General features: G+C 61.1%; 102 protein-coding genes (2 of these 102 cut by a window edge). 46 read left to right on the forward strand and 56 right to left on the reverse strand.

From position 1 onward, the window contains the following. Together AD663_RS10820 and AD663_RS10825 are read right to left on the reverse strand one after the other, a co-directional pair. Nucleotides 1-341: the beginning of a FadR/GntR family transcriptional regulator gene (locus AD663_RS10820; protein ID WP_003180664.1), read on the reverse strand. Its footprint begins 379 nt before the window's first position; 341 of the gene's 720 nt are visible here — the first part of the coding sequence; it begins with the start codon at nt 339-341; its stop codon lies off the left edge, out of view. Between the two features lie 223 nt (nt 342-564). Continuing rightward, nucleotides 565-2,301, reverse strand: coding sequence for an IlvD/Edd family dehydratase (locus AD663_RS10825; protein WP_003180666.1), 1,737 nt, complete (start codon nt 2,299-2,301; stop codon nt 565-567). 193 nt (nt 2,302-2,494) lie between these two features. Between AD663_RS10825 and AD663_RS10830 the strand changes: the two genes are divergently transcribed. The 7 genes from AD663_RS10830 (at nt 2,495) to AD663_RS29290 (ending at nt 8,879) form a co-directional block, all read left to right on the forward strand. After that, nucleotides 2,495-3,817, forward strand: coding sequence for an MFS transporter (locus AD663_RS10830; protein ID WP_053213692.1), 1,323 nt, complete (start codon nt 2,495-2,497; stop codon nt 3,815-3,817). Nucleotides 3,818-3,974: 157 nt separating this feature from the next. Next, on the forward strand, nt 3,975-4,967 hold the full coding sequence (araD1, locus tag AD663_RS10835) for an AraD1 family protein (protein WP_053213693.1): 993 nt from the start codon (nt 3,975-3,977) through the stop codon (nt 4,965-4,967). Nucleotides 4,968-4,980: 13 nt separating this feature from the next. Continuing rightward, complete coding sequence (locus AD663_RS10840; protein ID WP_003180671.1) at nt 4,981-6,561, forward strand: aldehyde dehydrogenase (NADP(+)); 1,581 nt, start codon at nt 4,981-4,983, stop codon at nt 6,559-6,561. A 236-nt stretch (nt 6,562-6,797) separates the two neighbouring features. Then, nucleotides 6,798-7,094, forward strand: a complete 297-nt coding sequence (locus AD663_RS10845; RefSeq protein ID WP_050551598.1) for a DUF5629 family protein — start codon at nt 6,798-6,800, stop codon at nt 7,092-7,094. After that, nucleotides 7,081-8,256 carry a lactonase family protein gene (locus AD663_RS10850; RefSeq protein WP_033045980.1) on the forward strand — a complete coding sequence of 392 codons (1,176 nt, stop codon included), beginning with the start codon at nt 7,081-7,083 and terminating at the stop codon, nt 8,254-8,256. Before AD663_RS10845 ends, AD663_RS10850 begins: the two co-directional genes overlap by 14 nt. 155 nt (nt 8,257-8,411) lie before the next feature. After that, entirely contained in the window at nt 8,412-8,591 is a 180-nt protein-coding gene (locus tag AD663_RS10855) for a hypothetical protein (protein WP_003180676.1), read from the forward strand. A 162-nt stretch (nt 8,592-8,753) separates the two neighbouring features. Next, complete coding sequence (locus AD663_RS29290; RefSeq protein WP_003180680.1) at nt 8,754-8,879, forward strand: hypothetical protein; 126 nt, start codon at nt 8,754-8,756, stop codon at nt 8,877-8,879. A 146-nt stretch (nt 8,880-9,025) separates the two neighbouring features. Here the strand turns inward: AD663_RS29290 and AD663_RS10860 are convergent, their stop codons facing one another. The 9 genes from AD663_RS10860 to AD663_RS10900 form a co-directional block, all read right to left on the reverse strand. Continuing rightward, a complete protein-coding gene (locus tag AD663_RS10860) occupies nt 9,026-9,628 on the reverse strand; it encodes a glutathione S-transferase (protein WP_003180681.1) in 603 nt (200 codons plus the stop codon). Then, nucleotides 9,625-13,266, reverse strand: a complete 3,642-nt coding sequence (locus AD663_RS10865) for an AAA family ATPase (RefSeq protein ID WP_003180682.1) — start codon at nt 13,264-13,266, stop codon at nt 9,625-9,627. Before AD663_RS10865 ends, AD663_RS10860 begins: the two co-directional genes overlap by 4 nt. Then, a complete protein-coding gene (locus AD663_RS10870; protein ID WP_003180684.1) occupies nt 13,263-14,507 on the reverse strand; it encodes an exonuclease SbcCD subunit D C-terminal domain-containing protein in 1,245 nt (414 codons plus the stop codon). The genes AD663_RS10865 and AD663_RS10870 overlap by 4 nt, the downstream gene beginning before the upstream one ends. A gap of 230 nt (nt 14,508-14,737) precedes the next feature. After that, entirely contained in the window at nt 14,738-16,375 is a 1,638-nt protein-coding gene (locus AD663_RS10875; protein ID WP_003180686.1) for a BatD family protein, read from the reverse strand. Further along, nucleotides 16,372-18,108 carry a VWA domain-containing protein gene (locus tag AD663_RS10880; protein ID WP_003180688.1) on the reverse strand — a complete coding sequence of 579 codons (1,737 nt, stop codon included), beginning with the start codon at nt 18,106-18,108 and terminating at the stop codon, nt 16,372-16,374. The genes AD663_RS10875 and AD663_RS10880 overlap by 4 nt, the downstream gene beginning before the upstream one ends. Next, nucleotides 18,105-19,184, reverse strand: coding sequence for a VWA domain-containing protein (locus AD663_RS10885; protein WP_003180689.1), 1,080 nt, complete (start codon nt 19,182-19,184; stop codon nt 18,105-18,107). Before AD663_RS10885 ends, AD663_RS10880 begins: the two co-directional genes overlap by 4 nt. Beyond that, complete coding sequence (locus AD663_RS10890; RefSeq protein WP_003180691.1) at nt 19,177-19,671, reverse strand: DUF4381 domain-containing protein; 495 nt, start codon at nt 19,669-19,671, stop codon at nt 19,177-19,179. The genes AD663_RS10885 and AD663_RS10890 overlap by 8 nt, the downstream gene beginning before the upstream one ends. Next, entirely contained in the window at nt 19,668-20,612 is a 945-nt protein-coding gene (locus AD663_RS10895; protein ID WP_003180693.1) for a DUF58 domain-containing protein, read from the reverse strand. Before AD663_RS10895 ends, AD663_RS10890 begins: the two co-directional genes overlap by 4 nt. A 9-nt stretch (nt 20,613-20,621) precedes the next feature. After that, on the reverse strand, nt 20,622-21,581 hold the full coding sequence (locus tag AD663_RS10900) for a MoxR family ATPase (RefSeq protein WP_003180695.1): 960 nt from the start codon (nt 21,579-21,581) through the stop codon (nt 20,622-20,624). A 567-nt stretch (nt 21,582-22,148) separates the two neighbouring features. Here AD663_RS10900 and AD663_RS10905 point away from each other — a divergent pair. Next, complete coding sequence (locus AD663_RS10905; RefSeq protein ID WP_053213694.1) at nt 22,149-22,517, forward strand: DUF6124 family protein; 369 nt, start codon at nt 22,149-22,151, stop codon at nt 22,515-22,517. A 247-nt stretch (nt 22,518-22,764) separates the two neighbouring features. Here the strand turns inward: AD663_RS10905 and AD663_RS10910 are convergent, their stop codons facing one another. From AD663_RS10910 to AD663_RS10940, 7 genes are all read right to left on the reverse strand, one after another. Next, nucleotides 22,765-24,480: an ATP-binding cassette domain-containing protein gene (locus AD663_RS10910; RefSeq protein WP_053213695.1), complete on the reverse strand. Its 1,716-nt coding sequence runs from the start codon at nt 24,478-24,480 to the stop codon at nt 22,765-22,767. A gap of 436 nt (nt 24,481-24,916) precedes the next feature. Beyond that, on the reverse strand, nt 24,917-25,894 hold the full coding sequence (locus tag AD663_RS10915; RefSeq protein WP_053213696.1) for a D-glycerate dehydrogenase: 978 nt from the start codon (nt 25,892-25,894) through the stop codon (nt 24,917-24,919). Between the two features lie 14 nt (nt 25,895-25,908). Then, nucleotides 25,909-27,207: an MFS transporter gene (locus AD663_RS10920; RefSeq protein ID WP_053213697.1), complete on the reverse strand. Its 1,299-nt coding sequence runs from the start codon at nt 27,205-27,207 to the stop codon at nt 25,909-25,911. A 58-nt stretch (nt 27,208-27,265) separates the two neighbouring features. Beyond that, nucleotides 27,266-28,234 carry a sugar kinase gene (locus tag AD663_RS10925; RefSeq protein ID WP_053213698.1) on the reverse strand — a complete coding sequence of 323 codons (969 nt, stop codon included), beginning with the start codon at nt 28,232-28,234 and terminating at the stop codon, nt 27,266-27,268. Next, nucleotides 28,227-29,009 carry a sugar phosphate isomerase/epimerase gene (locus AD663_RS10930; protein ID WP_003180709.1) on the reverse strand — a complete coding sequence of 261 codons (783 nt, stop codon included), beginning with the start codon at nt 29,007-29,009 and terminating at the stop codon, nt 28,227-28,229. Before AD663_RS10930 ends, AD663_RS10925 begins: the two co-directional genes overlap by 8 nt. Nucleotides 29,010-29,080: 71 nt before the next feature. Further along, nucleotides 29,081-30,106, reverse strand: a complete 1,026-nt coding sequence (locus tag AD663_RS10935) for a LacI family DNA-binding transcriptional regulator (RefSeq protein ID WP_003180711.1) — start codon at nt 30,104-30,106, stop codon at nt 29,081-29,083. A gap of 366 nt (nt 30,107-30,472) precedes the next feature. Then, complete coding sequence (locus tag AD663_RS10940) at nt 30,473-30,826, reverse strand: hypothetical protein (protein ID WP_003180713.1); 354 nt, start codon at nt 30,824-30,826, stop codon at nt 30,473-30,475. Between the two features lie 430 nt (nt 30,827-31,256). Between AD663_RS10940 and AD663_RS10945 the strand changes: the two genes are divergently transcribed. Beyond that, complete coding sequence (locus AD663_RS10945) at nt 31,257-36,125, forward strand: NAD-glutamate dehydrogenase (RefSeq protein ID WP_053213699.1); 4,869 nt, start codon at nt 31,257-31,259, stop codon at nt 36,123-36,125. Between the two features lie 109 nt (nt 36,126-36,234). Here the strand turns inward: AD663_RS10945 and AD663_RS10950 are convergent, their stop codons facing one another. Together AD663_RS10950 and AD663_RS10955 are read right to left on the reverse strand one after the other, a co-directional pair. Then, the gene (locus tag AD663_RS10950; RefSeq protein WP_157062714.1) at nt 36,235-36,408 is read right to left on the reverse strand and encodes a hypothetical protein; all 174 of its coding nucleotides are present in this window, start codon (nt 36,406-36,408) and stop codon (nt 36,235-36,237) included. A 367-nt stretch (nt 36,409-36,775) separates the two neighbouring features. Then, nucleotides 36,776-38,014, reverse strand: a complete 1,239-nt coding sequence (locus tag AD663_RS10955) for an MFS transporter (RefSeq protein WP_053213700.1) — start codon at nt 38,012-38,014, stop codon at nt 36,776-36,778. A gap of 118 nt (nt 38,015-38,132) precedes the next feature. Here AD663_RS10955 and AD663_RS10960 point away from each other — a divergent pair, with 118 nt between their 5' ends. Both AD663_RS10960 and AD663_RS10965 read left to right on the forward strand, forming a co-directional pair. Further along, the gene (locus tag AD663_RS10960; protein ID WP_053213701.1) at nt 38,133-39,017 is read left to right on the forward strand and encodes a LysR family transcriptional regulator; all 885 of its coding nucleotides are present in this window, start codon (nt 38,133-38,135) and stop codon (nt 39,015-39,017) included. A 112-nt stretch (nt 39,018-39,129) separates the two neighbouring features. After that, complete coding sequence (locus tag AD663_RS10965; protein ID WP_053213702.1) at nt 39,130-40,869, forward strand: OPT family oligopeptide transporter; 1,740 nt, start codon at nt 39,130-39,132, stop codon at nt 40,867-40,869. Between the two features lie 57 nt (nt 40,870-40,926). On the opposite strand, the gene AD663_RS10970 is transcribed toward AD663_RS10965, so the two are convergent. From AD663_RS10970 to AD663_RS10995, 6 genes are all read right to left on the reverse strand, one after another. Beyond that, complete coding sequence (locus AD663_RS10970) at nt 40,927-41,850, reverse strand: fumarylacetoacetate hydrolase (RefSeq protein ID WP_053213703.1); 924 nt, start codon at nt 41,848-41,850, stop codon at nt 40,927-40,929. Then, nucleotides 41,850-43,121: an MFS transporter gene (locus tag AD663_RS10975; RefSeq protein WP_003180725.1), complete on the reverse strand. Its 1,272-nt coding sequence runs from the start codon at nt 43,119-43,121 to the stop codon at nt 41,850-41,852. Before AD663_RS10975 ends, AD663_RS10970 begins: the two co-directional genes overlap by 1 nt. A gap of 124 nt (nt 43,122-43,245) precedes the next feature. Further along, nucleotides 43,246-44,295, reverse strand: coding sequence for a type III polyketide synthase (locus tag AD663_RS10980; RefSeq protein ID WP_003180727.1), 1,050 nt, complete (start codon nt 44,293-44,295; stop codon nt 43,246-43,248). Between the two features lie 156 nt (nt 44,296-44,451). Beyond that, the gene (locus AD663_RS10985; protein ID WP_003180729.1) at nt 44,452-44,892 is read right to left on the reverse strand and encodes a Zn-ribbon domain-containing OB-fold protein; all 441 of its coding nucleotides are present in this window, start codon (nt 44,890-44,892) and stop codon (nt 44,452-44,454) included. Nucleotides 44,893-44,902: 10 nt separating this feature from the next. After that, on the reverse strand, nt 44,903-46,099 hold the full coding sequence (locus AD663_RS10990; protein WP_003180730.1) for a thiolase family protein: 1,197 nt from the start codon (nt 46,097-46,099) through the stop codon (nt 44,903-44,905). A 30-nt stretch (nt 46,100-46,129) separates the two neighbouring features. Beyond that, entirely contained in the window at nt 46,130-47,212 is a 1,083-nt protein-coding gene (locus tag AD663_RS10995; RefSeq protein ID WP_003180733.1) for a hydroxymethylglutaryl-CoA synthase, read from the reverse strand. 415 nt (nt 47,213-47,627) lie between these two features. On the opposite strand from AD663_RS10995, the gene AD663_RS11000 reads away from it, so the two are divergent. Continuing rightward, nucleotides 47,628-48,236 (forward strand): TetR/AcrR family transcriptional regulator, encoded by a 609-nt coding sequence (locus AD663_RS11000; protein WP_003180738.1) that lies wholly within the window; start codon nt 47,628-47,630, stop codon nt 48,234-48,236. Nucleotides 48,237-48,273: 37 nt separating this feature from the next. Here the strand turns inward: AD663_RS11000 and AD663_RS11005 are convergent, their stop codons facing one another. Continuing rightward, nucleotides 48,274-49,155: a DAPG hydrolase family protein gene (locus AD663_RS11005; protein ID WP_003180740.1), complete on the reverse strand. Its 882-nt coding sequence runs from the start codon at nt 49,153-49,155 to the stop codon at nt 48,274-48,276. 148 nt (nt 49,156-49,303) lie between these two features. Between AD663_RS11005 and AD663_RS11010 the strand changes: the two genes are divergently transcribed. Then, nucleotides 49,304-49,975: a TetR/AcrR family transcriptional regulator gene (locus tag AD663_RS11010; RefSeq protein ID WP_003180742.1), complete on the forward strand. Its 672-nt coding sequence runs from the start codon at nt 49,304-49,306 to the stop codon at nt 49,973-49,975. Between the two features lie 55 nt (nt 49,976-50,030). Here AD663_RS11010 and AD663_RS11015 read toward each other — a convergent pair whose 3' ends face one another. Continuing rightward, nucleotides 50,031-50,249 (reverse strand): tautomerase family protein, encoded by a 219-nt coding sequence (locus AD663_RS11015; RefSeq protein WP_003180746.1) that lies wholly within the window; start codon nt 50,247-50,249, stop codon nt 50,031-50,033. A 214-nt stretch (nt 50,250-50,463) separates the two neighbouring features. Beyond that, nucleotides 50,464-51,333, reverse strand: coding sequence for a helix-turn-helix domain-containing protein (locus AD663_RS11020; protein WP_033046447.1), 870 nt, complete (start codon nt 51,331-51,333; stop codon nt 50,464-50,466). A gap of 360 nt (nt 51,334-51,693) precedes the next feature. Here AD663_RS11020 and AD663_RS11025 point away from each other — a divergent pair, with 360 nt between their 5' ends. Further along, nucleotides 51,694-52,458, forward strand: a complete 765-nt coding sequence (locus AD663_RS11025; protein ID WP_003180749.1) for an SDR family NAD(P)-dependent oxidoreductase — start codon at nt 51,694-51,696, stop codon at nt 52,456-52,458. A gap of 146 nt (nt 52,459-52,604) precedes the next feature. On the opposite strand, the gene AD663_RS11030 is transcribed toward AD663_RS11025, so the two are convergent. Genes AD663_RS11030 through AD663_RS11040 form a run of 3 tightly spaced genes read right to left on the reverse strand, consistent with a single transcriptional unit; the run spans nt 52,605 to nt 55,929 of the window. Beyond that, nucleotides 52,605-52,859: a YceK/YidQ family lipoprotein gene (locus AD663_RS11030; protein ID WP_225970862.1), complete on the reverse strand. Its 255-nt coding sequence runs from the start codon at nt 52,857-52,859 to the stop codon at nt 52,605-52,607. A 57-nt stretch (nt 52,860-52,916) separates the two neighbouring features. Next, nucleotides 52,917-54,701: an IlvD/Edd family dehydratase gene (locus tag AD663_RS11035; protein ID WP_003180753.1), complete on the reverse strand. Its 1,785-nt coding sequence runs from the start codon at nt 54,699-54,701 to the stop codon at nt 52,917-52,919. Nucleotides 54,702-54,747: 46 nt separating this feature from the next. Next, a complete protein-coding gene (locus tag AD663_RS11040) occupies nt 54,748-55,929 on the reverse strand; it encodes a fumarylacetoacetate hydrolase family protein (RefSeq protein WP_003180755.1) in 1,182 nt (393 codons plus the stop codon). A 114-nt stretch (nt 55,930-56,043) separates the two neighbouring features. Here AD663_RS11040 and AD663_RS11045 point away from each other — a divergent pair, with 114 nt between their 5' ends. From AD663_RS11045 to AD663_RS11060, 4 genes are all read left to right on the forward strand, one after another. After that, a complete protein-coding gene (locus AD663_RS11045; RefSeq protein ID WP_003180757.1) occupies nt 56,044-56,994 on the forward strand; it encodes a LysR family transcriptional regulator in 951 nt (316 codons plus the stop codon). A 213-nt stretch (nt 56,995-57,207) separates the two neighbouring features. Then, a complete protein-coding gene (locus AD663_RS11050) occupies nt 57,208-58,590 on the forward strand; it encodes an MFS transporter (protein WP_003180758.1) in 1,383 nt (460 codons plus the stop codon). Continuing rightward, nucleotides 58,587-59,327 carry an SDR family oxidoreductase gene (locus AD663_RS11055; RefSeq protein WP_003180761.1) on the forward strand — a complete coding sequence of 247 codons (741 nt, stop codon included), beginning with the start codon at nt 58,587-58,589 and terminating at the stop codon, nt 59,325-59,327. The genes AD663_RS11050 and AD663_RS11055 overlap by 4 nt, the downstream gene beginning before the upstream one ends. 32 nt (nt 59,328-59,359) lie before the next feature. Continuing rightward, entirely contained in the window at nt 59,360-60,208 is an 849-nt protein-coding gene (locus tag AD663_RS11060) for an ureidoglycolate lyase (RefSeq protein ID WP_003180763.1), read from the forward strand. On the opposite strand, the gene AD663_RS11065 is transcribed toward AD663_RS11060, so the two are convergent. Further along, entirely contained in the window at nt 60,189-61,154 is a 966-nt protein-coding gene (locus AD663_RS11065; RefSeq protein WP_003180764.1) for a LysR substrate-binding domain-containing protein, read from the reverse strand. The two genes, AD663_RS11060 and AD663_RS11065, sit on opposite strands and share 20 nt — an antisense overlap. A 126-nt stretch (nt 61,155-61,280) precedes the next feature. On the opposite strand from AD663_RS11065, the gene AD663_RS11070 reads away from it, so the two are divergent. Beyond that, on the forward strand, nt 61,281-61,895 hold the full coding sequence (locus AD663_RS11070) for a DUF1989 domain-containing protein (RefSeq protein WP_003180766.1): 615 nt from the start codon (nt 61,281-61,283) through the stop codon (nt 61,893-61,895). 86 nt (nt 61,896-61,981) lie between these two features. After that, the gene (locus AD663_RS11075; protein WP_003180769.1) at nt 61,982-62,923 is read left to right on the forward strand and encodes a LysR family transcriptional regulator; all 942 of its coding nucleotides are present in this window, start codon (nt 61,982-61,984) and stop codon (nt 62,921-62,923) included. Here AD663_RS11075 and AD663_RS11080 read toward each other — a convergent pair. Beyond that, nucleotides 62,909-64,267: an amidase family protein gene (locus AD663_RS11080; protein WP_003180771.1), complete on the reverse strand. Its 1,359-nt coding sequence runs from the start codon at nt 64,265-64,267 to the stop codon at nt 62,909-62,911. The two genes, AD663_RS11075 and AD663_RS11080, sit on opposite strands and share 15 nt — an antisense overlap. A gap of 38 nt (nt 64,268-64,305) precedes the next feature. Beyond that, nucleotides 64,306-64,974, reverse strand: a complete 669-nt coding sequence (locus AD663_RS11085) for an FMN-dependent NADH-azoreductase (protein WP_003180774.1) — start codon at nt 64,972-64,974, stop codon at nt 64,306-64,308. A gap of 332 nt (nt 64,975-65,306) precedes the next feature. Between AD663_RS11085 and AD663_RS11090 the strand changes: the two genes are divergently transcribed. The 12 genes from AD663_RS11090 (at nt 65,307) to AD663_RS11145 (ending at nt 77,611) form a co-directional block, all read left to right on the forward strand. Next, a complete protein-coding gene (locus AD663_RS11090) occupies nt 65,307-66,737 on the forward strand; it encodes a cytosine permease (protein WP_053213704.1) in 1,431 nt (476 codons plus the stop codon). A gap of 46 nt (nt 66,738-66,783) precedes the next feature. Next, on the forward strand, nt 66,784-67,335 hold the full coding sequence (locus tag AD663_RS11095) for a VOC family protein (RefSeq protein WP_053213705.1): 552 nt from the start codon (nt 66,784-66,786) through the stop codon (nt 67,333-67,335). Between the two features lie 90 nt (nt 67,336-67,425). After that, nucleotides 67,426-68,214, forward strand: a complete 789-nt coding sequence (locus AD663_RS11100; RefSeq protein WP_053213706.1) for a creatininase — start codon at nt 67,426-67,428, stop codon at nt 68,212-68,214. Between the two features lie 233 nt (nt 68,215-68,447). Then, nucleotides 68,448-69,866, forward strand: coding sequence for an LLM class flavin-dependent oxidoreductase (locus tag AD663_RS11105; protein ID WP_003180783.1), 1,419 nt, complete (start codon nt 68,448-68,450; stop codon nt 69,864-69,866). Between the two features lie 4 nt (nt 69,867-69,870). Beyond that, a complete protein-coding gene (locus tag AD663_RS11110) occupies nt 69,871-70,842 on the forward strand; it encodes an AMP-binding protein (RefSeq protein ID WP_003180786.1) in 972 nt (323 codons plus the stop codon). Next, on the forward strand, nt 70,839-71,609 hold the full coding sequence (locus tag AD663_RS11115; RefSeq protein WP_003180789.1) for an ABC transporter ATP-binding protein: 771 nt from the start codon (nt 70,839-70,841) through the stop codon (nt 71,607-71,609). The genes AD663_RS11110 and AD663_RS11115 overlap by 4 nt, the downstream gene beginning before the upstream one ends. Continuing rightward, nucleotides 71,606-72,487 (forward strand): branched-chain amino acid ABC transporter permease, encoded by an 882-nt coding sequence (locus AD663_RS11120; RefSeq protein ID WP_003180791.1) that lies wholly within the window; start codon nt 71,606-71,608, stop codon nt 72,485-72,487. The genes AD663_RS11115 and AD663_RS11120 overlap by 4 nt, the downstream gene beginning before the upstream one ends. Before the next feature lie 4 nt (nt 72,488-72,491). After that, on the forward strand, nt 72,492-73,556 hold the full coding sequence (locus AD663_RS11125; protein ID WP_053213707.1) for a branched-chain amino acid ABC transporter permease: 1,065 nt from the start codon (nt 72,492-72,494) through the stop codon (nt 73,554-73,556). A gap of 73 nt (nt 73,557-73,629) precedes the next feature. Continuing rightward, on the forward strand, nt 73,630-74,967 hold the full coding sequence (locus AD663_RS11130) for an ABC transporter substrate-binding protein (protein ID WP_083455131.1): 1,338 nt from the start codon (nt 73,630-73,632) through the stop codon (nt 74,965-74,967). A 63-nt stretch (nt 74,968-75,030) separates the two neighbouring features. Beyond that, nucleotides 75,031-75,807 carry an ABC transporter ATP-binding protein gene (locus AD663_RS11135; protein ID WP_003180797.1) on the forward strand — a complete coding sequence of 259 codons (777 nt, stop codon included), beginning with the start codon at nt 75,031-75,033 and terminating at the stop codon, nt 75,805-75,807. A 168-nt stretch (nt 75,808-75,975) separates the two neighbouring features. Continuing rightward, complete coding sequence (locus tag AD663_RS11140) at nt 75,976-77,208, forward strand: SfnB family sulfur acquisition oxidoreductase (protein ID WP_053213708.1); 1,233 nt, start codon at nt 75,976-75,978, stop codon at nt 77,206-77,208. Nucleotides 77,209-77,218: 10 nt separating this feature from the next. Next, on the forward strand, nt 77,219-77,611 hold the full coding sequence (locus AD663_RS11145; protein ID WP_003180801.1) for a hypothetical protein: 393 nt from the start codon (nt 77,219-77,221) through the stop codon (nt 77,609-77,611). A gap of 89 nt (nt 77,612-77,700) precedes the next feature. Here AD663_RS11145 and AD663_RS11150 read toward each other — a convergent pair whose 3' ends face one another. From AD663_RS11150 to AD663_RS11175, 6 genes are all read right to left on the reverse strand, one after another. Continuing rightward, complete coding sequence (locus tag AD663_RS11150) at nt 77,701-78,549, reverse strand: amidohydrolase family protein (protein WP_003180802.1); 849 nt, start codon at nt 78,547-78,549, stop codon at nt 77,701-77,703. Then, on the reverse strand, nt 78,546-79,676 hold the full coding sequence (ssuD, locus tag AD663_RS11155; RefSeq protein WP_053213709.1) for an FMNH2-dependent alkanesulfonate monooxygenase: 1,131 nt from the start codon (nt 79,674-79,676) through the stop codon (nt 78,546-78,548). Before ssuD ends, AD663_RS11150 begins: the two co-directional genes overlap by 4 nt. Nucleotides 79,677-79,826: 150 nt before the next feature. After that, entirely contained in the window at nt 79,827-80,930 is a 1,104-nt protein-coding gene (locus AD663_RS11160; protein ID WP_003180807.1) for a sigma-54-dependent Fis family transcriptional regulator, read from the reverse strand. 8 nt (nt 80,931-80,938) lie between these two features. Further along, complete coding sequence (locus tag AD663_RS11165) at nt 80,939-82,126, reverse strand: acyl-CoA dehydrogenase family protein (protein WP_003180809.1); 1,188 nt, start codon at nt 82,124-82,126, stop codon at nt 80,939-80,941. A gap of 59 nt (nt 82,127-82,185) precedes the next feature. Next, nucleotides 82,186-82,749, reverse strand: coding sequence for an FMN reductase (gene msuE, locus AD663_RS11170; protein WP_003180810.1), 564 nt, complete (start codon nt 82,747-82,749; stop codon nt 82,186-82,188). 284 nt (nt 82,750-83,033) lie between these two features. Beyond that, nucleotides 83,034-83,924, reverse strand: coding sequence for a LysR family transcriptional regulator (locus tag AD663_RS11175; protein ID WP_003180813.1), 891 nt, complete (start codon nt 83,922-83,924; stop codon nt 83,034-83,036). Between the two features lie 167 nt (nt 83,925-84,091). On the opposite strand from AD663_RS11175, the gene AD663_RS11180 reads away from it, so the two are divergent. The 4 genes from AD663_RS11180 (at nt 84,092) to AD663_RS11195 (ending at nt 89,328) form a co-directional block, all read left to right on the forward strand. Then, entirely contained in the window at nt 84,092-85,174 is a 1,083-nt protein-coding gene (locus tag AD663_RS11180) for a 4-oxalomesaconate tautomerase (RefSeq protein WP_003180817.1), read from the forward strand. Between the two features lie 40 nt (nt 85,175-85,214). After that, on the forward strand, nt 85,215-86,540 hold the full coding sequence (locus AD663_RS11185; protein WP_003180818.1) for a dicarboxylate/amino acid:cation symporter: 1,326 nt from the start codon (nt 85,215-85,217) through the stop codon (nt 86,538-86,540). Between the two features lie 138 nt (nt 86,541-86,678). Next, on the forward strand, nt 86,679-87,983 hold the full coding sequence (locus tag AD663_RS11190; protein ID WP_003180820.1) for a CitMHS family transporter: 1,305 nt from the start codon (nt 86,679-86,681) through the stop codon (nt 87,981-87,983). A 91-nt stretch (nt 87,984-88,074) separates the two neighbouring features. Further along, a complete protein-coding gene (locus AD663_RS11195) occupies nt 88,075-89,328 on the forward strand; it encodes an OprD family porin (RefSeq protein ID WP_003180823.1) in 1,254 nt (417 codons plus the stop codon). A 1-nt stretch (nt 89,329) separates the two neighbouring features. Here AD663_RS11195 and AD663_RS11200 read toward each other — a convergent pair whose 3' ends face one another. Continuing rightward, nucleotides 89,330-89,932: a TetR/AcrR family transcriptional regulator gene (locus tag AD663_RS11200; RefSeq protein ID WP_003180825.1), complete on the reverse strand. Its 603-nt coding sequence runs from the start codon at nt 89,930-89,932 to the stop codon at nt 89,330-89,332. A 159-nt stretch (nt 89,933-90,091) separates the two neighbouring features. Between AD663_RS11200 and AD663_RS11205 the strand changes: the two genes are divergently transcribed. The 4 genes from AD663_RS11205 (at nt 90,092) to AD663_RS11220 (ending at nt 96,004) form a co-directional block, all read left to right on the forward strand. Next, nucleotides 90,092-91,258 carry an ATP-NAD kinase family protein gene (locus tag AD663_RS11205; RefSeq protein WP_003180827.1) on the forward strand — a complete coding sequence of 389 codons (1,167 nt, stop codon included), beginning with the start codon at nt 90,092-90,094 and terminating at the stop codon, nt 91,256-91,258. 34 nt (nt 91,259-91,292) lie between these two features. Beyond that, on the forward strand, nt 91,293-92,696 hold the full coding sequence (gcvPA, locus tag AD663_RS11210) for an aminomethyl-transferring glycine dehydrogenase subunit GcvPA (protein ID WP_003180829.1): 1,404 nt from the start codon (nt 91,293-91,295) through the stop codon (nt 92,694-92,696). Further along, nucleotides 92,693-94,249 carry an aminomethyl-transferring glycine dehydrogenase subunit GcvPB gene (gcvPB, locus tag AD663_RS11215; RefSeq protein ID WP_053213710.1) on the forward strand — a complete coding sequence of 519 codons (1,557 nt, stop codon included), beginning with the start codon at nt 92,693-92,695 and terminating at the stop codon, nt 94,247-94,249. Before gcvPA ends, gcvPB begins: the two co-directional genes overlap by 4 nt. 132 nt (nt 94,250-94,381) lie before the next feature. Continuing rightward, nucleotides 94,382-96,004, forward strand: coding sequence for an acyl-CoA synthetase (locus AD663_RS11220; protein ID WP_053213711.1), 1,623 nt, complete (start codon nt 94,382-94,384; stop codon nt 96,002-96,004). A 20-nt stretch (nt 96,005-96,024) separates the two neighbouring features. On the opposite strand, the gene AD663_RS11225 is transcribed toward AD663_RS11220, so the two are convergent. Continuing rightward, a complete protein-coding gene (locus tag AD663_RS11225; RefSeq protein WP_003180836.1) occupies nt 96,025-96,597 on the reverse strand; it encodes a TetR/AcrR family transcriptional regulator in 573 nt (190 codons plus the stop codon). A gap of 138 nt (nt 96,598-96,735) precedes the next feature. On the opposite strand from AD663_RS11225, the gene AD663_RS11230 reads away from it, so the two are divergent. Continuing rightward, the gene (locus AD663_RS11230) at nt 96,736-97,437 is read left to right on the forward strand and encodes a glutathione S-transferase (RefSeq protein WP_053213712.1); all 702 of its coding nucleotides are present in this window, start codon (nt 96,736-96,738) and stop codon (nt 97,435-97,437) included. Here AD663_RS11230 and yfcF read toward each other — a convergent pair. From yfcF to AD663_RS11255, 5 genes are all read right to left on the reverse strand, one after another. Further along, nucleotides 97,434-98,066: a glutathione transferase gene (gene yfcF, locus AD663_RS11235; RefSeq protein WP_003180839.1), complete on the reverse strand. Its 633-nt coding sequence runs from the start codon at nt 98,064-98,066 to the stop codon at nt 97,434-97,436. The two genes, AD663_RS11230 and yfcF, sit on opposite strands and share 4 nt — an antisense overlap. A gap of 171 nt (nt 98,067-98,237) precedes the next feature. Then, nucleotides 98,238-99,350, reverse strand: a complete 1,113-nt coding sequence (locus AD663_RS11240; RefSeq protein WP_003180840.1) for an alkene reductase — start codon at nt 99,348-99,350, stop codon at nt 98,238-98,240. Between the two features lie 146 nt (nt 99,351-99,496). Then, nucleotides 99,497-101,734: a molybdopterin cofactor-binding domain-containing protein gene (locus AD663_RS11245; RefSeq protein WP_003180842.1), complete on the reverse strand. Its 2,238-nt coding sequence runs from the start codon at nt 101,732-101,734 to the stop codon at nt 99,497-99,499. Beyond that, complete coding sequence (locus AD663_RS11250; protein ID WP_003180845.1) at nt 101,731-102,204, reverse strand: (2Fe-2S)-binding protein; 474 nt, start codon at nt 102,202-102,204, stop codon at nt 101,731-101,733. The genes AD663_RS11245 and AD663_RS11250 overlap by 4 nt, the downstream gene beginning before the upstream one ends. Beyond that, nucleotides 102,201-103,481 (reverse strand): cytochrome c, encoded by a 1,281-nt coding sequence (locus AD663_RS11255; RefSeq protein ID WP_371261175.1) that lies wholly within the window; start codon nt 103,479-103,481, stop codon nt 102,201-102,203. The genes AD663_RS11250 and AD663_RS11255 overlap by 4 nt, the downstream gene beginning before the upstream one ends. Before the next feature lie 296 nt (nt 103,482-103,777). On the opposite strand from AD663_RS11255, the gene AD663_RS11260 reads away from it, so the two are divergent. Together AD663_RS11260 and AD663_RS11265 are read left to right on the forward strand one after the other, a co-directional pair. Further along, entirely contained in the window at nt 103,778-104,977 is a 1,200-nt protein-coding gene (locus tag AD663_RS11260; protein WP_003180848.1) for an MFS transporter, read from the forward strand. Nucleotides 104,978-105,077: 100 nt separating this feature from the next. Continuing rightward, nucleotides 105,078-105,992 (forward strand): LysR family transcriptional regulator, encoded by a 915-nt coding sequence (locus AD663_RS11265; RefSeq protein WP_053213713.1) that lies wholly within the window; start codon nt 105,078-105,080, stop codon nt 105,990-105,992. A gap of 86 nt (nt 105,993-106,078) precedes the next feature. Here the strand turns inward: AD663_RS11265 and AD663_RS11270 are convergent, their stop codons facing one another. The 3 genes from AD663_RS11270 to AD663_RS11280 are packed head-to-tail and all read right to left on the reverse strand — an operon-like array spanning nt 106,079 to nt 109,209. Next, nucleotides 106,079-107,383 (reverse strand): CitMHS family transporter, encoded by a 1,305-nt coding sequence (locus AD663_RS11270; RefSeq protein WP_053213714.1) that lies wholly within the window; start codon nt 107,381-107,383, stop codon nt 106,079-106,081. Between the two features lie 49 nt (nt 107,384-107,432). After that, the gene (locus AD663_RS11275) at nt 107,433-108,161 is read right to left on the reverse strand and encodes a transporter substrate-binding domain-containing protein (protein ID WP_053213715.1); all 729 of its coding nucleotides are present in this window, start codon (nt 108,159-108,161) and stop codon (nt 107,433-107,435) included. 1 nt (nt 108,162) lies between these two features. After that, entirely contained in the window at nt 108,163-109,209 is a 1,047-nt protein-coding gene (locus AD663_RS11280) for an Ldh family oxidoreductase (RefSeq protein ID WP_003180857.1), read from the reverse strand. Between the two features lie 95 nt (nt 109,210-109,304). Here AD663_RS11280 and AD663_RS11285 point away from each other — a divergent pair, with 95 nt between their 5' ends. Then, complete coding sequence (locus AD663_RS11285; protein ID WP_003180858.1) at nt 109,305-110,192, forward strand: LysR family transcriptional regulator; 888 nt, start codon at nt 109,305-109,307, stop codon at nt 110,190-110,192. 46 nt (nt 110,193-110,238) lie between these two features. On the opposite strand, the gene AD663_RS11290 is transcribed toward AD663_RS11285, so the two are convergent. Then, nucleotides 110,239-110,610 (reverse strand): helix-turn-helix domain-containing protein, encoded by a 372-nt coding sequence (locus tag AD663_RS11290; RefSeq protein ID WP_003180860.1) that lies wholly within the window; start codon nt 110,608-110,610, stop codon nt 110,239-110,241. A gap of 106 nt (nt 110,611-110,716) precedes the next feature. Between AD663_RS11290 and AD663_RS11295 the strand changes: the two genes are divergently transcribed. Continuing rightward, on the forward strand, nt 110,717-111,451 hold the full coding sequence (locus tag AD663_RS11295) for an SDR family NAD(P)-dependent oxidoreductase (RefSeq protein ID WP_053213716.1): 735 nt from the start codon (nt 110,717-110,719) through the stop codon (nt 111,449-111,451). Nucleotides 111,452-111,500: 49 nt separating this feature from the next. Here the strand turns inward: AD663_RS11295 and AD663_RS11300 are convergent, their stop codons facing one another. Both AD663_RS11300 and AD663_RS11305 read right to left on the reverse strand, forming a co-directional pair. Continuing rightward, nucleotides 111,501-112,235 (reverse strand): NADPH-dependent F420 reductase, encoded by a 735-nt coding sequence (locus AD663_RS11300; RefSeq protein ID WP_003180864.1) that lies wholly within the window; start codon nt 112,233-112,235, stop codon nt 111,501-111,503. 32 nt (nt 112,236-112,267) lie between these two features. Then, entirely contained in the window at nt 112,268-113,026 is a 759-nt protein-coding gene (locus AD663_RS11305; RefSeq protein WP_053213717.1) for an SDR family oxidoreductase, read from the reverse strand. A gap of 99 nt (nt 113,027-113,125) precedes the next feature. On the opposite strand from AD663_RS11305, the gene AD663_RS11310 reads away from it, so the two are divergent. Further along, entirely contained in the window at nt 113,126-113,716 is a 591-nt protein-coding gene (locus tag AD663_RS11310) for a TetR/AcrR family transcriptional regulator (RefSeq protein WP_003180868.1), read from the forward strand. A gap of 55 nt (nt 113,717-113,771) precedes the next feature. Here AD663_RS11310 and dctA read toward each other — a convergent pair whose 3' ends face one another. Next, the gene (dctA, locus tag AD663_RS11315) at nt 113,772-115,079 is read right to left on the reverse strand and encodes a C4-dicarboxylate transporter DctA (protein ID WP_053213718.1); all 1,308 of its coding nucleotides are present in this window, start codon (nt 115,077-115,079) and stop codon (nt 113,772-113,774) included. 102 nt (nt 115,080-115,181) lie between these two features. After that, on the reverse strand, nt 115,182-115,343 hold the 3' end of the coding sequence (locus tag AD663_RS11320; protein ID WP_003180871.1) for a mandelate racemase/muconate lactonizing enzyme family protein. It continues 1,008 nt past the right edge of the window; the window shows 162 of its 1,170 coding nt (coding positions 1,009-1,170); the start codon falls outside the window, past its right edge; it ends in the stop codon at nt 115,182-115,184.

Consider the following 115,343-nt stretch of genomic DNA (forward strand, 5'->3'; position numbering starts at 1 on the left):
GGCTCGATGATGCTGCGCACGCTGGTCAGCAGATTGAAGAACTCATTCTGCGGACTGCTCTGCATCAGCCAGTGCAGTACGTCCGGGTCGAGCATGTGCCATTCCCGCCGAGCCTTGACCACCGTGCCCACGCGCGGTCGCGAATACACCAGGCCCTTGGCGACCAACACCCGGGTGGCCTCGCGCAGCACCGGGCGGCTGACAGCGTACTCCTCACACAGCAAGGCTTCGGCGGGCAGTTTATCGTCCGGCTTGAAGCGCCCGGAGACGATCTGCATGCCCAGTTCCTGGACGATGCGCGCGTGCATGCTCTTGCGGTCGGAGGGTTTGCGGTAATCCATGGGGCGTGGCGCGATCCTGTGCGTGGGGGTGCTGCGCATGATAGCAGGCGCGGCGATGGCGGGTCGCTAGTGCGAGCACGGTCTGGAACTCAGAGAAGATCCAAATGTGGGAGCGGGCTTGCTCGCGAATGCGGTTGAACATTCAACATTTGGGTTGACTGTCACACCGCATTCGCGAGCAAGCCCGCTCCCACAGGACCTTCTGTTGAGCATGAATCAAGGGTCAGTGGGAGTGACGCGGCACCTCGGCCCCGCGGCAACCGACCAGGAAGTCGAAGTCACAGCCCTGGTCCGCTTGCAGCACATGGTCGATGTACAACTGGCGATAGCCGCCCACCAGCAGTTGCTGCGGCGGGGCGAGGTCGGCCAGGCGGGCGGCGAGTTCGGCGTCGGAGATGTCCAGGTGCAGGCGGCCACTGGCGCAATCCAATTCAATCCAGTCGCCTTCCTTCACGGCTGCCAAAGGTCCGCCGGCGGCGGCTTCCGGTGCCACGTGCAGCACTACTGTGCCGTAGGCCGTGCCGCTCATGCGTGCATCGGAAATCCGCACCATGTCCGTCACGCCCTGGGCCAGCAGCTTGGCCGGCAAGCCCATGTTGCCGACTTCCGCCATGCCCGGATAACCCTTCGGCCCGCAGTTTTTCATCACCAGGATCGAGTTGGCGTCCACATCCAGTTCCGGATCGTTGATCCGCGCCTTGTATTCGTCGAAGTTTTCGAACACCACCGCGCGGCCGCGGTGCTGCATCAGTTCAGCGGTGGCAGCGGACGGCTTGAGCACAGCGCCCAATGGCGCCAGGTTGCCGCGCAGCACGCAGATGCCGCCGTCGGCGCGGATCGGGTTGTCCAGGGTGCGGATGACTTCATCCTGGCCATAGATCGGCGCGTCCTTGGTGTTCTCGCCGAGGGTCTTGCCGTTGACGGTCAAGGCGTCCGGGTAGGGGATCAGATTCGCTTCGCCAAGGCGACGCAGCACCGCGGGCAGGCCGCCAGCGTAATAGAACTCTTCCATCAGGAAACGTCCGGAAGGCTGCAGGTCGACGATGGTCGGCATACCGCGACCGATGCGGGTCCAGTCGTCCAGGTCCAGTTGCACACCGATGCGGCCGGCGATGGCCTTGAGGTGGATCACCGCGTTGGTGGAGCCGCCGATGGCCGCGTTGACACGGATGGCGTTTTCGAAGGCTTCCTTGGTCAGGATTTTCGACAGTTTCAAGTCTTCGCGGACCATCTCCACGGCGCGCATGCCGGACATATGGGCCAGCACGTAACGCCGGGCATCTACCGCAGGTATGGCCGCATTGTGCGGCAGGGAAGTGCCGAGGGCTTCTGCCATGCAGGCCATGGTCGACGCGGTGCCCATGGTGTTGCAGGTACCGGCCGAGCGGGACATGCCGCCCTCGGCCGCGAGGAAATCGTCGATGGTGATGGTGCCGGCCTTGACCTGCTCGCTCAGTTGCCAGACGACGGTGCCCGAGCCGATGTCTTGGCCCTTGTGCTTGCCGTTGAGCATCGGCCCGCCGGTGACGACGATGGCCGGCACGTCGCAACTGGCGGCGCCCATCAACAGCGCGGGGGTGGTCTTGTCGCAACCGGTGAGCAGGACCACGCCGTCAATCGGGTTACCGCGAATCGCTTCTTCCACGTCCATGCTCGCCAGGTTGCGTGTCAGCATGGCGGTGGGGCGCAGGTTCGATTCGCCGTTGGAGAACACCGGGAATTCAACCGGGAAGCCCCCGGCCTCGATCACGCCGCGCTTGACGTGCTCGGCGATCTGCCGGAAATGCGCGTTGCATGGCGTCAGCTCCGACCAGGTGTTGCAGATGCCGATGATCGGCTTGCCGTGGAACTGATGGTCGGCGATGCCCTGATTTTTCATCCAGCTGCGGTACATGAAGCCGTTTTTGTCGGCGGTGCCAAACCATTGGGCCGAGCGCAGGGAGGGTTTCTTATCAGACATGATAGATTCTCTTATTGTATGACTATATTGTTCTAGCGTGAGCGTAACATAAGCGCAATTTGCGCGGTTTGGAAGTGTTGTTGGGTAAATAGTATTACTATATAGTCCGATTCAACGGAGGGGTTGTCCTGGCGGTCATTCGCGAGAGAAATCCCCCGAGGTTCTATAACAACAACAATCGGAGAACGGTCCCATGAGCCAGGAATTGCGGCTTATTCGTCGCATCACGCTGAAACTGATTCCCTTCCTTATCCTGCTGTACCTGATCGCCTACGTGGACCGCTCCGCCGTCGGTTTCGCCAAGTTGCACATGGGCGCCGACCTCGGCATTGGCGATGCCGCCTACGGCCTGGGTGCAGGGCTGTTTTTCATTGGCTATTTCCTGCTGGAAATCCCCAGCAACCTGATGCTGGAACGCTTCGGTGCCCGACGCTGGTTCGCCCGGATCATGATCACCTGGGGCGCCATCACCATCGGCATGGCGTTCGTGCAGGGGCCGCACAGCTTCTATGTGATGCGCTTTTTGCTGGGTGCGGCCGAAGCCGGGTTCTTCCCGGGCGTGCTGTACTACATCACCCAATGGTTCCCGGTGCGCCATCGCGGCAAAATCCTGGGCCTGTTCATTCTGTCCCAACCGATCGCGATGATGATCACCGGCCCGGTGTCCGGCGGCCTGTTGGGCATGGATGGGGTGCTGAGCCTGCATGGCTGGCAGTGGTTGTTCATCGTCATCGGCCTGCCGGCGGTGCTGTTGACCTGGCCGGTGCTGCGTTACTTGCCCGATGGTCCGCAACAGGTCAAATGGATGGACCAGGCCGAAAAGGACTGGCTGACCGGCGAGTTGAAGAAGGACCTGCAGGAGTACGGCCAGACTCGCCATGGCAATCCGCTGCATGCGCTGAAGGACAAACGGGTCCTGCTGCTGGCGCTGTTCTACCTGCCGGTGACCCTGAGCATCTACGGCCTGGGCTTGTGGCTGCCGACGCTGATCAAACAATTCGGTGGCAGCGACCTGGTGACTGGTTTTGTCTCTTCGGTGCCTTATATCTTCGGCATCATCGGTTTGCTGATCATTCCTCGCAGCTCCGACCGCTTGAATGATCGCTACGGTCACCTGGCCGTGCTGTATGTGTTGGGCGCCATCGGCCTGTTCCTCAGTGCCTGGCTGTCGGTGCCGGTGTTGCAATTGGCGGCGCTATGCCTGGTGGCGTTTGCACTGTTTTCCTGCACAGCGGTGTTCTGGACCTTGCCGGGGCGGTTCTTTGCCGGCGCCAGCGCAGCGGCGGGCATTGCGCTGATCAACTCGGTGGGCAACCTGGGTGGCTACATCGGGCCGTTCGTGATCGGCGCGCTGAAGGAATACACCGGTAACCTGGCGTCGGGGCTGTATTTCCTGTCCTGCGTGATGGTGTTCGGCCTGGTGTTGACTGGCGTGGTGTATCGGTTGCTGGAGCGCAAGCATGCGTTGCCGGCGGATCAGTTCGCGGCCAGTGCCCGTGGGGCGACGCGTACATAAAATTCGAAGGCTGAGATGAACAATGTGGGAGCGGGCTTGCCCGCGAAAGCGGTGGGTCAGCTTGCATCAATGTTGAATGTACCGCCGTCTTCGCGGGCAAGCCCGCTCCCACAGGTGATTGACGGTGTATTTAAGTATTGTTTACAGGGAGAACATCATGCGTTTAGTTCAGTTCGAATTGCCTAACGGCGAACGTCGCGTCGGTGTAGTCGACGGCGACCAGGTGCGGGAAGTGCAGGGCGCCGGTAGCGTGCGCGACTTGGCGCTGGCGGCCATCGAGGCGGGTGTGAAGCTTGAGCAGCAGGTCGAGAGCCTGGGCCTGGGCGCCGGCCATGACTACGCGCAATTGCTCAGTGAGCTGCGCATCCTGCCGCCGCTGGATCACCCGGATCCGGCGCACCTGCTGGTCAGCGGCACTGGCCTGACCCACCTGGGCAGCGCCTCGGCCCGGGACAAAATGCACCAGCAGGCGGGCGACGAAAGCGCCATGACCGACACCATGCGCATCTTCAAGTGGGGCGTGGAAGGCGGTAAGCCCCAGGCTGGACAGGCCGGTGTACAGCCGGAATGGTTCTACAAGGGTGACGGCAGCATCGTCGTGCGCCCGGGCCATCCGTTTCCGTTGCCGCCGTTTGCCGAAGACGCCGGCGAAGAGCCGGAAATCAGTGGCCTGTATGTCATCGGCCACGACGGCAAGCCTTATCGCCTGGGCTTTGCCGTCGGTAACGAGTTTTCCGACCACGTGATGGAGCGCAAGAATTACCTGTACCTGGCCCACTCGAAATTGCGCAGCTGCAGTTTCGGTCCGGAACTTCGCGTGGGTGAACTGCCTCAACATCTGTCCGGGACCAGTCGTATCTTGCGCAACGGCGAGGTGCTGTGGCAGAACGAGTTCCTCAGTGGCGAGGCCAACATGTGCCACAGCCTCGAGAACCTGGAATTCCATCACTTCAAGTACAGTCAGTTCCTGCGCCCGGGGGACGTACACGTTCACTTCTTCGGCACCGCGACGCTGTCGTTCGCCGACGGCATCCGCACCCAACCGGGGGATGTGTTCGAAATCAGCCAGGCTGAATTCGGCGCTCCGCTGGTCAACGGCATTGCTCCGGTAGACGCGGTGTTCAACCCGGGTACTATCGGCACACTTTAAAAGGAGACTTGCGATGAACCAGATCCTTGGTCACAACTACATCGGCGGGACGCGCAGCGCGGCCGGCCAGACTCGCCTGCAAAGCGTCGACGCCAGCACTGGCGAGGCCTTGCCGCATGACTTCGTCCAGGCCACGGCAGAAGAAGTCGATGCCGCCGCCAAGGCCGCCGCCGCGGCTTATCCGGCCTACCGGAGCCTGAGCGCGGCGCGCCGGGCGGAATTTCTCGAGGCCATTGCCGACGAACTGGATACCCTGGGCGACGAGTTCGTGGCTGTGGTCTGCCGTGAAACCGCGTTGCCGGCGGCACGGATCCAGGGCGAGCGCGGGCGCACCAGTGGCCAGATGCGTCTGTTTGCCAAAGTCCTGCGCCGCGGTGACTTCTACGGTGCGCGCATCGACCGGGCATTGCCTGAGCGCACGCCGCTGCCGCGTCCGGACCTGCGTCAATACCGCATCGGACTGGGGCCGGTGGCGGTGTTTGGCGCCAGCAACTTCCCCCTGGCGTTTTCCACGGCGGGTGGTGACACCGCGTCGGCCCTGGCCGCCGGGTGCCCGGTGGTGTTCAAGGCCCACAGCGGCCACATGGCGACCGCTGAGCACGTCGCCGACGCGATCATCCGCGCGGCGGAAAAAACCGCGATGCCAGCCGGCGTCTTCAACATGATCTACGGTGGCGGCGTCGGCGAATGGCTGGTCAAGCATCCGGCGATCCAGGCCGTGGGCTTCACCGGCTCACTGCGGGGTGGACGTGCCCTGTGCGACATGGCGGCCGCCCGGCCACAGCCGATCCCGGTCTTTGCCGAGATGTCGAGCATCAACCCCGTGATCGTGTTGCCGCAAGCGCTGCAAGCCCGCGCCGACAGCGTCGCTCGCGACTTGACCGCCTCGGTGGTGCAGGGTTGCGGCCAGTTCTGCACCAATCCCGGCCTGGTGATTGGCATTCGCTCGCCGCAATTCACTGCTTTCACCCAACAGGTGGCTGCGCTGATCGGCGACCAGGCGCCGCAAACCATGCTCAATGCCGGCACGCTGCAAAGCTACGGCAAAGGCCTGGAAAAACTCCTGGCGCACCCGGGCATCGAACACTTGGCCGGCCGCGCGCAACAGGGCAACCAGGCCCAGCCGCAACTGTTCAAGGCCGATGCCAGCCTGTTGATCAACGGCGACGAGGTCTTGCAGGAAGAAGTGTTCGGCCCGACCACAGTATTCGTCGAAGTGGCGGACCAGGCGCAACTCAGCGCCGCGTTGAATGGCCTGCACGGCCAGCTGACCGCAACGATGATCGGCGAGCCGGCGGACTTCGAGCAGTTCAGCGAATTGACGCCGCTGCTGGAACAGAAGGTCGGTCGCATCCTGCTCAACGGGTATCCGACTGGGGTCGAGGTGTGTGATTCGATGGTTCACGGCGGGCCTTACCCGGCGACCTCCGATGCCCGTGGCACTTCGGTAGGGACATTGGCAATCGATCGTTTCCTGCGTCCGGTGTGCTTCCAGAACTATCCGGACAGCTTGCTGCCGGAGCCGCTGAAGAACGCCAACCCGCTGGGCATCCAGCGGCTGGTGGATGGGGTGCCGGGGCGCGAGGCGCTCTGAGGGTTGCGGTGAGGCAGGCGCATTGAAGTTGGATGGGCCGGCCTCTTCGCGGGCAAGCCCGCTCCCACAGTGGATTTGTACGGATACAAAATGTGTGTTCGCCGCTCATCCCATTGTGGGAGCGGGCTTGCTCGCGAAGGTGACAGTCCAGTCAACCTCGCTTCTGAAGTTATGGCCCAAGGCCCACTCGCACATTGGGTTATCATGCCAACTTTCCCAACGACCGACTGATCACCATGACTGCCGTAACCGCCCCCCTGCTGCAAGCCCTCGAATCCTGCGACATGCTGATTATCGACGGGCTGCACGCATTCAATTTTGAGCTCGACGAGCAGGACCAGTTGCACGTCGAGTGCATGAACGGCCGCACCCTCGAGCACTGGCGCTTCACGCCGGCGCAAATGCAGGCCGCGACGTTCGACAAGGCCTCGAATCACTGGATCATCACCAGTGACTCCGGCGACCACCATCTGGAATGCGTGGAAGCGACCAGCGGCCACGACGATGAGGACGACGAAGATGAAAATGCGTAGTCTCTGGCCACTGTTGATGGCCGGCAGCGTGGGCGCCATGGGCGTCCAGGCAGGTACCGACGAGCGTCATCAATTGCTGGTCGGTTCCTACACCGCCGGCCAGAGCCAGGGCATCTACCGCCTGCAATTCGACAGCCGTACCGGCCAGCTCGATGCCAACCCACTGCAAGTGATCAAGACGGACAACCCTTCGTGGCTGACCCTTTCCCCTGACATGACCCGGCTGTTCGTGGTCAACGAAAACGGACCGGGCCAGAAAGACCCGGTGGGCAAAGTCAGCAGCTACGCCATCGACGCAAAGTCCCATGACCTGAGCCTGATCAACCAGGTGCAGTCCCTGGGCAACGAGCCGACCCATTCCAGCCTCACGGGCGACGGTCGGCATCTGCTGGTCAGCAATTATTCAGTCGTGGAAGACCCGGGCGGCACCCTGGCGGTGTTGCCGGTGGACGCCAGCGGCAAGCTGTCATCCGTGGTGCAGTTGAGTAGCCATCAGCCAAGTCGGGTCAATCCCGAGCGGCAGCTATCGGCTCATGTGCATTCTGCCGTGTCCTCACCCGATGGCCGGTTTGTGTTCGCCAACGACCTGGGAGCGGACAAAGTCTTCATCTACCGCTACGACCCCAAGGCCAACCCCGAGCTGCCGTTGACCGCCGCCGATCCGGCCTTCGTGCAACTGCCGCCCGGCAGCGGTCCGCGTCACCTGCTGTTCAGCGCTGATGGCAAGCACGCCTGGCTGACGATGGAAATGAGCGCGCAAGTGGCCGTGTTCGATTACCAGGACGGACGCTTGACCCAGCGTCAACTGGTCGACCTGGCGGCGGGCAAGCCTCAGCCGGGCAGGGCAGCGGCGGCGTTGCATGCTTCCCGGGACGGCAAGTTCCTCTATGTGAGTAACCGTGGCACCACCAATGAACTGCTGGTGTTTGCCATCGACCCGGCCGCAGGCACGCTGAAAGAGCTGCAGCGGCGCTCCGTCGAGGGAGATCATCCTCGGGAGTTCAGCCTCGACCCAAGCGGCAAGTTCCTGCTGGTTGCCAACCAGAAGAGCAACCAGATCGTGGTGCTGGAGCGTGATCCCAAGACCGGCTTACTGGGTAAAACCGTGCAGAAACTGCCCATCGATGCGCCGAGCGATGTGAAATTCATTGTCCCTCAATAGACCGCAGGCCCCGTTATTCGGGGCCTGCGCGGTTGTATCAAGAAGACTGATAGTCGCTAGTATTGCAAAGCATTTCAAAGCGGGACGCCTCGGCGCGTAAGTTTGCTTCACGGCCCCACCGGCCATTAAGCCAACTGAATCCGAGGACTACCGCCATGAACCTGAATCTCTTCTCCGTCATCGCCGCTTCCGCTATCTCCGCCACCGTAGCGCTGCCAGCCAGTGCCAGCATCGAGATCAGCAACAAAAAAAACAGCACCCAGAGCTACACCCAGAAATACCTGCAACAGAGCGCCAATTTCTATGCAGCGCTGGACCACAAGATCCAACACTGAGCGCCCCGCAACCAATGAAGCCTGCGATCTTTTCGTCTTTGACTGAAGAGAAAAGATCGCAGGCTTCGTCGTTTATGAAAATACTTGCTGTAATATCATATAGCCATGTGTTTAAATTTGACGCTGACAAATTGACTCCTTTGCAGATTAAGGATCGACACCATGGCAATGCGTCTGGCAGTGATGTTGCTGTTTCTTTATTCAACCCCGATTGTTTCAGCCGCCCAGCCGGATTCCGGCGAGTTGGAAGTGGCGCGCGAGCGATTGTTGAGTTTGCTTAGCGACTGATCGGGTCGGTTGGAAAGGGCAGGTTGCCTATGTGGCGAGGGAGCTTGCTCCCGCTCGATTGCGCAGCAATCGCCATAAAGGGTCCGCTGCGCGGCCCAGCGGGAGCAAGCTCCCTCGCCACGTAAGCGTTTGCATCGAATGAATGGTTACTTGGCCATGATCGCCACGAACAGCTCGGACGTCAGAAACCGTTGCAGCCACCGCTGCAAATGCGGATAAGGCGCCTGGGCGAACCACTCGCGATCGACATGGGCAAACTGCCGCACGAAGGGCATCAGCGCCACGTCGGCCAGGCTTTGGTGATTCGCCGCCAGGAACGGCCGCGCTTCGAGCAGCGCTTCCAACCGCCCCAGAAAAACCTCCCCCTCGGCCCGATAATGCTCCATCGGCTGTCCAGGATGGCGCTCGGGGTATTTGTAGCGGTTCAGGTGCTGCTTGAACACCTGGTCGTTTTCCTCGATCAGCGTCGCCGTCAACGCTTGTCCCTCGCAATCATGCAACAGCCGCCAATCGTTTGGGTCATTCCGGTCCAAGGCCCAGGCCATGATTTCCAGGCTCTCATCGATCACCCTGCCATCGGCTTCCAATACAGGCACCGTGCCTTTGCTGGACAGTGCGAGCATCTGGGCTGGCTTGGCCTTCAGGCTGACTTCGATAATGTCTACCTCGACAGCGCTGTAGCGCAGCGCCATCCGCGCTCGCATCGCATAGGGGCAGCGGCGGAAGGAGTAGAGCGTGGCGCAGCTCATTTCACCTCCACCGTGCTCAGTCCATTGCCCTGGCGACGAACCTGGATCTGTACCGGAATCCGCTCATGCATTTCCTGCACGTGGGAAATCACCGCGACCTTGCGACCCTGGGCCTGCAAGCCATCGAGGGCGTCCATCGCCAGTTGCAGCGATTCGGGATCGAGGCTGCCGAACCCTTCGTCGATGAACAGCGACTCGATTTTCAGCGTGCTGGATGCCATCGAGGCCAGGCCCAGCGCCAAGGCCAGGGAAACGAGGAAGGTTTCGCCGCCGGACAACGAGTGCACTGAGCGCAGTTCATCGCCCATCTCCGTGTCCATCACCAGCAGCCCGAGCATGCTGCCGCCGCGTTTGAGTCGGTAACGGCGCACCAACTGGCGCAACTGGGCGTTGGCGTGGTGCACCAGCAAGTCGAGGTTGTAGGCCTGGGCCAGTTTGCGGAAACGGTCGCCGGTGGCGGAGCCGATCAGGGCATCGAGGCGTGCCCAGCGCTGGTATTCGGCGTAGGCCTGTTCGATCTGTCGGGCCAGGGCCTGGTTGGCGTTCTGTCGGCGCAGGTCCTCGGCCTGCTGGGCTCGTAACTCGGCGCAGTTTTGTTCGCTGGCGGCGAATCGGGCTTGCAGCGCGGTGAGGGCTTCGGCCAATTGCTCCGGCAACAGATTGCCGTTGTGCTGGGTTTGGTGGTTCTGTAGGCGCTGCTCGCGTTCGGTCAGCAACACACGGGCCTGCTCGATGGCTTTTTCGCTGTTGAGCAAGCGCTGGCGCAATTGGCTGATATGTTGCTCATCCAGGCCGAGCAGGGCGTCGATAGCGGCGTCGTCCAGTTCAGGATGGCCGGTGCGCCACTGTGTGATACCTGCAGCCAGGGCCTGAAGCTCCTGCTCCAGGGATTGCGCCTGTTCCTGGCGGGCCTTGAGTTCGGCGGCCAGTTGCACAAGATCGTTGCGCAACTGCTGCAACCGTCGATTGGCCGTCGCCTCGGCCTCCCGTGTCTGTTCCAGGCTCTGGTCGAGTTGGTGCTGCCATTGTTCGGCGCTGGCGTGTTGGCCGAGCAGTTGCGCGAGTTTTTCCTGGCAGGCCTGCTGTTGCTCGCTCAGGGCGTTGAACTGCAGGCGTGCCGCTTCCAGTTGTTGGATGCGGGTCTGCTGGCGGTCCTGCTCTTTTTCCAGAGCTTGCAGGCGCTGGAGCTGCTCGCCGAGTTCGTCGCGCTGCTGTTCCAGTTGCTCAAGGCGCTGGGCGATCTGCTGGTCGAGCTGCATGAAGGTCGCGGCGGGCTCGGTGCGCAAGGCCTGTAGCGTATCGGCCGGCAACAGGGCGCTGAAGTGGTTCAACTCTTCGTCCAGGCGCTGGCGATCCTGAGCCAACGCTTGCTGCTGGTTGGTCAGGTGCTGCGAGGCCTGCTGGCTCGCTGTTTCGGCGTTGCGCAGCTGTTGCGCCAGGCGCGCGGCGTCCTGCTGCAGCGTCAGCAGGGCGGTCTGTCGCTGTTCGTCCTGGCCGATGCGCTGGTGCAGCTGGCTGTTCTGCTGGGCCAACCAAGCGTCGCGTTTTTCCGGATCCTGGGCCAGCAATTGCGCCGACAGCGGGTGGGCTTCCAGGCTTGGCGCCAGGCTTTGTTGCTGGACAGCGAGTTGTTCCTGCTGCTGTTTGAGTTCCTTGAGCTGGGCGATGACGCCACTGTATTGCGCGCGCAGGTCGATGACTTTTTCGTTGAGCTGCTCGACCGCTTTACGAACGTTGGCCTCTTCGTTTTCATCGTGACGACCGAGGCTCTGCAGCAGGGCTTCGGGCTGATGATAAGGATGCTCGACGCTGCCACACACTGGGCAGGGCTGTTCGTCCTGCAACTGTGCGCGCAATTGCTCGACGCTTTCGCTGCGGGCCAGGCGCTGACGTTCCAGCAGGTCACGGGTGACGCGCAGGGTCTGTTCGGCAATGGTCAGTTCGGCCTTGGCTTCGCCGCCTTCGCGCACCAGTCGGTCGCGTTCCTGCAACGCCTGTTGCTGGCGTTGTTCCAGGTCGGCGCCACGTTTGTCCAGGTCTTGCTGGCTGGCCCACAGCCGGGTCAGCTCTTCGAACGCTCGTAGTTGCTTGCGGTTGTCTTGCAGCAGTGTGCCGAGCAGTTGGAGCTGTTCGGTCACCGCTTCCGGTTCGGCGCCGGCTTCCTTGTAGAGCACTTCAAGTTCTTGCCGGCGGGTCGTCAGCTCTTCGGCGGTGCGGGCGGCATCCTGCTCAAGCGTGGCGAGTTCGGCCTGGCCCTTGCTCAATCGATTGCCGATCAACATCAATTGTTGGAGTCGATCACGATAGGCATTCCACGCATCGCTCAGCGGTGCAAGGTGGATGCTTTGTTCAAGCTCGCCAGCGATGCGCTGCAAACGCTCGGCCACTTGTTTCTGCTGTTCGAGCAAGGTGTCGATCGTGCGCTGGCCTTCGGCGCAGACCTGTTGTGCCTGTTCCTGGCGTTCGGCGGCAAGGTTCGCCTCTTGGGCCAGGCGGGCGAGGGTGCTTTGCTCGTCGAAGGCCTGGCGCAGCAGCGGTGCGCTGTCGACGCTTTGTTGCCGGGCGCTGGTCAGCGAGCGTTGCGCTTCGTCCAGGGCTTTTTCCAGTTCGGCCTGCTGTGCATGCAAATCGATCTGCTGCTGGGTGAGGTGCCGGATCTGCGCTGCCAGCGGTTCAAGCTGACGATTGAGTTCGGTCTGGCGAACGAATTGATGCCGTTGCGGCGCCAGTTGCTCCAGGCGCGTCAGTTTCAGGCGTTCATCGGCCAGGGCGCTCCAATCGGCCTGGGCCTGTTGCAACTGCTCGGCGGCACTGGCCTGTTCGTCCTTCAATACATCCAGGTCCTTGAGCCAGGTGTGCTGTTGCTCCAATTGCTTGAGCTGCGCCTGTTCGGTCTTGAGCTGTTGCTGGGCTTCGTCGAAACGCTGGTCGAGCTCGGCCCGGGCCTCGGGTGCCAGCGGTGTGACGCCGGTGGCCTGGTCCTGCAATTGTTTGTGGCTTTCCTTGGCCTGCTTGGCCTTGTCGAAGGCACGGCGGCCGAGGCGGGTGTACAGGGCGGTGTCGGTGAGTTTTTCCAACAGCTCACTGCGCTCGTTGTCGTCGGCCTTGAGAAAAGCACTGAACTCGCTCTGGGCCAGCAGCACGGCGCGGGTGAACTGCTCGAAGTTCAGGCCCAGGGCTGCTTCGAGCTGGGTCTTGTATTCGCCTTTCTGGCTCGCCAGCAGTTGATCGTTGTCCAGGTCGCGCAAGCTCTGGCGGCTGGCTTGCAACTTGCCGCCGGCTTTCTCCCGGGCGCGATTGGCTTCCCAGCGGGCGCGATAGCGGCGGCCGTCGATGCCGCGAAAATCCACTTCGGCATAACCGTCGCCCGTACCACGGCGCAACAGGGTACGTGGATCGCCCGTGGCGATTTCGCCGTCGGCGTCCGGCACCTTGGCATCGCGTCCGGTGTTGTTGAGGCGCGGCACGGCGCCGAACAGCGCCAGGCACAAGGCGTCGAGCAGCGTGCTCTTGCCGGCACCCGTGGGGCCGGTAATCGCGAACAGGCCGGCGCTGGCCAAGGGCTCAGCGGTGAAATCGATTTCGAACGGCCCGGCCAGGGAGGCGAGGTTTTTCAGGCGGATAGCGAGGATCTTCATGGTTGCTCGCTCTCCATCTGCACGTCTTGCAACAGCACGGCAAAATCCTTGAGGGTCTGTTCGTCCACGTCGTTGCCGTAGGTGTCCTGCCAGGCGCGGCTGAACAGTTCCTGCGGGCTGAGTTGGTCCAGTTCGATCAGGGCGGCGCCATCATCGCTGCCCCCGGCGCTGCCGCTGCCGGCGTATTCGGCGGCAATGCGCACCAGTCGCACGGCTTTGCCTTGCAGCGCGGTTTCCACTTGGTGGCGCAGGTCTGGCTGCGGCTCATCGAGGCGCACCCGCACTTCCAGCCAGGGTTGGCGCTGGATGTCGGCCAGCAGGTCGATGTCGGGCAGGTCCTCAAGTTGCAGAAGAATGTCGGCCAGCGCCGCCGGGCCCAGGCGTTGCAGGTTGACGGCACGGGGAATCAGCCGTGGCTCGACCTTGAGCAGCGTTTCCCCGTCCAGGGTCACGTCGAGGATCTGATGCTGGTAGCCGATTTCCGAGAACGACAGTGGAATCGGCGAGCCGCTATAGCGGATGCGCTCTTCGCCGTTGACCTTTTGCGGCTTGTGCAAATGACCCAGGGCGACATAGCTGATGCTCGAGCCGAACAGGCTGGCGGGCAAGGCCTCGGCATTGCCAATGATCAGGCTGCGTTCGGAGTCCTCGGACACCGAACCGCCGGCCATGTGCGCATGGCTGACGGCAATCAGCGCCTGGCCCTTCTTGCGCTTGGCGTTGGCGGCGGCGATCAGCCATTCATGAACCTGGCCGATGCCCCGCAAATAGTCATCGCCCAGTTGCGCGCCGGTGACTTCAGCCGGCCGCAGGAACGGCAGGGCCAGGCACCAGGCCTTGACCTTGCCCTTGGCGTCGGGCAGCGGCAACAGCAGACGCTCGACATCCAGTTGGCCGTCGTCCAGCCACAACACCCGACCCAAGGCATGGGTGCGCAAACGCCGCATCAGGGGCGCCGGCAGCTCGATCCGTGAGCCCGAGTCGTGGTTGCCGGCGATCATCACGATGGTCAGGTTGGCGTTTTGCTCATGGGCGCTGACGATGAAATCGTACAGCCGCTCCTGGGCTTTGACCGGCGGGTTCACCGTGTCGAAGATATCGCCGGCGATCAGCAGTACGTCGGGTTTTTCACTGTTGAGCTGGCGCAACAGCCATTCGAGAAAACAGGCGTGTTCGAAATCGCGGTCCTGGCCGTGCAGGTTTTGCCCCAGGTGCCAGTCGGAGGTGTGAAACAGACGCAAGGTGAACTCCAGAAACAGATGATGGCCGCCTGAAGAGGGCGGCTAAAAGAAGCAGAGTTTACTGGGAAACGGGGGAGAGGACCTGCTCGACTTTGCAGGATTGGAGCAAGGCCTGTGGCGAGGGAGCTTGCTCCCGCTCGATTGCGCAGCAATCGCAAGAAAGGGGCCGCTGCGCGCCCCAGCGGGAGCAAGCTCCCTCGCCACAAAAAACAGCGCCCCAGGAAACAGGATTATTTGGGATAAAGCGGCGGCAATCCGCTGTCGCCCAGAGGGTCCTGGGAGCGTTCGGCAGCGGGAATGGTGCGGATCGCCCGCCACAGGTCATCGCCTTGCCATGTCTGGCCGGTCTCGCTGTAGAGCGCGCCGTTGAGGCCGTCGAGGGCGTCGGACAGTGGCACGAAGCGCGCCGCCATGTCGGCCAGGGTTTCCGGTTGTTGCCGGGCCCAGGCGTCCAGGGCTTGGCGGGTGGCGTGGGGGTCGTTGGCCAGGCAGGTGCGCTTGAGATCATCGAGCAAGGTGCGCGGGCTCGGCCCGGCCTGGGTCGAGCGCAGGACGGCCGGCTGCCAGCGGCCTCGCCACCACAGGCCGAAGCCCAGCACGGTGGTGCAGGCCAGGATCAAGGTGCTCAGTTGCCAATACCAGAGCGTGTCGCTGTCGACCGTGGTCACGACCTGCGGCGTACCGGCCGGCGTGTCCACCATCAGGCTGGGATTGTTCGCCACTTGCAGGGTCCGCGCCGGAAGGCTGGTGCGGTCCAGGTGATCTTCCAGGGTGTTCCACCAGACTACTTCCACCGGCGGCAGCTCGATGGTGCCGCTGCGATTGGGTACCAGTGCTTCGCGGTCTTCACGGCTGCCCACCAGTCCGCGTTCGCTGCTGCGGCTGCTGAGGACCGGTTGGTCCGGGTAGCGCCTCAGGCCATTGATCTCGGTGGCCGGCAGAGGCGGCAGTTGGGCGCTGGCCAGGCCTTCGGCTTCCAGGGTCAGGCTGCGGGTCAGGGAGTCGCCGACCTGGCTGTGGGTCGGTTCCGGGCTCCAGCTCTCGCTCAATGACAGGCTGCGTGCCGGCAGCCAAGGTACATCGGCTGGGTAGCTGGCGGGCTTGGGGTTGACGGTCAGGCGCAGTTGCTCGGAACTGACGCGCATCAACTGGCCGGGCTTGGGACCCGAAGGGACGGCATCCTGGGCCACCGGTTCGACCAGGGTGGCGCTGAAGGTCTGGGCGGGAATCGCCAATTCGCCGCTGCGCTGCGGATAGATGCCATAACGCAGTTCGATCACGCCATGGCGCACATCGTTGATGACTTTCTCATAGGTGCGCGACTCGCCCAACTGCTCGGTGCGGGCGTCGGGGATGTGCAGCGGCGTCAGGCTGCTGTCGTCGTAGAGCGACACCGAATGGTAGATGCGCAGGGTCAGGATCGCCTGGGCCTGCACATACACCTGGGTCTGGTCGAGGCTCGCTTCGATGAATACCGGCGCCAGGGTGCCGGACGCATTGCGGGTTTCGCTCTCGATCACTTGCAGGGTAATGGGCTGGCTGGTCGTTTCCCCCAGTTGCAAAGGCGGGATGACCACGGTGCCGCTTTGGCGCGGCAGCAGGGTCACGATCCAACGGGTGGTGGCGCGGTTCTCACCGTCGAGGGTGGTCAGTTGGTTGACCTGGCGGGTACCGCGCACATCGAACAAGGCCTGGAGCGGGCCCAGGTCGGGTTTGCCAAACAAGGTCGCGTCATTGGATTCCAGGGTCAGCTCGACCGTTTCCCCGGAATTCAAGCGGCTGCGGTCCACGCTGGCCGTCAGCTGCGCGGCCTGGGTTGCAGAGGCCCAGAGCAGCAACACGAGAAGAAGGGCGGTGAAGCGGGTCATTGGGTTTTTCCCTGGGCCTGATGGCTTTGCTGTTCATACCAGAATTTACGCCTGAGCAGTTCGCCAGGGTTATCCGGGATCTGGCGCAGCCATTGTTCCATGGCCTGGCGCTGTTCTTCATCGTTGCGCTGCCCGGCGGCGGGGCGCAGGGGCGGCGTGGTGGTCTGCTCATCGGGCAGTTCGCTGCCCGGTACATCCTGGGCCGTGGGCGGTTGCGCTGTCCGGGGCGGCTGGGACTCGTCCGGCGTCGCTGTGCTCTCGGAGGAGGGCTGTCCAGGCTCCGAAGACTGGGTGGCGGTATCGGCATCCGGTGATTGCTCGGCGGGGCCCGGCTCCTCGCTTTCGGCAGGCTTGGGTTCTTCCGCAGGCGGTGCCTGTTCTTTCAACAGGCTTTCCACCAGTGCTTTGTTGGTCTGGGCGGGACGCAGGTCCGGTTGCAATTCCAGGGCCTGTTCATACGCATCCAGCGCCGCCTCCAGTTCGCCACTCCTGGCCAGGGCATTGCCACGATTGTAATGGGCGCGGGCGTCGGTGCCCTCGGCGAAGCGCCGGGCGGCTTCGCCGTAGTCGCCGGCTTCGTACAGGGCGACACCTTGCCATTGGCGGTCCTCGAAGTGCGCGGCGGCCTCGGCCGGGCGTTTCTGCTTGAGCAGATGCTGGCCCTGCTGATCGGGGCGCAACCACAGGTCCTGAAATTCGAAGGCGTGCCCGGTTTGCGGCAACATGAACAGCAGCGGCAGGCAGAACAGCCAGCCTCGACGCCCGGCGCAAGCGGCCAGCAGCAACAGCGGCAGTAGCAGCCAGTAACCCTGGTCGGCCCAGGTGTCCAGCCGCAACGTCTGGCCGTCGCTGCGCAGATGACGCGGGCCGTCCATCAGGCCCAGGCCGCGCAGGTCGCTGTCGTCCAGGCGCGCGGGCCGATAACGGCCGTCCAGCTCGTTGGCGAAGGATTTGAGGCCCGGGCTATCCAGGCGCGGCATCAGGATCGCGCCCTGGGCGTCCTTGAGGTAACTGCCGTCTTCTTGGGCGACCGGGGCGCCTTCGCGGGTGCCGATGCCCAACATCAACCATTGCGTGGCGGAGCCGTCCAGGACCTGACGGATGCCTTGGCGCTCTTGTTCGTTCAACGACGAACCAATCAGCAGGATCCGACCGTGACCCAGCTCGCCCTGGTTCAGCAGGGCAATGGCCTTGTTGATTGCGAGATCGGCACGATGGCCGCTTTGCGGCATGATCGATGGCGCGAGGGCTTCGAGCAGGTTGGCGCTGGTGGACAGGTCATCGGACAGCGGCACCAGCGTGTGGGCACTGCCGGCATAGACGATGATGGCGGTCTGGGCATCGCTGCGGCTTTGCAGCAGGTCCAGCACCTTGCGCCGGGCCTGTTCCAGGCGTGTGGGAGGAACGTCGGTGGCGAGCATTTCCGGGGTCAGCTCCAGCACTACCACCAGCGGGTCGGCGGGTTTCTGGCTGGTCTGTTCGACCCGCGCCCAGCTCGGGCCCAGCAATGCGAGCACGATCAACAGCCAACCCAGGCCCAGGGCAATCCACGGCAGTTTGCTTTCACGGCCGTTGCCGCCACTGAGCAGCGCGGCATGAAACGCGGCAGGCAGGATCATCTGCCAGCGGCCCACCCGTTTCTGCCGATGCCACAGTTGCCAGAGCAACCAACCGAGCAGCGGTAGCAGCAACACAAACCAGGGGCGCAGCCAATGCGGCCATAAAGCGATCATCGGCGCCTCCGCAAGCGCAGGCGCTTGAGGCGCTGGCGCCATTCGGTGTGTTGGGTCGGCTGGAACAGCGGTTGCGTAAACAGGCGCTGCAATGGGTTGTCAGGCCAGCGTACCCGGACCACCAGCAACACGCTCAACAACAGCGCAATGGTCAGTGGCCAATGATAAAGCGCCAGGGCGGGGCGGGCCTGGGTCGGTTGCTGGGCCACCGGTTCAAGCTGGTCGAGGGTGGTCTTGATCGTCAGTAATTGTTCACCATCCTGGGCGCGGAAATAACGGCCGCCCGTGACCTGAGCGATGTCCTTGAGGGTTGGCTCGTCGAGGTCCAGGCTCGGGTTGACCCCCAGGAAGCCTGCGGTGCCGCTTTGTTCCGGATCGGCGCCGATGCCGATCGGATAGATTTTCACGCCTTCTTCAGCGGCCAGCCGCGCGGCGGTCAACGGGTCTATTTCGCCGCCGTTGTTGGCGCCATCGGTGACCAGGATCAGCACGCGGCTGTGGGCCGGGCGCTGGCGCAGGCGCTTGAGGGCCAGGCCGATGGCATCGCCGATGGCGGTGTTCTTGCCGGCGATGCCGATGCGTGCTTCGTCGAGCCAATGTCGCACGGTGCGGCGGTCGAACGTCAGCGGGGCCTGCAGGTACGCCTGGCTGCCAAACAGGATCAGGCCGACCCGGTCACCTTCGCGACCTTCGAGGAAATCCCCCAGCATGTGCTGGACCAGCGAGAGGCGACTGATCTCCTCGTCCTTCCACTGCATGTCAGGGAAATCCATGGAACCGGAAACGTCCACCGCCACCAGCAAGTCGCGGCCGCTGGAGGCAATGGGCAACGGCTCCCCCAGCCACTGCGGTCGGGCGGCAGCCATCAGCAACAGCAGCCACAGCAGCATGAAGGGGGCTTGTTGGCGCCAGGTCGGCAGGTTGGCCCTCGCTCGACGCCCGACGAGGCCTTCGAGGTCGTCCAGGAAGCTGACCTTGAGCGCTGGCTCGCCGCTGTCGGCCGCCGGCAGCACCAGGCGCATCAGCCAGGGCAGCGGCAACAGGGCGAACATCCACGGCCAGGCGAATTCAAACATGTTTGCGAATCCAGGTTTCGACTGCCTGGGTCAGGCCAGCAATGGCTTTGTCGTCGAGCTTGCATTCGGGTTTGTAGGCACCTTCAACGAGCACCATCCAGCGGGTCAGGCCGGCCGCCGGGCAGCGGTTATCCAGGAAGGCCAGCCATTTACGCCCGTTCAGGGTATGACTCTGGCTGTAGGGATAATGGTTGCGGCACAGGCGCTTGAGCAGCCCGTTGAGTTGTTGCAGCCAGGCGCCTGCCGGCGCGCCGTCGTAGGGCTTGGGCAGCAGGGCGAGTTCGGCCAGGGCAGCCAGGCGCACCGGGTCCAGGGGCTGATCGGCACGGGCAGCGGTGCGCTTGGCGGGTATGAACCGACGCAGTTGCCACAACCCCAGGCCCAGCAGCGGCAACATCACCAGCAGCAACCACCAGCCCGGCGCCGGGGGCCAGAAACCGATAGGGGGCGGCGCCATCAGGGGCTGCAATTGATCCAGGCTGCTCATCGGCTTTTCCCGGCCCGCTTGGGGTTCAGGTATTCGCGCAGCTGTTCGACCATGTCGCCTTGGGTGCTGAGGGGCATCATCAGGATCCGCAACTTTTGCGCCAGCATCTCCCAGCGCTCCTGGCGAGCCTCGGCCTGGGCGCGATAGGCCTGGCGCAGTTCGAAGTTCAGCGTATCGAGTTCCAGTTGCGCGTCGCGTTGGGCGAAACGCAGCAAGCCGGCGGCCGGCAAGGCATGGTCCAGCGGGTCCGACAGCGGCAGCAGCAACAGGTCGCAATGACGCGACAGCAGGCTCAGTTGCTGCTCGGCGCTGTCGGACAGCGCGCGCTCGTCGCAAATCACGATCACCAGGCTACCGGGCCGCAGCACTTCCCGGGCCCGACGCAGGGCGATGCCGAACGAGTCGCGGTCCGGCTCGCCTTCGGTGTGCAATGACTGATTGACCCGCACCAGACGGTTGAGCAGTTGCAGAAGGCTCTGCTTGCTGCGCCGGGGCTTGACCTCGTAATGGGTGTTATTGCCGAACACCAGGCCGCCGACCCGATCATTGTGCCCCAGCGCGGCCCAGCCGATCAGGCTGGCGGCCTGGGCGGCGAGTACCGACTTGAACACCAGCCCCGAACCGAAGAACAGCCGATGGCTTTGCTCGATCATGATGAAGATCGGTCGTTCCCGTTCTTCGTGAAACAGCTTGGTGTGGGGTTCCTGGGTCCGGGCGGTGACGCGCCAGTCGATGGTGCGCACGTCGTCACCGGCCTGGTAGACCCGCACCTGATCGAAGTCCACCCCGCGCCCGCGCAGCTTGGAGTGATGCAGGCCGATCAACGGGCTGCGCTGGCCCGGCGTCGAGAACAACTGCACTTCGCGCACGCGATGGCGCATCTCGATCAGCTCCGAAAGGCTGACGCGGATGCCCGGTGCGGGCGCCAGTGGATTATTCATGACGCATGCTCAAGCGACAGCGACGACGTCGAGAATCCGCTGCACGACCCGGTCCTGGTCGATGCCGGCGGCCTCGGCTTCGAACGACAGAATGATGCGATGGCGCAGCACGTCGAACAGCACGGCCTGGATGTCTTCCGGGCTGACGAAGTCACGCCCGGCCAGCCAGGCGTGGGCACGGGCACAGCGGTCCAGGGCAATCGAGCCCCGGGGGCTGGCGCCGTAGGCAATCCACTCGGCCATCTCCGGGTCGAATTTGGCCGGGTTTCGGGTGGCCATGACCAGTTGCACCAGGTATTCCTCCACGGCATCGGCCATGTACAAACCGAGGATTTCCTTGCGGGCCGAGAAAATCGCCTGCTGGCTCACGCGGCGTTCGGGCTTGGTTTCGCCGTTCAGCGCTTCGCCCCGGGCCTGCTGCAGGATGCGGCGTTCTACCGCGGCATCGGGAAAACCGATCTTGACGTGCATCAGGAACCGGTCGAGCTGGGCTTCGGGCAGCGGGTAGGTGCCTTCCTGCTCGATCGGGTTCTGTGTGGCCATTACCAGGAACAGCGGCGACAGTTCATAAGTGCTGCGCCCAACGCTGACCTGCCGCTCGGCCATCGCTTCCAGCAAGGCCGACTGGACCTTGGCCGGGGCACGGTTGATTTCGTCCGCCAGCACCAGGTTGTGAAAGATCGGCCCTTGTTGGAACACGAAGCTGCCGGTTTCCGGGCGATAGATTTCCGTGCCGGTGATGTCGGCAGGCAGCAGGTCGGGGGTGAACTGGATGCGATGGAATTGCGCTTCGATCCCTTCGGCCAGCTCTTTGATGGCCTTGGTCTTGGCCAGCCCCGGCGCGCCTTCCACCAGCATGTGGCCATCGGCGAGCAAGGCGATGAGCAGGCGCTCGATGAGTTTTTCCTGGCCGAGGATCTGCGTTGAAAGAAAGGTTCGCAGCGCCAGCAGCGCTTCACGATGTTCCATCGGTGACTGTTCCTGGAAGGGGTGGCCCCGCACGTCTGGATAACGCCGGGGCTGGGGGCAATACTTTAATGCATGGCAGGGGGTGGCGACTAACGGGATTTTGATCGGCCGTGTGAATTGTGATCGGCTTGGAAAGATTGTGGGGGTGGGTTTGCTGTGGCGAGGGAGCTTGCTCCCGCTCGACCGGGTTGGCGCTCCAGTGCGAAGCACTCACAAAGTGAAGGGGTGTTTATCTGGATGTAGGAGTGTTCTGTATCGGGCTACGTTGTCTTGCGCCATTGCCTACGACTGCGCCAGAATCCGCCGGCTTGTGCGCTTGGGAGGCAGGTTTTATCGTTTCCGGGTCGCTGAGGGATCAGCGATCGGGTTTGGTAGCCCGGTTTTCTACATGACGCAAGCGTCACTTTTTACAAGTGCATCTCAGCATTTGTATTGATGGTGGCCATGCGTAGGGCGCTTTCGAGCGCGCCGGAGTTCATGTGGGCCGGTCTACCAACCTTCGTATGGCCGCCACCCTCGTTTGGTAGCGAGGTGGTGGTTTCTCCTATCCCGCATGAGATTCCATTTATGTTCAAAGCTACCCCAAATCCCCCGGACACCGATCCGACCTCACCGCGCCCAAAAACCAAGTCCCAAAAACACGACGAAGTCACCGACCGAGTCCTCGACCATTACCTGAACCCCAAACCGGACAAATCCGAAGCGGAACCCGCCCCCGGCCAACTCTTCATCGTCAACAAAGACATCGATACCGAAAGCCTGCTTGCCAACCTCAGCGAAACCCTGGCTTCGGCCAACGTCATGGTTAATGACCTGGCCTTCGACCTGGATGGTTCACGCCGGCATTTCCTCCTGGGCATCCAACAGCTGATCGAACTGGGCAGCCTGCTGGCGAACCGTGCTCTGGACAACATCGAAACCCGTCAGCCGACATAACCCCCGTGGCGAGGGAGCTTGCTCCCGCTGGGCTGCGCAGCAGCCCCAAACCGAGCCGGCGCGGTTCCCCAGACACACCGCGCCGGGCGGGCCTGCGACTGCTGCGCAGCCGAGCGGGAGCAAGCTCCCTCGCCACAAGGGATTTGTGTCATTCCGTAAGTGCTGGGTGAACCGCAAAACCTTGGGAGCGAGTCTGCTCCGGGCGGCGATCCGACGATGACGGCAGCAGATCCAGCACCCTATTTCGCTAGTTCTGCGTCCGAATCTCATCCACCAGCAGCTTGACTGCGGGCCTGTCGAGCAGCTCCCGCCACGGACCATCGTCCACGATTGCTCCTTCATGTATCACGATGACCCGGTCAAACCGATGCAGGTGGTCAATGTCATGGGTGACACAGATCAAACCCTGCCCGGAGAAAACGTCGAATAACAGGTCCCAAAGGGGCGTGGTCAGCCTGGGTTCGATGGATGCGCTGGGCTCGTCGAACAGATTGAATTTTCCGGGCTTGTTGATCAGGCGCAGCAGCGACAAGCGTTTAGCTTCGCCTCCGGAGATATTCGATGCATTTTCGCTGACCTGCCGTGTCGTCACGAGCTCATCCAGTTCCAGTTGCCGTATGGCTCTGGGCAAATCCGGCGATGCGCTGCCTCCGAACAGAACCGATTGTTCAAAAGAGCCTTCCAGAAACCGTGGTTGTTGAGGACAGTATCTCAAGGCGTCCAAGTGCGCTTGACCGGTCAAAAATGAGACCGGCACCGCGTCGATACTCAGTTGGTCTCGCGTTAATGCATCAAGCCCGGCGAGGGCTTCCAGAAAAGTGGTCTTGCCTGCGCCGCTAGGGCCCGTAACGGCCACTGACTGCCCTTGGGTAAACGCCAGGGAGCGCTTGATCGACAGGCGAAGCGATCCCGTTCCTGCCACTTCGCAGGCTCCGAGTTCCAGGACAGAGGACCGCTGCAAATCAACCCGCGCCAGCCGATTGCTGCAATCGAAATTCGGAAGTGATAGCAGACCCTGAAATTGACGCTGGTCTGCAAGGAACTGATCAAGCACACGATACCCTTCAGTCAAAGTTGAAATACTGACCAGATAACTCCCCGCGATTGAAAAAATGGCAACCAGCTGCCCGACACTGATACTGGGCTGCCCCGACAGTTGGTCCACGACGCCCCAGTAGAGCAAGCCCCCAGTGGAAAGGCTTACGAACAGTATCTTGGCGGTGCTCAGCAGGCCGCCGGATGATGCCGTCGTCATCGCCGCGTTGGCATAACGTCCGAACGCCGCATTCAACGGGTGCAGGGCCGTAGGTATGGCACTTTCCAGTTTTATGATTTTCCCCGCGTTGAGGGTGTTGTAGAGGTGGGCACTTAAATCGTCTTCCTGCTCATTGACAGCATCGATGTGCTTTCTCCGCCATCTGATGATTTTATGGGTGGCAGCCAGATAGATCATTCCGAATGCCGTCATGCTCAAGAAAACTCCAATGCCCCCTATGTAAATAAAAGCAGTCCCAACAACTATGAATTCCAACAGTACGGGGAGCGCAATGGTCACCATGAACGTCAGTAGTTGTTCGTGAGCAGTAATTCCGCGCTCAACCGATTTGATGAAGTGGCCGATTCTCCAAGAATTGAATAACGAAAACTCCTTGCCGATGAGTTCGGTGATCCACTCCTTGGAAGCGTTCATGATAATGCCCTGTACCAGTTTGGACAGTGCATGGATTTGCAGTGGAGTGATGATCGCGTGAATACATCCCGCGACAATCAGGCCTGTCGTCAGTGCGAGCAGTGTGCTGGAGGCTGGACTTTTATTGCCTTGCAGGGTGTCGATGATGGTTCCAAGTAACAATGGAGGGGCGAGCGTGATGAGTTTGAGTGCGATGATTGTTGCGACGGTGAATATCAGAAGCGTCGTATGTTTTTCGCATGCGGTTTTAATAAGCGTTTGTATAGATAGCATACGACCGTCCGTGAGGAGCTGCGGTTTAGGCATTAACTGGTGTGTTAGCGGTGCGCGAAGGGCGTGCGCGTATGAAGTTATATGAATAGCAGTCGGTTTTTGGATGTGCTAGATCCCAACATCCGACGTTGTTGTGGGGGGCTTCCTGACAATCGGTAAGACGTATCTGAAGGAAAAGCTGCCGCGTATTTTTACGTGCATTTGTCAGGGCAGGATTTGTAGGGGGTTAACTTAAGGGGCGTCCACACATCCTGAAAGTCGGCCGTATTTTTCGGCTAGCCCATTGTGGCGAGGGAGCTTGCTCCCGCTGGGCTGCGTAGCAGCCCCGAAGCCGGCCAGCTCGGTGTATCAGGCTGGCCGCATCCAGCCCTTTAAGGGTCGCTTCGCAACCCAGCGGGAGCAAGCTCCCTCGCCACAGCTGTGCTTGGCTGATTGCTCAGCCCACCCAAGCCCCCGCATTCACAAGATTCACCGGCCGTTCACCCGCCAGTGCCGCCAACAGATTGTCCACCGCACAGCGCGCCATCGCCTCCCGTGTCTCGTGGGTGGCCGAGCCCATGTGCGGTGTCGCCACCACGTTATCCATTTGCAACAGCGGCGAATCCGCATCCAAGGGTTCACGCTCGAACACGTCCAGCCCCGCACCACGAATCTGCCCGCTGCGCAGGGCGTCGATCAGTGCGGCTTCATCCACCACCTTGCCCCGGGAGATATTGATGAAGATGGTCTCGGGACGCATCCGGGCAAACGCCTGCGCGCCGACCAGCCCTTGGGTTTCAGCCGTCAGGGGCAAGGTCAGGCAAATGAAGTCGGCCTGCCGAAACAATGTTTCGAGGCTGCAATAGCGTGCGTTGAAACGCTGTTCAACCTCAGGCTTGGGCGAATGGCTGTGGTAGAGGACCGGCATGCCGAAGCCGAAGTGCCCGCGCTGGGCCAAGGCTTCACCGATGCGGCCCATGCCGATGATGCCCAGGGTCTTGCCATGGACGTCGCTGCCAAAATGCTTGGGGCCGATGCTCTGTTGCCAGCCGCCAGCACGCACCAGGTTGGCCAGCTCCACCACGCGGCGGGCCGTTGCCAGGATCAGGGCAAAGCCGGTGTCTGCGGTGGTTTCGGTGAGCACGTCCGGGGTGTTGGTGAGCAGGATCCGGCGTTCGGTCAGGTAGTCGATGTCGTAGTTGTCGACCCCCACCGAGACGCTGGCAATGGCTTGCAGGTTCGGCGCCAGGTCCAGCAACGGTGCGTCCAGCTTGAGGCTGGCCCCCAGCAAGCCATGGGCGCTGGACAGGGCCTCGCGCAGTTGCGCCAGGCCCTGCGTGTCGAGGCGCTCGATGAGCGTGACCTGGGCCTGCGCTTGCAGACGGGCCATCAGTTGCGCTGACAGCGCTTTGTACAACACCACGTGCTTTTTCATGGGCAGGTCTCGATTCAGGAATGGGCGGACGCCGAGCGTGGCGTCACGGTTTTGGACTCGGCCCGGTCACTGGCGCCGGGCTTGAGGGCGAGGGTCAGCACCACTGACATCAACAACGCGCCGCTCATCAGCAAGAACGACATGCCAGGGGAGCCGGTGGAGCCGTTGAGGTAACCCACCAGGTAGGAACCGCCGAACGAACCCAGCGCACCCATGCTGTTGATCAACGCCATGGCACCGCCGGCGACATTGGCGGGAAGGATTTCTGGAACGATGGCGAAGAATGGCCCGTACGGGGCGTACATGCAGGCCCCGGCGATCACCAGCAGGCTATAGGACCACCAGAAATGCTCAGGCCCTAGCAGGTAGGAGGCGTAGAACGCGATGGAGGCGACCAGCAGCGGTGGCCAGACGAAGCGCTTGCGTTTTTGAGCCTTGTCCGATGCCCAGGACACGACCAGCATACCGATCACCGCCGCCAGGTAGGGCAGCGACGACAGCCATCCGGCCTCGACCATGCTCATCTGCAAGCCGGCCTTGAGAATTGAAGGCAACCACAGCACAAAGCCGTAGACGCCGATGCTCCAGCAGAAAAATTGCAACGCCAGGATGATGACCTTGGGCGAGCGGAAGGCTTCGGCATAGTTCTTCACGGCCTTGATGCCGACCTGTTCGGCTGCCAGTGCGCTTTCCAGGTCCTGTTTTTCCTGGTCGCTGAGCCACTTGGCCTGGGCCGGACGATCATCGGCCAGACGCCACCAGATAAAGGCCCAGAGCACTGCCGGCAGGCCTTCGATGATGAACATCCAGCGCCAGTCGAATTGCTGCACCAGGTAACCCGACACCACCGACATCCACAGCATGGTCACCGGGTTGCCGAGGATCAGGAAGGTATTGGCGCGCGAGCGTTCTGCCCGGGTGAACCAATGACACAGATACACCAGCATCGCCGGCATCACGGCGGCTTCGACCACGCCGAGCATGAAGCGGATCACGATCAGCCAATACGCGTTGGAGACCACGCCTGTCAGCGTTGCCAGCGAACCCCAGAGGATCAGGCTGACGAAGATCAGCTTCTTCACGCTGTGCTTTTGCGCGTAGATCGCCCCCGGTACTTGGAAGAAGAAGTAGCCGAGGAAAAACAGCGCCCCCAGCAATGACGACAGCCCAGGGGTGATCATCAGGTCCTTGGCCATGCCCGAAGCGGCGGCGAACCCGTAGTTGGCCCGATCCAGGTAGGCCAGGCTGTAGGTGATGAACACGATGGGCATGATGTACCACCAGCGACGGGTGGCGAGGTTGAGCGTTTGCATGTCTTTGACTCCTGAGCTTGTTGTTTTTGTTTGCAGCAGGTGTGTTTTGCGGTGGCCTCTATCGCGAGCAAGCTTGCTCGCGATGGGCGGTTTCAAATTCAGCCAGTAACTCCGTTCGGGTCGGCAAACCCTCCATGTCTCCGCGGCTCTGTACTGCGCGGCTGCCAATCCAGTTGGCGCGCTGCACGGCCTCGGTGATGGCGCGGCCTTCGAGCAACGCACTGACCAGACCGACGGCGAAGCCATCGCCGGCGCCCACGGTGTCTACCACCCGGGCCACCGGCACGCCGGCGACAACGCCTTCGTCCAGGAGCGTGCGGTAATAGGCGCCGTCCGCGCCGAGCTTGATCACCACGGCTTCGGCGCCTTGGTCCAGATAAAACGCGGCGATGTCGGCCGGGTCATCGAACCCGGTCAGCAACCGCCCTTCGCTGAGCCCCGGCAAGACCCAGTGGGCGAGGGCGGCGAGGCGATTGATTTCGCTGATCATCGTCGACTCGCTGGCCCACAGGCTCGGTCGCAGATTGGGGTCGAACGACAGGCTGCGACCGGCCTCGCGCATACGTGTCATCAGTTCAAAGGACATGCCACGGGCCGTAGCCGACAGCGCCGGCACGATGCCGGTCGCGTGCAAATGACGGGCGCCAAGCAGCGGTGGCGCGATGGATTCGATCGACAGGCAACTGGCCGCCGAACCACGGCGGAAATACTCGACCTGCGGGTCGCTACCATCGTCGGTACGGGATTTGAACTGGAACCCGGTGGGGCGCTCCGGATCGACTGCCACATGGCGACAGTCCAGGCCTTCGTTCTCCAGCGTCCGGGTGACGAAACGCCCCAGGGAATCGGCGCCGACCCGGCTCAGCCACGCCACGTTGAAGCCAAGCCGCGACAGGCCAATGGCGACATTGCTGTCGGCCCCGGCGATGCGTTTGTGAAAGTGATCGACGCAGGCCAGGTCACCGTTCTGGTCGGCCACCAGCATCGCCATGGTTTCGCCGAACGACAACACATCGTACTCAGACATGGGCAGGCTCCCGGCGTGGCTGCCCGAGGCGGGCAAGGGTGGCGACATGTTCGGCGGTCAATTGCAGCAAGTCGTCGCCTTGCAAGGGGTACTCGGCGGCGCGCATCACGCCGGTTGGCATCTGCTTGAGCAACTGCTCCCAAAGATGCAGGTCCGCCATTGCCGGGGGCACCGCAACCAGTTTGCCGTCGGCGCGCCGGGCCACGGCCTTGCAGTGCACATAAACCACATGCCGTCCGAGCTGCCGGGCCGCCACGGCGGCCGATTGGTCCTGCCATTGCCAGTTGCCAATGTCGAAGGTCATGCCGATGGGCAACCCAAGCTGCTCAGCTGCGGCGAAGAACCGTTGCAAGGGTTCGATTCGCCCGCCCTGCAAGGTCTGGTCGTTTTCCACCAGAAGCTGTACCGGGCTTGTGGCGAGCGCATCCGCCAGGGCTGACAGGTCATGGGAGTCGCTGAAATGACCGAGTGAGACTTTCAGCCAAGTCGAGCCGAACGTCTCGGCGCGTTGCAAGGCAGGCGTCAGGGCGGCATTAGGTTTGGACCGGCCCGCCAGCCACAGCTCGAGCGGGGATGAAAAAATGCTTTGCAGACCTTGGGCCTGGGCATTGGCGGCCAGTTCGGCGGGCTGTTCGGTGGTGAGCAGTTCTTCGCGCCATTCGATCCGCGAGGCCCCGGCGGCCGCCAGCAGAGGGATGAAGCTGCCTTGGCCATGTTGCCGCACCAGGTCGGCGCCGTAGCTGGAAAGGCTGATGGAAACGTCTGGTTTGTGCATTGTTGTTATACCTCTGAAACCGGTTTCAGTTTGGTTCAAAAAAATTTATGGGGTGTGCTTCAGGGCCTCAATCACCGAAGAACGCCAGACGTCGACCCGCGCACAATCAACCGCGCCGCAAAATCCAGGGTCCGTACCGGCCCGGTGTCGCCGCGCAGGCGCTTGAGCAGACACTCGAAGGCTTGGGCACCCATTTCCGCCGTGGGTTGGGCGAGGGCGGTGATGCCGCTGCCGACCAAGGGGTACCAGTCCAGATCGTCGAGCGCGATCAGGCCGATGTCGTCGAACAAATGGCAGCCCAGTTCACGCAAGACTTGAGTGGCAGCCAACGCGGCAATGCCATTGGCGCAGAACAGCGCCTTGGGGCCGTGGCCTGGCTGGGCGAGAAAGGTCTTGATGCGCGTGGCCAACTGGTCGCAGATCTCCACGACGACGCCGGCCAAAGCTGGGCGTCGAGCGACTCCGTTGGTGAAACTGTCGACCCGCTCGATCCGCGAACTGGTGCCGTCGAACGGCTCGGTTACCAGCAGCAGATCGCGGTAGCCTCGTTGTTCAAGATGTTCGAGCGCCATCTCGACAGCGGCAGGGTTGTCCAGCCCCACCAAGTCGCTTTCGAGCCGGTCGACCTTGCGATCCACCAGCACCAGGGGCATTTCACGGCGTAGTTCCAGCAGTTCGTCACGATGATGGCCAAGGGTGTTCACGATCAGGCCTTCGATGTTGTACGCGCGCAACAGCGCCAGGTGCTGGCGTTCCTGCTCGTCATCGCGGTCGGTGTTACACACCACCAGGCTATAGCCATGGCGGCGGCAAGCGGTTTCCACGCCATGCATGACGGCAATTGAATAGGGGTTGCGGATATCGGCCACCAGCATGCCGATCAGACGGGTGCGGCCGCGCTTGAGGCCACGGGCCATCTGGTTTGGGCGATAGCCCAGCTCGCTGATCGCCTGCTCGATGCGTCGGGCGATGGCCTCGGAGAGCAGGGCGCGGTCTTCGCCAATGAAGCGCGAGACGCTGGCCTTGGATACCCCGGCGCGCTCGGCGACATCAAGCATGGTCACGCGACTGCGCTGGGCGGCGGAGAAAGAATTCACGGATAGAAACCTGCTTATTGGAATTATTGAGCGGTTCTGAAACCGGTTTCAGGAAACATCAGAATCCAGATGCCCGTCAAGCGGATCTCGACATGAGTGCGACCGACGGTGGTGAGCTCTAAGCGACGAATCAGCGGGAGGAGGGAAGAAAGGCCCCGACATACTGTGGCGAGGGAGCTTGCTCCCGCTCGGCTGCGCAGCAGTCGCCATTCGTGCTGGCGCGGTTTAGCTGCCAGATCGCGGTGTGTGGTTTTTGGGGCTGCTGCGCAGCCCAGCGGGAGCAAGCTCCCTCGCCACATGTGTTACCGACGCCATTGCTCTGTGGGAGCGAGCTTGCTCGCGATGGCGCCTATGAAAACGCTGGAATCAGTCCTGTCTTACATAGGTCCCTGTACCCCGCAGAATGTTCTGCAACGTCAGTTCCACTTCGGCCAAGTCCGCCGCATCGCTGTCATGAGTGATTTCCAAGACATCATCACCATTGAGCGCATCGGCGTCCGCTGCGGCAATTTCGATCTTCAGCAGGGTCGGGCTGAGCGTCACCTTCACCCCATCAAGCGTCGAAGGCTCGCCATCCAGGGTGATTTCCAATTCGTCTTCGTCGGGGTAGCGGGTCATCAGGAACATGTCGCCCTGGGCGCTGTGGCAGCAGAGCATGGCCATGTTGTCTTCTTCTTCATCACACGGGTTGGCGATCAGAAGGGCGGTGGTCATTTTCATGGTGATGGCTCCAGGATCGAGTGCACCTGCGGGGTGCAAAAAGTGGATTCTGCCAGTGCGAACGATTTTCTGCTGGTTTACCGCCTCGGGGTGCCGTTTGGTCCCCAGCCTGCTAGGGTTGTCCGGTGCGTACCGGCTGTTTAGCTAGCCGATGACCGAATATGTCGCAGCGCTGCAAGCAGGCACGTTGTCGCACTCGTTAAGCTGCGCAACGGATGTGCACCTGCAAAAGCCACCCCCGGGTGCTTTTTGCAGGTGTCCATGACATGAAATTACATGGAAAAGGATGTGACCTGCGGGTCTCGTCCAGCTTCACCCACCTGTCATTCTGTTTCCTCTGCCCGAGAATCAGGAACGGGATGGCCGACAGCCCTGCAAGGGGTTGCACGCGACGCTTTCATCAATAACAAGCCCAAGCGGAGTACCACAGATGGCGTTCTTCACCGCAGCCAGCAAAGCCGACTTCCAGCATCAACTGCAAGCGGCACTGGCGCAGCACATCAGTGAACAGGCACTGCCACAAGTGGCGCTGTTCGCTGAACAATTCTTCGGCATCATTTCCCTCGATGAACTTACCCAGCGCCGGTTGTCTGACCTCGCCGGCTGCACCTTGTCCGCCTGGCGCCTGCTTGAGCGCTTCGATCACACGCAACCGCAAGTGCGTGTCTACAACCCCGATTACGAACGCCACGGTTGGCAGTCGACCCACACCGCGGTCGAAGTGCTGCACCACGACCTGCCGTTCCTGGTGGATTCGGTACGTACCGAGCTGAACCGCCGCGGCTACAGCATTCATACCCTGCAAACCACCGTGCTGAGCGTGCGTCGCGGCAGCAAGGGCGAGTTGCTGGAAATCCTGCCCAAAGGCACCCAGGGCGACGACATCCTGCAAGAGTCGTTGATGTACCTGGAGATCGACCGCTGTGCCAACGCCGCCGAACTCAATGTCCTGAGCAAAGAACTTGAGCAAGTGCTGGGCGAAGTGCGGGTCGCGGTGGCTGATTTCGAACCGATGAAGGCCAAGGTCCAGGAAATCCTGTCGAGCCTGGACAACAGTGCCTACGCCACCGATGCCGATGAAAAAGCTGAAATCAAAAGCTTCCTGGAATGGCTGGTGGGCAACCACTTCACCTTCCTGGGCTACGAAGAGTTTGTGGTGCGCGATGAAGCCGACGGCGGCCACATCGAGTACAACCCCGATTCGTTCCTCGGCCTGACCAAATTGCTGCGCGCCGGCCTCACCGCCGATGACCTGCGCATCGAAGACTACGCGGTCAATTACCTGCGCGAACCGACCCTGTTGTCGTTCGCCAAGGCCGCGCACCCGAGCCGCGTGCACCGTCCGGCCTACCCGGACTACGTGTCGATCCGCGAGATCGACGCTGACGGCAAGGTCATCAAGGAATGCCGCTTCATGGGCCTGTACACCTCCTCGGTGTATGGCGAGAGCGTGCGGGTCATTCCGTACATCCGCCGCAAGGTCGCGGAAATCGAGCGTCGCTCCGGCTTCCAGGCCAAAGCGCACCTGGGCAAGGAATTGGCCCAAGTGGTGGAAGTACTGCCGCGTGACGATTTATTCCAGACCCCGGTGGACGAGCTGTTCAGCACCGTCATGTCCATCGTGCAGATCCAGGAGCGCAACAAGATCCGCGTGTTCCTGCGCAAAGACCCGTATGGCCGGTTCTGCTACTGCCTGGCCTATGTGCCTCGTGATATCTATTCCACCGAAGTGCGCCAGAAGATCCAGCAAGTGCTGATGGATCGCCTGAAGGCGTCGGACTGCGAATTCTGGACCTTCTTCTCCGAATCCGTGCTGGCCCGTGTACAGCTGATCCTGCGGGTGGACCCGAAGAACCGTCTCGACATCGATCCGGTCCTGCTGGAAAAAGAAGTGGTCCAGGCCTGCCGCAGCTGGAAGGACGACTACGCCAGCCTGGTCATCGAAAGCTTCGGCGAAGCCCAGGGCACCAACGTACTGTCGGATTTCCCGAAAGGCTTCCCGGCCGGCTATCGTGAGCGTTTCGCCGCGCACTCGGCCGTGGTCGACATGCAGCACCTGCTGAGCCTGAACGAAAAAAATCCGCTGGTGATGAGTTTCTACCAGCCGCTGGGCCAGGTCTCCGGCCAGCGCGAGTTGCACTGCAAGCTGTATCACGCCGACACGCCGCTGGCGCTGTCCGACGTGTTGCCGATCCTGGAAAACCTCGGTCTGCGGGTGCTGGGCGAGTTCCCGTACCGCCTGCGCCACACCAATGGCCGCGAGTTCTGGATTCATGACTTCGCATTCACCGCTGCCGAAGGCCTGGACCTGGATATCCAGCAGCTCAACGACACCTTGCAGGACGCTTTCGTCCACATCGTGAGCGGCGATGCCGAAAACGATGCGTTCAACCGCCTGGTGCTGACCGCCGGCCTGCCGTGGCGCGACGTGGCGCTGCTGCGTGCCTACGCCCGTTACCTGAAACAGATCCGCCTGGGCTTCGACCTGGGCTACATCGCCAGCACCCTGAACAACCACACCGACATCGCTCGTGAGCTGACCCGGTTGTTCAAGACCCGCTTCTACCTGGCGCGCAAGCTCAGTGGCGACGACCTGGAAGACAAGCAACTGCGTCTGGAACAGGCGATCCTCACGGCGCTGGACGACGTCCAGGTGCTCAACGAAGACCGCATCCTGCGTCGCTACCTGGACCTGATCAAGGCCACCCTGCGGACCAACTTCTACCAGACCGACGCCAACGGCCAGAACAAGTCCTACTTCAGCTTCAAGTTCAACCCGCACCTGATCCCGGAACTGCCGAAACCGGTGCCCAAGTTCGAGATCTTCGTGTACTCGCCACGGGTCGAAGGCGTGCACTTGCGCTTCGGTAACGTGGCTCGCGGCGGCCTGCGCTGGTCCGACCGTGAAGAAGACTACCGCACCGAAGTGCTCGGCCTGGTAAAAGCCCAGCAAGTGAAGAACTCGGTCATCGTGCCGGTGGGCGCCAAGGGTGGTTTCCTGCCGCGTCGCCTGCCGCTGGGCGGCAGCCGGGACGAGATCGCGGCCGAGGGCATCGCCTGCTACCGCATCTTCATCTCGGGCCTGTTGGACATCACCGACAACCTCAAGGACGGCGCCCTGGTGCCACCGGCCAACGTCGTGCGTCACGACGACGATGACCCGTACCTGGTGGTGGCGGCGGACAAAGGCACCGCGACCTTCTCCGACATCGCCAACGGCATCGCCATCGACTACGGCTTCTGGCTCGGCGATGCGTTTGCGTCCGGCGGTTCGGCCGGTTACGACCACAAGAAAATGGGCATCACCGCCAAGGGTGCGTGGGTGGGCGTGCAGCGCCACTTCCGTGAGCGCGGCATCAATGTCCAGGAAGACAGCATCACCGTGGTGGGCGTCGGCGACATGGCCGGCGACGTGTTCGGCAACGGCTTGCTGATGTCCAATAAGCTGCAATTGGTGGCCGCGTTCAACCATCTGCACATCTTCATCGACCCGAACCCGGAGCCGGCCAGCAGCTTTGCCGAGCGCCAGCGCTTGTTCGACCTGCCGCGTTCGGCCTGGACCGACTACGACACCAGCATCATGTCCGAAGGCGGCGGTATCTTCTCGCGCAGCGCGAAGAGCATTGCCATTTCGCCACAGATGAAAGAGCGCTTCGACATCAAGGCCGACAAGCTGACCCCGACCGAACTGCTCAACGCCTTGCTCAAGGCGCCGGTGGATCTGTTGTGGAATGGCGGTATCGGCACCTACGTCAAGGCCAGCAGCGAAAGCCACGCCGACGTTGGCGACAAGGCCAACGATGCACTGCGTGTGAACGGTAACGAGCTGCGCTGCAAAGTGGTCGGCGAGGGCGGCAACCTGGGCATGACCCAACTGGGTCGCGTCGAGTTCGGCCTCAATGGCGGCGGTTCCAACACCGACTTCATCGACAACGCCGGTGGCGTGGACTGCTCCGACCACGAAGTGAATATCAAGATCCTGCTCAACGAAGTGGTGCAGGCTGGCGACATGACCGACAAGCAACGCAACCAGTTGCTGGCGAGCATGACCGACGAAGTCGGTAACCTGGTGTTGGGCAATAACTACAAGCAGACCCAGGCCCTGTCCCTGGCGGCACGCCGCGCCTTCGTGCGGATCGCCGAATACAAGCGCCTGATGAACGACCTGGAAGCCCGCGGCAAGCTGGATCGCGCCATCGAGTTCCTGCCGGCTGAAGAGGCGATCAACGAGCGCGTCTCGGCGGGCCATGGCCTGACCCGTGCCGAACTGTCGGTGCTGATCTCCTACAGTAAAATCGACCTCAAGGAAGCGCTGCTCAACTCCCTGGTTCCGGACGACGATTACCTGACCCGTGACATGGAGACGGCGTTCCCGCCGACGCTGGTGAGCAAGTTCTCCGAGGCCATGCGTCGCCATCGCCTCAAACGCGAGATCGTCAGCACCCAGATCGCCAACGACCTGGTCAACCACATGGGCATCACCTTCGTTCAAAGGCTCAAGGAGTCTACGGGCATGAGCCCGGCGAACGTGGCGGGCGCGTATGTAATCGTTCGGGATATCTTCCACCTCCCGCACTGGTTCCGTCAGATCGAAGCCCTGGACCATCAGGTTTCCGCCGACGTGCAACTGGAGCTGATGGATGAGCTGATGCGCCTGGGTCGTCGCGCGACGCGCTGGTTCCTGCGTAGCCGCCGCAACGAGCAGAACGCTGCCCGTGACGTCGCTCACTTCGGTCCGCACCTGGCGGCGTTGGGCCTCAAGCTCGACGAACTGCTGGAAGGCCCGACCCGCGAAGGCTGGCAGACCCGCTACCAAGCGTACGTGGCAGCCGGGGTGCCGGAATTGTTGGCGCGCATGGTTGCTGGTACCGCCCACCTGTACACCTTGCTGCCGATCATCGAGGCGTCCGACGTCACCGGGCAGAATGCTGCCGATGTGGCCAAGGCCTACTTCGCCGTGGGCAGCGCCCTGGACATCACCTGGTACCTGCAACAGATCAGCGCACTGCCGGTGGAAAACAACTGGCAGGCCCTGGCCCGCGAAGCGTTCCGCGATGACATCGACTGGCAGCAACGGGCGATCACCATCTCGGTCCTTCAGGAAGGCGATGGCACCCAGGACGTGGAAACCCGCCTGGCGCTGTGGCTGGAGCAGCATCACGAAATGGTCGAGCGCTGGCGCGCCATGCTGGTGGACATCCGTGCCGCCAGCGGCACCGACTACGCCATGTACGCGGTTGCCAACCGCGAGCTGCTGGACCTGGCGTTGAGTGGTCAGGCGGTCGTGACGGCCAACTGATCCTGCGTTGAATAAAAAAGCCCCGCATCGAGAGATGCGGGGCTTTTTTTCGTTTTTTTCTCGAAATTGACAGATAAAGCCGTTGCGGCATGCCTGTCGGTGGACCGCGCTAGGGTTTTGTCTTCGCGTCGGTCGAGACGACGCGATCATAACCGACAGGGTGTGACGCCTCGGTGGGCACCCATAGCCGTTCGCTTCGACATTTCAATTTCACGCCTTTGCGCGGTGCCATGACCCGGGTGGTCTCCAGGCACATTTCCTTGGTCGCGTAGGTTGGCTGCATCTTTCGTTCCTCCACGCAACCTTCGATACCACTGCAGATAGTCATGACCACAATGTATACCGTCATCATCCTGGTATTGCTCCCATCGAAACGATGCGATTGATGCGTCCTGCGTCAGCCTTCTCTGGCTTAAACGAGTAGCAATGACAGGCGGATGATGAGCCTGTATCCAAGCTCCCAGCAATGGCGTATTGATGCCTTCTGTCGGGAAAATGACGATATTTTCACAATTGTTATTTATGTCAAAAATGCCGCCAATATGTTGGCGAAAAAAAGATGTCGGGCGGGTTAAAGCTATGGGCAAAGCTGCCAGTTACGTGTCGATGGATGTCGCGAGCCGAGCCCACATCCGTCAGGCGCGACACGCTTACCGTGGGCCTTTACCCGCATTCGGGGCTTCGCCCGAAGGTGCTGGAAAGCCATGATGCTTCGCGGACCACACCACCACTAACGTCACCAGCAGAAGACCCACTAGCACAGGGGCGAATACCGCGACACCGCGGTGATCGAGCAGCAAGCCTCCGATGATCCCCCCACCGGCGATGGCCAGGTTCCAGGCCGTGACCAGCATCGATTGGGCTACATCTGCCGCCTCTCCCCCCGTCTTGGCAATTGCGGTTTGGAACAGTGTTCCCGCGCCGCCAAAAGCGATCCCCCAGGCGCCCGCCGCGATATAGACCGCAACCAGGCTATCGCTGAGCCCCCACAGCATCAGCGCCGCGATGGCGAACAGGCACGTGCCGGCGAGCGTCAATGGCCGAAGGTGCCGGTCAATCAGTACGCCGACGATCCAGATACCCACCAGTGACGCGACGCCGAAAACCAGCAATACGCGTTCTGTCCGGTCCGCCAGCCCGGCCGCGCCCAGGAACGGGGCGATATAGGTAAACAGAATGTTGTGCGCCAGCACGAACGAAAGCACCACGAGCAGTACGGGCCGAACGCCGGGCAGCGTGACGACATGACCCAAGCCAAAGCGCTTGTTCGCGGCTTGCCCAGGAAAATCAGGCACCTTGAGGCGCACCCAGACCATCAAGGCCACGGCGAATAGACTCATGATCGCGAAGCTCATGCGCCAACCGATCAGGTTGCCCAGCAAGATGCCGGCAGGTACGCCCAGGGATAACGCCAGTGGCGCACCGACCATGGCTATCGCAATGGCCCGGCCTTTCTGGTGCTCGGGCACCATGCGCGCGGCATAGCCTGCCAGCAAGGCCCAGAGCAGCCCGGCTGATACCCCGCCCAACAGCCGGGCGATGATCGTCAAGACGTAGCTGGTGGAAAGTGTGGTGACCGTGTTGGCGACGGCGAAACCGGCGATGGCGAGCAACAGAAGAGACCGGCGCCGCACGCCCTGGGTCGCGGCCGTCAGTGGAATGGCCGCCAGCAGCGAGCCGATTGCGTAGACCGTCACCAGTTGGCCGGCCAGCGCTTCGGAAATGGCCAGGCCTTCACTGATTTGGGGCAGGAGGCCAGCGGGCAGCGCTTCGGTCAGGATCGTGACGAAGGCCGCCAAGGCCAGGGCAAACAGTGACCCGATGGGCAGCGGCGCGGCTTCGACAGCTGCTTGCGCAGGTGCAGCGATATGGGGGTTTGCAATCGTCATGTTTCACCTATCGATAGCGGGTTTCATACATGCCGACTACGGTAGGGGGCCGTCCACGACGGGACAAGAATGCTAGAGTGCCGAACACATCGGAAAAAATGTCCGTAATGGAGTGGCAATGGAATCGCTGAGTGGCATTGAGTTTTTTGTCCGGGCCGCTGAAACCCGCAGCTTTTCAGAGGCCGGACGGGCGCTGGGCATTTCTTCCTCGGCGGTGGGCAAGAGCGTCGCCCGATTGGAGGCGCGGCTGGGGGTGCGTTTGTTTCATCGCAGCACGCGAAGCATCACGCTGACTGCCGAGGGCGCGCTTTTTCTTGAGCGCTGTCGGCGCATTCTCTGCGAAGTGGAGGCGGCCGAACTGGAACTGTCCGAGACCCGGAAGGCGCCCAGCGGTAAATTGCGGGTGAGTCTGCCGCTCGTTGCAGATTTGGTGATGCCCACGTTGATAGCCTTCATGCGCCGCTATCCAAGCATTGAACTGGACCTGGATTTTTCCGATCGGCTGGTGGATATCATTGAGGAAGGCTTCGATGCGGTCATTCGTACCGGAGAGCCGAACGATTCGCGGTTGATGTCCCGTCCATTGGGCCCGTTCAAGCTGGTGGTGGTGGGTTCACCCCGTTATTTTGCCGAACACGGTACGCCGCGGGTCCCCGCTGATCTGCTGCGCCATGCCTGCCTGCTGTATAAATTTCCCAGCACGGGCAGGTTGCAGGCCTGGCCGGTCAGGCAGGAAGGGGAGGCTGAACTCAACCTCCCGGCCACCCTGCTGTGCAATACCACCGAGGCGTTGTTGCATGGGGTGCGCGATGCCTTGGGAATTGCCTGCGTCCCGGACTTTACGGTGCGCGATGCGATCGCCGGGGGTGAGCTGGTCACCGTGCTGGACGACTTCAACCAGCATCAGAGTACGCTCCGTATGCTGTGGCCATCCAGCAAACATCTCGCCCCGAAGCTGCGGGTGTTCATTGATTTCATGCATGCCGAGTTGTTCAAGCGTTGAGCGATGTGGCCTGGGCAGCTCAAGGCATTGCCCTTGCCCGGTATGAACCTTCCGGCAACACAGCGCTCACTTGTTAAGTCGTCGCGTTTGATTTTGCCGATAAGGATTTCGCATGCTGCCAACCTCTTCATCGATTCCCTTGAGCCCTCCTGTCGAGCGCGAGTTCAGCGTGCGGGCGGTCAGCACGGGCATCGTGCTCGGTATCCTGCTGACACCCTCCAATGTATACGCGGGGTTGAAGATCGGTTGGTCGTTCAACATGTCGATCATCGCCCTGCTGATCGGCTATGGCATCTGGCAGGGCCTGGCCCGGCGTTCAACCGACGGGCTGCCCTGGACGCTGCACGAAAGCAACATCAACCAGACGGTGGCTTCTGCCGCTGCGTCGATCATTTCCGGTGGACTGGTCGCGCCCATTCCGGCCTACACGTTGCTGACCGGCGAACAGTTGGATGTTATCCCGATGGTTGCCTGGGTCTTCTCGGTGAGCTTCCTGGGAATCTGGATTGCGTGGTACCTGCGCCCGTCGCTGCTCAACGACAAGGCGCTGAAATTTCCCGAAGGGATGGCGACCCTGGAAACCCTGCTACATATCTACAACCATGGTCATGAGGCGGCGACGCGTTTGAAGGTGCTGCTCAGTGCCGCATTGCTGTCCGCAACGGTCAAGTGGGTGGACACCTTTTTCTGGGCCATTCCACGTTGGTCGCCCAACAGCCACTTGGAGCGCCTGACCTTTACCGCTGACCCTTCGCTGCTGTTGGTGGGGTTTGGTGGGATCATCGGTATTCGGGTTGGCCTGACGCTGCTGCTTGGCGCCGTGCTGGCGTGGGGTGGGCTGGCGCCGTGGCTGCTGGAGCAGGGGCTGGTGCAATTGCCGCAAGGCAGCAGCGGCCCGCAGTTCGCTGCGTTGGTGGAATGGTTGCTGTGGCCCGGCGTCAGTCTGATGGTGTGTTCGACGCTGGCCTCCCTGGCGATTCGTCTGTGGGCCTTGCATGCGTCGACCAAGGCGGGCGGCGCGGCGATATGGACGCGGCCCAAGGCAGGGCCTGCCAGCGGTTTTCTGTTGGCGATTGTCTTGGTGGTCGGCCTGCAGACGCTGTTGTTCGGTATCAGCCCGTGGATGGCATTGCTGACCATTCCCCTGGCGATTTGCCTGGCGGCCGTGGCGGCGAGAGTGGTGGGCGCGACGGGTATCCCGCCTATCGGTGCCATCGGTCAATTATCCCAACTGAGCTTCGGCATCGTCGCACCGGGGCAGGTGCCGATCAATTTGATGAGCGCTAACACTGCCGGAGGTTCAGCCGGCCAGTGCACGGATTTGATGAATGATTTCAAGGTGGGCCGGGCGATTGGTGCGACGCCGCGCAAGCAGTTGTTCGCCCAGACGCTGGGGATTTTCGTCGGTAGCATTGTTGGCGTATTGGCCTATCTGGCGTTGATCCCCGATCCTCAAGCCATGCTGCTCTCCGAAGAGTGGCCGGCCCCGGCGGTCGCCACATGGAAAGCCGTGGCGCAAACCTTGACCCATGGCCTGGATTCGTTGTCGGTGAGCATCCGCTGGGCGATTTTCGTCGGCGGTGCGGTCGGTTTGCTGCTGGGCGTTTTCGACAGCCTGTTGCCCGAGCGTCGCGCCCGTTATCTTCCCAGCACGGCGGCTTTGGGCCTGGCATTCGTCTTGCCCGCCTCGATATCACTGATGATGGCCCTCGGTGCGGTGCTCACGTGGGCTGTGAGCAGCCGCTGGCCGAGCCTTACTGAACGCTTTGCCATCACCGCTGCCGCCGGATTGATTGCCGGAGAGAGCATGACCGGCGTGGGGGCTTCGTTGTGGCAGATGATGGGCGGCTAGCGGATTTGGCCGGATGATTACCCGTGTCTTCGTCGAAAACCTCCCAGCGCCAAGCCTCTAGAACTTTTTAGGCGCCGACAGGGGATGTTCGCTGCACGGTTTGTGCGAAGCGTGCGGCTTGGGCAGGGGAAGCAGCGACGCCAGTTCTTCCTCGACGATTTGATTGCTCATGGTCAATTCCAATTCGGGGCAATCAATGCTGAGCCAATCGCCATGCTGCAGTGGCACCGGCGTAGTGCGGTGGCTCAAGCTATGGAAGACATAGTGAACCAGCCCAGGTTCGAGAAATTGCTCATGTTTCTCCAGGAAGCCTTGCGAATACCGACGCAGGCTTTGCCAGCGGTGCACGCTCATCCGATGGTGGCTCGCCGCCAGGGGCAGGCCGTCGCGTTCTATCTGGACGTTGATGGCCAAGTCAGCCTGTAACTCTCCCAGGATCAGGGCGGGGGCGATGGCGCAGGTCCGCAAACGCGCATGGGTGGAGGAAACGGCGTCACGGCTGTGCAGCACATGATCCTGGATATCGGTGCCCAACGTAAAACCAATGAAGCGCAGCGCGCCAAAATGGTCGACCCAGTAAAGGCAGACAATGCATGGCTCGCTGCTGATGCTTTGGGCGTGGTAAGGAATCTGCAACGGGTCCCCGTCAGTCTTGAGCAATCGACCGTTGCCTTTGTAATACCAGGCCTGTTCCGTCTTGGCGGTGCACAGTGTGATCTCGCTGACCTGAACAGCCAAGTTGTCATCGGGTTTGAGCGGCGGCCTGTATTTCGCGCCTGTGGGCGAGAGCGGATAGGGCGTCGATGGGAGGCTCCTGAGGTAGGATTCCCAATCCATGTTCAGGCGAGCGCAGTGGCTCAGGGCTTCATAAAGGTTTCCCTGCGGTGATCGTACTTCCAGGCTTTGCCCGGATTTGAAGTCGAATACACCCAGCCCGCGCAGCGGCTGCGGCGAGTCCAATAGCATTACGTAATGCGTCATCACTTATCCTCCAGCGTCAAGCGAGCGGGCAGGGGGCCGTAGTCCGCACGGTCATTGAAAACAGGGCTGGCTTCCTTGAGCCGCAGGGACAGCAACCCGCCCATCAAACTACCAGCCAGTGCCAGAAACAGAATGGCGGTAAGCCCCCAGTTCACGGCGATGTACCCGGCGACCACGGGCGCAACGCCACCGCCCAGGATTTCTCCGCAACCCACCACCAGGCCCGTAGCGGTGGCCAGTAAACTGGGTGGCACTGATTCGCTGGTCAGTGGGCCGACGGTGATGCAGATCAGGCTGAAATTGATGAAAGATAAAAAGAACAGCTGGAGGAACAGTAGCCACGGTAACGGCGGGGAAATGATGAGCAAGCCGACCAGTAGTGTGCTGATCAGGAAGCAGATGGAAACGACAGGCTTGCGGCCCAGTTGGTCAGACAAACCGGGAATGACGAGCTGGCCGAAAAAACCACCCAGGCCGATCGCGGAGATGATCATGGCCATGGAGAAATTGCTCAGGTGCAAGACGTCTGTCAGGTAGCTGGGGAGCAGGGCGCACAGGACGAATTGGCACGTCAGTATGCATAGCATCAAGGCAATGTTGAGGCGCACGTTGCCGCTGGACAGGGCTGTTCGCCATTGGCTGCCGGAGGGTTCTACGAGCGGCCTTGGATGGGGCGCCTGGCTCGGTTGGTAGGTTCGATACAGATACCAGGCCACCAGCAGGCCCGGCAACGAGATGATGGCGAACACGGCGCGCCACGATCCGAACATTTCAAACAATACGCCCGCCAGCAGCGGCCCCAGGCACAGGCCGATGATGGGAAACAGTGCCTGCTGGATGCCCAGGTTGAGCCCGCGTCGGCACGGCTGCGAAACTTCATCGGTGACAATGATGCTGACCGGGGTGAAGGCGCCTTCGCAGATCCCCATCAAGGCGCGCAGGAGCACCAGGCCCATAAGGCTTGAGATCAACGCAGATGCGCCGGCCAGGAGCGATACCAAGGTAATCGAAAGCACCAGCAGTTGCTTGGTGCCCAATCGCCTGATAGCAACGCCCATGAAGAGGGCCGAGCCTCCCCAGGCAAATGCCAGGATCGCCGATAACAGGCCTAGGTCCTGATAGTCCAGGGCCAGGTCATGCATGATCACCGGGAACAACGGCATGATAATGAATCGATCAAGTCCTACCAGCCCGAAGCTCAGCGACAAAAGAACGACCATGCGTCTTTCGTAGCCACCCCAAGGTCGAGTGGCAAGATACGTACTCTCCATGTTCTTCCCCTTCTTTCCTTAGCCCTTTCGACGTTTTCTCGAAACGGGTGAACGCTTGTGTTCGATACTCCTGTAGCCAGGGGCGGATCCGCCCCCGGCTTGGTGCGTGCAATGTGTTGGTCTGTCAGGCCACCCACTTGCCCACGGCCATTTCAGCTGTGAAGCCAGGGCCGAAGGCTGCCAGCATGCCGGTCGCTCCATTGGCCGGCCCGCTGTCGAACTGGCGCTTGAGGACGTCGAAGACCACCACGCTGGCAATATTGCCGGCCTCGCTCAAGCTGTCGCGAGACTGCGCGACCCTGCCAGGTTCCAGATCGAGCTGCAGCACCAGCTCATCAAGAATTTTTCGTCCACCGGTGTGGAAGATGAAAAAGTCATTTTGAGCGCAATGTTGGTTGAAGGTCTCGAAGTTCAATTCCTCCATCATCGGGGCCACGTCTTTAATGGAGTTCATGACGGCTTTGTCCAGGGTGAAGTGAAAGCCGCTGTCCTTGACGTCATATTTAATGTAGTGCTCGCTGTCAGGCAGAAAGTAAGAGCCGGTTTTGGCGATCTTGAATCCCGGCGCCTTATCGTCGGCGCGCATTACGCAGGCCGAGACGGCATCGCCGAACAGCGCTGCGGATATGAACGCGTGCAACTTGGTGTCCTGTGGTTGATAGCAAAGTGACGAAAACTCCAGCGAGACAATAAGGGCGTGGTTGTCTGGTGACAGGCTGGCAAAGTCATTGGCTCGATTAATCGCCGCGGCGCCTGCCACGCATCCCAATTGAGCGATCGGCAATTGTACGGTCGACGTTCGCAGTCCCAAGTCATTGATCAGGTGGGCTGTCAGCGATGGCATCATGAACCCGGTGCATGAGGTAACGGCGACCATCCGGATGTCGTCCGTGGTCAAGCCCGCGTTTTCAATGGCCTGGCGCGCGGCGATTGAAGACATGCGGCGAGCCTCTCGCTCATACACGATGCTGCGGTGGGTAAAGCCGGTATGCACCGCAAGTTCATCGATGGGCAAGACCAGATACCGTTCATTGACTTGGGTGTTTTGAATCATCCGTTTAGCTAATGCCATGCGCGGATGATCGTCATGCAACTGTTCCAAGTGATCGATCATCTGTTGTTGGGTAATTTTGTAATGCGGGAAAAGCAAGCTGGGTTTGCAAAGAGTAGACATGACAAGTCCTCGGCTGAAAGCCAATAAAGAGTAGAAAACCACGTTTAAGGCAATGGCAAAGCAGGACTCTGAAAAGCAGAATCAAACAACGGGCCGGTTGGCCGGAAATAGCGACTGTTGTTATGGATGGCGCGGTATGCAGCAGTAACTTGTTTGTTATTTCGCCAATACGAATTTATAAGCGTATTGCCACGCCAGGTTGCTTTCCCGAACGTGCTTGCGAATAACCATGCGCACTGGTGCTCCAGTCACGACTTGCCGGGGATCGACGACATCGACGATTTCCGAGGCGATCACCAAGCCATCGTCCAGGCGCACCATTGCCATGAAGCGCGGGACGGTTTCGCCATATCCCATGGCCGCGAGAATGGGGTTTTCAGCATGGGCGCTGACCTGGATCGTGCCGGTGCGTGCGCAGCGATACGGTTCCACGTTCAATGAGTTGCATGCGCCGCAGACGGTGCGCCGTGGGAAGAAGATTTCTTCGCAATCCTGGCAGCGGCTGCCTTCGAGACGATATTTTCCGCCATGTTCGCGCCATTCGCGCAACATGCTGGCGGTGGTCATGCGGTGTATTTGTTCTGGGTAAAGGGACATGGTCGGCTCCTTAATCGTTGGAAAGCACAATGACGCTGTTATGCGCGGCGTAACCGCCCAAGTTCTGCGAGACGCCAATGCGAGCGTCCTTGACTTGGTTGTTGGACTCGCCGCGAAGTTGTCGGAACAGCTCGGTAATGTGCAGGATGCCGTCGCAACCAGAGGCGTGGCCGCGGCCAATATTGCCGCCATCGGTGTTCAATGGCAGTTGCCCGTCGAGGGCTATGCCGCCTTCCAATACAAAGTCGCCTGCCTGGCCTGGACCACATACGCCCATGGATTCCATCTGAATCAATCCGGCACCCAGCAAGTCGTAGACTTGGGCCACATCGATATCCTTGGCGGTGATGCCGGCTTTTTTGTAGGCGATTTCGGCGCAAGCGATGGAGTTGGCGGAAACCGCCATGCCGACGTCTTTTGGCAGGCCTGGATATTTCAGGGTCGGGTTGTGATAGCGCGTCCCGAAATAATGGGATACGCCGGTATAGGCACAACCACGGACGAATACCGGTTGGGTCGTGTAGCGGTGCGCCAGGTGTTCGGCGACCAGGATGGCGCAACCGCTGGCTTCACCCCAGGCCAGCATCGAGCCACATGCTTCGCTGTTCTTGAGGGTTTCAAGGGATGGCACCGGCACGCCATAGCGGGTTGCCGTGGGCGTGTTGTGCGCATAGATGCGCATTTGCCGACCAAACGTTGCCAGGACATCCGCTTCGCGTCCTGCATAGCCAAATTTTTCAAAATATTCGGCGGTTGCCAGGGCAAAGGCGTCGGTGTGCGAAATGCCCAGGAAATAATCGTACTCACATTCGGTACTGGAGCCGATGTATTCGGCATAGTTGAAGTGGTCGGTCATTTTTTCAAAGCCACCACACAGGACGATGTCGTACTCACCCGAGGCGACCATCTGATGGGCCATCTGAAAGGAAACCGAGCTGCTGGTGCAGTTGGCAGTGCTCATGAAAGTCGGGGCAGGGCTGATGCCCAGGGCATCGGAAATAGTCGGGCCCAGGCCGCCGTATTCGGAAATACCTTCACCGTGATATCCATAAGCGACTGCCTGAAGTTCACGGGGATGCATCTTGATGGCGTTGAGCGCCTGATAGGCGGATTCGACGATCATCTCCTTGAAGGTTTGACGGACTCTGGAGCTGCCGGGTTTGGAAGTATAGGCAGCCGAAACGATAGCAACGCGTCGTGCGCTCATTGGAAGTGCTCCTTGCTGGATGGTTGGGAATCAGAGGTAGGCTGTCAGGGCGTAGTCAGGCCGCAAGTATTTGAACTCGTACTTGATCGACGTCCCGTAATCCACGTAATACTTGTCTTCCAGCAGCGTGCGCAGCGCAACGTTGGTCTTTTGGTAGGCTTCGATGGCATCGGTCACTGTCAACGCAATCGCATCGCTGCCCGCACCAAACCCGTACGACACCAAGAGGATTTTTTCACCCGGACGCGCTCGGTCCAGTACGCTCACCAAGCCCAGCAACGGACTCGCGGCCCCCGCATCACCGACACTCTGGGCATAAATGCCAGGTTCGATCTGCGCTTTGGTGAAGCCCAAGCCTTTGCCAAGAGAGAAGGGGGTCGAAACCAGGTTTTGCTGGAATACGACATAGTCGAAATCGCTGGCCTGTACATTCATCTTGGCCATCAATCCCGACGCAGCACGATGGGTCTGGTCTTCAAGGCCAATGCTGTTCTTGTCGGAGCCCAGCCCCATTCCTGAGCGAATGTAGCGGTCTCCCTGGGGGCGGATGTTGTCAGCCACATCGGCGGCGCAAGAAAAGCTGGCATCGAAATGCGCGATCACATTTTCAGTACCCAACAACAGTGCGGCGGCTCCCGCTCCGGCGTAGGACTCGGTCAAGTCGCCGGGGGCGGTGTTGCGGTTGATCGTATCGGCGCCTATTGCCAGTGCATTGCCGGCCATGCCCGAGGCTACCAGGGCATAGGCGATCTGCAGGGCGCTGGTGCCTGATTTGCCGGCAAACTGTACGTCCGCGCAGAAGGCGTCATAACCGCAGCCGAGCATTTCCAGAATGACCGCGGCCGAGGCGCGGGAGTCATATGGGTTGGTGCACGTACCCAGGTACAGCGCTTCCAGGTCGCAAGAAGGGGCTTTGTCCAGCGCACGTTGAGCGGCCAGGACACTCAAGGTAATGACGTCCTCATCGGGTTGGAGTACAGCCCTTTCAACGACGCCCAGTTGGTTGGTGACCAGACTCAAGTCTGTGTTTTTCCAGACGTGGATCACGTCTTCCACTTTAAGGCGGCACACCGGGATGCCCGCGCCATAGCTCACAATTCCTACTTTATTCACGTGTACTTCCTCCAGATTCCTTTCTTCACCTGCCAGCGGATAGCCGTGACCGATGCATGAAATATTTAGAAACTATCTAACGGTGCCCGCAAAGTGTCGTTGGCAGTCCTATGCCCGGAAATCGGGCTCCTCAAGGGGGAAAACTACAGTTCCTTTGAGGGAGAACGGGTTTATTATCCTTCTATTATTATGTATGATACGAAACGTGCCGTATCGTTAAGGTCTTGTTAAAAATTGATGACTATTTATCGGGTTTCTTCCTATCTAGTGGCAAGTTCCGCTATTGAGGTGTGCAGTTAAGCAGAAACTTAGATCATAAAAACATACAAAACGAAACGATCCGTTTCATTGCTTTTCGAGAGAATCCTATACCTTGCGTCTCTTTTGTCAAGCGCCATATTGGAGATTTTGAATTATGGCCCGTAAACCGTCTCGGAGCTCCATTGGCTCATTGAGGAGCCCACATACGCACAAAGCGATCATCATCTCCGCTATAGAAACACTCAAGGAGTGCGGTTATTCAGGGTTGAGTATCGAGGCTGTGGCTCGCCGTGCCGGCGCGAGCAAGCCGACCATCTATCGATGGTGGGGTAACAAGGCGGCTTTGATCGCCGAAGTCTACGAGAGCGAAAGCGAGCAGATTCGCAAGGAGCCTGATAAAGGATCCTTCAAGGAGAACCTCAATTTCCTGCTGCTCAATCTGTGGAAGGTCTGGAGAGAAACGATTTGCGGGGAGGCGTTTCGGTGTGTCATCGCTGAAGCCCAGCTCGACCCCAGTACGCTGCCCAAGCTGAAGGATGAATTCATGGAGCGTCGTCGGGAATTGCCGCGAAAGCTGGTGGAAAACGCCATCCAGCAAGGTGAGTTGCCCAAGGACACGTCCCGTGAGTTGCTGTTGGACATGATCTTCGGATTTTGCTGGTACAGGCTGTTGACTGAGCAACTGGAAGTGGAGGGTGACATCAATGAATTCACGACGCTTCTGTTGAACGGCGTGTTGCGTACGACTTCGGCGGCGGAGTAAGGCGCCGCCGAAGCCTGTTCAAGGGTGAGGATTGGCCTTACGCCGCGCCGCTGAACTGTGCATGAAGGCCAGGCAGGATACTGGCCAGGTGGTTGAACTCACACAGATCATGCACAGCAAATTCATAAGCCAGGGTTTCCAGTTCGGCTTCCCCAAACCCGTTTTCCTTCAACAACTGCGCGGCGCGTTCGGCACCGGGAAAACGCAGCATCGCTGGGTGGCTGCCCACCCAGTAACGGCTGGTCAGGTACAAGCCTTCGGGGCATTCCTTGAACAAGTGCACCATGAGCGATATCGGCACTTGCGGCTGATCCGCCAGGCTCATCAAGGCGCTGACGCTGCCGTCTATTTTTGATTCGCGATACAGGTCCGCAGAGAAACCCAGCTCGCATGGATCCCTGAAGTGGATGTGCAGGTGCATAAGGCGGTCACCGACGTATTCGGACGCGCAGAAGGTGTTTCCATACAAGCTCTGTTCAAAGTTCAGGGTGTCATCGGTGAGGCGTTCGTTATGGACGCAGGGGTTTTCCACATGGGCATAGGGGAACCACAGGGTATAGCGTTCGGCCTCCAGTGGATGCCACATGAACCACCACTTGAGCATGTTGGCGGTGCAGTTAGGGAAAAACTTGCGACTTTGCACATAGGCCATCGGACCGGGCAGCAGGGCGTATCCGGCCTCTTCGCTGACGAAATCCGCCGCCAGCATGCGATTGAGGTCTTCAACACTTGGAGTCAGGGTATCGGCCAGGGGCATCGGTCCTTGCTGGATCTTCTCCACTGCGCTGAGCGGCACATTGATCTTCGAGCGGAAAAATTTGGCGTAGGGCTTACCCTGTACGGCTTTATGATTGACCAGGAACTGCTTCTGCATCGGCAATGAGAAGTAGGTGAAAGGTGTCATTACGCGCGCTTCCATGACGATGATTCCTTGCTGAGGCGTGAAAACCTGCAGATATCCGGGGCAGAGCCTTCACGCGGTGTTGTAAAGGGACAATGACGGGACCAAAATAGGTAGCCCGAAATAAAAAGTCAAATTTGAATTATAACTATCGAGAGTTGAGCTCATGGACAATGCCATTGGCAAGCCTTCCCCATCCCGCGCGTCGCGGCTCGATGGGCGAGCAACGCGGCTGCAAATCCTGGAAAAAGCGGGCGAGTTGTTTGCTGAACAGGGGCTGGCCAATACCACCAGCAAGCAGATTTGCGAGCATTCACACGCCAACAGTGCGGCTGTGAATTACCATTTCGTCAACAAGGAAGGGTTGTATCGTGCGGTGTTGCTCGAAGCCCATGCCCGACTCGTGCAATTGCAAACGCTGATTTCCCTCAGCGAGCAGCCAGGCTCGCCGCAAGACAAACTGCGCGCGCTCATCACACTGTTGGTCGAGCGCGTGCATAACCACCCGGATGGTTGGGCGCTGAAAGTGCTGACACGTGAACTGCTTTCGCCGTCTCCCGAATTCGAGGCGGTGCTCAAGGAGCAGTCTTTCCCCAAGGCACACATACTGCGGGGCTTGCTTGGCCAAATCATGAACCTGCCGGCCGACCATCCCACCACGCTGCGCAGTGCAATCAGTGTCTTCGCGCCCTGTCTTTTCTTGCTGATAGCGCATCAGCCTTTGAAGCGACATGTGCTGCAAGGATTGAGCATCGAGCCGCAGGGGCTGATCGAGCACATGATGAGCTATGCCCTCGGTGGCCTCCAGGCGGTGGCGGCCACGGCGCATGGAACATGATATTGGGTAAAGACCCCGGCAAGACGGGGTCGATGGCTTCGGCGGTGCGAGCGCGTTAACGGCCTTTTGCAGGCAAGCCCATTTTTTCAAGTGTCAGTGTTTCATCGGCACGTCCCCAGCCGCCGTCTGCGACCTCTTCGACCAGGACCATGCTGAAAGGGCGGACCTGCTCGCCAAAGTACTCGACGAACATCTCGGTCGTACGATGGATGATTTCCTCTTTGCGAGCGTGGTCGAGGATCCCTTCAGGGAATTTGTAGTTGGCGAATGGCATGGTTCTACTCCGTTGGCTTGATCAGATTGGGCGCTGAGCCCCGGAGCGCATTCTTCTGGGTCGGATCCATGGGATAAATCCCTGAAAGTTGCCATGTGAATTCAATGACGACGAACAATCGATACCTGAAATGGCGTTCCTTCGCGTCAGCCGGCTATCCGTAGCGTTGAGCTCAGATGCCATGAGCTGGATCGTAAAAGCCTCTGTAGATCCCTCACCCTTGGCGGTAGGCGCTGGGCGTGAGACCGATCTGGCGACGAAAGACCTGTGAAAAATGGCTGGGGCTGGAATACCCCACCTCCAGCCCCACGTCGATGACGCTGCGGTCGGTCTCGACCAGCAGACGCCGGGCCCGATCCATGCGCAGGCGGATGAAGTACTGCGATGGCGACAGCCCCGTGGCGCGCTTGAACATCCGGCTGAAGTGGTACTCACTCAAATCGGCAATCTGTGCCAGGTATCCGAGGCTGAAGTCATCGGCCAGCCGCTCATTCATCGCCTCGAGGACGCGTCGCAGCTTGTACGCTTGAAGCGCATTGCTGCGTCGCGTATTGCCGTGTGGGTCGGGATAACGGCGGATCAGATGCACGGCCAGCGCCTGGGCGAGGCTGTTTACGAATAACGGGCTGGGGTGGCGTTCTTCGATCAGCTCGATGCGCAGCTGATTGACGATGAAACTCACCCGCTCATCCTGGGCACCGGAAATGTCGGCGAAGCTTACCGCAACCGCGTGCTCACCCAGCAGATCGCGGGCGGCCATGTCGATCAGCGGCAGGCCGAGGTACAGGTGCATCACTTCGAAAGTTTCGCATTCGATTGTCTGCCAGCGCATCTCGTAGGGCTCACGGGTGCTGGTGAGAAAAAAACCGCCAGCCCGCACGATGGCCGCTTCCCACTCGCCGCCGAGGACACGCTCCTCGACCCTTGCCGTGCCTGCCAGCACCAGGACCAGCAAAGGCTCCGCTACGGCGGGCACCCGTATCGGTTCGACAATGCTGTGATGGCTGAAGAACTGCAGCACGACATCCTGCATCGGTGCCAGCGGTGGTAACGCCTTCGCCGTTCCCGGCAAGTGACGGGGCATCGATTCGGCTGTGACGCGCGGCACATTGGCGGCAGCCGGATCTTCATGTTCGTGTGGGTGCACAGCAGGCTCCATCGACGACGCCCCTCAACCGGGGCTGGCGGCGCTAGGTTAGCGCAGCCACCGTACCCCGGATCAAGCAACTCGCTGGGTCAGTTCGCCCAGGGCGGGAATGGAAACGCGCGGGACGATGGCGGCGGCGCATTGGCACTCACCTTGGCGCAAAACTGCGACAGTTCCGGCAATTCAGCGAAAGCTCGTTCTCCTGCATTGCGAGACAGTGAAGCCGTCGATAACGACAGCGCCTCACAGGCGCCGAGCCGGCGAATGTCTCTTCGGCTCGCAACGCAGGAGAGCACCATGACTGATATCAAGCAAACCCATCCCAACGAAGTCGAAGGCAAAATCGCGCTGGTCACCGGCGCCGCCAGTGGCATCGGCAAGGCCATCGCATTGCTGCTGCACGCGCGTGGCGCCAAGGTCATCGCCGAAGACCGCAATCCCGCCGTCGAAGAACTCGCCCGCCCCGGGCTGGTGCCACTGGTGGCCGACATCACCGAAGATGGCGCCGCGGAGCGCGCGGTCGGCTTGGCTGTCGAGCGATTTGGGCGGTTGGATATCCTGGTCAATAACGCCGGAATCATCATCAACAAGTTGGTCGTCGATATGACCCGTGAAGATTGGGAACGCATCCAGGCGGTCAACGCCACAGCGGCCTTCCTGCATTGCCGCGAAGCGGTCAAGGCGATGATGCCCAACCAGTCTGGAGCCATCGTCAATATAGCGTCCTACGCGTCCTATTTCGCCTTCCCGACCATTGCTGCCTACACCGCGTCGAAAGGTGCACTGGCCCAACTGACCCGCACATTGGCGCTCGAAGCGATCGGGCACGGGATTCGCGTCAACGCGGTGGGCGTCGGTGATGTGGTGACCAACATCCTCAACGACGTGGTCGATGACGGTCCAGCCTTCCTGGCCCAGCACGGCGAAGCCGCGCCCATTGGCCGCGCAGCACAGCCTGAGGAAATCGCCGAGGTCGTCGCATTCCTTGCCTCGGACCGCACGAGCTTCATCGTCGGCTCGGTGGTCATGGCCGACGGTGGAATGACTGTCACGGCGGGTTGACCGACCTTCCTGCTCGTCGGGTCTGACGTGCCGGGCCGGCCGCAAGCGATCGAGGTGTTGGCTGGCCGTCGGCTATCGCGAGCAAGCTCGCTCCTAGCCCAATGAGTTCATGGCATTGAGATTTCCACGAGCCCATCGGATGACGATTACTCTTCGGAGTCCCGCGGATGAAAAATGGTGTAAGGCAGGATCAACGTATCGGCGACGAAACTCAAAGGCAGGTCGATGATCGCAAACGGGGTCAACGCCCCGTAGGCTCCGGCGTTGCCCTCCGTCGAGGATTTTATTATTTCGATATCGGTAGAAACGCCGCAATAGGGATGGAGGCCGCACATATGCCCATAGCTGGAGCTTTCGTTGATCGTCGCGCAGCCTGTCAGCAGCGTTGTTGCCAAAGCCATTGGTACGATCCGCATGACATCGCCTCATCCTGATAAGTGCGCGACTGTAGCATTTTGTCAGTGCGAATGACGCGGCTCACCGCTACGGGCGATCACCCGCAGATGCAACGTGGCCGGCTCCAGGCACCCCCCTGTGGAAAGCTGTCCCACCAGTTGCCGATACAACTCCTGCCAAGGCGTTTGCGACGGCGGGATATTGGGCGTCCACTCCAGTCGACGCTGGGCCATTTCAGCCTCGTCGATGAGCAGGTTCACGGTGCGTGTGTTCAAGTCCACTTTCAGCCGGTCGTTGGTTTTCAGCAACGCCAGGCCGCCGCCTACCGCTGCTTCCGGGGACATGTTGAGGATCGACGGGCTGGCCGAGGTGCCGCTCTGGCGGCCGTCGCCGAGGCAGGGCAGGGAGTCGATGCCTTGTTTGATCAGGGCGGCGGGCGGGGCCATGTTCACCACTTCGGCGCTGCCCGGGTAGCCCACCGTGCCGGCACCGCGAATGACGAGAATGCAGCGCTCGTCGATGTCCAGCGCCGGGTCGTCAATGCGCGCGTGATAATCCTCCGGGCCTTCGAACACGATGGCTCGGGCTTCGAAGCTGTTTTCAGCGCCGGGTTCGGACAGGTAGGTCTTGCGAAACGCCTCGCCCACCACCGACATCTTCATGATCGCGCTGTCGAAAAAATTACCGCTGAGCACGATGAACCCGGCACGGTGCTTGAGCGGGGTTTCGAACGGATGGATGACATCGGCGTTGCTGGTCAGGCTGCTGCTGACGATTTCGCCAATGGTCTTGCCGCTCACCGTGGCGCAGTCTTCATGGAGACGCCCGGCTTTTTGCAGTTCATGCATGACCGCTGGCACGCCGCCGGCGCGATGGAAACCTTCACCCAAATACTTGCCGGCCGGCATGCAATTGACCAGCAGCGGCACGTCCTCGCCTATCCGTTGCCAATCATCCAGGCTCAGCTCGACGCCCATGTGCCGGGCGATGGCGATCAGGTGTGGCGGGCAATTGCTGGAAGCACCCAGCGCCGAGGCGACAGCGATGGCGTTCTCGAAAGCCTCGCGGGTCATGATCTGCGAAGGTCGCACGTCTTGCAGCACCAATTCGCAGATGCGCTTGCCGGTGGCATACGCCATTTGCCCGCGCTCGCGATAGGGCGCCGGAATGCTCGCGCAACCGGGTAGCGACATGCCCAAGGCTTCGGCCAGGGCATTCATCGACAAGGCAGTGCCCATGGTGTTGCAGTGACCCACCGACGGCGATGCGGCGGTGGTCATTTCCATGAAGCCTTCGTAATCGATCTCGCCGGCGGCCATCAGGTTGCGAGCGTGCCAGAGCACGGTGCCTGAACCGATCAGTTCGCCCTTGTGGTGACCGTCGAGCATCGGGCCACCGGACAGGACAATGGCGGGCAGGTCGGTGGTCGCAGCGGCCATCAGGCAGGCTGGGGTGGTCTTGTCGCACCCGGTGGTGAGCACCACGCCGTCCAAAGGATAGCCGTGAAGGATCTCCACCAATCCCAGGTAGGCCAGGTTGCGATCCAGCGCGGCGGTGGGGCGACGCGACTGTTCGGCGATCGGATGCACCGGGAATTCCATCGGAATGCCGCCGGCATCGCGAATACCGGCCTTGACCCGTTGTGCCAGCTCCAGGTGATGACGATTGCAGGGCGTCAGGTCGCTGCCGGTCTGGGCGATGCCGATGATCGGGCGCCCCGATTGCAGCTCCTCGCGGGTCATCCCGTAGTTCATGTAGCGCTCGACATACAACGCGGTCATGTCGGCGTGGGCAGGGTCGTTGAACCATTGCTCGCTGCGCAGGCGGCGTCTTGGTGTGTCACTCATGATTCGTTCTCTCTTGTAATTAGTAGAATCGCCAAACTCTGTTGCGTCAGCGGGCGAGCAACCCTCGCGATGCCAGGTTGCGCAGCAGGGCGCCCACGCCGAAGGTCCAGGGCGCGGCGTCAGAGCTATGGGTCACCTGGTTGTGCAGGCTTCCCAGCAACGGGCTGCTGATGCTGACCCGGTCACCCAGTTTGTGGGTGAAACCGCTGCCGGCATGGTCACGGTCTTCAGTGGGGGCGAACAGAGTACCCAGAAACAGCAGGAAACCATCCGGGTATTGGTGATTGGCGTTGAGTGTCTGCTCCACCAGATCCTGCGGGTCGCGACTGATCTGGCTCATGGAGCTCGATCCTCGCATGCGGTAGCCGTCTTCACCTTGGACTTCCAGGTCCACCACGCAGGCCCGCACATCATCCAGGCTGAAATGTTCGTCGAACAGGCGAATGAACGGACCGATGGCGCAGGACGCATTGTTGTCCTTGGCCTTGCTCAACAACAGCGCGCTGCGGCCTTCGAAGTCCCTCAGGTTGACGTCGTTGCCCAGGGTTGCACCGTGGATCCGGCCACGGCTGTCGACGGCCAGCACCACCTCCGGCTCCGGATTGTTCCATTGGGAATCTGGGTGAATACCGATCTGGCTTCCGCTGCCGACGGCAGCCAGCACCGGCGCCTTGGTGAAGATTTCCGCGTCCGGGCCGATGCCGACTTCCAGATATTGCGACCACATGCCCTGTTCGATGAGCAGGGCCTTGAGGCGCATGGCTTGCTGGGAACCCGGCACGATGGCGCGCAAGTTGTCGCCGATCACACTGCGCACGCTGGCCCGCACGGCTTCGGATTTCGCTGCGTCACCGCCGGCTTTTTCCTCGATCACCCGCTCGATCATGCTGGCGGCAAAGGTCACGCCAGCGGCCTTGATCACTTGCAGGTCCAACGGCGGCAACAACGATGGTTTGGACGGGTCGGCGCCAGCCCCCGTATTGGCCAGCAGGGCTTCGACAGTGGTTATGAAGGTGCCAGGCGTCTGTTCCACGGCTGCCAGTGGCGACTCGGTCTCCAGCAAGTCACTCAACGTCGCAAAATGATCCGATAGATCGAACACGCCGTCACTGCGCAGCACGATCGGCGATGGCCCGGCGATCCGGCCAGGCACCCAGGCGCGGCCAATCAGCGTTGCGGCCAAGCCATCGACCGGCAGGGTGTTTTCGGGAGTAAGCAGTAGCGACATGGAAAGTCTTCCTGATTCGTGAAGCTTTCACGCTAGGGCGGGCAGCCGATAAACTCCAATGAGATATATTCAGTATTTGATAACGCCCGGTTATTGCCTGTCCGAGGGATGTTCATGTCCGATCTGTCGTTCTCCAGCTTTTGTGGCTGGCTCAAGTTTCGTCATCTGGTGCTGATCGATACCTTGGGACGCACCTGCAACATGCACTTGGCAGCCCAGCAAATGAACCTCAGCCAGCCGGCCATCAGCAAGATGCTCAAGGAAATCGAAAGCCTGCTCGGCTTTGCCCTCTTCGAGCGGCGACCGCGCAGCATGCCGCCCACTGCGTTGGGCGAGCACGTGCTGCGTTATGCGCAGATTGCCTTGAACGATGCACGTTCGTTCGTCGAGCAAATCAGTAGCCTGCGCGAAGGCGGTCATGGCTATCTCAAGGTCGGCGGGATTTTTGCCGCCACGGCGGTGGCCTTGCCCGAGGCTATCCTGCAGATCAAACAGCGCTGGCCGCTGCTGTCGATCGAGGTGGTGGAGCAGACCAGCAATCATCTGATGGAAATGCTTGAGGAGAAAAAACTCGATCTCGCGGTGGCGCGTTTTACCGATCAAAGCCAGCAGCAGCGCTATGACTTCCAGCCACTGGCGCCGGAACCGTTCTGCATCGTGGTGAACAACCGCCACCCCCTGGCAAATACCGGGCCCACCGCTCTTGAACAACTGGTGGACCTGCCATGGATTCTCTATCCGGTCGGGACGCCGATTCGCGCGCGCATGGAATTGGCGTTTGCCGAAGCCGGGGTGCGGATGCCGCGTAATACGATCGATACCATCTCCATGCAGACCTTCCTCCAGGTACTGCAACGCGGCCCCATGATCGGCATGTTGCCCAACGCGATGGTCGATCCGCTGCTTGAGAGCGGCCAGCTCAACACCCTCGACACTCCCTTGCATCTGGTGCCGCAGGATTACGGCATCCTCACCCGAAAGGACGAACCCCTGGCCGGGGCGGCGCTGGAGTTCGCCGAAATCCTCAAGGAAAACGCTCGCCTGGGCGCGATGCCACCTGTTTAAAGGCTGGGGTGAACTTGTGGTGAGGGGATGAATCCCCTCACCACAGTGATTTATCTATTCGATAACTTGGAGTTATTGCCTAATCCAAAAATGCCATTGGGAAAGAATCGTTTCCCGACAGTAGAGTCCCCTTTCAATCGCCGGATGAGCTGCTCATTCGACGTGACCCAATAAAAACAATCAGGCATGTCCACATGCCCCAGGGGTTACCTCATGCAAACCATATCCGAGCATTTGCCCGCCCAGGCGCAGGCCGGCGAACTCGACTTCGAAGACCGCACCTACCGCAAAGTCATCTGGCGCATCCTTCCGGTGCTGCTGCTGTGTTACATGGCGGCGTACCTCGATCGGGTCAACATCGGTTTCGCCAAGCTCGATATGCTCAACGAGCTGCAATTCAGCAACACCGTCTATGCCTTGGGCGCCAGCATGTTTTTCTGGGGTTATTTCCTCTTCGAAGTGCCCAGCAACCTGCTATTGCATCGCTTTGGCGCACGGTTCTGGATCGCGCGGATCATGCTGACCTGGGCGGTGGTCTCCATGGCCGTGGCCTACACCGTGCCGTTGGCGGCCTTTTTCCACATTGAATCGAGCAGCATGTTCTACGTGCTGCGCTTCCTGTTGGGCATCTGCGAAGCCGGGTTCTTCCCTGGTGTCATCCTTTACCTCAACTACTGGTTTCCGACCCACCGACAAAGCCGCGTGATGTCCGGTTTCCTGCTCGCGCTGCCGGTCAGCCTGACCCTCGGCGGCATATTGTCCGGTTGGCTGATGAACAGCATGCAAGGGGTACATGGCCTGTCGGGTTGGCAGTGGATGCTGCTGATCGAGGGCATTCCTTCGATCATCATGGCGTTCGTGGTGATCGTCTGCCTGGCGGACAACATCGATAAGGCCAAATGGTTGTCCGCAGCGGAAAAAGCCATGCTCAAGGCCAACCTGCACACCGACAACCAGGGCAAGGCCACGCGTCTCAGTGAGGTGTTCTTCAACCCTCGGGTGTGGTTGCTGGTGTCGATCCTGTTGACGTTCAACACCGGTTTCTACGGCCTGGCCTTCTGGATGCCCTCGATCATCAAGAGCACCGGTATCACCAACAGCCTGCACATCGGTTTGCTCACCGCTATTCCGTATTCGGTGGCGGTGGTGGCGATGCTGCTCAACGCACGGCATTCCAACCGCACCGGCGAGCGACGCCTGCACGCGGCCATTCCGGCTTTTATCGGCGGTGCCGGGCTGATCCTCAGCGCTTACTTTGCCAACAACCTGGTGTTGTCGGTGCTGTTCCTCAGCGTTTCTGCCTCGGGGATCCTCAGCCTGATGCCGATCTTCTGGACCTTGCCAGGCACAGTACTGTCAGGCGTCGCCGCAGCTGCCGGCATCGGCATGATCAACGCGATCGGCAACCTCTCGGGCTTCACCGGCTCGATGATCACGGCCGTGGCCGAAACCCTGACGGGCAACATCAACAATGGCACTTACGTGTTGGCCTTGTGTCTGCTGGTTAGCGGCGGATTGATTCTGGCCATCCCTGCCTCGATGCTCGCCAGGACACCCAAGCCCGCCGCCACTGCAGCGGAACTGGAGACGGCATGAACATGCAGAACAAGCGGGTCCTGGTGACCGCGGCGGGACAGGGCATCGGCCTGGCCAGCGCCATGGCGTTCGCCGAGGCGGGCGCCGAAGTATTCGCCTGTGACATCGATATTCGCGGGTTGGCAGGTCTTGAAGGGATCACTGCGCTGACGCTCGATGTCACATCTGCCGAAGGCATCAGCGCCGCGTGCGAACGGATCGGCGGCCTCGACGTGCTGTTCAACTGCGCGGGCTACGTGCACAGCGGCACCCTCCTGGACTGTGACGAAGCGGCCTGGGCTCGTTCGCTGGACCTCAATGTCACGGCCATGTACCGGATGATCCACGCGTTCCTGCCCGGCATGCTGGCCCGTGGCGGCGGCTCGATCATCAACATGTCGTCGGTGGCTTCCAGCATCAAGGGCGTGCCGAATCGCTTTGCCTACGCTGCCAGCAAGGCGGCGGTGATAGGCCTGACGAAGTCCGTCGCCATCGACTTCGTCGGCCAGGGCATTCGCTGCAATGCGATCTGTCCGGGTACCGTGGACTCGCCGTCGCTGCGTCAGCGCATTGCCGCCCAGGCGGCTCAGCAGGGCGTCGATGAAGCGCAGGTCTACCGGCAGTTCCTCGAACGCCAACCCATGGGCCGTATCGGCAGCACTGAAGAAATCGCGCAGTTGGCCTTGTACCTGGGCAGCGATGCGTCGACCTACACTACCGGTGGCGTGCATGTCATTGATGGCGGCATGAGCCTCTGAATCCGGATTCACGTTGAGAACAGGAGAACTTCATGAAACTGTTGCGTTACGGCGAAAAAGGCTCGGAAAAACCCGGCCTGCTGGATGCCGACAATCAGATCCGCGACCTGTCGGCCCATGTACCGGACATCGCCGGCCAGGTGCTGACGCCGGACAGCCTGGCCGCGCTCGGCGCCCTCGATCCGCGCAGCCTGCCGATTGTCGCCGGCCAGCCTCGGATCGGCGCCTGTGTCGGACAGGTCGGCAAATTCATCTGCATCGGCCTGAACTATGCCGACCATGCCGCCGAGTCGAACATGGACGTGCCGAAAGAGCCGATCATCTTCAACAAATGGACCAGCGCCATTTGCGGGCCGAACGACGACATCCAGATTCCCCGCGGCTCGCTCAAGACCGACTGGGAAGTGGAACTGGGCGTGGTCATCGGCAAAGGCGGGCGCTACATCGACGAAGCCAATGCAATGGAGCACGTCGCCGGTTATTGCGTCATCAACGACGTATCTGAGCGCGAATGGCAACTGGAACGCGGCGGCACCTGGGACAAAGGCAAGGGCTTCGATACCTTCGGCCCCCTTGGACCGTGGCTGGTGACGCGGGACGAGATCGCCGATCCCCATACGCTGGACCTGTGGCTGGAAGTCGACGGGCACCGCTATCAGAACGGCAACACCCGGACGCTGATCTTCAGCGTGCCGCAGTTGATCGCTTATCTGAGCCGGTGCATGAGCCTGCAACCAGGGGATGTGATTTCGACTGGAACGCCACCCGGTGTCGGCCTGGGCATCAAGCCTGATCCGGTGTTCCTGCGCCCGGGGCAGACCATGCGGTTGGGGATTGCCGGGCTGGGTGAGCAACGCCAGGTCACGGTGCAGGCGGACTGAGCTGCTTTATTCGCTGCCTCACGTGGGCGCTGTTCGGTGAATCCCCCTCCGATACGCTCCGGGCGGGATGATCGACTTGCAGATTGGGCTTTAGGTACCGCGCGAATTCACGTGCCAGTTGCGACGGCTCTTCCTGCGTGGGAAGCAGCAGCGCAATGGCGTATTTGATCGCTGGCTTGAAGGGCCTCAGGACGAGGTCGCGGGTGAAGGGCCGGCTGACCACCGGATCGACGATCCCGACGCCCAATCCTGCACGGACCAGTTCGCATGCCGTGGCGAAGAACTCTGTCTCGGCCACCACGTTCCAGGATGACCCGTACGCCGAAAACGCCATCGCCAACTGCTGGTAGATGGGATCACCCTTGAACAGCGAAACGAAGGGCACGCCGTCCAGGTCCGCCGGGGTAATCATCTCCAAGGCTGCAAGCGGATGGTCGATTGGCAGCATGCATTGGCATTCGTAGGACAGCACTTCCATGCTGGAGGTCGGGTAGTCGAGCGGCAGTTCGGCAATGGCCAGGTCGAATTGCTGTGTAGTCACCAACTCGCGAACGGATTGTGAATTGCGAGTGATGATCTTGAGCTCCAGGCCCGGGCGCTCCTTGGCGAATTCAGCCATCAGGCGCGGCAGGAGGCTGATCGAGATGCTGGCGTAGGCGGCAATCGCCAAGTGGCCTCGTTTGCCCGTGCGAATTTCCTTGGCGATGCGCTGGGTTTTCTCCACGGCTTCCAACGCACGTTGCGCCTCGACAAAAAACAGCCGGGCTTCGGGGGTGGGTTGCAGGCGACCGCCCTTGCGCACGAACAACGTCAGGCCTGTCTCATGTTCCAAATTGGCGATGGTGCTGCTGATGGCCGGTTGGGAGATATTCAGCAGCTCTGCCGCACGGGTCATCGTGCCGTGGATCATCAAGGTTCTGAAGCACTCCAACTGCCGGATCCGCATCGGTCACCCTATAGATTCAACTTATACTGAAGCCACTTTATATTATTGGTTTGCGGTTTTCTCTTATGTTTTCCTTGATGGCAGGTACACGGTCGGCCGCCTATCAGCGCAGAGGAAAACAGCCCCATGAACACAATGACTTCGATTGGCCCCGGCGAGGGCATCCTCCTGCCTGCACGGCAGGGGGTAGCGATCCAACTGCACCAGGGGCAGGTCCTTAAGGTGATCAATACCCATGGCAAACAGGTCGTGGACACCTGGGCATTCAACCCGGGCGACCTGAGGGAAGCCATGTCGATGGAGCATAGCCGTCCCTTCTGGCTGAAGCTCAACCCCCGCGAAGGTGATAGCTTGCTGACCAACAAGCGCCGCAAGATCCTGACGCTGGTTGAAGACACAACTCCGGGTGTCCACGATACGCTGGTGGCCGCGTGCGACCCGACGCGTTACGTTCAACTCGGGGTCGTCGGCCACCACGCCAGTTGCAATGAAAATCTCTTCCAGGCCTTGGAAGTCATTGGCCTGCAAGCGCCCGACACGCCGAGCCCCTTGAATCTTTTCATGAATGTTCCGGTGCACCAGGACGGGCGTATCGAGTTTGTCGAGCCGGTCAGCCAGCCAGGGCAATATGTTTGCCTCCAGGCGGAAATGGACGCTGTGGTGGTCCTCTCCGCCTGCCCCCAGGACGTTACGGCGGTCAACGGTAAGCGGCCCCAGGACATCCATTACTGCATCCTCTGACGGACCGACAAACCTGCTGGCAAATGTCGCTCGCCGGCAGGACACTGGCTATATCGCAAGCACTCAGTCGGGTGCCGGAGAACACCATGCGCAAAATACCGCCCCTGAATTCCGTGCGAGCATTTGAAGCGGTCGCGCGCCACCAGAGTTTTTCTGCCGCGGCGAACGAACTCTCTGTGACCGTCGCCGCGGTCAGTCATCAAGTCCGGCAGCTGGAAGAGGGGCTGGGGCAAAAGCTCCTGGAAAGAGGACGGATGGTGACCCTCACGCCTGCGGGAAAAACCATCTATCCGCTGCTGCGGGATGGCTTCGACCAGATTGCCCAGGCGTTCACCCTGTTAGGCGGGGATAAGGCCGGCGATGCCATTCAGGTGTCGACCACACGGGCGTTCGCCGAGCGTTGGCTAATGCCGCGCCTGGCGAAGTTCAACGAGATTCATCCAAACATCCTGGTGTCCATTCACGCGTCGGAGAAGCTGGTGGACCTGCGGTCCGAAACCGTCGACCTGGCCATTCGATACGGTCCGGTCGATGCCGACGTGCGGGGTCCGGTGTTGTTCGAGGACCGGTTTATCGCGGTCGCGGACAAGAGCATTTGCCCGGTTGAGCACAACGCGACGATCGGCGATTTTCATAATCGCCCGCTGCTGGCATTCAAGTGGAAGAACCAGGCCCTCGAAGCGCCTTCATGGTCCGCCTGGTTGGCCGGGGTCAAGCACAACGCCGTCGGGGATTTGCGCATTTCCTGGTACAGCGAGGAAACCCTCGCGCTGCACGCTCTGGAGCGGGGCCTGGGGCCTTTGCTGTGCAGCGATGTGCTGATTGACGATGAGCTTCGTTCCGGGCGGATCCGGCGGGTGGAGGGACCGGCCTTGTCGGGGTTCACTTATCACCTGATCGAAGACAACCATGGCCGCCCACGACGCAGCCTTGCGTTGTTCAGGGAATGGCTGCTGGACGAGGCCAAGTCATTCAGGGCCAATACCCTCAATGACTTGGCCGCGCCTCAGCGGCTACTCACTACCTGAGGCCTGCCGGGAGAGGCTTGACTCTATCGCCAGGCATGCACCGAGCAATGTGTCATCACGGCCTCGGGTCGTCGAGAACAGGACAGAGGTGGCAAGCCCGAGGGTGTCCTTGCCGGACGGAATGGCCACTCCTGGCATGTCCAGCAAGCTGCCGATCATGGTGAGTGACAAGGTTTCGAGGTTGACGGTCGCGAACAGCGTGTCGTCATTTTCCAGAGGCGCCATGGGCGGGGCGACGTGCTTGACCGTCGGCATGACCAGGAAGGCGCCGTCGAGCTCTTGCTCGATGGCCGACATCAACACTGCGCGGGACTGTCGAATCCCGGCTTCGGCGGCTGGGTCGATACCCTTGGCCGAACGCAGCCGCGCGCCCACGCGCCTGTCCATCCGAGCCCCTTCCGGGCTTTCCACGATCGAGCCCAGGAGGCGCCAGGCTTCTATCGCCCCCAACCAGCCCGAGCGGCCAATCAATTCACGGGTAAGGGCGACGGCGGCAATCGTCCTAAATTCGACCCGGGCACCAGCGGCGCGCAGCCGGGCCATCATCGAGAGCAGATTCTGCCGTACCACTGGCTGTAGCGTTGGATTGGACAGCACGCCGTCGTCGACCACAAAGCGCAGTTTCGAAAGCTTCGCAGCCTGGGCAGTTGGACCCTTGAACCCGCGCATGGCCCCATCGAGGGCGGCGCAATCGGCCACGGTATGGGCGAAAACGCCCAGGCTGTCGAGCGTGACGGCAAGGGGATGAACACCTTGCATGCTGTAGCGGTCGGTGGAGGCCTTGTAGCCAACCAAGCCGTTGAACGCTGCCGGAATGCGTATCGAACCGGCCGTGTCCGTGCCGATGGCGCCGTTGACAATGCCCCGTTGCACCGCGATGGCCGAACCGGAAGAGGAGCCGCCGGGCACACGGATTTCATCGACCGTGAAATCGGCGATCGGTGTGCCGAAATGCGGGTTCAAACCCAGGCCGGAATAGGCAAACTCGGTGAGGTTGGTTTTTCCCAGTGGGATCATGCCCTGGGCCGTAAGCGCTGCGATGACTGCCGCATCCTCGACGGCCATGGCCGCGTCGACCCGTGTGATGGAGCCGGCCGTTGTACGGCTGCCGACAATGTCCAACAGGTCTTTGACTGCATAGGGGATGCCATCCAAGGCGCTTAGCGCGACGCCTTGCTGCCAGCGCCGGGTCGAGGCGCTGGCATCGTCGAGGGCACGTTGTTCCAGCAGCGAAATAAACACATGCTCCGCGTCTTTCGCCGTCGCCAATGCGGACGCGATCAACTCATCAGGTGTCGTGAGCCCCTGCCTCAATCGCTCGGCGGTTTGCAGCATCGTGATCATGTTGTCTCCCTGTTTGGATGGACGGCGATGCCTGGCGTTCACGCTGGAGACAGCTGGCATTGCCTTTCCTCGACCATCTGCCGGACCAGGACCGGAACCGCGTCGAAGGCGTTGGCGATGGACGCCTCATGGCGCGCGTCGGCAAACTCCTGGTAATCGATGGAGATGGCGTGGGTTTCATTCACGCCCAGGTAGTGCGCGCAGGTCTGGATATGCGTGTCCAGATGATTCATGGTCTCGCGAATGCCGCCAGGACCAAACCCGAACTCACCCCGGGAAGTCAGAATGACCAGCTTCTTGCCACTCATGATGGGCTCCAGCGGGTGGTCGCCGCGCTCCAGATCGAAGGTGAAGGTTTTGCCGATGCGAATCACTTTGTCAAACCAGGACTTGAGCGCGGCCGGCATCCCATAGTTGTACATCGGCGTACCAATGACGATCACATCGGCGCGGTCGATCTCCTCGATCAGTTCGTCCGAGAGACGGATTTCCTCACGTTTCTGCGGCGTCAGGTGTTCTTCGGGAGTAAAGACCGCGGCAATCCACGCCTCGGTCACGAAGGGGGGCGGATTCAGGCCAACGTCACGGGTGATGACTTGGGCCCCGGCATCGCGCTCAAGCCAGGCGTCGACAAATGCCTGGGACAGTTTACGGCTGAGGGAGCGGTCGGTTCGTGCGCTGGCATCAATATGGAGAAGGGTGCTCATGTGGTTTTTTCCTGCTAAGCCTGGGGCGGAATTACCCCAGTGACGAGAGCAAGTTGGCCACGACGCTCAATCTTTACACCATTGATATTTCTTTGACCTGCGTTAAATAAAACTCAACCAACGATTATTCTTTTCCGAACGACCCCAGAAGTTTCTCGTTTTTGGGTTTGAAGTGGATGCTTCATGTTGGGAAGCAACGTTCAGTTGAGAAAAACTTAATCGGCACGTTTTCTAAAGGGCGCTTTAGTTATCGTCAATTACCTAAATTGGCAGACCTCGCTTTAATGGCTGCGGGCGATACACGTGGTCGCCGCTCAGCGAGGAAAACAATAATGTCAATGCGTCGCGAATCTGAAAAAAGCTTAATCAATGAGGCCAACTACGATGCGCTCGGGCTTGAGCCCGTGCCCGATAGCCATCGTACTTCTACGCCCCTGGATCAGTTCTGGATCTGGGCCGGGGCGAATGTGGCTCCGATCAATTGGGTGCTGGGCGCCATCGGCATCCAACTGGGTTTGAGCCTGCTCGAAACCCTGCTGGTGATCGTGGTCGGCAATCTGTTGGGCGCCGCCCTGTTCGGCGGCATCTGCATCATGGGGCACCGCACCGGGGTGCCCCAAATGGTGCTGTCCCGGCTGGCGTTCGGCCGTCGTGGTGCCTATCTCCCTACCTTCATGCAGGTGCTGATGCCGATGGGGTGGGTGGCCACCAACACTTGGATCGTGCTGGACCTTGCAGTGGCCGCCCTGGACAAAATCGGTATCAGCGGTGGCATGGAACTCAAATACGGCATCGCCCTGGCCGTCATGGTGCTGCAGGTCGGTATTGCCGCCTGGGGCTTCAATGCCATCAAGTGCTTCGAGCGCTACACCATGCCGGCGATCCTGCTGATCATGGTGGTGATGACCGGCCTGGCCTTCACCCATGTGGATATCCAGTGGCAGCGTTCGACGATTGAGGGCATCGGCAAGCTCTCGGCCATGAGCAGCCTGATGACTGCAATCGGGATCGGCTGGGGCATTTCGTGGCTGGTGTACGCCTCGGACTACACCCGCTTTACGCAGAGCGAGCTGTCGGATGGGCAAGTATTTCGCTCGACCTTTCTCGGCATGTTCCTGCCCACGGTGTGGCTGGCATTCCTGGGCGCCGCGATCGCGTCCGCCGGCGCCGGCTCGGACCCCGCGCAACTGATCATTGCGGTCTTCGGCACGATGGCGTTGCCGGTTCTGCTGGTGCTTCTACATGGTCCGGTGGCCACCAATATCGTGGTCATCTACTCGGCGGCGCTGGCGACGTTGTCCCTGGACCTTAGGGTTGCGCGCTGGGTGGTTTCGATGGTCTCGGGCATGGTGGCGCTGTTCATCCTCTATCTGTTCCTGCAATCGGGCGAGTTTGTGCATGCCTTTGAAAACCTGATGGTGTTTTTCGTGGTGTGGATCAGTCCATGGGCGGGTATCACCTTGGTCGACTTTTTCCTGATTCGCCGGGGCAAAGTCGATGTGAAGTCACTTTATTGCCATCACTCTCAAAGTTCCTGCACTGATGTGAACTGGCGGGGTGTGTTTGCACTTGCGGTGGGTGTATTGGCGGCCTGGTTATTTCAAGTAGGCACCATTAAATCGCTGCAAGGTCCTCTTGCGATGGCATTGGGCGGTATTGATCTTTCGTGGTTGGCGGGGTTCTGCGTGGGCGGCGGTATGTATTACGCATTGCACCGCTCGCGGCGAACTGAAGTTGTTCGCTCGTCAGTCATGGCTAAGTAAACGTAAGTGCTGTGCAACGATTCATTCATCAAAGAGGTTATTGCAAATGTCTCATCTTGAACAAACCAATGTGCTGGCTGCGTTGAACGGCGGCGCCGAGATCGATGGGTTCCTGGGCAACGTCGTGGAGATCGCCATCGTGACCCGTGATCACAAACGCACCATGGACGGCTTGCTCAAGCTGGGGATCGGCCCATGGCGGGTTTACACCTTCAGCCCGGAGAACACCGAAAACCAGACTTACCACGGTGAACCAGCCGACTTTGTCCTGAAGGTCTGCTTCGCCCAATCCGGAAATATGGTCTGGGAGCTGATGGAGCCCGTCTCCGGGCCGACGATTTTTGCCGATTTCCTGGACAAGCATGGCGAAGGCATCCAGCACGTGGCCTATGACTGCAACAACATCCTGTTCGAGGAGCGCATCGCCGAGTTGCAGCGACGCGGTTTCAAATGCGTGCAGTCCGGCTCCTGGATGGGCGTGAATCATTTCGCCTTCTTCGGCACCGAGGCGGATACCACTACCGTATTCGAAACCTATGCCTTCCCTGGCGACTGGGATTACCCGGAACCAGAGTCGTGGTATCCGCCACGGGCATAACCCGCCGCGGCACCACGCAGCTTCGCCTGGGCGTTGGCAGCATCAGCACCCAGGCTTGGCCACTTCGCAACGACACGGGAGTAGAGCCTCATGAACAACGTCCGGATGGATAACATCAGTTGGGTCGACTATGAACGTCGAGTGCAATCGGGGGCGGTGGTCTTGCTGCCCATCGGTGCCACGGAGCAGCACGGGCCCCATTTGCCCCTGGGCACCGATGCCTTGTTGGCCAGTGCAATCAGCGAAGACGTGGCCAGGGAAATCGGCGGCGTGGTAGCCCCGGCCTTGTCCTATGGCTATAAATCCCAGCCCAAATGCGGTGGTGGGCAGCACTTCTGCGGAACTACCAGCGTGGACGGTGCGACCCTGATCGTCATGGTTCGCGATGCCGTGCGCGAGTTTCATCGCCATGGCGTGAAGCGTCTGGTCCTGGTGATCGGGCACTACGAAAACCAGTGGTTCGTGACCGAAGGCATCGAGCTGGCGATGCGTGACATCGGCGCGCAAGCGGGGCTGGAAGTCATGCGCCTTGAGCATTGGGAATTCGTGAAATCGCAAACCCTGGACAGGATCTTCCCGAACGGCTTTCCGGGCATCGCGCTGGAGCACGCGGCGGTCATCGAGACGTCGATGATGCTGCACTATCACCCGGAGCTGGTGTGCCTGGAGAAGATTCCTGACCACGGGCCGGCTGAATTCCCGGTCTACGACATGTACCCGACACGAACAGAATGGGTCCCGGCCAGTGGCGTGCTGTCCTCCGCGCTGGGGTCCAGCGCAGAGAAGGGACGCCTATTGGTGGTGGATGTGATCAGTGGCATTGCCCAGGCCGTCCGATCAGAGTTCCGGCTTGCTGCGACTCTGCCGTCGCTCTTCTGAGTGTCGACGGCTCCTGCCGCACTTCGGTGGTCATGGATGAATGGGTCATGTGTTGCACTGTTCGCCACCGGACAGTTGATCAACAGCGTTGTCCCCGTGCAGGCATTTCCAATGGATGGGGTTATTATCTAACCGACTGTATTTAAACGAATAATTACTTGGCATGAATCGTGTTGATAGTGCATTGAGAGGCACCGGGAAAGTGGTGCTGAACCTATCGAGCAGGAGTCACCATGCCACGGGAAATTCGTTTGAATGCCTTCGAGATGAACTGTGTCGGTCATCAGTCGCCGGGTCTTTGGAGGCACCCCAAGGATCGTGCCTGGCAATATAAGGATCTGGACTACTGGACCGACCTGGCCAAGCTGCTGGAGCGCGGCAAGTTCGACGGCATTTTCATTGCCGATGTGATCGGCATCTACGATGTGCTCGGCGGCAATGGCGATGCGGCCATCCGCCAGGCGACTCAGGTGCCGGTCAACGATCCGCTGGCGTTGATCACGCCGATGGCGCTGGTGACCGAACACCTGGGTTTCGGCCTGACTGCTTCGCTGACTTTCGAGCACCCGTATCCTTTCGCCCGCCGCCTCTCCACCCTGGACCACCTGACCAAGGGCCGCATCGGCTGGAACATCGTTACGTCCTACCTCGACAGCGGCGCGCGCAACCTCGGGCAAAAAGCCCTGAGCGACCACGACGCGCGTTACGACTACGCCGATGAATATCTGGAGGTGCTCTACAAGCTGTTCGAAGGCAGTTGGGAGGAGGGCGCCGTGGTGCGTGACCGCCAGCGCGGTATTTTCACTGACCCAAGCAAGGTTCACGAGATCCGTCACCAGGGCACGCATTTCCAGGTGCCGGGCATTCACCTTTGCGAGCCTTCGCCGCAACGCACGCCGGTGCTGTACCAGGCCGGGGCGTCGAGTCGCGGCAAGGACTTCGCCGCCGGGCACGCCGAGTGTGTATTCGTTGCCGCGCCGTCCAAGGTGATCCTCAAGAAGACCGTGGCGGATATCCGTCGTCGCGCCGCCGAGGCCGGGCGTGATCCGCGCAAAGTGCTGATCTTCAACCTGCAAACGGTGATCGTCGACGAGACCGACGCCAAGGCGCAGGCCAAATGGCAGGAGCTGAAATCCTATAGCAGCTACGAGGGCGCATTGGCGCTGATCTCCGGCTGGACCGGCATTGACTTCGGGCAGTACCGACCCGACCAGGTGCTCAAGCACATCCATACCAACGCCATTCAATCGGCGGTGGAAACCTTTTCCACCGCCGACCCGGACAAGCAGTGGACCGTACAGGAACTGGCGGACTGGGTCGGCATCGGTGGTTTCGGGCCGTTGATTGTCGGCAGTGCGCAGACCGTGGCTGACGAGTTACAGGCCTGGGTCGAAGACACCGATGTGGACGGTTTCAACCTGGCTTATGTCCTGGCCCATGAAACCTTCAGCGACGTGGTCGAGTTGCTGGTGCCGGAGTTGCAAAAGCGCGGTGCCTACAAAACCGAATACCGCCCCGGCACCCTGCGCGACAAGCTGTTCGGCGATGGACCGCGACTGCCGGCCAACCACCCTGGCGCGGGCTATCGGGACTTGGGCCGCAAGACCCCGCGGGCCAGCGTAGTTGAGCCGGCCTTGGCCGGCGAGGAGTAACCGCATGAGCATCTACGAACTCAATGCGCCGCTGCCCGACGTGGTCACCGACAGTGCCTTGGTGGCGTTGCAGCGCTGGGCCCGGGAACGGCCGACACAAATTGCCCTGCGTCATCGACGTCTCGGCGCGTGGAAGGCTTGGCGCTGGATCGATGTGCAGCGCGAGGTCGATCGCATGGCCGATGGTTTACGCCAGCAAGGCTTTGGCCCCGGTGCGCGACTGGCACTGAGCGGCGCTTTCGAACCGAGCCTGTTGATCCTGGCGCTGGCCGCCCGCCAATTGGACGGGCACAGCCTGGTGATCGACCGCGACAGCCGCGGTGAAGATTTGCAACGACAGTTGCGCCTGGCTCGCCCGGCGTTTGCCTTCGTCCAGCATCGCGAGAGCGTGTCCCACTGGCTCAACTGCGGTCTGGATCAGCAGTGGCCGCTGCGGCTGTACTCAACCCAGGTCAACGCCGCCGCCAGCGGTTTATGGCAAGTGCAGTCGTTGTCGGTGCTGTTCGTCACGCAGGCGCCGCAGGCCCAGCGCCAGGGTTGGGCACAAGCCGCAGCAGACGAGGTGGTGTGGGTCGATGAAGGCACCGAGTGGCACGAGGGTCTGGGCCATTTGCTCAGCCGTTGGCTGGAGCATGGCGAAGGCCTGGCGTTTCCGGAGACCCGTGAATCGGCGAGCCGCGACCGCCGCGAAATCGCCCCGACTGGCTTGCTGCTGTCCAGCGCACGTGTCGAGTCGCTGGCGGCGGAAATCGAAGCGCGCCTGCCACAGCAGGGCAGTTGGCAGCGGCGCCTGTGCGAATGGACCCTGATTGATCCGCGACGTGGTTTTCGCCGCTGGCTCAAGGCGCGGGTACGGCATCTGCTGGGCTTGCGGCGATTGCGTCGGATCGAGGTGCCGAGCGCGCCGGCCGGCGTCGCAGTGGGCAACCCGACACACCCATCCTGGTTGCATGAATACCTGGAGCGGGCGGCATGAATGCCTTGCTGGAGGTGCGTAACGTGTCGCTGTCGTTCAAAGGCGTAAAGGCGATTTCCGACCTTTCGTTCAGCGTGCGGCTGGGCGAAATCTGCGCGCTGATCGGGCCGAACGGTGCGGGCAAGAGTTCGCTGCTGAACATTCTCAACGGGGTCTACCGGGCCGATGCAGGACAGTTGTTCTTCGCGGCCGAGCCCCTGCGTCGGCCGCATCCGTTGAAGGCGGCCCGGCTCGGTATTGGCCGGACATTCCAGAACAATGCGCTGTTCAAGAAGATGAGCGTGGTGGACAACCTGCTCACCGGCCTGTCGCGTTTCCAGCGCACGTTCTTCCTTGAACAGGCGTTCGGCCTGCCGCGTGCCCGGCGGGAGGCGCGAACATTCGCCGAGCGTGCCGAGCGGGTGCTGGAGTTCCTCGAATTGCAGGCCTGGCGCGATGTCGCGGTGGGCAGCCTGGCCTACGGCCTGCAAAAGCGCGTGGAGCTGGGTCGGGCGCTGATTGCCCAGCCGACCCTGCTATTGCTCGACGAGCCGATGGCTGGGATGAACGCCGAGGAAAAACAGGAGATGAGTCGCTTCATCGCCGACGTCAATCGCGACCTGGGCACCACGGTGATTCTCATCGAGCACGACATTCAGGTGGTCATGGGGTTGTCCAGCCATGTGGTGGTGCTGGACTACGGACGCAAGGTCGGCGATGGCACGCCGGCTGAAGTCCAGGCCAATCCCGACGTGATCGCGGCCTATTTGGGGGCGCCTCGTCCATGAACTTCTTTTTTGAAACCCTGATCGGCGGGCTGTTGGCCGGCACCATGTACTCTCTGGTCGCCATCGGCTTCGTGCTGATCTATAAGGCCAGTGGCGTGTTCAACTTCGCCCAGGGCGCCATGCTGTTGTTTGCCGCGCTGACCTTCGTCAGTTTGCGCGAGCAGGGCCTGTCGTTTGCCTTGGCGCTGGTCTTGACGGTGCTGGTGATGATCATCGGTGCGCTGCTGATCGAGCGGCTGGTGTTGCGGCCGCTGGTCAACCGTTCGCAGATCACCTTGTTCATGGCCACGCTCGGCCTGTCGTTCGTCATCGAAGGCCTGGCCCAGGGATTGATGGGCGCCCAGGTGCGCGCGTTGGACCTGGGCATCGAGGACGTCCCGCTGTTTGTCGGCGAGATCATGGTCAGCCAGTTCGACTTGATCGCCGCCGGAGTGTCGGCGCTGCTGGTGGCGGTGCTGGCCTTGCTGTTCAACAAGACGCGCATCGGTGTCGCCCTGCGCGCGGTGGCCGACGATACCCGTGCAGCGCTGTCGCTGGGCATCAACCTCAACCGCATCTGGCAGATCGTCTGGGCCGTGGCCGGGGTGGTCGGGCTGGTCGCCGGGTTGCTCTGGGGCGCACGCCAGGGCGTGCAGTTCTCGCTATCACTGGTGGTGCTCAAGGCGTTACCGGTGCTGATCATCGGTGGTTTCACCTCGATCGGCGGCGCTATCGTCGGCGGATTGATCGTCGGTGCGGCCGAGAACCTGGCCGAAGCCTATATCGGCCCGCTGGTTGGCGGAGGCATCACGCCCTGGTTTGCCTATTTCCTCGCGCTGATTTTTCTCTACATCCGCCCGGCCGGCCTGTTCGGCGACCGGGTCATCGAGCGGGTATGACCTTATGACCAATCCTGTTGCGACCCTCAACGCCAGCTTCGATGAAGCACCGCTGACCCTCGTGCGTCGCCGCTGGCAACCCGGCTTGTTGGTCCTGCTGCTGGTGGCCTTCGTCGGGTTGCCTTGGTTGGGCAACGACTACTGGCTCAACGCGATTCTGATTCCTTTCCTGGTGCTGTCGCTGGCGGGCCTGGGGCTGAACTTGCTGACCGGCTACACCGGCCAGACGTCGGTGGGTGCGGCCGGCTTCATGGCCGTCGGCGCCTTCGCCACTTACGGCTTGCTCTTGCGGGTGCCAGGGCTGCCGCTGCCGCTGGCACTGATCGGCGGTGGCGTGATTGCCGGGCTGGTGGGGCTGGTGTTCGGCATACCCAGTTCGAGGATCAAGGGTTTCTACCTGATGGTTACCACGCTCGCCGCGCAGTTCTTCCTGGAATGGGTGTTCGCCAAGTTTCCCTGGTTCTACAACTACGCTTCGTCCGGCACCATCAGTGCCCCGCGCCTGGAGCTGTTCGGCCACAACCTGAGCACCCCGGTCGGTCGCTACCTGTTGACCCTCAGTTGCGTGGTGCTGTTGACCTGGGTGGCGGTCAACCTGGTACGCAGCCAGGTCGGCCGCAACTGGATGGCGATCCGCGACATGGACACGGCGGCCGCCGTGATCGGCATTCCGGTGGAGCGCTACAAGCGCATGGCCTTCGCCGTCAGTTCCTTTTACCTGGGCGTCGCCGGGGCGCTCTGGGCGTTCGCCTACCTGGGCACGGCCAGTGCCAGCAGCTTCGACATCAACCGCTCGTTCCAGATTCTCTTCATCATCATTATCGGTGGCATGGGCAGCATAGCCGGCAGCTTCATCGGCGCCGCGTTCATCAGCCTGACGCCCATCCTGCTCAGCCATGCGGGGCTATGGCTGTTCAACGGCAACGTCGATGGCGGGCAATTGCAGAACCTGCAAAAAGTTCTCTTCGGCGGCTTGATCGTCTGGTTCCTGATCAGGGAGCCGGAAGGACTGGTGCGCCTGCTCGGCGACCTGCGCGAACGCATCAAGGCCTGGCCGCTGCGGTTCTGATTTCAACTCACCCTGACGGACCTTGACCCAACCCTGGGAGAGGAGTCTCAACCTTTCATAAGAAGTGCATTCCATGCGTAAAATCTTGCCTCGCTTGCTGTTTTCCAGCCTCTTCGTATTGGGTGCCCAGGCCCTGCTACCTGCCGCTACCCAGGCGGCGGCCAACCAGCAATTCTTCCCACTGGCCACCTACCGGGTCGGCGCCTATGCCTCCAGCGGCATCCCGGTTTGGGCCGGCATGATCGACTACCTGCGCTACATCAATGAGGTGGAAGGCGGCATCAACGGTGTAAAACTGGTCTGGCAGGAATGCGAGACCGAATGGACGGCGGAGAAGGGCATCGAGTGCTACGAGCGCTTCAAGAACGGCCTCGATGGCGCACCCGTGGCGATCTACTCGCCCAACGGCGCGCCGGGTGCCTATGCCCTCGCGGACAAGGCCGAAGCCGACAAGATTCCCTTGATCACCCTCGGCTACGGCCGTACCGAAGCCACCGATGGCCGGGTGTTTCCCTATAACTTCCCGGTCATGTTGACCTTCTACAGCGAAGCCTCGGCGTTCATCAATTACGTGGCCGAGCGCGAAGGCGGGTTCGATAAGCTCAAGGGCAAGAAAATTGCCACGGTCTACCACGACTCCGCCTACGGCCGGGAAACCCAGGGACCGCTGGCGCTGCTGGCGCAGAAGTACGGCTTCGAAAACATCCAGATTCCGGTGGCTGATCCGGGCAACGAGCAGGCGGCGCAATGGCGCCAGGTGCGGCAGGTCAAGCCAGACTGGGTATTCCTGCGCACCTGGGGCGTGTCCACCCCGGTGGCGATCAAGACCGCGGCGCGGTTCGGCTTCCCGGTGGATCGCATCGTCGGCGACATCTGGGCCAGCTCCAACGAAGACGTGCTGCCGGCCGGTGAGGCGGGTAAGGGCTATTTGGCCCTGACGCCTTATCCGGGCGGCGCCGAGTTCGACATCCACCGGCGCATTCGTCAGTACATCCTCGATACCGGCAAGAGCGACCTCAAGGATCCGAAGAGCTTCGGCAGCGTGTACTACAACTCCGGCCTGGTGAACGCGGCCATCGCCGTCGAGGCGATCCGCACCGGACAGAAGAAATTCGGTAATCGTCCACTCAACGGCGAAGAAGGCCGCTGGGGCCTGGAGCACCTTGATCTCAACGACGCGCGCCTCAAGGAGATCGGTTACCTGGGGCTGATGCAGCCGCTGAAGTTGTCATGCAGCGACCATGAGGGCGGTGGCGCGGCCAAGGTACAGCAGTGGGACGGCCAACAGTGGAAGCTGATCACCGACTGGGTCCAGGCCGATCGCGCCACGTTGCGTCCGTTGATCGACGCCAAGGCGGCCGAGTATGCGAAGGAAAAAGGTGTGACCGCCCGTGATTGCGCGGCGCAGTAGGCAGCGCATGCTTGGCAAATCCAATGACAACCGGGTGCCAGCGCGCCCAAGGGGTAGGAAACAATGACCAGTGCGATCCTTCCTGTCACCCAGGGCAACGAGTTGCTGGCGGTAGACGACATCGAAGTGATTTACGACGGCGCGATCCTCGCCGTGGCCGGGGTTTCCCTGCGGGTCGGACAGGGCGATATCGTTGCTCTGCTTGGCGCCAATGGGGCCGGCAAGAGCACCACGCTCAAGGCCATCTCCGGGCTGGTCCAGGCCGACCGGGCGCAAGTCAGCCGGGGCCATATCCACTTCCAGGGCCGCGACACTGCCGGCGTGGCGGCCAATGTGCTGGCCCGCCAGGGCATCGTCCATGTCCTGGAAGGCCGGCATGTGTTCGCCCACCTGACCGTCGAGGACAACTTGCGCAGCGGCGGCTTCCTGCGCAAGCCGACGCGACGTGAGCTGGAGCAGGACCTGGAGCGCATCTATGCCTGGTTCCCACGCCTGAAGACCAAGCGCAAGACCCAGGCCGGGCTGACGTCGGGCGGCGAACAGCAGATGCTCGCCATCGGCCGCGCCTTGATGACCCATCCGCGCCTGGTGTTGTTGGACGAGCCTTCGATGGGCCTGGCGCCGATCCTGGTCGAGGAGATCTTCGCCATCGTCGCTCAGCTCAATGCCCAAGAGGGCATGAGCTTTCTCATCGCTGAGCAAAACATCAATGTCGCGCTGCGCCACGCCAGCTACGCCTACATCCTGGAAAACGGCCGGGTGGTAGGCGAGGGTGGCGGGGCCGAGCTGGCGGCGCGGGAGGATATCCAGCATTTCTATTTGGGAGGCAAGGCCGGTTGATGCGTGGCCGACGCACTGTTTGCCCGGCAACAGCGAATCTGCAATTTGCCGCTCCAGAGGCTTTTTCGTGTTGTTGATTGTCTTTCAACCAATTGAAAACAAAGGATTTTATAGGTTGGTACGGGCTGTGCTTAGGCCTAGGAGAACCCGTTACGCATGGAGTAGCACATGACCCAGTCAACGATTTTGGACTTGCCCCAACAGGCCCGCCCGGCGCCCCGCAGCCCGGCCCATATCATCCGCAGCGACGCCGAGGCCATTGAGGTGGCGCAGCGTCTGGCCGAGGATTTCGCTCGCGAAGCGGCGCTGCGCGATCGTGAGCGGCGCCTGCCTTGGGACGAACTCGAGCGTTTTTCCCAGAGCGGACTTTGGGCGATCACTGTGCCGAAAGCCTACGGTGGCGCTGGGGTGTCCTATGTCACCCTCAGTGAGGTCATCGCTACCATCTCTGCGGCCGATTCGTCCCTTGGCCAGTTGCCGCAAAACCATTTGGGCGTGCTCAGCAACCTCGGCCTGACCGGCAGCGAGGAGCAGAAGCAACGCTATTACGCCAAGGTGCTGCAAGGCTATCGCTTCGGCAATGCCTTCTCCGAGGCGCGCAGCCAATACGTCACCACGTTCCAGACGCAGATCCGTTTCGACGCTGACACGGCGGTACTCGACGGCGAGAAGGCCTACTGCACTGGGGCGCTGTTCGCTCATATCGTCCCGGTTGCCGGGGTGGACGAGGCGGGTCATGTGCACATCGCATTGGTTGCGCGCGACGCGGCGGGCCTGACGGTGCTCGACACCTGGGATGGTTTTGGCCAGCGAATCACCGCCAGCGGCCAGGTGCGCATCGAAGGCGTACGGGTGCCTGCCAGCGATGTGGTGCCGGCCGGCAAGGCCTATGAGCAACCCACCGCCGACGGCCCGATCTCGCAAATCATCCAGGCCGCGGTCGACACCGGCATTGCCCGTGGCGCTTTTGCCGAGACCTTGCGCGTCGCCCGCCAGGCACGTCCGTGGGTGGACAGTGGCCTGCAACACGGCTGGCAGGACCCCCTTGGGCAAGCGCTGATCGGTGAGCTGGCCTGGCGCCTGCAAGCGGCCGAGGCGATTTTGCATCGTGCGGCACAGGCAGTCGACCGTGCCGTCGCCGAACCCACCGAGGAGCGGGTCGCCGAAGCGTCGGTTATCGTCGGCCAGGCCAAGGTGCTCTCTACGGAAATTTCCCTGGAAGCCTCCAGCCGCCTGCTGGAGCTGGGCGGCACGCGCAGCGTCTCGGCCAGTCAAGGCCTGGACCGTTTCTGGCGCAACGCGCGGACCCACACCCTGCATGACCCGGTGCGTTGGAAATATCACCTGGTGGGCAACCAGCTTCTCAACGGCGTCAAGCCGCAACGTCATTCCTGGAACTGAGGTATCGAGCATGTCCAACGTACATTCTCAAGGTCGCAGCGACCTGGCCCATGCCCGTCATGTCGAGGCGGCACTGCTTGAATACCTGCGCGGGCAGAGTGCTCGTCACGAGGCGCTGGTGATCGCCGCGGTCGGCGAACTGCGCATCCGCATCGACGCCGCCGATGCCTTGCTTGAACGCGCCGACCAGTCCCAGTCAGCGGCGATTGCCTTTCGCTTGGCGGCGGCCGAGGCGGCGCGCCTGTCCGGCCATCTTTACTTCGAACTGGCCGGCCGTAGCCTGCCGCGACCGCTGCCGGACAGCGCCGAACCGGCGCTGCTGACCCAGCGTCGGCTGTTGGGGGATCATTACCTCAATGGCGCGGCGTTGGCTGATGGGCAAGAAGCTGGATCGAACGGATGAAGCATCCAGATTGAGACCGTATGCGCCACAGGGGATTTGCGTCCAACGCATCCCCCCCTGTGGCACGAGCTTGCGCAAGCGACCTCGCTTCAGCTCAGGCCGAATAACCTTCGTGCGTTACCGTGGAAAAACTTCTCCAGCGCCTCGTCCTTCAACCCCAGTTGCAGGGCGTCTTCGATGCTCTGACGGATCGGGCGGAAGGTGTAGGACGAGCCAAACAGCAACTGATCGGCCAGGTAACCATTGGCGGCCTGCACGTAACCCTCACTCCCCGGCAGGAACAGGTACATGTCCGGCACCAGGTGAACGTTTTCGTAGCGGAACGCGATGCCGAGGGCCTGTTGCACATTGGGCCAATAGCCGTGATAGACGACGATCGCCAAGTCCGGGAATGCGCGGGCGACCGCGGCCAGGCGCGCCGGGTCGTTATAGGTTGGGTTCGGCGTGGTCGGCCCGCTCATCAGGAACAACGGGATGCCGCGCTTTTGCAGGTGCTCGTAGATCGGCCAGTACAGCGCATCGTCGGGATGCCGGGCCGGTTCGGCGAAGCCCGGTTCCAGGTCGATGCCGGCCAGGCCCAGCGAGTCGATGGCCCGGTCGATTTCTGCCAGGGCGCCTTCGATGCCCTGTAGCACCGGTTCCACCGCGCCGATGCCGATCAGTGATGCATGACCGTGGACGATTTCGTGGATGCGCTCATTGGGCAGATGCTGCCCCGGGGTGTGGCGCCCGACCACCACGGCTTTGTCCAGCCCGGCATCACGCACCTCGGCGAGAAAACCCTGTGGGGTCAGCGAACGCTCGAAATGATCATCCGCGCCGCGGGTGCCGACGCGCCGATTGAGCCAGCGCGCCACGTCATGCTCGGGCGAGCCCGGGACGCCACCGAAGAAAGGATGCAGGTAGGCCGGGCGACAGCGCAGGTCGATGATTTTCATGCGACGTTCTCCTGGCCGGCACGCACATCGAAGGCGCCGCCGGTGAAGGCGCCATCCACGGTGACCTTGCCTTTGCCCGGCAGCAACGGAAACACCAGCTCGGCAAAGCGGTACGCCTCTTCCAGATGTGGGTAGCCGGACAGTACGAAGCTGTCGACGCCCAGGTCGGCGTATTCCTGCAGGCGCGCGGCGACGGTTTCTGGATCGCCCACCAGGGCTGTGCCGGCACCGCCACGTACCAGGCCTACGCCGGCCCAGAGGTTAGGCGCCACTTCCAGCTGGTTGCGATCACCGCCATGCAGCGCGGCCATGCGCCGCTGGCCTTCGGAGTCCATTTTGGCGTAGTTGGCCTGGGCGGCGGCGACAGTGGCGTCATCGAGGTGGCTGATCAGTTCATCGGCGGCGGCCCAAGCGGCTTCGCTGGTTTCCCGCACGATCACATGCAGGCGCACGCCGAAGCGCACGCTGCGGCCATGCCTGGCGGCGCGGGCGCGCACGTCGGCGATTTTCTCGGCCACGGCCGCCGGTGGTTCGCCCCAGGTGAGGTAGGCATCGACATGCTTGGCGGCCAGCTCGTGGGCGGCCTCGGACGAGCCGCCGAAGTACAGCGGCGGATAGGGCTTTTGCAAGGGGGCGAAGAAATTCTGTGCGCCCCGGACCTTCAGATGCTTGCCGTCGAAGTCGACGGTTTCGCCTTGCAGCAGGCGGCGCCAGATGGTCAGGAACTCATCGGAGGCTTCGTAGCGCTCATCGTGGGCAAGGAACACACCGTCGGCTTGCAGTTCGGTAGCGTCGCCGCCGGGAACCACGTTGAGCAGCAGGCGACCGCCGCTGGCCTGGTCCAGGCTGGCGGCCTGGCGCGCCGAGGCGGTGGGGTTGCCGAGCGACGTGCGCAGCGCCACCAGCAGCTTGATGCGCTGGGTCACTGGAACCAGGCTGGCGGCGGTCACCCAGGGATCGAGGCAACTGGCACCGGTGGGAATCAGCAGGCCGTCGTAGCCGAGCTGGTCGGCGGCCACGGCGATTTGCCGCATATAGGCGTTGGTCGCCGGTCGGCCACTGCCGGAATGCCCCAAGTAACGGGTATCGCCGGAGGTGGGAAGGAACCAGAAAATATCCAGGCTCATGGGGTTTGATCCTTTTGCTGTTGGGAGTCTGGAAGGGCGCTGGGCCCTTCCGGTATCGCAACGCTTGGCATTTTGGAAGGGTTGGCCGGTCACCCTGTGGCTACGGCTGGGGCCGTTGCGGCGGGCGGGGCATTGCCCGGTTTTTTGTTATCAGATCGACAATTGAATGGCCCGGGTGGGCCGTTCCTGGGTGTCCGGGCGGCGGCGATTGACCACCAATTCGCCAATGGCGATCAGGCGTGCGCGGGTGACGTTGCGACTGAGGCCAAGCAGGTTGGCGGTGCGCACCTGGTTGCAGTGGCAAAAGCGGTAGGCGGCCCGCAGCAGGCTGTCTTCGACTTTCTCGTGAAGGCCGCCGGACTGTTCTTCGAACAATCGGTGAAAGGTCCGCAATAACTGTTCATCGGCGCTTTCGCCGGCGCTTGCCTGTGGCTGTTCCTGGCGTTCGATGCGGATCGGCGACAGGCGCAGGTCGTCTTCCTGCACCAGGCCGTTGCGGCACACCAGAAGGGTGTGGTGGAGGACATTCTCCAGCTCGCGGATGTTGCCTGGCCAGCTGTAGTCCACCAGTTTGCGCTCGGCCTGCGGGGTCAGGCGTACTTCGCCGTAGCCCAGGCGCTGGCAGTAGGTTTTGATGAAGTGGCGCGTCAGCGGCACGATGTCGCCCGGTCGCTCGCGCAGTGGATAGAGTTGCAGACTCACCACATCGAGGCGGTAGTAGAGGTCTTCGCGAAAGTTGCCGGCACTGATGGCCTTGTCCAGTTGCACGTTGGTGGCAGCGACCACGCGCACGTTGATCGCAATGCTCTTGCGTGAACCCAGGCGCACCACCTCGCGTTCCTGCAACACACGCAGCAACTTGACCTGGATGGCCATGGGCAAGTCGCCGATCTCGTCGAGGAATAGGGTTCCGCCGTTGGCTTCCTCGAACCAGCCGGCCTTGGCGGCGAGGGCACCGGTGAACGCGCCTTTTTCATGGCCGAACAGCTCCGCCTCTACCAGCGATTCGGAGAACGCACCGCAGTTGACCGCGACAAAGGGACCGTTGCGCCGGCCGCTGAGGTTGTGGATGTGGCGTGCGACCAGCTCCTTGCCCGTGCCTGTCTCGCCAATGATCAGGACGCTGGCCTCACTGGGGGCGACCTGTTGCACGTGAGCGAGAAGCGCCTGCGATCTAGGGTCTTCGAAGACCTGCGCGGTCGCCCGGATCGAGGTGGCCAATGTCGGCGAAGGTGGAAGGGTCAGCAGTTGCATGGGCATCCCTATGAGTAGAAGGAGGGGGTGGGCCGCGTCTGGCTCAGCGCCCATTCACCCAGTTCGTGGAGTTTGTAATCCACCGGATCGTGCAGGCTCTGGGTGCGCAGGTTGCGCCAGTGGCGGTCCAGGCGCAGCGACGCATGGGTGGCGCGGGCGCCGGTGACTTCGAACAGGCGGCTGCAAATGTCCAGGCCGGTGCGCACGGCAGCGACCTTGGCGGTGGCGATGGACAGCGCCAGTTGCGCGCGTTCCTCGGCGCCCAGGGCATGGCCCTTGTTCCAAGCGGCATCGAGCTGCTCGGCGGCGCGTTCCACCAGCAGGCGCACCCCCTCCAGGCCGACCCAGAACTCGCCGAAGTGGCGCAAAATGTACGGGTCTTCGCTGACATGCTGGGCCTTGGAGCGGAACCACGGTCGACCTTCCTTGAGCGTGTAGTGACGGGCCTCTTCCAAGGCACCTTCGGCAATGCCGAGGAAAATATGGGCGAAGTGCAGTTGCGCGATCAGCGGACGCAGGCAGGCGAAGGGCGTGCTCAGGGGGCCGGGATCGAGCAGCAACTCGTTTTCTTCCACCCGCACCCGTTCGAAGGTGGCGCTGCCGCTGTCGGTCTGGCGTTGGCCCATGTTGTCCCAATCACCGTGCAGGGTAATGCCAGTGCGGCCGCTGGGAATGGCGGCGATCAATAGCTTGCCGCTGGCGCTTTCATCGATGGCCGAGGCGATCAGCATTTCCGAGTCGCTGGCGCCGGAGCAGAAGCTTTTCTTGCCGGAAAACTCACGCCAACCGTCGAAGGTCTTGACCACGGTGCGGGTATCCAGTGGGTTCAACGCATTGCCCCAGAACCAGTTCTTGCGGGCGGTCTGTTCGAACCAGGGCTGCCACTGATCGGGGCGGGAAAACAGGCGCACGGTGGCCAGCATCAAGTGCTGGAAACCGAAGACGTGGGCGATGGAGCTGTCCACCTTGGCAAATTCGCGCACCACGCCGAGGGTTTCGCTCCAGCTGGCACCGAGGCCGCCGAATTGCGTGGGGATGCTCAAGGCCAGCAAGCCGCTTTGGCGGATGGCATCGCGTTGCAGCTTGGGCGTGCCGCCGGCCTCGTCGCGCTCGACGGCGGTTTCAGCGAACTCCGCCGCCAGTCGGCGAGCGGTTTGCAGCGGCGTCAGTACCGTGGGTTGTTGATGGGTTCTCAAGCGATGTCCCTCGCAAAAAGGCCGTCCAGGCAAATGCAGTCGTGATTCATGCGGATTCCTCAGGCGATTTTGCGCAGTGCCTGCGCCTGGCCAGTGAACAGGCGAGCGGCACGTTCGGCGGCCAGTTCGATGCGGGCTTGCAGACCCTGGCTGGCGAGGCGGTAGTCAACGAAATCGGTCTCGCTGGCATAGACGCCGATGGGCAAGGTGAGGGACTGGAAGAAGCTGAACAGCGGACGCAATTGATGATCGAGGACCAAGGCGTGACGCTCACTGCCACCGGTGGCCGCGAGCAAGACCGGCGTGTTGACCAGCGCGTCCTGGCCGACCAGGTCGAACAAATGCTTGAACAAACCCGGATAGGTGCCACGGTAAACCGGCGCGGCGACGACTAGCAGATCGGCCGACTCAATCAGTCGCAGTTCATGCTCGACCGTCTCTGGCAATTCCTTGCGCCACAGTGCAGCGCCAAGCGGACGGGCAATGTTGCCCAGTTCGATCAGGTGGGGGTCGATGACCAGATGCTGACCGAGTTCGCCCAGGATGGCTTCGGTCAATGCCAGTGTGCGCGAGGGGCGGGCGGTACCGCCGGAAACGGCGACGACTTTCAGTGGAGTGCTCATCCTAGGTGTTCCTGTTGGACTGTTGATCGAGGTACAGGGGCTTGAGCAAGGGCCGTACCAAGGTGCGCCGCTCAGTGTTTGCTGGGGGCTGGAGGCGGGGAGTGGGGGCGGGCTGTTGATTTTGCGCAGGGTTTGTTGAGTTGCTGTTGCCCGGCAGACAGTTAGGCTACTGTTTCTGGCGCAACAGCTTCGCGTTCATAAGGCCAAGGAGTGCTTCAAATGCAGCGAGTGGAGTGGCTTGAGCATCAAATCGATCTGCTTCGTTAGGACTGCGTGTGAATCGCTTACTGCGGCCATTGCTCAAGCAGAATCGAGACGAACTTCTCCGCGGCGGGAGACAGAGATGCGCCCCGTCGATAGACCAACCCCAGTGATCGGTTTACCACGGGTTCGATCAGCGGCACGCTGACCAGCGTTGGGTGGTCCCCGGCGGGCATTGCCAGGCTGGGCATCGCCGACACCCCGAGGCCAGCCTCGACCAACCCCAGCGACGTGGACAAGTGCTGCACTTCGTAAAACCACTGCGGACGCCAACTCAGGCCTGACAAGGCGTGATCGAGCAGCATGCGGTTTCCGCTCAGGCGGCCCACCCCGATCAACCGATAATCGCTGAGTTCCGACCAGGTGACGGCGCTACGTTGAGCCAATTCATGGTCCCGTCGGCAGGCCAGCACAAACGGCTCGTTGACCAAGGGCACGAACTCGATGTCCGGATGCTGGCCGCTCATCATGTTGATGCCAAAATCGGCTTCGCCTCGTAGCACCGCCTCCAATCCTTCGTTGGCGCTGAGGTCGAGCAGGCGGATGCGGATCTTTGGGTAACGCTCGTTGTAGAGGCGGATCACCGAAGGCAGGAAATAGAACGCTGCGGTAGGAATACACGCCAGTGTCACCCGGCCGATCTGTCGCTCTGCCAGTTCGCGGATGTTGAGAATCGAGTCATCGAAATCGTCCAACAGGCGCCGCGCCTTGGGCAGGAAGTCACGACCGACGCTGGTCAGGCTGACTTTGCGTGTCGTGCGGTCGAGCAGGGCGGTGCCCAATCCTTCTTCGAGCTTTTTCATCCGTCGGCTCAGGGCCGGCTGGGACAAATGCAACGCATCGGCAGCCTCGTGGAAGCTGCCCAGCTCAGCGATTTTCACGAAAGAGCGAATGTCCTGAAGTTCGTATTCCATGGCCTTTCCCATCGATGTGCGCGATATGTCATGGGTTCATCCTAGGATAATTCTTTTGTGAAACGCAATAATCGCTCCGATCTTTGCATTGGAAACACTTTTTAAACCCTGCCACTCTTGTTCTCAGCACATCAATTGTCCAGATTGATCAACAAGAGTTAATGCTCATGCAACGAATTCCTTGTGTCTTAATGCGCGGCGGTACCTCCAAGGGGCCGGTATTCCTTGCCTGGGACTTGCCTGCTGCCATCGCGGAACGTGACGAGTTGCTGCTGAACCTGATGGGCTCCGGCCATGAGCTGGAAATCGACGGCATCGGTGGCGGTAGCCCGCAAACCAGCAAGGTGGCGATTGTCAGCCCTTCGCTTCACCCTGAGGCGGACGTCGACTATCTGTTTGTCCAGGTCATGGTCTCCCAGCGTCGGGTCGATACCGCACCCAACTGCGGCAATATGCTGTGCGCGGTCGGCCCGTTCGCTATCGAGCAGGGTCTGGTCAAGGCTTCCGGCGACTTGACCTGTGTGCGCATCCGCAACCTCAATACCGGGACCTTTGTGAATTCCGAGGTCCAAACCCCCGGCGGCAAGGTCAGCTATGAGGGCGATACCGCCATCGACGGCGTGCCGGGTACTGCGGCCCCGGTGCAACTGACCTTTCTCGATGCTGCCGGCAGCAAGACGGGGAAACTCTTTCCAACCGGGCAGCCTCAGGATCTGATCGATGGGATTGCGGTGACGTGCATCGACATGGCAATGCCGATGCTGATCGTTGAAGCTGGCCAGCTTGGCAAGCGCGGCGATGAAAGCCCTGCCGAACTGGACGCCGACCAGGCCTTTCTGAAACGCCTGGAGTCCCTGCGACTGAAAGCCGGCCTGGCCATGGGCCTGGGGGATGTCAGCGACAAGGTGATCCCCAAGCCAGTGCTGGTGTCTGCGCCCACCTCTGGCGGGACTCTCCAGGTGCGTTATTTCATGCCGCACAACTGTCACCGCGCCCTGGCGATCACCGGCTCCATTGGCCTTGCGACGGCGTGCGTGACCGAGGGCAGCGTCGTCGCCCAGTTGCTCGGCGGTGTCCGCGAGCCGCGCTTGCAGCAAGTTCGTATCGAGCACCCGAGCGGCGGGATCGATGTCGTATTGTCCTATACCGGCGAGAAGGGTGAGACGATTCGTGCCTCGGTGGTGCGTACCGCCCGCAGGCTTTTTTCAGGTTTCGTCTACGCGACCGCTACCCACCGACTCGCCGGCTAGCCAGGCAGTCCGGGTCGCTTGCATCAGAACAATTCTAAAAATGGGTGATGCCATGAAAGTTGTTAAATCGCTGTACTTTCAGATCATCTGCGCCGTGTTGCTGGGCGTGGTCGTCGGGCACTTCTGGTCGCAACAGGCAATCGCCTTGAAGCCTCTGGGTGATGCCTTCATCAAGTTGATCAAAATGATGATCGCGCCGGTGGTGTTCTGCACCATCGTCACCGGCATTGCCGGCATGAGTGACAAGCGATCCTTGGGTCGCTTGCTGAGCAAGACCATGCTGCTGTTCCTGGCGCTGACGTTGATCAGCCTGATCATCGGCCTGGTGTCGGTCTACCTGTTCAAGCCCGGTGCAGGCATGAATATCGATCCAACCCACCTGAGCACCCAAGGCCTGTCGCAGTACACCGAGTCCGCCGCGAAACTGGGTGTGGTCGAGTTTTTCATGCACATCATTCCCGACACGTTCATTGGCGCATTCGACAAAGGTGAAGTGCTGCCGGTGTTGTTCATCGCCGTTCTCTGTGGCTTTGCCTTGTCGTCCCTGGGCGAGCGCGGCAAACCCGTACTCGATGTGCTGGAGTCGGCTTCGCACATGGTCTTCAAGATATTTTCCTACCTGATGCGCTTCGCTCCGATTGGCGCATTCGGTGCATTGGCCTTCACAGTCGGGCAATACGGCATCACTTCCTTGGGTTCTCTGGCCAAGCTGATCATGACCCTCTACATCGCCTGCGCCTTCTTCGTCTTCGTGGTGTTGGGCGGCATTTGCCGCGCCCATGGCTTCAGCCTATGGAAGTTGCTGCGTTACCTGCGCGAGGAATTCCTGGTGGTGCTGGGGACCTCCTCGACCGAGCCCGTCATGCCGCGCATGCTGGAAAAACTCCAGGCCCTGGGCTGCAAGAGGGGGGTAGTAGGACTGGTGCTGCCCACGGGTTATTCGTTCAACCTCGACGGGACCGCGATCTACCTGTCGCTGGCGGCGGTTTTCATCGCCCAGGCCTGCAACATCGAGCTGACGCTGACCCAGACCATCACCATGTTGGCGATCATGCTGCTGTCGTCGAAGGGCGCCGCGGGGGTGACCGGCAGCGGTTTTGTCGCGCTGGCCTCGACCCTGACGGTCATCCATGACATTCCCCTGGCCGGCCTGGCCCTGTTGATCGGAATCGACCGATTCATGTCCGAGGCCCGGGCACTGACCAGCCTGGCGAGCAACGCCGTAGCAACCGTGGTAATCGCGCTCTCGGAGAATGCCTGCGAGCGTGAAACGCTGTTGAGAACATTGGACGGCAAGCCATCGCCCACAGTGGCCCAGGTGACGGACCAAGCCTGGAATGAGGCAAAAGCCGTCAAACACCTCTAGCGGTCACTGCTGAACCGACATCACGATCTTGTCTCACCAACCCTTCGCCAGGCACACCCGACCGTGCCGCCTGGCGGATGGGCGGCTGTGTGCCCGGGTGTCGGCCAAGCTCACTCATAACAACAAGAGATCTGACTTATGCTCGCTTTACTTGGCTTGGCCATGGTGGTGGTCTTCACGTTTCTGATCATGACCAAACGCTTGTCGCCGATCGTTGCCTTGACCGTTGTGCCGATTGTCTTCGCCGTGATCGGCGGGTTCGGCTCAACCACCGGCAAAATGATGCTGGACGGCCTGAAAATGGTCGCCCCATCGGCGGCGCTGTTGCTGTTCGCGATTCTGTTTTTTGGCCTGATGATCGATGCCGGCCTGTTCGATCCGCTGATTCGCAAACTCCTGAAGCGGGTCAACGGCGACCCGATGAAAATAGCCGTAGGCACTGCGCTGCTGTCGCTGGTGGTGGCGCTGGACGGTGACGGCACGACGACGTACATGATCACCTGCGCAGCGATGTTGCCGCTGTACAAGCGCATCGGCATGAACCCGATGATCCTGGCGACGGTGGCCATGCTCTCACTGAGCATCATGAGCGGCATGACGCCCTGGGGCGGGCCGGCGACGCGGGCCATCGCGGCACTGGGCCTTGATGCCGGTGAATATTTCGTGCCCTTGCTACCGACCATGATTGGCGGTGCGATGTGGGTGGTGTTCACGGCATTCCTGCTGGGCCGTGCCGAGCGCAAGCGCATTGGCAATGTCCAACTGCAGAGCGGCGGCGGTGACTGCTACATCAAGGCAATCATCGAGGACACCCCGCACAAGCGCCCGAAACTGGCCTACGTCAATCTGCTGCTGGTGATCGCCGTCATGACCGCGCTGGTGATGGGGATCATGCATTCGGCAATCCTCTTCCTGATCGGGTTCGTGCTGGCGCTGATGATCAACTATCCGCAGCTGGATATTCAGAAGGAGCGCATCCTTGCCCATTCGGGCAATGCCATGACGGTGGTCCTGCTGGTGTTTGCCGCCGGCATCTTCGCCGGGATTTTTTCCGGGACGAAAATGGTCGATGCGCTGGCGCAAACCCTGGTGGACTGGATTCCACCGTCCTGGGGCCATCTGTTTCCCCTGGTGGTCGCGATTACCAGCATGCCGTTGACCTTCGTGCTGTCCAACGATGCCTATTATTTCGGCGTCGTGCCGATCCTGGCCAACGCCGCCGCAGCCTACGGGATCGATCCGGTCGAAATCGCGCGGGCCTCCATTCTCGGTCAGCCGGTACACCTGATGAGCCCGCTGGTGGCCTCGACGCTGTTGCTGGTGGGCATGGTGGATCGCGATCTTGGCGATTTCCAGAAAGCCACCGTCAAATGGGCAGTACTCACCTCCCTGGTGATTACCACGCTGGCCTTGCTCACCGGGGCCTTGACCCTGTTTTCCTGATTCATCCATCACCTTCGCACTTATGCCTGTCGTGCCTCAATCGAGGCGCGCGCCGGCCTGCGCGCTCAATAACAACAACGAGTAGTTCGACATGACCGGTTTTTTTATCCGTGGGGCTTTGTTTCCAATGCTCGGCCTGTTGCCACTGGCCACCGCCAGCGCCGAGGGATTCATTGACGACAGCAAGCTCAAGCTGCAATTGCGCAACGTTTACTTCAACGAAAATTTCCGTGACGAGCATGGCATGAGCGCCCGAGCGGCAAGGACCGCCAAGAGCGAACGCACCGAATGGGCCCAAGGTTTTCTGTTGGATTACCAGTCAGGTTTCACACCCGGCACCGTCGGTCTTGGTGTCGACGCCCTGGGTCTGCTTGGCGTCAAGCTGGACTCTGGACGTGGCCGCAGCGGCACCGGTCTGCTGCCGGTGCAGGATGACGGTCGCGCAGCCGACGAGTTCGCCAGCGCGGGTATGACCGCCAAGGCCAGGCTGGCCAAGACCACACTCAAATACGGTACCTTGCTGCCCAAGACTCCGGTATTGGTCTACAACGACGCACGGCTGTTGCCCCAGACCTACCAGGGCACGCAAATCAGCAGTACGGACATTGATAATCTGGCGCTCACCGGTGGGCATCTGGAACGTTTCAAACTGCGGGACTCAAGCAACAGCATGCCGATTGTCCCCGATGGATATGCGGGCGATCAGTCAGGGGATTTCAATTATGCCGGTGCCGACTACAAGCTGGGAAAGAACCTCCGGCTGAGCTATTTCTACGGTGAGCTGGAGAACTTCTACCGCCAGAACTTTGCCGGCATCCAGCATGATCTGCCCCTTGGCGCCGGAGTGCTGACCAGCGACCTGCGTTACTTCCACAGCGTCGATTCGGGGACGGCCTACGCAGGCAAGATCGACAACGACATGCTCAGCGGCCTGCTGTCCTATGCGGTTGCCGGCCACACGCTGAGCGCTGGCTACCAGAAACTCAGCGGCGGGGCAGGCTTGCCTTACGTCAGCGGTGCCACGGTCTATTCCTTCAGCAACGTCGGTATCGGCAAGTTCATCGAGGAAGACGAGAAGACCTGGATGCTCGGCTACGGCTACGATTTTGCCCGCCTCGGTGTTCCCGGCCTGACCTTTTCCACTCGCTACCTGAGCGGTAGCGACGGCAAGTCCGATTCCACCGTCAACGAGTGGGAACGTGACGCCGAGATCGCCTATGTGGTGCAGCAGGGCAGCTTCAAGGGCTTGGGCGTGAAGCTGCGCAACTACGTCTACCGCTCGGATTTTTCAAGGGGCCGTGACAGCAACCGGATCTACTTTACCTACGATGTTGCCCTTTGGTAGGTCAGCGCGCCGTGGTGTCCGTCAGCAATAGTCCGGAAGCCAGGGCCAGGAAGCCCTCTACGACTTTGTCGCAGGCCAGGTGAGGATCCTGCGCATTGGCCATCCATAACGAAGCCCCGAGCAGGGCGCCCATGATCAGGCGCGCTGTCGCTTCGGTGTCGACCGTGCGGATCGTCCCCTCATCGAGCAGTCGCTGCAGGCTGCGTTGAGTGCTGCGGATGCAGGCGCTCTGGCTGGGCCACTGCGATGGATCGCCGAGTACGGCGGGTCCATCGAGAAATACGATGCGCTGGATTTCCGGTTCCAGGGACATCTTTATATAAGCGATGGACTCATCGATGAAGCCGTCCCAGGTCGTGGCGGCTTCGTCGATGATCGCTGACAGGCGCTTCACCATTTCTTCATCGATCTGGGCGATGACGGCCTGTAGCAGACCTTTCTTGTCACCGAAATGATGATACAGCGCCCCGCGTGTCAGGCCGGCTTGAGCGGTCAGATCGTCCATCGAACTGTCTGCATATCCTTTCGCTGCAAATGCCTCTCGCGCCGCCTTGATGAGCTTGCCGCGAGTCTCCGTAATCATGTCCGCACGCTTCTGCGCCATCGGTCGACGTCCTCAAAAAAATTTAACATTCATGGCGTATGCGAATTGACATACGTGGCGTATGTCGTATTGTGTCTCACATACGAGGCGTATGCAATCAGCCTGGCGACTTGTTTGCAGGCGCTGGAACGCCGTAAAGCCAGTACAGGATACCGATCGATGCATGAGCAGGGCGACTTCAATGTTTCTCTTTCGAGCCTGGGCGAGGGCAAGACCATTGGGCTGATCGTCAATCCCGTCGCCGGCATGGGTGGGCGCGTGGGCTTGAAAGGCACGGACGGTCCCGATGTGCTGCTCGAAGCGCTGCGCCGTGGCGCGCAGCCAGTCTCAAGCGAACGGGCTTGCCTGGCGCTCAAGCGTCTTGCCGTCTCGAAGGTGCCATTTCGATTGATCACCGGCTCTGGGGCGCTGGGAGAAGAGGCCGCGCGCGCCGCAGGCCTCGACCCTGTCGTGGTGTACCGCTCGACGCCCGGGTCGAACCGGCCAGACGACACGCGCAATGCCGCGCTGGTCATGGCATATGCCTCGGTCGATCTGCTGCTTTTTGCAGGGGGAGACGGCACGGCACGCGATGTGTTGGGCATGGTCAGTGACCGAGTGCCCATCCTGGGGATCCCGACGGGCGTGAAAATGTATTCGGCGGTTTTCGCGACCAACCCGCAAAACGCAGGACACCTTGCGGCGCGATACATCGCCGCAGAGCGCTCGGTGCGCGTTCGCGAGGCCGAGGTCATGGACATCGATGAGGATGCCATGCGCCGCGATCAGGTATCGACACGGCTCTATGGCTACGCGCTCAGCCCTCATGAGCGCCACCTGGCACAAAACGCCAAGGCGGGCTCAGCACCTGATGCGAATCTCGCGCTCGACGCCGTGTCGCGGCAGATCGCTCGCCAAATGAGAGCCGGCTGTCTCTATCTGCTAGGGCCTGGCACAACGACGCGACGGGTCATGAATGCGCTGGGCTTGTCGGCGACGCTGCTCGGCGTGGACGCGGTAATAGACGGCGCTCTCGTTGGTGCCGACCTCAACGAGCAGGCATTGCTCCAGCTCATGGAGGACCACGAAACCCGCATCATCGTCGGCGTGCTGGGGGGACATGGCAGCTTGTTTGGGCGTGGCAATCAGCAGCTCAGCGCCGAGGTCATCCGCAGGGCAGGGCGCGACAACATCATTGTCGTCGCCCCCATGGAAAAGCTGCTGTCGCTGGAGGCCGGCTGTTTGCGTGTCGACACCGGGGACACCGAAGTCGATGCCCTGCTTAGCGGCTACCTGCAAGTGCACACCGGGCCCGAGCGGTCCGTTTTCTTCAGGGTCCGATCCTGATCATTTGTCCCACCCGCAAACCGAGGATAACCCCATGAGCAATCATGTCGCCCACCCCTACATGGCGAACTCCGTACCTGCACTCAAGCAAGCAATGCTCGACTCGATCGGTGTCGACAGCATCGAGGCGTTGTTCCAGCAAATTCCACAGGCTCATCGCCTGCAACGTCCGATCAACCTGCCGCCAACACTGAACGAGAGCGAGTTGCGTCGGCATCTGATCAGCACGCTGTCGAAGAATAAAACCTGCGAGCAGAACCTCAATTTTCTCGGCGCCGGTTGTTGGCAGCATCACGTTCCTGCCGCGTGTGACGAAGTGGTACGGCGCAACGAGTGGTTGACGTCGGTGTTCGGCGAACCGAGCTCTGATCACGGTCGCAACCAAGCCTGGTTCGAATTCTGCAGCCAGCTCGGCGAGCTTTTGAACATGGACCTGGTTGGCCTGCCCGTGCGCAGTTGGGGCTGCGCTGCGGGCCATGCCCTTCGCATGGCCACGCGCATCACCGGGCGCAACGAAGTGGCAGTGGTGCGCGCCATCGATCCGGAACGGCTGTCGATCATCCGCAACTACTGCGAACCCATCGACATGCCCAGCCATATCACCGTGCGGCTCGTTGACTACGATCCGGCAACCGGCCTGCTCGATCTCAGTCACCTACGAGCTTCGATAGGGGCGCAAACGGCGGCGGTCTATTTCGAGACGCCGTCCTATTTCGGCGTGATCGAGCAGCAGGGTGCCGAAATCGCCGCTATTGCCCACGAGGCGGGGGCTGAAGTGATTGTCGGTGTCGATCCCATTTCCCTGGGCGTGCTGGCCGCACCGATCGATTTCGGAGCGGACATCGTCGTTGGGACCACCCAACCGCTGGGGGTGCATATGCATTGTGGCGGCGGCGTCAGTGGCTTCATCGCCACGCGGGACGAAGAGCGTTATGCCCACCAGTATCCGACGCTGTTCATCAGCATCGGCGAGACCACGCAGCCCGGCGAATACGGCTTTGGCCTGAGCCTGTTCGAGCAGTCGTCCTATGGCTTACGCGACAAGGGCAACGATTGGACCGGGCACTCGGTGTACATGTGGGCCATCGCCAATGCGGTCTACATGGCGCTGATGGGGCCAAAAGGCTTTGAAGACGTGGGCAATCTCATCCTGCAGCGGAGTCACTACGCGGCGAAGCTGCTGGGCGAAATCCCTGGGGTGCGCGTCACGTTCCCGAGCGGTTTTTTCAAGGAGTTCGTGGTGGATTTCTCCGCAACCGGGCTCAGCGTGAAGGACATCAACAAGCAGCTTCTGGCGCAGGGGATTTTCGGCGGCAAAGACCTGACGCAGGACTTTCCAGAACTGGGGGCTAGCGCCCTCTACTGCGTCACGGAGATTCACACACTGGCGGACCTTGAGCGTCTGGCCGCTGCACTCAAAGGGGTCATCGCACAATGAACACACCACTCAAGCAATACCATGCTCCCGTCTGGAGCGAACCGGTCATTCTGGAAATGGGTTATCCCGGGCGCCGTGGGGTGATTTTTTCCACCGCAGAAGAAGCGGTGCAAGCGGCCGTCGGCAGCGGCGCCGATCTGGTTCCGGCCAAGATGCGCCGTTCGCGCAAACCGGCATTGCCGGAAATGTCCGAGCCCGAGGTGCTGTATCACTATCTGCGCCTGTCGCAGCAGACCCTGGGCATGATGAATATCAGTCTGTTCGGCACCTGCACCATGAAATACAACGCTCAGATCAACGAGGCGATGGCATGGCGGCCGGAAATCACCCACGTGCATCCCTATCAGGACGAGGACACCTTGCAAGGCGCACTTGAAGTGGTGCATGGCATGGACATGATCCTGCGTGAATTGTCCGGGATGGATCAGTTCATCTTCCAAGCGGGTGGCGGTGCCGATGCCGCTTACACCAGTTGCGCGGTGACCCGTGCCTACCACGCCTCCAAAGGCGAGTTGGCGCAGCGTGACGAGATCATCACCACGATCCAGACGCACCCGAGCAGCGCCGCCACTGCCGCCGCTGCCGGCTTCAAGGTCGTCACACTGATGATTGAAGAGAACGGTTACCCGTCGCTCGAATCGCTCAAGGCTGCGGTGTCCAATCGCACCGCAGCGCTGATGGTGAACAATCCCGATGACATGGGCGTGTATAACCCCGAGATCCGCGAGTGGGTGCGGGTGGTGCACGAGGCGGGCGGCTTGTGCTTCTACGATCACGCCAACTTCAACGGTGCGATGACCAGGATTCGCGCCCGTGAACTCGGTTTCGACGCATGCATGTTCATGTTGCACAAGACCTTCGGCGCGCCGAAAAGTGGCGTAGGCGGGCCAGCGGTCGGAGCTTATGGGTGCTCGGCGCAGCTCGCGCCTTTCCTCCCGGCTCCGGTGGTGACATTCGACGGGGAGCGTTATCGCCTCGATCATGATCGCCCGCAGAGCACCGGCAAGATACGCGAGTTCTGGGGCAACGTTCCGGTGGTTCTCAAGGCCTACGCCTGGTCGCGGGCGATGGGCGCAGAAGGCATGGCGCAGGCCTCTGATATCTCCGTCCTGGCCAACAACTACATGGAAAAAGGGCTGTTGGCGATTCGAGGCGTGACCCGGTCTCACCCCGAAGCAACGAGCCCGCGTATGGAGATGACGCGCTACAGTCTCGAGCAGCTCAAGGAAGACACCGGGGTTGACGTCCATGATGTGCAGAATCGCATGAGCGATTTCGGCATCGATCCGATGTGGAGCAGCCATCACCCCTGGCTGGTGCCGGAGCCGTTCACGCCAGAACCGGGGGAAATGTATGGCAAAGAAGCGCTGGATACTTGGATTGCCGTGCTTGCGAGGATTTCCGACGAGGCCTACTCGACCCCGGAAATCGTCAAGACAGCGCCGCATAACCAGGCGATCCACAGGCTAAAGAGTGCCGCCCTGGACGACCCGCAACATTGGGCCATGACCTGGCGCGCGTTCTTGCGCAAAAACAAAAAGCAGGCGAGTTGACCCAGGATCATCCGCGTAGCGGCACCGTCGGTCAGGCGAGGCCGCTCATGAAACCTGATCAGAGCTAACAATCAGCCATCGAAGGTAGCAGCATGACAGCACAGGCTGGCGGCCTTCCTACAGGAAAACATCATGTCGATTTTCGAAACGGGCCTGGCGCCCTCGGCGGTCAATCATATGGCTTTGTCGCCACTGAGCTTCATCGAGCGCACGGCCTCTGTGTATGGCCAATACCCGGCGGTGATCCACGGCTCGATACGGCGTAACTGGCAGCAGACGTACGAACGCTGCCGACGGCTCGCCGATGCGCTCAGCGGGCGGGGGATCGGCAAGGGCGATACCGTGGCGGTGATGCTGCCCAACATCCCGGCGATGCTCGAGGCTCATTTTGGCGTGCCCATGATCGGCGCCGTGCTCAATACCTTGAACGTCCGCCTGGATGCCCAGGCTATCGCCTTCATGCTTGAACACGGCGAGGCCAAGGTATTGATCGCCGACCGTGAATTCCACGGTGTTGTCCAGGAGGCGTTGAGTCTGTTGTCGAAACCGCCATTGGTGGTCGATGTCGACGATCCAGAATTCGGCGAAGGCCGCGCCATCAGCCCGCTGGACTACGAAGCGTTTCTGGAGGAGGGCGACCCAGCGTTTGCCTGGCCATGGCCGGACGACGAATGGCAGGCGATTTCCCTCAACTACACGTCAGGCACCACGGGGAACCCCAAGGGCGTGGTCTATCACCACCGTGGGGCCTATCTCAATGCACTGGGCAATCAGATGACCTGGGCCATGGGAAATCATCCGGTGTATCTCTGGACCTTGCCGATGTTTCACTGCAATGGCTGGTGCTACCCGTGGACAGTGACTGCGCTGGCCGGTACTCACGTCTTTCTGCGCCGCGTGGATCCGCAGAAGATTCTCACCCTGATCGGTGAACACCGGGTCAGCCACCTGTGTGGCGCGCCGATCGTCCTGAATGCATTGGTCAACTTGCCGGACGCTTCCAGGGTCACGATTGATCACCCGGTCAGTGCGATGGTGGCCGGCGCCGCACCGCCGGCCAAGGTGATCGAAGCCGTCGAGGCCATGGGCATCAAGATCACTCATGTCTATGGCCTGACCGAGGTCTACGGCCCGGTGACGGTGTGTGCCTGGCACGCGCAGTGGGATGAGCGATCAGTGGACGAGCGTGCGAGGATCAAATCGCGCCAGGGTGTGCGCTACCCGACCCTGGAAGGCCTGATGGTCGCTGATCCGCAAACCCTTCAGCCGGTCGCCTGCGACGGGACCAGCATCGGCGAAATTTTCATGCGCGGGAACACCGTCATGAAGGGCTATTTGAAAAATCCGCAAGCCACCCAGGAAGCCTTCAAAGGCGGATGGTTCCATACCGGCGACCTGGCGGTTCGTCACCCCGACGGCTACGTCGAAATCAAAGATCGTCTCAAGGACATCATCATTTCCGGTGGCGAGAACATTTCCACCATCGAGGTCGAGAACGTTCTCTATCGGCATCCTGCGGTACTGGAAGCCGCCGTGGTTGCCCGCCCTGACGAAAAATGGGGCGAAACGCCCTGTGCCTTCATCACGCTCAAGCCCGGACATCAGGACATCCTGGAGGCGGACATCATCCTGTTCTGTCGTGAGCACCTGGCGGGGTTCAAGCTGCCCAAAACAGTGGTCTTCAGCGAGTTGCCGAAGACATCGACGGGCAAGATCCAGAAGTATGTGCTGCGCGATTGGGCCAAGGCACTTTGAGGCAATCTCTGTAGCGGACCTCAGCCATCTGCCGTTGGGATCAATCCCGCTTCCTGATAACTGAGGACGAGGTCATCGAACAGGCCGATGTCGAGTCGCGTCCGGGCGATGAGTTGGGCGCCGGCGATCGCGGTATAGATGGCGCGGCCGCGCCGCTCGCACACCTGCGGGCTGCCCAACCCGAGCTCGGCCAGCATGCTCGCCAGCCATGCGACGTTCATGTCCGCAAACGCCTTGATCTGGACTTTGACTGTTTCGGGCAGGTCCTCGTATTCCGCTGCCATGAAGCTCGACAGGCATAACCGGTTGCCGTCTTCCAGCGACTTGCGAAAGATCGACGGGTAGCGTTGCAGGCAGTGACGCGGGTCAGGATCGGCCTCGCGTATCGCCTCCAGGAGGCGGGAGGCGTCTTGCCAATAACGTTCGGCGACGGCGGCGCCCAGGTCAGCCTTGCTTGAGAAGTGGTAATAGATACTGGCGTTCTTGATCCCCACTGCCTCGCCGATGCTGCGGAAGTTGATGCCGTTGTAGCCATGCGCCTGAGCGGCTGCCTTGGCAGCTTCCAGGATGGCTTCGCGCGCGTTCTCGGTCACTCTCAACTCCTCGCTGATAGATCTGGTAACGGCGATTCTACTCGCACAAGCGTTTACCTGCCAATTGGAAGGTAGGGGTTGACAGGGTAAAAATGAGCAGCCAAGCTTTGCCTACCAATTGACAGGCAGGTGAAAGAAATGAGCGCTTCAAAACCTCAGCCAGATACCTCGGCAATCCCAATGATGAAAGTCCACGACTGGTTCGATGGTCCGTACCCCGCCCGCGTACGCATTGCCCTGGCGGAAAAAGGCCTGCTTTCGCGCGTCGAATTTGTCCCGGTGGATTTGTGGAAAGGTGAGCACAAGAAACCAGCGTTTCTGGCGATCAATTATTCCGGGACGCTACCGGTGCTGGAGTTGAACGACGGCACGCTCATTGCCGAGTGCACCGCCATTACCCAGTACCTGGATGCGCTGGATGGCAGCCCCACGCTTACCGGCGAAACGCCGGTCGAGAAGGGCGTCATCCACATGATGACCAAACGTGCCGAAATCGAATTTCTCGATGCGGTCAGTGTGTACTTCCATCACGCCACCGCCGGGCTGGGGCCGGAGGTCGAGCTTTATCAGAACCCCGAGTGGGGCGGTCGGATGCGCGACAAGGCCATCCGAGGCATGCACTATTTCGACAACTTGCTCGAAACCCAACCCTTCATTGCCGGCGACAAATTCTCGATGGCCGATATAGCGGTCCTGGGCGGCATGATCTTCGCCTCCCTGGTGAAACTGCCGGTGCCTGAGGAATGTGAAGCCTTGCGCGCGTGGCACGCCCGGATGCAGGAGCGTCCCAGCGTGCAGCAATGGCGGGCGATGGTTGAGCGTGGCGCACCGCAAAACTAGATCGCAGGACGCAGCAGGCCGACCCACTCCTGTACGGTGGGTCGTTGCCATTGACGCTGCGCGTATTCCACCAGCGCGGTGGGCAAGGCGTCGCCGTTGAGTATCAACCGGTTGAGCATCAATGCCAGGTCGACATCGGCAATCGACCATTGGCCGAACAGGTACTCCGGGCTGTCCGCCAGCAGTGCTTGTGCGGCACCGATCAGCTTGCGCGTCGCCGACTCGGCAGCGGGTGATAGAGGCCCGGACTTGAGACCATAGAACACCACCATTGTGGATCGCTCCTGGCGAATGGGCAGCAGGTCACTGCGCAGCCACGCCTGGACTTGCCGTGCCTTCGCGCGCTGCCGGTGGTCTTTTGGGTAAACCGGTATCAGCGGAAAAACATCGTCCAGATACTCAGTGATCGCCGACGACTCGGACAAGGCGAAGTCGCCATGTACGAGCGTGGGGACCCGCTGGGTCAGGGAGAGGCTGGCATAATCCTCGGCCTGGTTTTCGAGGGTGTCGAGGTCCAACGGAGTCATGTCGAATTCGATGCCCTTTTCGCGAAGTGCCACGAAAGCCGACAGGGCGTAAGGGCTGGTGAACTGGGCATCGACGTACAAGCGCAGGCGGGCATTATTCACGGGTTCATCTCCATATGCAGGAAGGAGACACGCTACGGGTTCCGAGGCGATAAATAAAATGCATGATTTTCATGGGCGTATTCCTGGCCGGAATGCGCTGCCAAATGCCTTTATTTGAGCGCAGGTGATTCAGCCTCCGTTCGCATCCCCCCGAAACCCGCCGAGCCCGGCTCAGGAATAAACCGGATAATCCACATACCCACGCTCATCGCCACCAAAGAAGGTGCTCGGGTCCGCCGAATTAAGGGGCAGCCGGTCGCGAATTCGCCGTGGCAGGTCTGGATTGGCCAGGAAGGGTCTGCCGAACGCAATGATGTCTGCGCGACCGTCGATCAGCGCCTGTTCCGCTGTCTCGGGGTCATAGCCACCGGCGATCATCAACACACCGTCCCATGCCGCGCGCAACTGGCCGATGATTTCATCCCAGCGCGGATCGAAGTGCTCGTCCTTGACGGTGCCAACCACGGCGGGCTCGACGAGGTGCAGATAGGCCAGCTTCCATTGATTCAGCGAACTCACGATGTAGCCGAATGTCGCCTGAGGTGTTTCATCGCCCATGCCCATGAAGCGTCCCATCGGCGTGAGGCGTACGCCTACCCGTTCTGCGCCCACTTCATCGATGACGGCGGCGACCACTTCCAGTAGCAACCGTGCGCGGTTTTCCAGGTTTCCGCCGTAGGCATCCTCGCGCTGGTTACTGTTGCTGTTGATGAATTGGTCCAGCAGGTAACCGTTGCCTGCATGAATTTCCACGCCGTCCATTCCTGCATCGAGCGCATTGCGCGCGGCCCGGCGGTAGTCGTGGATGATGTCGACAATCTCAGGGGCTTGCAGTGCTCGTGGCACCGGTACGTCGCTCCAGACCCCATTGCCATCCGCGTCGACGATGAACGTCTTGCCCGGCACCGGCAGTGCGCTTGGGGCAACCGGGCTTGCGTTGTCGGGTTGAAAGCTTGGATGGGACACACGGCCCACATGCCAGAGTTGCATGAAGATCAGGCCACCGTCCTTGTGCACTTGGCTGCTGACTTCACGCCAGGCTTGCACCTGTTCGGCGCTGTAGATGCCCGGCGTCCAGGCATAGCCCTGGCCCTGCCGGGAGATTTGCGTCGCCTCGGTAATGATCAACGCGGCGCTCGCACGCTGACGGTAATACTCGGCGTTCATGGCCGTTGGAACGTCGCCCGGTTGCCCGGCGCGAGAGCGTGTCAGCGGCGCCATCGCCACGCGATGAGGAAGTGTGAAGGGGCCCATTGCGATAGGTTGGAACAGATGCTGAGTCATGCGGTGTCTCCAGTTTTGGATGCAGAAGCAAGTTGGCGTCGGACGTTGGGTCAGGCACCGGATGACTTAAGTTAATCGGCGGGAGGCGGCTTGATAATCCGTGCAAAGCCCAACACTGCGTTGCGTGAAGCGCAACGCAGGGCAGGTCAGGAGGGCTGCTCCGAGCGGGTCAGGGGCAGGTTCAACCAGCGTCGGCCGGTGGCGTCTGCCACGGCGTTGCCGATGGCGGCGGCCATGGGACCCTGGACGATTTCGGCGGCGCCCAGGAACGGCTGTCCCGGTTGGTCGAGCAGATGAATGTCAACTTTCCTGGGCACCTGTGCAAAACGCAGGATCGGGTAGCCGCTCCAGTCGTAGCTGCGTATACCCCCGGCGTCATAGGAGACTTTTTCATACAGCGTCCAACTGGTGGATTGGACGATCCCGCCTTCGACCTGGTTGCGCAGGCCATCGGGATTGACGATCTGGCCGACGTCCACCGCCGTGACCACATGATCGACGTGTATTTCGCCGGTCTGCGGGTGTACCTGGAGACGTACCGCGATGGCGCAATAGCCCATGATGTTCTTGTACCGAGCAAACGCGAAACCGATACCGGCGCCAGGTTCGTCGCTTTTTTGCGGCCAGCCAATGGCGTCGCGAACCCGCTCCACCACGGCCCGTGCCCGGGGATCCACCAGGTGGGCCAAGCGCAAGGCAACCGGGTCGACCCCGGCCCTGGAGGCGAGCTCATCCATACACGCTTCGATCGCGAATATGTTGATGTGCGCACCCAGCGAGCGCATCGCCGAGGTGCGAAACGGCATCTGCGTGACGAAATTCATGTCGATGCGGGTGGAAGCCAGCTCGTACAGCGGCACGGCGTTGCGATCGCCATCGCCTTCAGGTTGGGCGATGGGCACCGAAGGCGCGGACGCGAACGGTCGAGCCAGCAGTCGCGCCGGCAGCAGTCGTCCGGCATTGACGATGCGTTCGTTGTGCGGCGTCGTCCACAGTTCGTAGTGCCAGTCCTGCAATCGACCTTGCGCATCCAGGTTGGCGTCGACCTCGGTGACCATCGCCGAGCTGTAGGGCTCCCAGAGGTTTTCCTGCTCGCGCATCCATTGGACCCGGATCGGCATGCCCGGCATTCGCATGGCAATCAACGCGGCGTCGGCCGCCGCATCGTCTGCGCCGTTGTGGCCATAGCAGCCGGAGCCCTCGGTGTGGATACAGCGAACGCGCTCGGGAGGGAGCCGGACCATCTCGGCGATCCCGGCCCGCAACGGATACACGCCCTGGGTGTGAGTCCACACCGTGAGGGTGCCGTCCTTGAACCAGGCCACGGCGCAGGACGGGCCGATGGAGCCATGCATCAGGTATTGCTTGGTCACACGGGCCTGGTAGCGAATGTCGGTCGCGCCCTTGGCCGTGCCTTCATGGCTGATCGGATAGGGCCGTGAGGGCAGGCGCTTGAGCAACGCGTGGATGTCTGCGGATTCGGGTATGGCTTGTCCGCCGCTCCAGCGCGCCGATTCGTATCCGCTGCGCATCGCTTTGATCGCTTGCCATTCATCCCGCGCCACCACCGCAAGATAATTGCCGTCGCGAATGACCTGCACGACCCCGGAGAGCGCTTCGATCGACGCCGCATCAAAGCCCTGCAGGGTACAGCCGGGGCGGGGTGGGCGAATCACCCGAGCGTGCAGCATGCCCGGTAAACGGATGTCCTGGACAAACGCGGCGCCACCGCTGACTTTGGCGGGGATATCCAGCCGTTGCAGCGAATGGCCGATCAGTTTGAATGGCATCGCAGGCGGTGCCGGCGAATCGGATTTGGCGTAGCGATGCAGATCGACGTGCTTGACGGCGTCGGCGTAGGCCATGCGTTGTCCGCTGGGGCCGAGAATGATGCCGTCCCGGGTCGTCAACAGCGCAGGCGTGACTTCCCAGCTACGCCCCGCCGACTCCAGCAGCAGTTCACGCACTTGCGCCGCCGCGTTGAACAGCGCGGTCCCGCTGTCGAAAATACTGTGACTGCCGGCGGTGTAGCCTTCGTTGGGTGTCAGCGCCGTGTCGGCGGTGAGCAAGTTGATCGCCGACGGGGAGACTTCCAGGCGTTCAGCGGCGATTTGCAGCAGAGCAGTCTTGACCCCAGTGCCCAATTCAACCTTGCCGGTGTAGACGGTGATGCCGTCTGGGTCGACGCGGATCCAGGCATCGAGATAGGGGTTGGTGCGCAGGCTGCCGGGCAGGTCTGGAGCCAGCACCACCGTGCCAAGGGTATCGACTTCGGTGTCCGCCCATGCACGTCGCGCCGCTGGCGCCAGCGTAAATGCCACCAACAAGGCGCTCCCCCGCAAAAACGCGCGGCGGCTGTAATCGGCGGTTTTAATCCCGGTCATAAAACACTCCCGTTTTGCCTGGCAACTTGGTTGATCGCGTCGATAATTCGCAAGTGGGTGCCGCAGCGACACAGGTTGCCGGACATGTGTTCTCGGATGGTCTGTTCATCCGGATGAGGGTTGCTCTCCAGCAATGCCTGCGCACGCATCAGCATCCCGGCGATGCAGTAGCCGCACTGGGCCGCCTGTTTGTCGATGAAGGCCGCTTGCAACGGGCCGGGATGGTCGGCTGTGCCGAGGCTTTCCACCGTTCGAACCTGCTTGCCGCCAAGGCCTGCGCAAGGGGTCACGCAGGAAAATACAGGCTGGTCATCGACGATGACCGTGCAAGCGCCGCATTGTCCCAGGCCGCACCCGTACTTGGCGCCGTTGAGCCCCAGGTGGTTGCGCAGCGCATAGAGCAGCGGCATGTCGGGATCGAGGTCCAATGCGTGGGCCGAGCCGTTGACGTTGAGCGTGACTTGGGTCATTTCGTCTCCTGACGTATCGCTTCGAGAATGGGGGAAAGGTCGGTCCAGGCTTGCTCGGGTCTGGCTTGCCGGCGCAGGTAGGCGGCGATTGCGCTGAGTTGAGCGTCGTCGAGACTGTCGGCGAACGGCGGCATCACCGGTCCCGGACTGCCTGGCGTTGCGGGGATGCCTTCGAGCACGGTCTTGAGGAAATTGCGCGGGCTCGGCGCTTGCAGGGTTGAGGTACGATCCAACGGCGGACGCTCGTCGATTTCGCGCATCGGTGCGGCCGGCCCATGGCAGCCGGCACAGGCGCTGGCGAACAGCAGGGCGCCGGTGGTTTGATCGGCGGTCTCGATATTTTTGGCGCCGGGTTGGATCTCGGTGACGGCAGCCCTGGCGGGAAGACTCAGCAGGTACTCGGCGATTGCCTCTGCGTCGCCGACCGGCAAGCGCGCCAGGCTGAGGCTGACCGGACGCATCGGGCCGGCAGCAGTCCCATGTCCATCCACCACTTCGCCGCGCAGGTAGTTCACCAGTTGTTCGTTGTTCCACCCATTGGCGCGACGGCTCATGCCCAGCAGCGAAGGCGCGTCCCAGCCATCCACGGATCCGCCGGCCAGGCTTTCGCCGGACTTCTCGGCACCGATCAGGTTCAGCGGGGAATGACAGCCCGCGCAATGGCCGGGGCCTTCGACCAGGTAGCGCCCGCGGTTCCATGCCTCGGATTGCTGCGCCACTGGCGTCAATGGCTGTCCGTGCAGGAACAGCAAATTCCAGAACGACACCAGCGGCCGGATGTTCATCGGGAAATTCATACGGTTTTGCCGGGCCGGGGAGTGCACGGCCGGGCCGCTCATCAAATACCCATAGGCGTCGGCAATGTCGCCCGCCGTCATGCGCCGGTAATGAACGTACGGGAACGCCGGATACAGGAAGTGGCCATCGCGGGCGATTCCTTCACGCATCGCCCGCTCGAACGCCGGCAATGACCATTGGCCAATGCCCGTCTGCGGATCGGGTGTGAGGTTTGTGCTGTAGAGCGTGCCGAACGGCGTCACCAGAGGCAACCCTCCGGCCATGTACGGACCGCCGGGGCGCGTATGGCAGACCGCACAATCACCCGCTTCGACGACTCGCGCACCGCGTTGCAACTGCGCGGCATCGAACGTTCGCGGGCGCTCGATGGGCGCAATCGCCGGGCGCCACATCAGCAGGGCGGCACCGATCGCGCCTATCGAAGCCAGGACCGCGACGCCGATCCATAGCGGCCTGGACCTCATGGAAATGCCCATCATGAGCATTCCAGGCGCCAGGCAGGCGCGATGAACATTGAGAATGGATTCGAGGTCATGAACGGCTCCTTGGGCAACCGGGGAAGGGCGCCGATGGGAAGTCCTGCGCCGAGTGCCCAAGGGTAGAGAAGAGCCGCGCGCCGGAGTATCAGCGGATCGCGCAAAGGCCCGTTGCGCCAAGCGCAACACCGCTGGCGTTGCGTGCCACGCATCACTGCGTTGCCGGTGCGATGGATTCTCCCAACTGACGGCGGCCCTTAGCCTTGGCATCACTTTCCCGAACCTACCGAGGTGTCATCATGCTCATGGGCAATCCCGCAGCGACGGCCAAGGCCGAACAATCCGCATCACTTTCCGGCCTGATGGTCGCGTTCCTGGCGTTCTGCTGCGGCGCGGTCGTGGCCAATCTCTATTACGCCCAGCCGATTGTCGAACTGATCGCGCCGCAGATCGGCCTGTCCAGCGCCAATGCGAGCCTGATCGTGTCATTGACCCAATTTGGCTACGCACTGGGCCTGTTGTTGCTGGTGCCGCTGGCTGACCTTGCGGAGAACCGGCGCCTGGTGGTGGGCTTCACACTCGCGTCGAGCGTTGCCCTGTTGTGTGCCGGGCTGACGCATTCGCCGTCGATATTCCTCGTATTGTCATTGCTGATCGGCCTCACATCGGTCGCGGTGCAGATCCTGGTGCCGCTGGCGGCGCACCTGGCGCCTGAAGCGACCCGTGGCCGCGTGGTGGGCAACATCATGAGCGGCCTGTTGCTGGGCATCCTGCTGTCGCGTCCGCTGTCGAGCCTGCTGGTCAACGTGTTCGGCTGGCGCGGGGTGTTCTTCAGTGCGGCGGCACTGATGGCCGTCATCGCGATGATCACTGCGGTTGCGTTGCCGCGCCGCGTGCCGACGCATCGGGCGACTTACGCGGCGCTGATCGGCTCGGTGTTCGCGCTGGCTCGGCGCCATTCGGTCCTGCGTCAACGTTCGTTGTACCAGGGATTGTTGTTCGCCAGCTTCAGCCTGTTCTGGACCCTCGCACCCATCGAGCTGATGCGTCATCACGGCTTCAGCCAGGTGCAGATTGCGATTTTTGCCCTGGTGGGCGCCGTCGGTGCCGTGGCGGCGCCTATCGCCGGACGCCTTGCCGATGCCGGCCATGGCCGTCGCGGAACACTGGTCGCGCTGCTGTTGGCGCCGGTCTCCTTGTTGATCGCTGCGCTGCCCGGCAGTGGTTACATCTGGCTTGTGGTGTGCGCGGTGCTGCTGGATTTCGCCGTCCAACTGAACATGGTGCTGGGCCAGCGCGAGGTGTATTCCATCGACCCGCACAGCCGGGCCCGATTGAATGCGGTGTACATGACCAGCATCTTCGTCGGAGGTGCCTTGGGATCGTTGGTGGCGAGCCCGCTCTATGAGCATTTCGGCTGGAGCCACTCGGCGATGGCAATCGCCGTGCTGCCTGCCTTGGCCCTGGTGATATTCATGAGCCGCAAGGCAGATGCCTGATCAACAGGCACCGAGGAGCCCGGCGAAGCACGGTCCTGCGAGACGGCGAGCGAACGGTGAGGCACAATCAGCCCCGTTCCTTTTCGACCGGACTCCGCTTATGGACAAGTTGCTGGCATTGAAGATGTTTGTTGAAACCGTGCGTTGCGGTGGTTATTCCTCTGCGGCGCGCAAACTCGGGATCTCCACGTCTTCGGTGACTCGCCAGGTGGCGGGGCTGGAAAGCGAGCTGGGCGCCAGCCTCCTCAACCGCACGACCCGCAACACCAGCGTGACCGTCGCCGGGCAAGCCTACTTTGATAAAGCCGTGGCTATCCTGGAGGCCATCGATGAAGCTGACTCCGTGGTCGCCGACCGCGGCAGCGAGGCGCAAGGACGTCTGCGAATCAGTGTCCCCGTCGAGTTTGGCCGGCGAATCATCGCGCCGCATCTGGACCAACTGCTCGACCGCCATCCGGGACTGGAGATCAGCGTGTCGTTGAGCGATCAGGTCGGTGACCTGTTGAGCGAGCAGATCGATGTGTCGGTGCGCCTCGGTTCGTCGGTGGTCAGCGAGGACATCGTCAGCAAACGGGTCGGGACCTTCCAGCGCTGGGTTGTTGCCAGCCCGGATTACCTCGGTCGTCACGCAATGCCGGCGCATCCCCATGATTTGCTCGGGCATCAGTGCCTGCGCTTCGATTACGGCGGATCGCATCAACACTGGACCTTCCAGGGCGACGAGCAAACCCTCCAGCTCAACGTGCACGGCCGGCTGCAAAGCAACAACGCCGACATCCTGCGCGAGGCGGCCATCGCGGGTGGCGGGGTGGCCCTCCTGGCCGACTGGCTGGTGCGCGATGACGTTGCCGCAGGCCGGCTGACACGCTTGCTGGAACATTACGAAGTCAATCCCGGCAGTGCGAGCAGTTGCATCAATGCGCTGTATTTGCCCAATCACCGAGGCTCCAGTCGCATCAATGTGTTCATCGATTTTCTTGGGGAGATCCTGGGTGCTGGTGGGCTGGAGCAGTGATTGCGCCGCTGGAGTACGTGCACCGGGTCGGGTGCGGCCAGGTCTGGGCCGAAGGCCGCTCTCGAGTGCATCGGCTGGCACTGTTCTCAAGTGAACAGCGTGATTGCCCCCGTCAGTAGCGACGCGATGGTCATTAACAGCGAGAGCACCACCGCCCACTTGACCGTGGCTCTTTGAAAGTCTCCGAGGTCTCGATCGATCATGCCGACCAGCAGTAAGGTGGACGCCACCAGCGGGCTGATCTGGTGCACGGGCTGGCCCAATACGGATGCACGAGCAATTTCCATCGGGCTGATACCGTAGGCCGCCGCCGCATGGGCAAGGATAGGCACCACGCCGAAGTAATAAGCGTCATTGGACAGCAGGAACGTCAGCGGCATGCTGGTGACTGCCACCACCAGCGGGAATAGATGCCCCCAGGACGGTGGGATAACGTGCACCATCAATTGCGCGATCGCATCGACCATCTTGGTGCCGGAAAATATTCCCGCAAACACCCCCGCTGCAAATACCAGCAGCACCACGACCATGGCATTCGCGGCGTGAGCGAGCATTCGTTCTTTCTGTAAATCCAGGCGTGGGTAGTTCATGACCAGGGCGACCACGAAGCCCAGTAGAAAACTGACCACTGAATTCAATAGCCCGGTAACGAGGCAGACCATCACCGTCAGTACGAGGATCAGGTTGGGCACCACCCTGCCTGGTTTTTTATGTTCGCCATGGCCAATGATCGAGTCGATGTAGCAATCATCGCCACCACTGGACAACGTCATGACGCCGATTCGCCGACGCTCGCGCCGTCCCAGTACGTATGCGACGTACAGCACTCCGGATGCGCCGGCGGCCATGGTGGGCAGTAGCGGGATGAAAAACTCTGCGGCATCGAGCCCCAGCACCGCGATAACGCGAGTTGCCGGCCCGCCCCATGGTGTCATTCCCCCCATCACACTCAAGGAAAGCACACAAATGCTGGCAAGGATCATGGGGTTCATCCGGATGCGCTTGTACAGCGGCAACATGGCTGCACAGGTAATCATGTAGGTGGTTGTGCCGTCGCCATCCAGCGCAGTGGTCAACGACAGGATGGCCGTGCCGAGTGCAATCTTGACCGGGTTGCCGTTCACGGCCTTCAAGATCATCTTGATCATTGGATCAAACAACCCGGCGTCAAACAGCACACCAAAAAACAGAATCGCGAACAGCAATAACGCTGCGGACGGCGCCACCATCTTGATGCCGTCGAGCATCATTTTATCGGTGGTCAGCGCAAAGCCCGCGATGATCGAAAAAATCACCGGTACCACGACCAGCGCAACGATGGGCGAAAGCCGTTTCGCCATGATCAGGTAGGTAAATACCACGACCATTGATAAACCGAGAAATGCCAACATGTCAGATACTCTTGTTTTTATTTGTGTGTGACGCCGGTGTGCGCGACCGTCAGTCAGCGACCGTGGCGCCGACGATGCCGTGACGCTTGATGGCCTCGGCCACGAAGCCGCTGGCCTTGGCCCACTCGACGAACTGGCGCAAGCGTTCAGCGGCTTCCCTGCCATACGTATGGGGAACGCCCATGGCCTGGCGGATCTGCATGAAGCTTCCTGGCAACAGACGCAGGCCGGTAAAGCGCCTGGCATCGAGCTCGAGCTGTTGCTTCACGCCCGCCGCTACATCGGCGCCCCTGGCCAGGAAGATCTCGACGACGGTGGGCGATGTGGGTGAGCGAATAATCGCGGCGCGCTTCAGTTCGCGCGTCAGGTGCAGGTCGTAAGCGCTACCTTCGCCCACCACCAGTTCGATACCTGGGTTGTCCACCTGAGCTATGTCGCCCAGGGGTGAGTCATCTCGGACCAGGTAGCAGCCTTCGATCAATACATAGGGTTCGCTAAAGGCCAGTTGTTCGGCACGAAGCGGGTCGATGGCGAAGAAGCCGAAGTCGGCCTGGCCTTGCGAAACCGCTTCCACGGACCTGCCGGCGCTCTCGAACACATGCAGCTCAAGCTGCAACCCAAGCTGCGCAGCAAAGGCCTCGGCGAGATCGACCGATACGCCGGCTGCATGTCCGCTATCGTCCAGGCGCGCGAGAATGGGGTTGCCCACATTGATCGACGCACGCAGTACGCCAGTGGTGCTGAAGAGGGCAGCAAGGTTGTCTCTTGATGGGCTCATTTCAGGCCACCCGCTTGGCGTATTGGTCCAGGAGCCGTTCGGTGGCGGCATCCATCGGCACGCCATCTTGCAAATACCGCCGCATCTTCTTCAGTTCGATCTCCCCCGGTACGATCACCGGCGATGCGGCGTCGACCGCCGGGCTTTGATGCAGGATTGTGGCGAAATCGATCATCCGCGCCTGCAACCAGGCCGGGGAGCCAAGGCGTGCGGTGTCGATCAGAATGAAAAAGTGCCCCAGGTTTTGTGGTTCTTCGGGTGCATCGACCCAGGACTTCACGTGGGTCAGATAGGCCGCGTTCGAGAGCAGACCGGCCAGCAGATCCACCACCAGGGCAAGCCCATATCCCTTATGGCCACCGATGGGTAACAGGAAGCCGTCCAACGCCGCACGGGGATCAATGGTGGGCTTGCCGTTGGCATCTGTTGCCCAGGTGTCGGGAATACTTTCCTGGCGCGCGAGGGCATTGCGGATCTTGGCGCGTGCGACCACGCTCATGGCCATGTCCAACATGAAGTGATTGCCATCCGGGTTGGGTACGCCGAACCCCAGGGGGCTATTGCCCAGGCGCGCATCACTGCCGCCTGATGGTGCGATGGTGGTGGTCGCGTTGCTGCCGATGATGCTGGCGAAGCCTTGCTCGGCCGCGATGTAGGAGTACGGCGAAACTGGCCCGAAGTGATTGCTGCCGCGCGCCAGGACCAGGCCGATTCCATACTGCCTGGCAATCTTCATCCCGGCTTCCAGGGCCGTCATGCCGACCAGCGGGCCGACTGCATTGCGGCCGTCAACCCGTGCAATGGCGGGGGCCAGACTCTCTAGCGCCGGCTCGGCTGAGGCACTGATACCACCGGACGCCAAGCGCTCGCCATAGGACTCAATGCGGCTCAGACCGTGGGTGGTCAAACCGAACAGATCCGCCAGCACCAACACGTCGCAGACGAGTTCGGCAGCCTTTTGGGTCAGCCCCAACCCTTGGAAGGCCAGGCGCCCGAGTTGGCGCACATCTTCAACAGCAATAGCAGAGGGTTCGTTGTTGTTATGCATGGAAATGACTCATTGATTTCGACTGAGTTGACAGGGTGCGGGGCGGAGATTAAAAAGAGAAACGCAAATAAAAGATGGATTTATGAGGGAAACGCATGAATTTCGATCTCGCAGATCTGCGCGGTTTTCTCGCGGTGGCCGACCTGGGCAGTTTCAGTGCTGCCGCGCAGGCGCTGCACCTGTCGCAATCGGCACTGTCGCGTCGCGTCGAAAAGCTGGAACTGGCATTGGGGGTTCAGTTGTTCGAGCGCACGACTCGCCGAGTCGAACTCTCCACTATCGGTCGTGGTTTCCTGCCGCGGGCGAGAAACGTATTGAATGAGCTAGAGAATGCGTTGATAGGTTTTCATGACTTGGCCTACCGGCTCTCGGGAGAAGTCACCATCGCGTGCGTGCCCTCGGCGGTGGCGTATTTTTTGCCAGACGTCATTCGGCAGTACCACGCCAAATATCCCGGTATCCGGGTGCGGGTCATCGATGAATCTTCATCTGCCATTTTGACCGTCGTGGCCAGGGGCGAAGCGGATTTTGGCTTGACGTACATCGGCACCCAGGATGCCGACGTGGTGTTCCAGCCTTTGCTGGAAGAGGCGTTTGTGGTTGCTCTGCAAGTCGGCCATCCGCTAAGCGAATGCGAGTCGCTGACCTGGGATGACCTGACCGGGACGGACTACATCAGCCTGGCGCAAGGCAGCGGCAACCGCTTCCTGATCGACCAGGCGCTGGCCAACCGAGATAGACGACCCAGGTCTTTTTGTGAAGTGAAGCATGTGCCCGCCCTCGTCAGCCTGGTGGAGGCAGGGCTCGGCGTTGGAGTGGTGCCCAAGTTAGCCATGCCGGCGGAGGGTCACGCGACCCTGGTCACGCGCCCGCTGACGAACCCGGCGATCAGCAGGACCCTGGGGCTGATATCGCGTCGCGGACGAGCACTCTCACCCGTGGCACAACTGCTATTTGACCTGCTGATCGCGATCAAGCAGTAACGACCTACCGGGCACCGTGTCCGACTCAGCGGTTTTCAAGCACTTGCTAGGGCAACGTGTCGCGCGTGGCGAAGATACGAGTCATTTCCGCCATGTGCTCGGTTCCCCAGGTGCATAGCGGAACGATCGCTTCAGCCAAGCTAAGACCGAGCGGTGTGAGCGCATAGTCGACACGCGGCGGCACCTCCTTGTAGTCGGTCCGAGCCAGCACGTGATCGGCCTCCAGATCCTTCAACGCCTGGATCAGCACCTTGTCGCTGACGCCCTGGACCAAGCGCTTGAGTTCGCCGTAGCGCTTCGGACCGTCGCGCAGGAAAAACAGGACCAGCGGTTTCCACTTGCCCGAGATGATGCGCAGCGTGGCGTCGAGCCCGCAGGAGAAACCGCCGGTACCGCAGGTTTGAATAGGTGTGGTCATTTGATACTTACCAAAAGGTGCATACTTGTCCGAAGGTTATCAGGTCTGCATAGTGGTCCTCAAGCAAGCGATTCCCTGCTTGCGCTCACTTTAGAGGATGTATGTCATGACCAGACTGAATGGAAAGACCGCGGTGATCACCGGTGGCGCTACCGGAATCGGCCTCGCCGCAGCAAAGCGTTTCATCGAGGAGGGCGCTTTCGTCTACCTCTTCGGCCGCCGACAGGAAACGCTCGACGCCGCTGTGGCTGAACTCGGGCCCAATGCACGCGCGGTGAAAGGCTCGGTTTGCGACCTGGCCGACCTCGACCGACTCTACGCGGCGGTAAAGGCCGAGCGCGGGACCCTCGATATCGTCTTCGCCAATGCCGGGGCGGGAAGCCCGGTTGCGCTCGGCGAGATCACCGCCGAGCACATCGATAAGACCTTCGAGACCAATGTGAAGGGCACGATCTTCACGGTCCAGAAGGCGCTGTCGCTGATGGGCCGGGGCGGTTCGATCATCCTGACCGGATCGAGCGCCGGCACCACGGGCGCTCCGGCATTCAGTGTCTACAGCGCGAGCAAGGCCGCCGTGCGCAACCTTGCGCGGACCTGGGCGCAGGACCTCAAAGGCACCGGCATTCGAGTCAACGTGCTCTCACCAGGGCCGACGGCGACCGAACTGGCGAGGGCCGCGCTAGGCGAAGAGGGCATGAAAGTCTTCGCCTCGATGAATCCGCTCCAGCGCATGGCTGATCCGGCGGAGATCGGTGCGGTGGCGGCCTTTCTTGCGTCGTCGGACAGCAGCTTCATGACCGCCAGCGAAGTCGCCGCCGACGGTGGCCTGGCGCAAATCTGACGCACTCGCCGGCCGGTCGCTCCATTTGGAGTCCCACCGGATCCGGTAGTCAGGCCGTCATTGAACGATTCGTGGCAACAATCTGTTCATGGTTGAACTGACTGCCTGGGGCCATGAACTTGTCCATCAGTGCGTCGCGGTTCAGAGGAGCTCGCACCTTGTCAGCCGCGTCCAGCGCCAGTTTAAGTTCGGGCAATGTCAACTCGGTGCAATAAGCCGGTGTGCCTGGCTGCTGACGCCACGAGTCTTCAAGGCGGCCGGCGGCCAGCGCGGCAAAGCCTGTATCCTCGACAAGGTTTTTGGCGATTGTCACTGCTTTGGGGTCATTCCCAGCAACAGGCAAGGCGATGCGCGTAGACGATCCGGCGGGTTGGCCGTTGTCGGCAAGAGTCGCTGCGAGGACGGCGTTCCATGCCTTGATGACTGGCCGACCAATTTGTTCACTTACCCAGATGCTTTCGGGCTTACCGTCGTCGACTTCTTTGATCGCACCGTCACGTCCTGGATAGTAATTGGACGTGTCGATGACGACGGTTTGTTCGGCAGCATTACCTATCGTCTGCCTGAGATCCGGGTATTTGGCGAATGGAATCGACAGGATGACGGCGTCCACGTCGGACACGGCATCTTCCTTGGTGACCGCCCGCACACCGATTTCGTGGGCAAGGTTCTGTAGGCTCTTGGGGCCCTTCGAGTTGGCCAGTTTAACGTCATGGCCACACGCTGCGAGCTTACGGGCGAGGGTAGCGCCAATGTTGCCGGCGCCGATAATTCCGATCTTCATTTTTCACTACCTCAACAATGACAGCTTCAATTTCAATCCGCCGATGGTTTGTAACTTGCAAGCATCTCCAGAACTTCATCATGGGAACCGCTCGCCTCAGCGAACCGTAATGGTTTGGCGCGTTCGACGATGAGTTCGTGCGGAGTCGGAGAGATCTTGAGCAGTTCGAACACCTCATTCAGGAACTCATCCAAAGGCATCGCGTGCTCGTCATTTTCCTGCCCGAGCAGAGTGGTCCGCACACCCGGTGGCGCAAGTTCGAGGACCTCGATCGAGGAGGCCTGTAGTTGCACCCGAAGACTTTGAGTGAACGAATGGACGGCCGCTTTGGTTGCACTGTAGGTGGGTGTCGCGGGCAGCGGGACGAATGCCAAAGCCGAGCTGACGTTGATAATCGTTGCGCTGGGTTGCTTGATCAGTTGGGGAGTAAAGGCATACACCATGCGAATCGTGCCAAGTAAGTTCGTGGTCACGGTGTCTTCGGCTGTGCCCAGGTTTTCCGGACTCGTTAGATCTTCCCAATGCATGATGCCAGCGTTGTTTATGAGGACGTTGAGATCCGGATGACTGATCGCAAGCGCCTCGCTGCTGCGCTGGATGGATTTTGGGTCGCAGACGTCCAGCAATACTGAATCGATGCCTGGATGTTCCGACACGATCTTGTCGAGCAGAGCCTTGCGACGTCCCGCGATGATGACCTTGTTGCCCGCGTTGTGAAGCCTGAGCGCCAGGCCAAGGCCTATGCCAGAGCTTGCGCCAGTAACCAGAATCGTGTTGCCAGTGCCGTTCATAGTAAACTCCAGTGGAAATGTGCAAGCGGACAGTTGTCCATTTGCAGAACGTACCGGACAGCTGTCCGCTTTGCAATGTAAAAAGGAAAAACTTTGCTCATGACTGACGAAGTGGTGATGCGTTCTGATGCCAAGAAAAACCGGGAGCGAATTCTCGAGGTCGCTGTGGTCGAGCTGACTGCCGATCCTGCGGTACCGCTGAGCACGATCGCGAAGAAGGCTGGCGTAGGGCAGGGCACGTTCTATCGCCACTTCGCGACCCGGGAGAAATTGGTCTTCGAGGTTTATCAATTCGAGATGCAACACGTGGCCTCGTTGGCGGAGCAGCTGCTGGCCACTAAGCCACCCAAAGAGGCTCTCCGAGAATGGATGGACCACCTTGCTGAATACGCAATGACAAAGGCCGGGCTCGCGGCTGCGATACGACAAGCTGCCTCTTCCTACGAGTTTCCGGGGAAGTCGGGATACGCACCCGTCCAGACAGCCGCCGAATTGTTGTTGAGGGCCAATGAAAAGGCCGGGACGATTCGTAGCGGGGTGACTCATGACGACTTTTTCCTGGCCATTGCCGGCATATGGCAAGTCGATTCCCAAAGCGAATGGCGCCCACGTCTCGCCAGATTGATGGACTTGGTGCTGGATGGCCTATGCGTTGGCAGCCCCGAAAGCCTGAAGAAAAACAGCGAGTAGAGAACCACCCGGGTCATGCCATGTTTGAAGCGCAATGACCCGAGTGGCTTGTGAATCATTTTTGCGCCAGCAAGGCCTTTCTGGCCGACTTTTCGTGTTTCATTGCCGCGATTTCGCGCTCGCAGGCCTCGACGTCGAACGAGTTGTCCCACTTGGCGATGGCGATGGTGCCGATGCCGTTCCCGATCAGGTTAGTAACGGCTCGGGCTTCGTTGAGGAAACGGTCGATGCCCAGCAGCAACACCAGGCCAACCAAGGGAATTGAATGGATGGTCGTGAGCGTTGCAGCCAGCGTCACAAACCCCGCGCCCGCCACGCCTGCCGAGCCTTTTGAGGTCAGCAGAAATACACCGAGCAGAATCATCTGGTCCACAAACGTCAGTGGCGTATTGGTCGCCTGGGCGATGAAGATGGCGGCCATGGTGAGATAGATGCAGGTACCGTCCGCATTGAAGGTGTAACCCGTAGGCAACACCATGCCCACGACCGATTTTTTGCAGCCTAGCTTTTCGAGCTTCACCATCATTCTCGGCAGCACGGCTTCGGTTGAGCAGGTGCCGAGGGTAATGAGAATTTCATCTTTGAAATAACGAAGAAATTGCATGAGCGGCATGCCCGACCATCGAGCCACCGTACCCAGCACGACCACGATGAAAATCAAGGTTGTGAGGTAGAGCGCGACCAGCAACTGGCCGAGCGACAACAAGGTGCCGATCCCGTATTTGCCGATAGTGAACGCCATGCCGGCACCGGCACCTATCGGCGCCAAGCGCATGACCATCGCAACGATCTTGAACAGGCCTTGCAGGAACAGATCAATGGTGTTGATCAGCGGCTTGCTGGTTTCACCCATTTGGACCAGCGCAACTCCCATCAATACCGAAAGCAGAATGACCTGCAGCATGACGCCATTGGAGAAGGCGCCCATGAAGGTCTGCGGGATGATATTGAGAAAGAAATCAATGATGCCGCCTTGCTCACTGGCCGCTTGGCTGTATTTGCTGACAGCACTTCCATCAAGGGCACCAGCGTTGATGTTCATACCGACGCCAGGCTTCACGATGTTGACCACAATGAGGCCAATGACCAGGGCGATGGTCGACAGAATTTCGAAGTAGACCAAGGCTTTTACGCCAATTCGCCCAACCTCTTTAATGCTGCCCATCTTTGCGATACCCACGACGACGGTACCGAAAATAATCGGCGCCAACAGCATCTTGATCAGCTTGATGAAGCCATCGGCAAAGGGCTGGAGCTTGGCTCCGACATCAGGTACGAAGTAACCGATTGCAGCACCTATCACGATACCGATCAGCACCTGCACATACAGTTGGCCGTACCAGCGAGACTTGGAGATTTCCACGGGAGCACCTCATTTTATTTTTGTGATGGGCATGTGGCGTGGCGTCAGTGGATGACGCCTGACGCTGCGGCCTCTTTCACAGAGACCGCAGGATGTGAGTGATCAGCCTTCGCCCAACTCACGCATTACCGCGTACAAAGCGGACTTGGCTTCGAAGCCAACGCCAGGGATATCCGGCAGGCCGACATAACTGTTTTCCACCTGGATTCCGTCAGCGAAGCCGCCGAAAGGCTGGAACACGTCCGGGTACGATTCGTTGCCGCC

It is taken from the genome of Pseudomonas sp. Q12-87 (assembly GCF_001269755.1).
Lineage (GTDB): Bacteria > Pseudomonadota > Gammaproteobacteria > Pseudomonadales > Pseudomonadaceae > Aquipseudomonas > Aquipseudomonas fluorescens_S.

Bases quoted from the DNA above. Each gene is read 5' to 3' on its own strand.
- AD663_RS11025 (WP_003180749.1), top strand. From the start codon at position 51,694: ATGACTGATATCAAGCAAACCCATCCCAACGAAGTCGAAGGCAAAATC.
- gcvPA (WP_003180829.1), top strand. From the start codon at position 91,293: ATGAGCAATCATGTCGCCCACCCCTACATGGCGAACTCCGTACCTGCA.
- AD663_RS11130 (WP_083455131.1), top strand. From the start codon at position 73,630: ATGCGTAAAATCTTGCCTCGCTTGCTGTTTTCCAGCCTCTTCGTATTG.
- AD663_RS11310 (WP_003180868.1), top strand. From the start codon at position 113,126: ATGACTGACGAAGTGGTGATGCGTTCTGATGCCAAGAAAAACCGGGAG.
- AD663_RS10905 (WP_053213694.1), top strand. From the start codon at position 22,149: ATGTTCAAAGCTACCCCAAATCCCCCGGACACCGATCCGACCTCACCG.
- AD663_RS11195 (WP_003180823.1), top strand. From the start codon at position 88,075: ATGACCGGTTTTTTTATCCGTGGGGCTTTGTTTCCAATGCTCGGCCTG.
- AD663_RS10940 (WP_003180713.1), bottom strand. From the start codon at position 30,826: ATGAAAATGACCACCGCCCTTCTGATCGCCAACCCGTGTGATGAAGAA.
- AD663_RS10975 (WP_003180725.1), bottom strand. From the start codon at position 43,121: ATGGAGAGTACGTATCTTGCCACTCGACCTTGGGGTGGCTACGAAAGA.
- AD663_RS11190 (WP_003180820.1), top strand. From the start codon at position 86,679: ATGCTCGCTTTACTTGGCTTGGCCATGGTGGTGGTCTTCACGTTTCTG.
- AD663_RS10985 (WP_003180729.1), bottom strand. From the start codon at position 44,892: ATGTCCCTTTACCCAGAACAAATACACCGCATGACCACCGCCAGCATG.
- AD663_RS11150 (WP_003180802.1), bottom strand. From the start codon at position 78,549: ATGAAAATCATCGACCTGCGCTGTCGCCCGGCCTACCTGCATCCTTTC.
- AD663_RS11020 (WP_033046447.1), bottom strand. From the start codon at position 51,333: ATGCCCCGTCACTTGCCGGGAACGGCGAAGGCGTTACCACCGCTGGCA.
- AD663_RS11140 (WP_053213708.1), top strand. From the start codon at position 75,976: ATGACCCAGTCAACGATTTTGGACTTGCCCCAACAGGCCCGCCCGGCG.
- AD663_RS11265 (WP_053213713.1), top strand. From the start codon at position 105,078: ATGGACAAGTTGCTGGCATTGAAGATGTTTGTTGAAACCGTGCGTTGC.
- AD663_RS11005 (WP_003180740.1), bottom strand. From the start codon at position 49,155: ATGGAAGCGCGCGTAATGACACCTTTCACCTACTTCTCATTGCCGATG.
- AD663_RS11030 (WP_225970862.1), bottom strand. From the start codon at position 52,859: ATGGCTTTGGCAACAACGCTGCTGACAGGCTGCGCGACGATCAACGAA.
- AD663_RS11105 (WP_003180783.1), top strand. From the start codon at position 68,448: ATGCCACGGGAAATTCGTTTGAATGCCTTCGAGATGAACTGTGTCGGT.
- AD663_RS10860 (WP_003180681.1), bottom strand. From the start codon at position 9,628: ATGAGCTGCGCCACGCTCTACTCCTTCCGCCGCTGCCCCTATGCGATG.
- AD663_RS11300 (WP_003180864.1), bottom strand. From the start codon at position 112,235: ATGAAGATCGGAATTATCGGCGCCGGCAACATTGGCGCTACCCTCGCC.
- AD663_RS11065 (WP_003180764.1), bottom strand. From the start codon at position 61,154: ATGCGGATCCGGCAGTTGGAGTGCTTCAGAACCTTGATGATCCACGGC.
- AD663_RS11200 (WP_003180825.1), bottom strand. From the start codon at position 89,932: ATGGCGCAGAAGCGTGCGGACATGATTACGGAGACTCGCGGCAAGCTC.
- AD663_RS11050 (WP_003180758.1), top strand. From the start codon at position 57,208: ATGCAAACCATATCCGAGCATTTGCCCGCCCAGGCGCAGGCCGGCGAA.
- AD663_RS11240 (WP_003180840.1), bottom strand. From the start codon at position 99,350: ATGACTCAGCATCTGTTCCAACCTATCGCAATGGGCCCCTTCACACTT.
- AD663_RS11000 (WP_003180738.1), top strand. From the start codon at position 47,628: ATGGCCCGTAAACCGTCTCGGAGCTCCATTGGCTCATTGAGGAGCCCA.
- AD663_RS11055 (WP_003180761.1), top strand. From the start codon at position 58,587: ATGAACATGCAGAACAAGCGGGTCCTGGTGACCGCGGCGGGACAGGGC.
- AD663_RS10900 (WP_003180695.1), bottom strand. From the start codon at position 21,581: ATGGAACATCGTGAAGCGCTGCTGGCGCTGCGAACCTTTCTTTCAACG.
- AD663_RS11085 (WP_003180774.1), bottom strand. From the start codon at position 64,974: ATGAGCACCCTTCTCCATATTGATGCCAGCGCACGAACCGACCGCTCC.
- AD663_RS11040 (WP_003180755.1), bottom strand. From the start codon at position 55,929: ATGTCGCTACTGCTTACTCCCGAAAACACCCTGCCGGTCGATGGCTTG.
- AD663_RS11220 (WP_053213711.1), top strand. From the start codon at position 94,382: ATGTCGATTTTCGAAACGGGCCTGGCGCCCTCGGCGGTCAATCATATG.
- AD663_RS11270 (WP_053213714.1), bottom strand. From the start codon at position 107,383: ATGTTGGCATTTCTCGGTTTATCAATGGTCGTGGTATTTACCTACCTG.
- AD663_RS10845 (WP_050551598.1), top strand. From the start codon at position 6,798: ATGACTGCCGTAACCGCCCCCCTGCTGCAAGCCCTCGAATCCTGCGAC.
- AD663_RS11125 (WP_053213707.1), top strand. From the start codon at position 72,492: ATGACCAATCCTGTTGCGACCCTCAACGCCAGCTTCGATGAAGCACCG.
- msuE (WP_003180810.1), bottom strand. From the start codon at position 82,749: ATGAGCACTCCACTGAAAGTCGTCGCCGTTTCCGGCGGTACCGCCCGC.
- araD1 (WP_053213693.1), top strand. From the start codon at position 3,975: ATGCGTTTAGTTCAGTTCGAATTGCCTAACGGCGAACGTCGCGTCGGT.
- AD663_RS10865 (WP_003180682.1), bottom strand. From the start codon at position 13,266: ATGAAGATCCTCGCTATCCGCCTGAAAAACCTCGCCTCCCTGGCCGGG.
- AD663_RS10850 (WP_033045980.1), top strand. From the start codon at position 7,081: ATGAAAATGCGTAGTCTCTGGCCACTGTTGATGGCCGGCAGCGTGGGC.
- AD663_RS11045 (WP_003180757.1), top strand. From the start codon at position 56,044: ATGTCCGATCTGTCGTTCTCCAGCTTTTGTGGCTGGCTCAAGTTTCGT.
- AD663_RS11280 (WP_003180857.1), bottom strand. From the start codon at position 109,209: ATGCATAACAACAACGAACCCTCTGCTATTGCTGTTGAAGATGTGCGC.
- AD663_RS10895 (WP_003180693.1), bottom strand. From the start codon at position 20,612: ATGAATAATCCACTGGCGCCCGCACCGGGCATCCGCGTCAGCCTTTCG.
- AD663_RS10915 (WP_053213696.1), bottom strand. From the start codon at position 25,894: ATGAAAAAGCACGTGGTGTTGTACAAAGCGCTGTCAGCGCAACTGATG.
- AD663_RS11060 (WP_003180763.1), top strand. From the start codon at position 59,360: ATGAAACTGTTGCGTTACGGCGAAAAAGGCTCGGAAAAACCCGGCCTG.
- AD663_RS11100 (WP_053213706.1), top strand. From the start codon at position 67,426: ATGAACAACGTCCGGATGGATAACATCAGTTGGGTCGACTATGAACGT.
- AD663_RS10830 (WP_053213692.1), top strand. From the start codon at position 2,495: ATGAGCCAGGAATTGCGGCTTATTCGTCGCATCACGCTGAAACTGATT.
- AD663_RS11115 (WP_003180789.1), top strand. From the start codon at position 70,839: ATGAATGCCTTGCTGGAGGTGCGTAACGTGTCGCTGTCGTTCAAAGGC.
- AD663_RS11290 (WP_003180860.1), bottom strand. From the start codon at position 110,610: ATGACCACACCTATTCAAACCTGCGGTACCGGCGGTTTCTCCTGCGGG.
- AD663_RS10945 (WP_053213699.1), top strand. From the start codon at position 31,257: ATGGCGTTCTTCACCGCAGCCAGCAAAGCCGACTTCCAGCATCAACTG.
- AD663_RS10925 (WP_053213698.1), bottom strand. From the start codon at position 28,234: ATGTCTGAGTACGATGTGTTGTCGTTCGGCGAAACCATGGCGATGCTG.
- AD663_RS29290 (WP_003180680.1), top strand. From the start codon at position 8,754: ATGGCAATGCGTCTGGCAGTGATGTTGCTGTTTCTTTATTCAACCCCG.
- AD663_RS11015 (WP_003180746.1), bottom strand. From the start codon at position 50,249: ATGCCATTCGCCAACTACAAATTCCCTGAAGGGATCCTCGACCACGCT.
- AD663_RS10875 (WP_003180686.1), bottom strand. From the start codon at position 16,375: ATGACCCGCTTCACCGCCCTTCTTCTCGTGTTGCTGCTCTGGGCCTCT.
- AD663_RS11285 (WP_003180858.1), top strand. From the start codon at position 109,305: ATGAATTTCGATCTCGCAGATCTGCGCGGTTTTCTCGCGGTGGCCGAC.
- AD663_RS10960 (WP_053213701.1), top strand. From the start codon at position 38,133: ATGGAATCGCTGAGTGGCATTGAGTTTTTTGTCCGGGCCGCTGAAACC.
- AD663_RS10950 (WP_157062714.1), bottom strand. From the start codon at position 36,408: ATGCAGCCAACCTACGCGACCAAGGAAATGTGCCTGGAGACCACCCGG.
- AD663_RS11255 (WP_371261175.1), bottom strand. From the start codon at position 103,481: ATGATGGGCATTTCCATGAGGTCCAGGCCGCTATGGATCGGCGTCGCG.
- AD663_RS11010 (WP_003180742.1), top strand. From the start codon at position 49,304: ATGGACAATGCCATTGGCAAGCCTTCCCCATCCCGCGCGTCGCGGCTC.
- AD663_RS10930 (WP_003180709.1), bottom strand. From the start codon at position 29,009: ATGCACAAACCAGACGTTTCCATCAGCCTTTCCAGCTACGGCGCCGAC.
- AD663_RS10980 (WP_003180727.1), bottom strand. From the start codon at position 44,295: ATGTCTACTCTTTGCAAACCCAGCTTGCTTTTCCCGCATTACAAAATT.
- AD663_RS11110 (WP_003180786.1), top strand. From the start codon at position 69,871: ATGAGCATCTACGAACTCAATGCGCCGCTGCCCGACGTGGTCACCGAC.
- AD663_RS10885 (WP_003180689.1), bottom strand. From the start codon at position 19,184: ATGTTTGAATTCGCCTGGCCGTGGATGTTCGCCCTGTTGCCGCTGCCC.
- AD663_RS11145 (WP_003180801.1), top strand. From the start codon at position 77,219: ATGTCCAACGTACATTCTCAAGGTCGCAGCGACCTGGCCCATGCCCGT.
- AD663_RS10890 (WP_003180691.1), bottom strand. From the start codon at position 19,671: ATGAGCAGCCTGGATCAATTGCAGCCCCTGATGGCGCCGCCCCCTATC.
- AD663_RS10910 (WP_053213695.1), bottom strand. From the start codon at position 24,480: ATGCTATCTATACAAACGCTTATTAAAACCGCATGCGAAAAACATACG.
- ssuD (WP_053213709.1), bottom strand. From the start codon at position 79,676: ATGAGCCTGGATATTTTCTGGTTCCTTCCCACCTCCGGCGATACCCGT.
- AD663_RS11080 (WP_003180771.1), bottom strand. From the start codon at position 64,267: ATGATCACGATGCTGCAAACCGCCGAGCGATTGAGGCAGGGGCTCACG.
- AD663_RS11090 (WP_053213704.1), top strand. From the start codon at position 65,307: ATGTCAATGCGTCGCGAATCTGAAAAAAGCTTAATCAATGAGGCCAAC.
- AD663_RS11160 (WP_003180807.1), bottom strand. From the start codon at position 80,930: ATGCAACTGCTGACCCTTCCACCTTCGCCGACATTGGCCACCTCGATC.
- AD663_RS10920 (WP_053213697.1), bottom strand. From the start codon at position 27,207: ATGCAAACGCTCAACCTCGCCACCCGTCGCTGGTGGTACATCATGCCC.
- AD663_RS11035 (WP_003180753.1), bottom strand. From the start codon at position 54,701: ATGAGTGACACACCAAGACGCCGCCTGCGCAGCGAGCAATGGTTCAAC.
- AD663_RS11205 (WP_003180827.1), top strand. From the start codon at position 90,092: ATGCATGAGCAGGGCGACTTCAATGTTTCTCTTTCGAGCCTGGGCGAG.
- AD663_RS10990 (WP_003180730.1), bottom strand. From the start codon at position 46,099: ATGAGCGCACGACGCGTTGCTATCGTTTCGGCTGCCTATACTTCCAAA.
- AD663_RS10825 (WP_003180666.1), bottom strand. From the start codon at position 2,301: ATGTCTGATAAGAAACCCTCCCTGCGCTCGGCCCAATGGTTTGGCACC.
- AD663_RS10880 (WP_003180688.1), bottom strand. From the start codon at position 18,108: ATGATCGCTTTATGGCCGCATTGGCTGCGCCCCTGGTTTGTGTTGCTG.
- AD663_RS11120 (WP_003180791.1), top strand. From the start codon at position 71,606: ATGAACTTCTTTTTTGAAACCCTGATCGGCGGGCTGTTGGCCGGCACC.
- AD663_RS11070 (WP_003180766.1), top strand. From the start codon at position 61,281: ATGAACACAATGACTTCGATTGGCCCCGGCGAGGGCATCCTCCTGCCT.
- AD663_RS10970 (WP_053213703.1), bottom strand. From the start codon at position 41,850: ATGACGCATTACGTAATGCTATTGGACTCGCCGCAGCCGCTGCGCGGG.
- AD663_RS11250 (WP_003180845.1), bottom strand. From the start codon at position 102,204: ATGACCCAAGTCACGCTCAACGTCAACGGCTCGGCCCACGCATTGGAC.
- AD663_RS11245 (WP_003180842.1), bottom strand. From the start codon at position 101,734: ATGACCGGGATTAAAACCGCCGATTACAGCCGCCGCGCGTTTTTGCGG.
- AD663_RS10955 (WP_053213700.1), bottom strand. From the start codon at position 38,014: ATGACGATTGCAAACCCCCATATCGCTGCACCTGCGCAAGCAGCTGTC.
- AD663_RS11175 (WP_003180813.1), bottom strand. From the start codon at position 83,924: ATGGAATACGAACTTCAGGACATTCGCTCTTTCGTGAAAATCGCTGAG.
- AD663_RS11305 (WP_053213717.1), bottom strand. From the start codon at position 113,026: ATGAACGGCACTGGCAACACGATTCTGGTTACTGGCGCAAGCTCTGGC.
- AD663_RS11075 (WP_003180769.1), top strand. From the start codon at position 61,982: ATGCGCAAAATACCGCCCCTGAATTCCGTGCGAGCATTTGAAGCGGTC.
- AD663_RS10965 (WP_053213702.1), top strand. From the start codon at position 39,130: ATGCTGCCAACCTCTTCATCGATTCCCTTGAGCCCTCCTGTCGAGCGC.
- AD663_RS11135 (WP_003180797.1), top strand. From the start codon at position 75,031: ATGACCAGTGCGATCCTTCCTGTCACCCAGGGCAACGAGTTGCTGGCG.
- gcvPB (WP_053213710.1), top strand. From the start codon at position 92,693: ATGAACACACCACTCAAGCAATACCATGCTCCCGTCTGGAGCGAACCG.
- AD663_RS11185 (WP_003180818.1), top strand. From the start codon at position 85,215: ATGGGTGATGCCATGAAAGTTGTTAAATCGCTGTACTTTCAGATCATC.
- AD663_RS11095 (WP_053213705.1), top strand. From the start codon at position 66,784: ATGTCTCATCTTGAACAAACCAATGTGCTGGCTGCGTTGAACGGCGGC.
- AD663_RS11230 (WP_053213712.1), top strand. From the start codon at position 96,736: ATGAGCGCTTCAAAACCTCAGCCAGATACCTCGGCAATCCCAATGATG.
- AD663_RS11180 (WP_003180817.1), top strand. From the start codon at position 84,092: ATGCAACGAATTCCTTGTGTCTTAATGCGCGGCGGTACCTCCAAGGGG.
- AD663_RS11295 (WP_053213716.1), top strand. From the start codon at position 110,717: ATGACCAGACTGAATGGAAAGACCGCGGTGATCACCGGTGGCGCTACC.
- AD663_RS11260 (WP_003180848.1), top strand. From the start codon at position 103,778: ATGCTCATGGGCAATCCCGCAGCGACGGCCAAGGCCGAACAATCCGCA.
- AD663_RS11275 (WP_053213715.1), bottom strand. From the start codon at position 108,161: ATGAGCCCATCAAGAGACAACCTTGCTGCCCTCTTCAGCACCACTGGC.
- AD663_RS10840 (WP_003180671.1), top strand. From the start codon at position 4,981: ATGAACCAGATCCTTGGTCACAACTACATCGGCGGGACGCGCAGCGCG.
- AD663_RS10855 (WP_003180676.1), top strand. From the start codon at position 8,412: ATGAACCTGAATCTCTTCTCCGTCATCGCCGCTTCCGCTATCTCCGCC.